Origin of the sequence: Kitasatospora sp. NPDC085464 (assembly GCF_044541955.1) — a bacterium.
Classification (GTDB): Bacteria; Actinomycetota; Actinomycetes; order Streptomycetales; family Streptomycetaceae; genus Kitasatospora.
In genome coordinates this window covers 1-105,309 of sequence record NZ_JBITTM010000036.1, presented here as the reverse complement: position 1 = coordinate 105,309, position 105,309 = coordinate 1, and the positions used below count along the sequence as shown (strand labels likewise).

Annotated in this window: 93 protein-coding genes and 8 pseudogenes; 58 read left to right on the top strand and 43 right to left on the bottom strand. The window is 71.6% G+C overall.

The annotated features are described in order from the left end of the window. A partial coding sequence (locus ACIGG8_RS29500; RefSeq protein ID WP_396551810.1) for a hypothetical protein occupies positions 1-187 on the top strand: 187 nt, incomplete at its 5' end. Between the two features lie 25 nt (positions 188-212). Here ACIGG8_RS29500 and ACIGG8_RS29495 read toward each other — a convergent pair. Next, positions 213-719, bottom strand: a complete 507-nt coding sequence (locus tag ACIGG8_RS29495; RefSeq protein WP_396551809.1) for a DUF6624 domain-containing protein — start codon at positions 717-719, stop codon at positions 213-215. A gap of 124 nt (positions 720-843) precedes the next feature. Then, a pseudogene (locus ACIGG8_RS29490) lies at positions 844-975 on the bottom strand (IS5/IS1182 family transposase); the annotation flags it as partial. A 341-nt stretch (positions 976-1,316) separates the two neighbouring features. Here ACIGG8_RS29490 and ACIGG8_RS29485 point away from each other — a divergent pair. Continuing rightward, positions 1,317-1,667 (top strand): PadR family transcriptional regulator, encoded by a 351-nt coding sequence (locus ACIGG8_RS29485; RefSeq protein WP_396551808.1) that lies wholly within the window; start codon positions 1,317-1,319, stop codon positions 1,665-1,667. Then, positions 1,664-2,593: a hypothetical protein gene (locus ACIGG8_RS29480; RefSeq protein WP_396551807.1), complete on the top strand. Its 930-nt coding sequence runs from the start codon at positions 1,664-1,666 to the stop codon at positions 2,591-2,593. Before ACIGG8_RS29485 ends, ACIGG8_RS29480 begins: the two co-directional genes overlap by 4 nt. A 415-nt stretch (positions 2,594-3,008) precedes the next feature. On the opposite strand, the gene ACIGG8_RS29475 is transcribed toward ACIGG8_RS29480, so the two are convergent. Next, positions 3,009-3,326 (bottom strand): hypothetical protein, encoded by a 318-nt coding sequence (locus ACIGG8_RS29475; RefSeq protein ID WP_396551817.1) that lies wholly within the window; start codon positions 3,324-3,326, stop codon positions 3,009-3,011. Between the two features lie 157 nt (positions 3,327-3,483). After that, positions 3,484-3,621, bottom strand: a pseudogene (locus tag ACIGG8_RS29470) (IS630 family transposase); the annotation flags it as partial. A gap of 142 nt (positions 3,622-3,763) precedes the next feature. Between ACIGG8_RS29470 and ACIGG8_RS29465 the strand changes: the two are divergent. The 5 genes and pseudogenes from ACIGG8_RS29465 (at position 3,764) to ACIGG8_RS29445 (ending at position 9,299) form a co-directional block, all read left to right on the top strand. Continuing rightward, positions 3,764-4,627, top strand: a pseudogene (locus ACIGG8_RS29465) (IS5 family transposase). A 187-nt stretch (positions 4,628-4,814) separates the two neighbouring features. After that, the gene (locus tag ACIGG8_RS29460; RefSeq protein WP_396551806.1) at positions 4,815-5,693 is read left to right on the top strand and encodes a GNAT family N-acetyltransferase; all 879 of its coding nucleotides are present in this window, start codon (positions 4,815-4,817) and stop codon (positions 5,691-5,693) included. Between the two features lie 435 nt (positions 5,694-6,128). Then, positions 6,129-6,986: an ASCH domain-containing protein gene (locus ACIGG8_RS29455; RefSeq protein ID WP_396551805.1), complete on the top strand. Its 858-nt coding sequence runs from the start codon at positions 6,129-6,131 to the stop codon at positions 6,984-6,986. 228 nt (positions 6,987-7,214) lie between these two features. Continuing rightward, positions 7,215-8,811, top strand: a pseudogene (locus ACIGG8_RS29450) (molybdopterin oxidoreductase family protein); the annotation flags it as partial. Next, positions 8,808-9,299, top strand: a complete 492-nt coding sequence (locus tag ACIGG8_RS29445) for a hypothetical protein (protein WP_396551804.1) — start codon at positions 8,808-8,810, stop codon at positions 9,297-9,299. The pseudogene ACIGG8_RS29450 and the gene ACIGG8_RS29445, both read left to right, overlap by 4 nt. Before the next feature lie 119 nt (positions 9,300-9,418). On the opposite strand, the gene ACIGG8_RS29440 is transcribed toward ACIGG8_RS29445, so the two are convergent. After that, positions 9,419-9,787 (bottom strand): MarR family winged helix-turn-helix transcriptional regulator, encoded by a 369-nt coding sequence (locus ACIGG8_RS29440; protein ID WP_396551803.1) that lies wholly within the window; start codon positions 9,785-9,787, stop codon positions 9,419-9,421. 3 nt (positions 9,788-9,790) lie between these two features. Between ACIGG8_RS29440 and ACIGG8_RS29435 the strand changes: the two genes are divergently transcribed. Further along, positions 9,791-10,204 (top strand): SgcJ/EcaC family oxidoreductase, encoded by a 414-nt coding sequence (locus ACIGG8_RS29435; protein ID WP_396551815.1) that lies wholly within the window; start codon positions 9,791-9,793, stop codon positions 10,202-10,204. A gap of 660 nt (positions 10,205-10,864) precedes the next feature. Here ACIGG8_RS29435 and ACIGG8_RS29430 read toward each other — a convergent pair. After that, the gene (locus ACIGG8_RS29430; protein WP_396551802.1) at positions 10,865-11,572 is read right to left on the bottom strand and encodes a YqjF family protein; all 708 of its coding nucleotides are present in this window, start codon (positions 11,570-11,572) and stop codon (positions 10,865-10,867) included. A gap of 552 nt (positions 11,573-12,124) precedes the next feature. On the opposite strand from ACIGG8_RS29430, the pseudogene ACIGG8_RS29425 reads away from it, so the two are divergent. Beyond that, positions 12,125-12,301: pseudogene (locus tag ACIGG8_RS29425) on the top strand (IS5/IS1182 family transposase); the annotation flags it as partial. 157 nt (positions 12,302-12,458) lie between these two features. On the opposite strand, the gene ACIGG8_RS29420 reads toward ACIGG8_RS29425, so the two are convergent. Beyond that, positions 12,459-13,379: an alkaline phosphatase family protein gene (locus tag ACIGG8_RS29420; RefSeq protein ID WP_396551801.1), complete on the bottom strand. Its 921-nt coding sequence runs from the start codon at positions 13,377-13,379 to the stop codon at positions 12,459-12,461. A 2-nt stretch (positions 13,380-13,381) separates the two neighbouring features. Further along, positions 13,382-15,511 carry an alpha-galactosidase gene (locus ACIGG8_RS29415; protein WP_396551800.1) on the bottom strand — a complete coding sequence of 710 codons (2,130 nt, stop codon included), beginning with the start codon at positions 15,509-15,511 and terminating at the stop codon, positions 13,382-13,384. Positions 15,512-15,684: 173 nt separating this feature from the next. On the opposite strand from ACIGG8_RS29415, the gene ACIGG8_RS29410 reads away from it, so the two are divergent. The 6 genes from ACIGG8_RS29410 (at position 15,685) to ACIGG8_RS29385 (ending at position 24,155) form a co-directional block, all read left to right on the top strand. Continuing rightward, on the top strand, positions 15,685-16,845 hold the full coding sequence (locus ACIGG8_RS29410; RefSeq protein ID WP_396551799.1) for an ROK family protein: 1,161 nt from the start codon (positions 15,685-15,687) through the stop codon (positions 16,843-16,845). A 158-nt stretch (positions 16,846-17,003) separates the two neighbouring features. Then, positions 17,004-18,275 (top strand): ABC transporter substrate-binding protein, encoded by a 1,272-nt coding sequence (locus tag ACIGG8_RS29405; RefSeq protein ID WP_396551798.1) that lies wholly within the window; start codon positions 17,004-17,006, stop codon positions 18,273-18,275. Further along, positions 18,275-19,264: a carbohydrate ABC transporter permease gene (locus tag ACIGG8_RS29400; RefSeq protein WP_396551797.1), complete on the top strand. Its 990-nt coding sequence runs from the start codon at positions 18,275-18,277 to the stop codon at positions 19,262-19,264. Before ACIGG8_RS29405 ends, ACIGG8_RS29400 begins: the two co-directional genes overlap by 1 nt. Positions 19,265-19,268: 4 nt before the next feature. After that, a complete protein-coding gene (locus ACIGG8_RS29395; protein ID WP_396551796.1) occupies positions 19,269-20,114 on the top strand; it encodes a carbohydrate ABC transporter permease in 846 nt (281 codons plus the stop codon). Positions 20,115-20,381: 267 nt separating this feature from the next. Then, the gene (locus ACIGG8_RS29390) at positions 20,382-22,352 is read left to right on the top strand and encodes a glycoside hydrolase family 5 protein (protein WP_396551795.1); all 1,971 of its coding nucleotides are present in this window, start codon (positions 20,382-20,384) and stop codon (positions 22,350-22,352) included. A gap of 54 nt (positions 22,353-22,406) precedes the next feature. Next, positions 22,407-24,155: a glycoside hydrolase family 35 protein gene (locus ACIGG8_RS29385; RefSeq protein WP_396551794.1), complete on the top strand. Its 1,749-nt coding sequence runs from the start codon at positions 22,407-22,409 to the stop codon at positions 24,153-24,155. 620 nt (positions 24,156-24,775) lie between these two features. Here the strand turns inward: ACIGG8_RS29385 and ACIGG8_RS29380 are convergent. Beyond that, the gene (locus ACIGG8_RS29380) at positions 24,776-25,177 is read right to left on the bottom strand and encodes a hypothetical protein (protein ID WP_396551793.1); all 402 of its coding nucleotides are present in this window, start codon (positions 25,175-25,177) and stop codon (positions 24,776-24,778) included. Positions 25,178-25,731: 554 nt separating this feature from the next. On the opposite strand from ACIGG8_RS29380, the gene ACIGG8_RS29375 reads away from it, so the two are divergent. Beyond that, on the top strand, positions 25,732-26,424 hold the full coding sequence (locus ACIGG8_RS29375; protein WP_396551792.1) for a hypothetical protein: 693 nt from the start codon (positions 25,732-25,734) through the stop codon (positions 26,422-26,424). A gap of 595 nt (positions 26,425-27,019) precedes the next feature. Here ACIGG8_RS29375 and ACIGG8_RS29370 read toward each other — a convergent pair. Beyond that, the gene (locus ACIGG8_RS29370; RefSeq protein WP_396551791.1) at positions 27,020-27,292 is read right to left on the bottom strand and encodes a hypothetical protein; all 273 of its coding nucleotides are present in this window, start codon (positions 27,290-27,292) and stop codon (positions 27,020-27,022) included. A 203-nt stretch (positions 27,293-27,495) separates the two neighbouring features. Between ACIGG8_RS29370 and ACIGG8_RS29365 the strand changes: the two genes are divergently transcribed. The 4 genes from ACIGG8_RS29365 to ACIGG8_RS29350 all read left to right on the top strand — a co-directional run bounded on the left by ACIGG8_RS29365 (position 27,496) and on the right by ACIGG8_RS29350 (position 34,129). After that, the gene (locus ACIGG8_RS29365) at positions 27,496-28,125 is read left to right on the top strand and encodes a tetratricopeptide repeat protein (protein ID WP_396551790.1); all 630 of its coding nucleotides are present in this window, start codon (positions 27,496-27,498) and stop codon (positions 28,123-28,125) included. Positions 28,126-28,208: 83 nt separating this feature from the next. Next, positions 28,209-30,062, top strand: a complete 1,854-nt coding sequence (locus tag ACIGG8_RS29360; protein ID WP_396551789.1) for an IPT/TIG domain-containing protein — start codon at positions 28,209-28,211, stop codon at positions 30,060-30,062. Positions 30,063-30,513: 451 nt separating this feature from the next. Beyond that, complete coding sequence (locus ACIGG8_RS29355) at positions 30,514-33,480, top strand: hypothetical protein (RefSeq protein ID WP_396551788.1); 2,967 nt, start codon at positions 30,514-30,516, stop codon at positions 33,478-33,480. A gap of 211 nt (positions 33,481-33,691) precedes the next feature. Further along, positions 33,692-34,129, top strand: coding sequence for a transposase (locus ACIGG8_RS29350; RefSeq protein WP_396551787.1), 438 nt, complete (start codon positions 33,692-33,694; stop codon positions 34,127-34,129). A 4-nt stretch (positions 34,130-34,133) separates the two neighbouring features. On the opposite strand, the gene ACIGG8_RS29345 is transcribed toward ACIGG8_RS29350, so the two are convergent. Next, on the bottom strand, positions 34,134-34,376 hold the full coding sequence (locus ACIGG8_RS29345; protein WP_396551786.1) for a hypothetical protein: 243 nt from the start codon (positions 34,374-34,376) through the stop codon (positions 34,134-34,136). Positions 34,377-34,414: 38 nt separating this feature from the next. On the opposite strand from ACIGG8_RS29345, the gene ACIGG8_RS29340 reads away from it, so the two are divergent. The 4 genes from ACIGG8_RS29340 to ACIGG8_RS29325 all read left to right on the top strand — a co-directional run bounded on the left by ACIGG8_RS29340 (position 34,415) and on the right by ACIGG8_RS29325 (position 36,372). After that, positions 34,415-34,540 (top strand): hypothetical protein, encoded by a 126-nt coding sequence (locus ACIGG8_RS29340; protein ID WP_396551785.1) that lies wholly within the window; start codon positions 34,415-34,417, stop codon positions 34,538-34,540. 554 nt (positions 34,541-35,094) lie between these two features. Further along, positions 35,095-35,283 carry a hypothetical protein gene (locus tag ACIGG8_RS29335; protein ID WP_396551784.1) on the top strand — a complete coding sequence of 63 codons (189 nt, stop codon included), beginning with the start codon at positions 35,095-35,097 and terminating at the stop codon, positions 35,281-35,283. Positions 35,284-35,532: 249 nt separating this feature from the next. Then, entirely contained in the window at positions 35,533-35,940 is a 408-nt protein-coding gene (locus tag ACIGG8_RS29330; RefSeq protein WP_396551783.1) for a hypothetical protein, read from the top strand. 171 nt (positions 35,941-36,111) lie between these two features. After that, complete coding sequence (locus ACIGG8_RS29325) at positions 36,112-36,372, top strand: hypothetical protein (RefSeq protein ID WP_396551782.1); 261 nt, start codon at positions 36,112-36,114, stop codon at positions 36,370-36,372. A gap of 406 nt (positions 36,373-36,778) precedes the next feature. On the opposite strand, the gene ACIGG8_RS29320 is transcribed toward ACIGG8_RS29325, so the two are convergent. Then, positions 36,779-37,195: a hypothetical protein gene (locus tag ACIGG8_RS29320; protein WP_396551781.1), complete on the bottom strand. Its 417-nt coding sequence runs from the start codon at positions 37,193-37,195 to the stop codon at positions 36,779-36,781. A 318-nt stretch (positions 37,196-37,513) separates the two neighbouring features. On the opposite strand from ACIGG8_RS29320, the gene ACIGG8_RS29315 reads away from it, so the two are divergent. Continuing rightward, the gene (locus tag ACIGG8_RS29315) at positions 37,514-41,401 is read left to right on the top strand and encodes a hypothetical protein (RefSeq protein ID WP_396551780.1); all 3,888 of its coding nucleotides are present in this window, start codon (positions 37,514-37,516) and stop codon (positions 41,399-41,401) included. 446 nt (positions 41,402-41,847) lie between these two features. Here the strand turns inward: ACIGG8_RS29315 and ACIGG8_RS29310 are convergent, their stop codons facing one another. After that, complete coding sequence (locus ACIGG8_RS29310; protein ID WP_396551779.1) at positions 41,848-42,306, bottom strand: transposase; 459 nt, start codon at positions 42,304-42,306, stop codon at positions 41,848-41,850. A 509-nt stretch (positions 42,307-42,815) separates the two neighbouring features. Here ACIGG8_RS29310 and ACIGG8_RS29305 point away from each other — a divergent pair. The 4 genes and pseudogenes from ACIGG8_RS29305 to ACIGG8_RS29290 all read left to right on the top strand — a co-directional run. Further along, positions 42,816-44,756, top strand: coding sequence for a LodA/GoxA family CTQ-dependent oxidase (locus ACIGG8_RS29305; RefSeq protein WP_396551778.1), 1,941 nt, complete (start codon positions 42,816-42,818; stop codon positions 44,754-44,756). Continuing rightward, positions 44,756-45,922: an NAD(P)/FAD-dependent oxidoreductase gene (locus ACIGG8_RS29300; protein WP_396551777.1), complete on the top strand. Its 1,167-nt coding sequence runs from the start codon at positions 44,756-44,758 to the stop codon at positions 45,920-45,922. The genes ACIGG8_RS29305 and ACIGG8_RS29300 overlap by 1 nt, the downstream gene beginning before the upstream one ends. Further along, positions 45,919-46,638 (top strand): hypothetical protein, encoded by a 720-nt coding sequence (locus tag ACIGG8_RS29295; RefSeq protein WP_396551776.1) that lies wholly within the window; start codon positions 45,919-45,921, stop codon positions 46,636-46,638. The genes ACIGG8_RS29300 and ACIGG8_RS29295 overlap by 4 nt, the downstream gene beginning before the upstream one ends. A gap of 190 nt (positions 46,639-46,828) precedes the next feature. After that, positions 46,829-47,050 (top strand): annotated as a pseudogene (locus tag ACIGG8_RS29290) (transposase); the annotation flags it as partial. 485 nt (positions 47,051-47,535) lie between these two features. Here the strand turns inward: ACIGG8_RS29290 and ACIGG8_RS29285 are convergent. The 3 genes and pseudogenes from ACIGG8_RS29285 to ACIGG8_RS29275 all read right to left on the bottom strand — a co-directional run bounded on the left by ACIGG8_RS29285 (position 47,536) and on the right by ACIGG8_RS29275 (position 49,463). Further along, complete coding sequence (locus tag ACIGG8_RS29285; protein ID WP_396551775.1) at positions 47,536-48,201, bottom strand: LD-carboxypeptidase; 666 nt, start codon at positions 48,199-48,201, stop codon at positions 47,536-47,538. Positions 48,202-48,376: 175 nt separating this feature from the next. Next, positions 48,377-48,588 (bottom strand): annotated as a pseudogene (locus ACIGG8_RS29280) (IS630 family transposase); the annotation flags it as partial. A gap of 389 nt (positions 48,589-48,977) precedes the next feature. After that, positions 48,978-49,463, bottom strand: coding sequence for a hypothetical protein (locus ACIGG8_RS29275; protein ID WP_396551774.1), 486 nt, complete (start codon positions 49,461-49,463; stop codon positions 48,978-48,980). Positions 49,464-49,668: 205 nt separating this feature from the next. On the opposite strand from ACIGG8_RS29275, the gene ACIGG8_RS29270 reads away from it, so the two are divergent. Continuing rightward, on the top strand, positions 49,669-50,019 hold the full coding sequence (locus ACIGG8_RS29270) for a hypothetical protein (protein WP_396551773.1): 351 nt from the start codon (positions 49,669-49,671) through the stop codon (positions 50,017-50,019). Then, positions 50,012-52,171 (top strand): caspase domain-containing protein, encoded by a 2,160-nt coding sequence (locus ACIGG8_RS29265; protein ID WP_396551772.1) that lies wholly within the window; start codon positions 50,012-50,014, stop codon positions 52,169-52,171. The genes ACIGG8_RS29270 and ACIGG8_RS29265 overlap by 8 nt, the downstream gene beginning before the upstream one ends. 337 nt (positions 52,172-52,508) lie before the next feature. On the opposite strand, the gene ACIGG8_RS29260 is transcribed toward ACIGG8_RS29265, so the two are convergent. The 4 genes from ACIGG8_RS29260 to ACIGG8_RS29245 form a co-directional block, all read right to left on the bottom strand. Further along, on the bottom strand, positions 52,509-53,015 hold the full coding sequence (locus ACIGG8_RS29260) for a flavin reductase family protein (protein WP_396551771.1): 507 nt from the start codon (positions 53,013-53,015) through the stop codon (positions 52,509-52,511). Between the two features lie 104 nt (positions 53,016-53,119). Then, positions 53,120-54,319 (bottom strand): serine hydroxymethyltransferase, encoded by a 1,200-nt coding sequence (locus tag ACIGG8_RS29255; RefSeq protein ID WP_396551770.1) that lies wholly within the window; start codon positions 54,317-54,319, stop codon positions 53,120-53,122. 118 nt (positions 54,320-54,437) lie between these two features. After that, positions 54,438-54,893 (bottom strand): nuclear transport factor 2 family protein, encoded by a 456-nt coding sequence (locus ACIGG8_RS29250; protein ID WP_396501085.1) that lies wholly within the window; start codon positions 54,891-54,893, stop codon positions 54,438-54,440. Positions 54,894-55,100: 207 nt separating this feature from the next. Then, entirely contained in the window at positions 55,101-56,186 is a 1,086-nt protein-coding gene (locus ACIGG8_RS29245; protein ID WP_396551769.1) for an aldo/keto reductase, read from the bottom strand. Positions 56,187-56,588: 402 nt separating this feature from the next. Between ACIGG8_RS29245 and ACIGG8_RS29240 the strand changes: the two genes are divergently transcribed. The 5 genes from ACIGG8_RS29240 (at position 56,589) to argJ (ending at position 63,328) form a co-directional block, all read left to right on the top strand. After that, on the top strand, positions 56,589-58,304 hold the full coding sequence (locus ACIGG8_RS29240) for a thiamine pyrophosphate-binding protein (RefSeq protein ID WP_396551768.1): 1,716 nt from the start codon (positions 56,589-56,591) through the stop codon (positions 58,302-58,304). A 2-nt stretch (positions 58,305-58,306) separates the two neighbouring features. Further along, complete coding sequence (locus ACIGG8_RS29235; protein WP_396551767.1) at positions 58,307-59,878, top strand: asparagine synthase-related protein; 1,572 nt, start codon at positions 58,307-58,309, stop codon at positions 59,876-59,878. Positions 59,879-59,973: 95 nt separating this feature from the next. After that, complete coding sequence (gene speB / locus ACIGG8_RS29230; protein WP_350525849.1) at positions 59,974-60,924, top strand: agmatinase; 951 nt, start codon at positions 59,974-59,976, stop codon at positions 60,922-60,924. Further along, complete coding sequence (cs1, locus tag ACIGG8_RS29225) at positions 60,921-61,895, top strand: clavaminate synthase Cs1 (RefSeq protein ID WP_396551766.1); 975 nt, start codon at positions 60,921-60,923, stop codon at positions 61,893-61,895. Before speB ends, cs1 begins: the two co-directional genes overlap by 4 nt. Positions 61,896-62,146: 251 nt before the next feature. Then, a complete protein-coding gene (argJ, locus tag ACIGG8_RS29220) occupies positions 62,147-63,328 on the top strand; it encodes a bifunctional glutamate N-acetyltransferase/amino-acid acetyltransferase ArgJ (RefSeq protein WP_030554724.1) in 1,182 nt (393 codons plus the stop codon). Between the two features lie 142 nt (positions 63,329-63,470). On the opposite strand, the gene ACIGG8_RS29215 is transcribed toward argJ, so the two are convergent. Together ACIGG8_RS29215 and ACIGG8_RS29210 are read right to left on the bottom strand one after the other, a co-directional pair. Continuing rightward, positions 63,471-64,556: an alpha/beta fold hydrolase gene (locus tag ACIGG8_RS29215; protein ID WP_396551765.1), complete on the bottom strand. Its 1,086-nt coding sequence runs from the start codon at positions 64,554-64,556 to the stop codon at positions 63,471-63,473. A 154-nt stretch (positions 64,557-64,710) separates the two neighbouring features. Continuing rightward, a complete protein-coding gene (locus tag ACIGG8_RS29210; protein WP_396551764.1) occupies positions 64,711-65,895 on the bottom strand; it encodes an LLM class flavin-dependent oxidoreductase in 1,185 nt (394 codons plus the stop codon). Between the two features lie 211 nt (positions 65,896-66,106). Here ACIGG8_RS29210 and ACIGG8_RS29205 point away from each other — a divergent pair, with 211 nt between their 5' ends. Next, positions 66,107-67,471: an aspartate aminotransferase family protein gene (locus ACIGG8_RS29205; RefSeq protein ID WP_396551763.1), complete on the top strand. Its 1,365-nt coding sequence runs from the start codon at positions 66,107-66,109 to the stop codon at positions 67,469-67,471. Positions 67,472-67,532: 61 nt separating this feature from the next. Here ACIGG8_RS29205 and ACIGG8_RS29200 read toward each other — a convergent pair whose 3' ends face one another. From ACIGG8_RS29200 to ACIGG8_RS29190, 3 genes are all read right to left on the bottom strand, one after another. After that, positions 67,533-70,760, bottom strand: a complete 3,228-nt coding sequence (locus ACIGG8_RS29200) for a BTAD domain-containing putative transcriptional regulator (protein WP_396551762.1) — start codon at positions 70,758-70,760, stop codon at positions 67,533-67,535. A gap of 682 nt (positions 70,761-71,442) precedes the next feature. Continuing rightward, the gene (locus tag ACIGG8_RS29195) at positions 71,443-72,675 is read right to left on the bottom strand and encodes an MDR family MFS transporter (protein WP_396551761.1); all 1,233 of its coding nucleotides are present in this window, start codon (positions 72,673-72,675) and stop codon (positions 71,443-71,445) included. A 1-nt stretch (position 72,676) separates the two neighbouring features. Further along, the gene (locus ACIGG8_RS29190) at positions 72,677-73,945 is read right to left on the bottom strand and encodes an ATP-grasp domain-containing protein (protein ID WP_396551760.1); all 1,269 of its coding nucleotides are present in this window, start codon (positions 73,943-73,945) and stop codon (positions 72,677-72,679) included. 636 nt (positions 73,946-74,581) lie between these two features. Here ACIGG8_RS29190 and ACIGG8_RS29185 point away from each other — a divergent pair. From ACIGG8_RS29185 to ACIGG8_RS29145, 9 genes and pseudogenes are all read left to right on the top strand, one after another. Further along, positions 74,582-75,889, top strand: coding sequence for a discoidin domain-containing protein (locus ACIGG8_RS29185; protein ID WP_396551759.1), 1,308 nt, complete (start codon positions 74,582-74,584; stop codon positions 75,887-75,889). 2 nt (positions 75,890-75,891) lie between these two features. Then, positions 75,892-77,190 (top strand): MFS transporter, encoded by a 1,299-nt coding sequence (locus ACIGG8_RS29180; protein WP_396551814.1) that lies wholly within the window; start codon positions 75,892-75,894, stop codon positions 77,188-77,190. After that, positions 77,187-78,161 carry a hypothetical protein gene (locus ACIGG8_RS29175; RefSeq protein ID WP_396551758.1) on the top strand — a complete coding sequence of 325 codons (975 nt, stop codon included), beginning with the start codon at positions 77,187-77,189 and terminating at the stop codon, positions 78,159-78,161. The genes ACIGG8_RS29180 and ACIGG8_RS29175 overlap by 4 nt, the downstream gene beginning before the upstream one ends. Further along, positions 78,158-78,472, top strand: a pseudogene (locus ACIGG8_RS29170) (MerR family transcriptional regulator). The gene ACIGG8_RS29175 and the pseudogene ACIGG8_RS29170 overlap by 4 nt, the downstream one beginning before the upstream one ends. A 130-nt stretch (positions 78,473-78,602) precedes the next feature. Continuing rightward, complete coding sequence (locus ACIGG8_RS29165; RefSeq protein WP_350525859.1) at positions 78,603-78,965, top strand: hypothetical protein; 363 nt, start codon at positions 78,603-78,605, stop codon at positions 78,963-78,965. A gap of 746 nt (positions 78,966-79,711) precedes the next feature. Continuing rightward, positions 79,712-80,398, top strand: coding sequence for a VanZ family protein (locus tag ACIGG8_RS29160; RefSeq protein ID WP_396551757.1), 687 nt, complete (start codon positions 79,712-79,714; stop codon positions 80,396-80,398). A gap of 811 nt (positions 80,399-81,209) precedes the next feature. After that, positions 81,210-81,656, top strand: a complete 447-nt coding sequence (locus ACIGG8_RS29155) for a transposase (RefSeq protein WP_396551756.1) — start codon at positions 81,210-81,212, stop codon at positions 81,654-81,656. Next, the gene (locus ACIGG8_RS29150; RefSeq protein ID WP_396551755.1) at positions 81,602-81,991 is read left to right on the top strand and encodes a transposase; all 390 of its coding nucleotides are present in this window, start codon (positions 81,602-81,604) and stop codon (positions 81,989-81,991) included. Before ACIGG8_RS29155 ends, ACIGG8_RS29150 begins: the two co-directional genes overlap by 55 nt. A gap of 471 nt (positions 81,992-82,462) precedes the next feature. Further along, positions 82,463-82,660: a YrhB domain-containing protein gene (locus ACIGG8_RS29145; RefSeq protein ID WP_396551813.1), complete on the top strand. Its 198-nt coding sequence runs from the start codon at positions 82,463-82,465 to the stop codon at positions 82,658-82,660. 31 nt (positions 82,661-82,691) lie between these two features. On the opposite strand, the gene ACIGG8_RS29140 is transcribed toward ACIGG8_RS29145, so the two are convergent. Further along, positions 82,692-82,904: a hypothetical protein gene (locus ACIGG8_RS29140; RefSeq protein ID WP_396551754.1), complete on the bottom strand. Its 213-nt coding sequence runs from the start codon at positions 82,902-82,904 to the stop codon at positions 82,692-82,694. 3 nt (positions 82,905-82,907) lie between these two features. After that, a complete protein-coding gene (locus tag ACIGG8_RS29135; protein WP_396551753.1) occupies positions 82,908-83,357 on the bottom strand; it encodes a hypothetical protein in 450 nt (149 codons plus the stop codon). Here ACIGG8_RS29135 and ACIGG8_RS29130 point away from each other — a divergent pair. The 3 genes from ACIGG8_RS29130 (at position 83,263) to ACIGG8_RS29120 (ending at position 85,027) form a co-directional block, all read left to right on the top strand. Continuing rightward, positions 83,263-83,628 carry a CbrC family protein gene (locus ACIGG8_RS29130; protein ID WP_396551812.1) on the top strand — a complete coding sequence of 122 codons (366 nt, stop codon included), beginning with the start codon at positions 83,263-83,265 and terminating at the stop codon, positions 83,626-83,628. The genes ACIGG8_RS29135 and ACIGG8_RS29130 overlap by 95 nt on opposite strands. A gap of 88 nt (positions 83,629-83,716) precedes the next feature. Continuing rightward, entirely contained in the window at positions 83,717-84,145 is a 429-nt protein-coding gene (locus ACIGG8_RS29125) for a hypothetical protein (protein ID WP_396551752.1), read from the top strand. A gap of 384 nt (positions 84,146-84,529) precedes the next feature. Continuing rightward, entirely contained in the window at positions 84,530-85,027 is a 498-nt protein-coding gene (locus tag ACIGG8_RS29120) for a hypothetical protein (protein WP_396551751.1), read from the top strand. A gap of 487 nt (positions 85,028-85,514) precedes the next feature. Here ACIGG8_RS29120 and ACIGG8_RS29115 read toward each other — a convergent pair whose 3' ends face one another. The 9 genes from ACIGG8_RS29115 to ACIGG8_RS29075 all read right to left on the bottom strand — a co-directional run bounded on the left by ACIGG8_RS29115 (position 85,515) and on the right by ACIGG8_RS29075 (position 92,423). Further along, positions 85,515-86,126, bottom strand: a complete 612-nt coding sequence (locus tag ACIGG8_RS29115; protein ID WP_396551750.1) for a hypothetical protein — start codon at positions 86,124-86,126, stop codon at positions 85,515-85,517. Between the two features lie 42 nt (positions 86,127-86,168). Further along, a complete protein-coding gene (locus tag ACIGG8_RS29110; protein WP_396551749.1) occupies positions 86,169-86,351 on the bottom strand; it encodes a hypothetical protein in 183 nt (60 codons plus the stop codon). A 139-nt stretch (positions 86,352-86,490) separates the two neighbouring features. Next, positions 86,491-87,531 carry a hypothetical protein gene (locus tag ACIGG8_RS29105; protein ID WP_396551748.1) on the bottom strand — a complete coding sequence of 347 codons (1,041 nt, stop codon included), beginning with the start codon at positions 87,529-87,531 and terminating at the stop codon, positions 86,491-86,493. Positions 87,532-87,535: 4 nt separating this feature from the next. After that, positions 87,536-88,564 (bottom strand): hypothetical protein, encoded by a 1,029-nt coding sequence (locus tag ACIGG8_RS29100; RefSeq protein ID WP_396551747.1) that lies wholly within the window; start codon positions 88,562-88,564, stop codon positions 87,536-87,538. Beyond that, a complete protein-coding gene (locus tag ACIGG8_RS29095) occupies positions 88,561-89,670 on the bottom strand; it encodes a hypothetical protein (protein WP_396551746.1) in 1,110 nt (369 codons plus the stop codon). The genes ACIGG8_RS29100 and ACIGG8_RS29095 overlap by 4 nt, the downstream gene beginning before the upstream one ends. Before the next feature lie 15 nt (positions 89,671-89,685). Then, positions 89,686-90,150, bottom strand: coding sequence for a hypothetical protein (locus ACIGG8_RS29090; protein ID WP_396551745.1), 465 nt, complete (start codon positions 90,148-90,150; stop codon positions 89,686-89,688). Positions 90,151-90,800: 650 nt separating this feature from the next. Next, positions 90,801-91,433: a transposase gene (locus ACIGG8_RS29085; protein ID WP_396551744.1), complete on the bottom strand. Its 633-nt coding sequence runs from the start codon at positions 91,431-91,433 to the stop codon at positions 90,801-90,803. Further along, a complete protein-coding gene (locus ACIGG8_RS29080; RefSeq protein ID WP_396551743.1) occupies positions 91,397-91,882 on the bottom strand; it encodes a winged helix-turn-helix domain-containing protein in 486 nt (161 codons plus the stop codon). The genes ACIGG8_RS29085 and ACIGG8_RS29080 overlap by 37 nt, the downstream gene beginning before the upstream one ends. Before the next feature lie 103 nt (positions 91,883-91,985). After that, on the bottom strand, positions 91,986-92,423 hold the full coding sequence (locus ACIGG8_RS29075; protein ID WP_396551742.1) for a DUF4259 domain-containing protein: 438 nt from the start codon (positions 92,421-92,423) through the stop codon (positions 91,986-91,988). 610 nt (positions 92,424-93,033) lie between these two features. Here ACIGG8_RS29075 and ACIGG8_RS29070 point away from each other — a divergent pair. The 5 genes from ACIGG8_RS29070 to ACIGG8_RS29050 all read left to right on the top strand — a co-directional run bounded on the left by ACIGG8_RS29070 (position 93,034) and on the right by ACIGG8_RS29050 (position 96,529). Further along, complete coding sequence (locus ACIGG8_RS29070) at positions 93,034-93,906, top strand: hypothetical protein (RefSeq protein ID WP_396551741.1); 873 nt, start codon at positions 93,034-93,036, stop codon at positions 93,904-93,906. A 685-nt stretch (positions 93,907-94,591) separates the two neighbouring features. Next, entirely contained in the window at positions 94,592-94,756 is a 165-nt protein-coding gene (locus ACIGG8_RS29065; RefSeq protein ID WP_396551740.1) for a hypothetical protein, read from the top strand. A 429-nt stretch (positions 94,757-95,185) separates the two neighbouring features. Next, positions 95,186-95,581 carry a hypothetical protein gene (locus ACIGG8_RS29060; RefSeq protein ID WP_396551739.1) on the top strand — a complete coding sequence of 132 codons (396 nt, stop codon included), beginning with the start codon at positions 95,186-95,188 and terminating at the stop codon, positions 95,579-95,581. 121 nt (positions 95,582-95,702) lie between these two features. Next, the gene (locus ACIGG8_RS29055; protein WP_396551738.1) at positions 95,703-96,257 is read left to right on the top strand and encodes a hypothetical protein; all 555 of its coding nucleotides are present in this window, start codon (positions 95,703-95,705) and stop codon (positions 96,255-96,257) included. 140 nt (positions 96,258-96,397) lie between these two features. Beyond that, the gene (locus tag ACIGG8_RS29050; protein WP_396551737.1) at positions 96,398-96,529 is read left to right on the top strand and encodes a hypothetical protein; all 132 of its coding nucleotides are present in this window, start codon (positions 96,398-96,400) and stop codon (positions 96,527-96,529) included. Positions 96,530-97,560: 1,031 nt separating this feature from the next. Here ACIGG8_RS29050 and ACIGG8_RS29045 read toward each other — a convergent pair. From ACIGG8_RS29045 to ACIGG8_RS29020, 6 genes are all read right to left on the bottom strand, one after another. Further along, complete coding sequence (locus ACIGG8_RS29045; protein ID WP_396551736.1) at positions 97,561-98,763, bottom strand: tyrosine-type recombinase/integrase; 1,203 nt, start codon at positions 98,761-98,763, stop codon at positions 97,561-97,563. Between the two features lie 161 nt (positions 98,764-98,924). Next, positions 98,925-99,191, bottom strand: coding sequence for a hypothetical protein (locus ACIGG8_RS29040; protein ID WP_396551735.1), 267 nt, complete (start codon positions 99,189-99,191; stop codon positions 98,925-98,927). Positions 99,192-100,187: 996 nt separating this feature from the next. Then, on the bottom strand, positions 100,188-100,640 hold the full coding sequence (locus tag ACIGG8_RS29035) for a hypothetical protein (RefSeq protein WP_396551734.1): 453 nt from the start codon (positions 100,638-100,640) through the stop codon (positions 100,188-100,190). Positions 100,641-100,767: 127 nt separating this feature from the next. Beyond that, positions 100,768-101,346 (bottom strand): hypothetical protein, encoded by a 579-nt coding sequence (locus tag ACIGG8_RS29030; RefSeq protein WP_396551733.1) that lies wholly within the window; start codon positions 101,344-101,346, stop codon positions 100,768-100,770. Continuing rightward, the gene (locus ACIGG8_RS29025; RefSeq protein ID WP_396551732.1) at positions 101,343-102,317 is read right to left on the bottom strand and encodes a hypothetical protein; all 975 of its coding nucleotides are present in this window, start codon (positions 102,315-102,317) and stop codon (positions 101,343-101,345) included. The genes ACIGG8_RS29030 and ACIGG8_RS29025 overlap by 4 nt, the downstream gene beginning before the upstream one ends. A gap of 458 nt (positions 102,318-102,775) precedes the next feature. Continuing rightward, the gene (locus ACIGG8_RS29020) at positions 102,776-102,967 is read right to left on the bottom strand and encodes a DUF397 domain-containing protein (protein WP_396551811.1); all 192 of its coding nucleotides are present in this window, start codon (positions 102,965-102,967) and stop codon (positions 102,776-102,778) included. On the opposite strand from ACIGG8_RS29020, the gene ACIGG8_RS29015 reads away from it, so the two are divergent. Next, the gene (locus ACIGG8_RS29015; protein ID WP_396551816.1) at positions 102,944-103,138 is read left to right on the top strand and encodes a hypothetical protein; all 195 of its coding nucleotides are present in this window, start codon (positions 102,944-102,946) and stop codon (positions 103,136-103,138) included. The genes ACIGG8_RS29020 and ACIGG8_RS29015 overlap by 24 nt on opposite strands. A 609-nt stretch (positions 103,139-103,747) precedes the next feature. On the opposite strand, the gene ACIGG8_RS29010 is transcribed toward ACIGG8_RS29015, so the two are convergent. Continuing rightward, complete coding sequence (locus tag ACIGG8_RS29010; RefSeq protein WP_396551731.1) at positions 103,748-104,041, bottom strand: DUF5959 family protein; 294 nt, start codon at positions 104,039-104,041, stop codon at positions 103,748-103,750. A 477-nt stretch (positions 104,042-104,518) separates the two neighbouring features. Here ACIGG8_RS29010 and ACIGG8_RS29005 point away from each other — a divergent pair, with 477 nt between their 5' ends. After that, positions 104,519-105,046 (top strand): IS5 family transposase, encoded by a 528-nt coding sequence (locus ACIGG8_RS29005; protein ID WP_396551730.1) that lies wholly within the window; start codon positions 104,519-104,521, stop codon positions 105,044-105,046. 72 nt (positions 105,047-105,118) lie between these two features. Beyond that, positions 105,119-105,309: transposase (locus tag ACIGG8_RS29000; protein WP_396551729.1), on the top strand; the 191-nt coding region annotated here is incomplete at its 3' end.

Below are 105,309 nucleotides of genomic sequence, written 5' to 3'. Positions count from 1 at the left end.
CCTGACCCTCAATGAAGATCAGGATGATCAGACGATCGCGAGGTGGGTCACCGTTGGTCCGCCGTTCAGCGGTCAGTTTTCACCCGTCGGCGAGAGAAGCGACCGTGCTGGTCGCAGCCATCAACGAGTGGCTGTGACCAGCACTTTCGAAACACGCCCTAGAGCCTGTCCGGCGGATCACGCGTGAGCGTGATCCGCCGGATGCAAGGGCGTCAGGCGATAGAGAACTGAGCGATGTACTCGGCGAACGGCGGGATTCCCGCCTCTGCACGGCGCTCGTCCATGCGCTCGGGTTCCTCGCAGGGCCACGGGATCGGCGAGCCGTCCTTCACGCCGGCGATCTGCGTGCCGTAGATCTGCTTCCTCCCTTCGTTCACAAGGGTGCGATCCCGCAGGAAGGCCAGATCTCGCGGGCTAGCAGTGTCGTCGGCCACCGCCTGCTCCATCAGCCGCAGCGCGCGCCGCTGAACGTCGAGCTGCCGGTCGGCGTGCTGCGCGATCAGCCACGCGGCCCGGGCCGCGTCCTCACCGACCAGCTCCGCGGTCGGCCATCCGTGCGCGTCCATGATCTCGCTAAGACGGTCCGCGTGCCGCGCGGTCAAGCGCCGCCACGCCAACTGCTCCGCCGGGTCATCGCTGTTCGCATTGCGCGCGGCCTGGTGATCTGCCGCAACCATCATGTTGAGTTCCGCAGCCACTGCGGCAATGTCAGATGCCATCCCGACTCCACGTCAGATCGAAGTTCTCGCTGGTCATCCGCAACCCTAGGTGTGCAAAACACGACAAAATATCCTCCCGGAGGGCGGTGACAGACACGTCCGGATCTTGGGATACTTGATCTACTCACCGGAGCCAGAGCCGGATCGACGCAACGCTGACTGTCCCGTGGAAGACGTAGGCGCCTTTGTCGAAGCGCGTCGCAACGGCGCGGAAGTGCTTCAGGCGATTGATCGTGCGCTCGACTTCTTCCCGGCGAGATCCTCCTGCTCCACACCGGCGGGCTCACCGGCTCACCCGCACCAGTCTGTTCGGTGGCGACGCCTGCACGTCTTCGCCACCGACGGGTGGCGCGCTACGAGCGCCGGATTTCGCCCGTTGCGGGCTGTTGTCAGGAGGCGGTGTGGCGGTGCGGGGCAGCTGTTACGGGGCTCGGTGGATTCGTGCTGGAATCCAGCGGCAGTTCGATGACCTCCTGGGGCGTGCCGGGCTCGGCAGGTGGCCGGCCAGGGTCACCAGGCCGGCGCGATGGCGATGTTGACGGCCGATCGGGTCTTCACCCTGCCGCACACTACGGTGACCGTACTATGATGGCGGGCATGACGAAGAAGCGCTCCATGCAGGAGCCCACCTTCCTGCTGTTAACAGCCCTCGCGGACCGGCCCCGGCACGGCTACGCGCTCGGCGACGAGGTGGCAGCGATCTCCGACGGTCGGGTGCGCCTCGGTGCCGGCTCGCTGTACGGGACTCTGGACCGGCTGCTGGCGGAAGGGCTGATCCGGGTCGAGCGGGAGGAGACGGTCGACGGGCGCCCGCGCCGCGTCTTCGCCCTCACCTCGGCCGGTACCACGGCGCTCACGGACGAGAGCGAGCGGATGCGCGCCGCCCTGCGCGAGGCCGACCGGCGTCTCGCGGCCTCCCGGCCCCGGTTCGCGGGAGGTGCGGCATGACTGCGGACCGGCTCCCGGCGAACGCCCGACTGCTGCACTGGGCACTCTCGCTCTACCCGGCTTCCTACGGTGACGGCGCACGGGCCGAGATCGCCCACCACGCCGGACAGCACATCGCCGGCACGGGCCGGCTTGCCGGGCTGCGCGAGGTCGCGGACGTGGCCGGGTACGGCGCCCGGGTCCGGCTGGGCCTGGTTCCCCACCGGCCGCCGGGTCAGGCGCTGGCCACGGCGGCTCCGCTCGCCGCGGTGCTCGCCGGCACGTACGCGGCCTGGCACCTGTGGTCGATCGCCCAGGTCATTCACGGTGAAGGGCTCGACTGGTACGGGCCCTCCGGTGCCCGCGTCGTCGCCGTCACGGCGCTGATGCTCGCCCCCGCCGCACTGATGGCGGTGGCGGTGCTGGCCGGACGCTGGACGGCCGCTAGGTGCCTGGCCCTGGTGGCCGTCGTGGCTGCCTCCCTGCTCCCGGTGCTCTTCCAGCCGCTCCTGCGCGACTACCAGGCCGTCCTGCTCGTGTTCAACGCCGCTGTCGTGCTGGTCGCCCCGCCGGATCGCACATCGCACCCGAGCCGCGCTGTCCCGTGGGCGGTGGCCCTCTCGATCATGGCCGGGGAGATCGCCTTGAGCGTGGCCGGGAGCTTCTTCGGGGAACGGGCCCTCCACACGGCGTTCGACTTCGTCGCCCCGGTGGTCACCGGAGTCGCCATCGCCTGCACCGCACGCGCGGTCGGGCAGGCTGCCCTGGCCACAGCGGTCCTTGCCGGGCCGCCCCTGCTCAGCCCGCTGCTGCTGGACATGGGACCCACCCACCTGCCGCTCGTCGTGCGGCCGGTGGTGCTGTTCACCGCGGGGTATGCGATCGCCTTCGTCACGGTGCGGCTCGCAGGCCAGTTCACCCGGCACTCCGACATCCTGCACCGCTGACCGCCTTCCCACCGCACGCTCGTCCCAGCACCAGGAGGGATGTCGGGCCGGCCGCCAGACGCGGCTTGGGGGCCGGGAGTGAGGTACCCGCCCGGCCCCCTCGCTGCGAACGCCCCTTGCCCTGAGAGGTGTTGCCCGGTCATCCACCGCGAGGGTGCCCGGGGCGCGGGGTGACGCTGACGGCCACGGTGCCAGGCCCCGGCCGGCACGAGGGGCTCGCGCCGGTGAAGACCCCGGAAACGGCACTCCTGGCCGACCGGTGAAAGCCGCGCTCCGCCCGCGCGGGCCCGGGGTCATGCGCGAGCCCGCACCGCCGTTTTCCGGTCCGAAGCCGCGTCATGACGGGGTGGGCCTGCGGCCGACGTGCGTGCAACCGGTGCGGGCGCTGCTTCCGGGAATCGGTGGAGTGGCCGACCTACGGCTCCAGGCGGGGGTCGTCGATGTCGACGGCGACGACGATCCCGGGCGGGTAGAGCTCCGGATCGGCCGTCAGGATCAGGTGCGGCTGCGGACGCACCGGGGTCGGGAGACTCGCCGCGATCGCATGCGCCGAACCCTGCCCCCCGAACCCGTCCCGCACCATCGCGGCCACCACCATGGCGGTGGTCGCGGCGAGCGCCTTGAACACCAGCGAGGGCAGCGCCGGCACCGCCTGCGCGGCACTCTCGTCCTTGATCTCGGCCTCCACCAGACACAGCACCGGCACCAGCAGGTGCTGGAACGGGCTCTTCATCGCCGAGTCCACAATCCGGTGCAGACGCCGATGACCGGCGGCCAGCGCGGACACGGCACTCGAATCCAGAATGATCACGCGCTGCGCCTGGGGTGACCTTCGCGCGGGCGTCGGCCGCGGCAATGTCGTAGACCCGCTGCCGCAGGTCCAGGCCCTCGGGCATGCGCTGGGCGGACAGCAGCACCATCTGGGCCCGGCGCCAGGTCACCACCGACCCGGCGCCCCGGCGGACGATCCGCAACAGCCGTCTGCCCTCGTCGTCATCGATCTCACGGACCTGCACACGTTCAGCCACGTGATCATTCTGTCGGTCCGGTGTCGCCCGGCTCAGCAACCGGGCGACACGTCACGACGAGGCGAACGTTGCCTGATACGGCACTAGCTAAGCTAGGCCGTGTGTCGAAAGTGGATCTTGAGGCAGTGAATGATCACCGTTCATGGGACGGGGAGATCTCACGGACAAGCAGTGGGCAGCGCTGGAGCCGTTGCTGCCGAAGGGCGTGAAGACAGGTCGGCCGCCTGTCTGGCCTCGGCGGCAGTTGATCGACGGCATACGGTTCCGGGTCCGGACCGGTGTTCCGTGGCGGGACGTACCCGTCGAGCACGGGCCGTGGGGCCGGAGCTACGACCTGTTCCGCCGGTGGCAACGGGATGGCGCCTGGCACCGGATCCTCACCCACCTCCAGTCCCTGGCCGACGCGAAGGGTGCGATCACGTGGGACCTGAGCGTCGACTCCACGGTGTGCCGTGCCCACGAGCACGCGGCCGGGACCCCCAAGCGGGGTGACCTGCAGAAGGAGTCACCGGGTGGTGTCTTCACCGAGCCTGGTGATCACGGGCTGGGGCGTTCGCGCGGTGGGTTCACCACCAAGCTGCACCTGGCCGTTGAGCAGGGGCAGAAGTGATCGTAGTGACGGCCGGGCAGCGTGGAGACTCGCCGCAGTTCAAAGCGGGGGAGAAGATTCGCGTGCCCGCGTCGGACCGGGCCGGCCACCCGTCCGCCCCGATCGCGTGCGGCCGACAAGGCGTACGCCTCCCGCAGAAACCGTGCCCACCTGCGCCGACGCGGCATTCGCCGCACTATCCCGGAGAAGGCCGACCAGGCCCGCAACCGAAAGAGACTCGACGCTCGCGGCGGCCGGCCGCCCAAGTTCGACGCCGAGGACTACAAGGCTCGGCACGCGGTCGAATGCGGCATCAATCGCCTCAAAAGGCATCGCGCCGCGGCCACGAGATACGACAAGCTCGCGGTCCGCTATGAGGCGACCGTTCTCGTCGCGGCCATCAACGAGTGGCCGTGACCACACGCCCGCACCGCCTTTTCGTTAATCCGTTGCCCAGGGGTCCGTCGGCCAGCTAGGTTCACCCAGCCGCCCGCATCGGTGCAGGCCGGCGCTGTCGACCAGGAGGTGTAGAGCACATGCGCACGAGTGCCCAGGAGTTGAGCTCGCGTACTGACCCTTGCCACCTCCTCTCGACGGAGACACCTTGTCCCTTCGCATCACCCCACTGACCGACCCCGCTCGCGGGCCGCACGGCCGGCGTCTCGCCTGGCTGGCGTCGGACGCGGACTCCATCCCTGTCGGGAGCGCCTTTCTGCGCCTGCTCGACGGCGGACAGGAGCACCTTGCCGAGCTCGACCTCCGCGTTCATCCCGCGGAGCGCCGCAAAGGCGTCGGCTCCCGGCTCCTCGACACCGTCGTGGCCACCGCCCGGGACGACGCCCGACGCCGCGTCATCGCGCAGGCAGAAGCCGGATCGCCCGGCGACCACTTCCTGGCGGCGCGCGGTTTCCGAAAGGTTCTCACCTTCAGGTACACCCGCCTGGCACTGGCCGAGGTGGACACCACCGTCCTCGCAGGGATCGTCGAGCGTCCTTATCCCGGCTACCGGCTGACGTCATGGCAGGGAACCGTCCCCGACGACCTCGCTCGGACGTTCGCCGCCTCACGCCGCGCCATGGACGACATGCCCATGGACGACGCCGAGTACGGCACCGTGGCCTGGGACGTGGACCGTGTGCGGGCCGCGGCGAAGGCCGTCGAACAGCGCGGCGACCACCTGCACACCGTCGTCGCCATCGACGCCTCAAATGGTTCGATCGCCGGGTTCACCGAACTCGTCATCCCCGGCAACGGCGCAGGTGACGGCCAGCACTACGGCACGGGCGTGCTGCCCGAGCACCGTGGTCACGGCCTCGGCCGATGGATGAAGGCCGAGTCGATCCGACAAGTCCACGGGGACTATCCGGACCTCGATGGCCTCCTGACCGACACCGCCGACAGCAACGCGCACATGCGACGGATCAACGACGGTCTCGGCTACACACCCACGCACACGACACACCAGCATCAGCTCGACCTTTAGCAGAGAGCGGACGGGCCGGACCGGGGCGTCACTCCGCCCGGCCTGTCCGTGCTTTCGATACACGCCCGAATACTGGAACGGTGCTTACCGTGTCGGGGCTTCAGCCGTTGGGCTGGGGCCTGACGTTGGCGTCGACGCCGCCAGCGGGACCAGTGCAGGACATGATCAGTGCTGCGGCGGCAAGGCCGGCTGAGGGCGGGCGATCAGGCGGCGGATCGCGCGGAGGGCGACCAGGCTCAGCCAGGGCGCTCCCCTGCCCACGGGACCATGGTCACGGACGTCGATCCCGGGCCGCGGCTCTGCCGTGGCTGTGGTGGCCCATTGATGCCGACGGTGAAGGCAGGTGCCCAGCCAAGGCAAGCCGAAATCCCGTGGAGCCCACCAGCGTGGCGTGGAATGCTCTTCGGCGACTGCTGACGGAAGGGAAGGCCAAAGGTGTACGTACCGTCATCTGCACGAGCTCTCGATGATGACGAGCGTGAGCTCGTCGAGCTGGCACGCCGCACCATAGACGTGCATACCGACGCCGGGCCCGACGAGGACGGGATCCACACGGTCGGCGCCGCGGTCATGGCCGCCGACTACCGGATGTTTGCCGGCGTGAACCTCTACCACTTCACCGGCGGACCCTGCGCCGAACTCGTGACTCTGGCGGCCGCGCGAGCCCAGGGCGCCCGCCAGATGCGCTGCATCGTCGCTGTGGGAAACCACGGGCGCGGAGTCATCGGCCCGTGTGGGCGCGATCGGCAGGTCTTCGTCGACTACTACCCCACCATGCGCGTCATCGTGCCCACGCCCGCGGGGCTCAGGTCCGTTCTCGCCGCCGACCTGATGCCGCTGGCTCAGCAATGGACTCCGGAGGCGGGCATGAACGCTCTCGACCCATCGCTCTTCCGAGACCCCGAGACGGCCGGTCCCCCGATCATCCGGTTCAACCCCCGCTACCTCGAAGCGGTCCGCTCCGGCACCAAGACCAAGACCACCCGCTTCCGGGACCCGGCCCAGCTCGGGCCGGCACGGCTGGTGTTCGAGAGCGACCCCGAGGTCGTCCTGTCGGCACAGGTGACCGGCATCAGGCACTGCCTGGTCAGCGACCTCACCAACCAGGATGCCCAAGCGGAGGGGCTGACGACCGCAGCCGAACTCCGGGAAGGACTCAAGAACCACTACCCGGGACTGGCGGGAACCGACGACGTCGACGTCATCACCTTCCAGATCAACGACGAGACGGGCGCCGCGTCAACCGCGGATATGCCAACGACGACTGGGCCGTCAGATGACGACGGGCGCTGAAGAGGCCACGATCATCCGGCTCCGGCTCCGGCTCCGGCTCCGGCTCCGAGGCCCCTTAGCCAGGCCAGGCCGAACCGGCGAGCCCGCTCCCGCCCTCGACCAGGCCACCCGACCCCGCCACCGGGCCCGCCCGCCGATCCCGCCCGACACGCCGGCCCCACTGTCCGGCTCCGCGCTGCGCCCGGGCCTGGTCGATGGCCTCCCCGTTCTGCGGTCCTGGTCCGCCGTGCGGCCCGACTCGCCGACTCCACCGTCGAGTGGGCCGCCGCGATCTGCGACGTGCCGGCCCGGAGGATCACCGAGGCCACCGAACTGCTGGGCGGCGCGCAGCGGCTGCTCTCCACCGTCCTGCAGGGCTTCTACCAGTCCCACCAGGCGACCGCCGCCGCCGTCCAGGTCAACAACCTCCACCTGATCCGCGGCATGCTCGGTCGCCCCGGCTGCGGCCTGCTCCAGATGAACGGCCAGCCCACAGCGCAGAACACCCGCGAGTGCGGCGCCAACGGCGACCTGCCGGGCTTCCGCAACTGGGAGAACGGCCGGCACGTCGCCGAGCTCGCCCGGATCTGGAACGTCGAACCCTCCCGGATCCCGCACTACGCGCCACCCACTCCGGCGATGCAGATGTTCCGGTTCGCCGAACAGGGCAGCATCCGGCTGCTGTGGATCAGTGGCACCAACCCCGCCGTCTCACTGCCCGAGCTGCACCGCATTCGTCCGATCCTGGGACAGGAACGGCTCTTCATCGTCGTCCAGGACCTCTTCCTCACCGAGACCGCGCAACTCGCCGACGTGGTGCTGCCCGCCGCGACCTGGGGCGAGAAGACCGGCACCTTCACCAACGCGGACCGCACCGTGCACCTCTCGGAGAAGGCCGTGGAACCGCCCGGCTCGGCCCGCGCCGACCTGGACATCTTCCTCGACTACGCCCGCCGGATGGAGTTCCGCGACCAGGACGGCGGCCCACTGATCACCTGGCACGACCCGCAGTCGGCGTTCCGGGCGTGGCAGCGCTGCAGTGCCGGCCGTCCCTGCGACTACACCGGGCTCGACTACGACAGGCTCCGGGGCGGCGGCATCCAGTGGCCCTGCACCGGACAGGCCCCGGAGGGCACCGAACGCCTGTACGCCGACGGACCCGCCTGGGCGCACCCCGACGCCTGCGAGAGCTTCGGCAAGGATCTGGTCACCGGTTCCTCCGTGACCGAGATCGAGTACCGTGCCCTGAACCCCGACGGGAAGGCGGTGCTCAAAGCCGCCGAGTACCTGCCGCCGCACGAGGACACCAGCGAGGAGTACCCGCTCCAGCTGAACACCGGCCGCACCCTCTACCACTTCCACACCCGGACGAAGACCGGCCGCGCCCCGCAGCTCAACGCGGCCGCCCCTGATGTCTGGGCCGAGATGTCGGCAGCCGAAGCCGCCGCCCGGGACCTACAGGAAGGCGACCTGGTCGAGGTCAGCACCGCGCGCGGGGCCGTGGCGGCCAGGCTGCGCATCACCGCCATCCGCGACGGCATGGTCTTCCTGCCGTTCCACTACGGCTACTGGGACACCACCGCGGGCCACCGGCCGCCCCAGGCGGGCCGGGCGGGCCGCGAACGAAACCACCGTCACCGACTGGAACCCCGCGTCCAAGCAGCCCCTCTACAAGACCGCCGCCGCCCGGGTCACGCTCCTCCGGCGCACTGACGGCACCCCCGGCCCCGCACCCACCACCACCGCTTCCGCGCCCGCCGAGCCCGGCAGCGTACCGGCTACCGTCGGCGGGCCCGCCGCCCACGCCACCCAGCACACCGCCGGAGAGGAAGGAACCCGGCCATGAGCGGCATCACCGTCACCCTCAAAGCCCTTCACCACGGCGAGCGCGACCTGGAGGAGGAACTGCTGAAGGTCGCCGAACGCCACCGCACCGACCACGAAATCCACCACGTCGCCACCGACCTCGCCCGTTGGTCCCGCGAGCACTCCGAGCGCCTGGCCGGCACCGGCCGGCACTACGGCCTCGACCTGTCCGGCCCGGCCGACGACCCCTCACCCGGATTCCTCGCGACCCTGCGGGAGAAGGCAGCCGAGGCCAACGGACGCCGCCCGGAACCCGGCCTGCTCCTCCTGCATGACCTGCGCGGCCTCCATCTCGCCGCCACCGAGAACTCCCTCCACTGGGAGATGCTCGCCCAAGCCGCCCAGGCGACCACCGACGATTGCCTCCTCGACCTGGCAACCGCCTGCCATCCCCAGACCCTCCGGCAGATGCGCTGGACCAATACGATGATCAAGAATCTCTCCCCCCAACTGCTCACAGCCCTGTGACCGGCGGACGCAGTCGGGGGGCCGGCCAGGGCTGAGCCGCGGCAACGACCGGATGCGCTCCGCCCTCGGTGTCGCCGCCGTCGCCCGGGTGTCGGCGGCCGCAACCACTGCCGTGGGCGTCAGCCGGTCTCGTGGTGGCGCAGTTGGTCCGCCGCGGCCTGGTAGGCGTCGGTGGCGCGGGCGAAGTAGTCGAAGAGGACTTCCAGCTGCTCGGGCGTGTAGCTGCTGAGGAGTTCGCCGATCCGGCGGCGGGCGGGGGTCATCGCCTCGTCGAGGCCGGCGGGCTTCCCGACGGGTTCGACGATCACCTTGCGCCGGTCATCGGGGGAGGGGGCACGGCGGACGTAGCCGGCCGTCTCCAGCCGGTCGACGAGGCGTGTGGTGGGGCCGGTGGTCAGACCCGTGCGCGCGCCCAGTTCCCCGGGGGTCATCGGGCCGCAGAGCTCCAGGACGTTCAGCGCGTACAGGTCGGTGGCGCCGAGGTCCACGCCCTGCTCCACCGCGGGGCCGCCGCCTGGGCCGCCGGCGACGGCGCCGCCTACGGTGCGTGCTTCACCGCCGACGCCACCGACGTCACCTACGCCGGCACCCTCTACCACGGCGGAACCGAGATCGGCCGCGCCCACCGAGCCCTGTGCGACAGCTTCCTCAAGGGCACCCGTCTGGACATCGACCTCGTCGACCTGCGCTTCTACGGCGGCGACACCGCCGTCGCAGTGACCCGCGGCGACGTGCGCAAGAGCAGCGCCAAGCCCGGCCGGCTCGGCAAACTCGCCACCTACACGCTGGTCCGCGAGGCCGACGGCCAGTGGCGCATCGCCGCCGTCCAGAAGACCCAGCGCAAGCCCCTCCTGGAGGCCCTCTCCTTCCGCTTCCGGCCCGACACCCGACCCGCCGCGAACTGACCGACTCCGGATCACCGCCCGACCGCCCGACCGCGCGACCACGCGACCACGCGACCACGCGACCACGCGACCACGCCTGACGCCGGTACCACACGTGACTGCCCCACGGCAGCCGGCCGGCCCCGCGATGGGTTCGCGCGGTGGGCTGCGGCATGCGGGTGGTCTGTCCGGTGCGCCCGCATGGGCGTCCGGCGGCCGGGTACCAGTTGCGTCCGACGCCGGCTTCCACACCACCGGAAAGACCGTGCTCCCCGGGGCGGGCACGGCCCTGGGACGCAACCGCCTCCTCGAACGCGGAGGCCGCCTGGAGGAGGCGAAGAAGTCCGCCACCCGCGATCCGCTCAAGGTACCCAGCGCCACCGCACGGAGGAGGCCCGAATGTCCGGCACACGATCTGTTGGCCCGCGACCTGGGTGGCCTCCTTGCTGGTTCGGGCGGCGTCCTGGGCGGTGGATTTCAGGGTGTCCAGGGCTTGGGCCGCGGGTTCGCGCAGTTCGTCTCGTAGTTCTTGGGCGGCGCCCATGGCGGCGTCCGCGAGGAACGTAAGCGAACGGTCCGGGAACTGCGCCAGCCCTGAAGGACCCGCAGCCGCCGAACGCCTGCGCGGCCGGGCAGCACGGCCCTTCCGAGCCGTCCTGACCCGTCGTCACCCGTTCCCGTTCACGAGGCGGGTCGGGTGACCCCCAGGCGCACCCGGCGGACCCCGTCCGAGAAGTGGACGACCGGCGGGTCCACCGGCTCGGGCAGGCTCGCGGCCGTGGTCAGGTCCTGGACGACGGTGACGTCCGTGGTGCTCCGCAGGGGCCACGGTTCGTGCTCCACGGGTGTCTCCCACAGCGCGCCGAGGTGGCGGGTGTAGGCGCGCCGGCGGGAGGTCAGCCATGTCTGGAAGTCGGTGGGTTCCAGGGCCGGCCCCGGGCGCAGGGCGATCCGATAGGAGGCGGTCTGGCCCGCTCGCCGGCCGCGGTAGGTGACCAGGCCCCGGCGCTCCTCGGTCTCCAGCCAGGCGCGCCGGTAGGGGGCACCCAGGACGGCGTTGGCGGCGAGGGTGAGCAGAAGGTGGGTGGTGTCGAGGGAGAAGAACCAGAGGTCGTCGCGTCCGTGCGGGCCGCGGACGTAGGTGCGCAGGTTGGCTTCCGGGAACGTGTCGGCCGGGAAGGGGACGCGACCGGCCACCCGGACCTTGGCCATGGTGAACGGTGTCAGCCCCACCCACGCCCGGTCCGTGTACCGGTCGACCGTCAGGCCTGCGGGAAGGAGCCGCTGGACCAGGCCGGGCGGGTAGGACCAGTGGACGAACGCCATCCCCAGCCACTGCATGGTCAGGGCCGGCGGAAGGACTCGCTGGTCGGGCAATCGCGTCGGCATGGTTCCGCGTATGCCCGGACGCAGGCTTGTGATACCGGGAGCCGCACCTCGCATCGACACCCCACACCAATGACCCGCGACCGGCTCCAGCACGCCCTCGAACACGCCGGGGACCGTGCCGCGCCGCCTCGCCCCACCCGAAACAGCCGGGCCACCGGCGGGCGCGTGTCCGTGGCACGGCCGGCGGCGTGCGGGAGACAGCGATGTTTGCTCCCGCGGATCGGGCAACAAGATGCCCGGGCGGGCAGTGCACGGGCTCGGCCGGCAGACCTCTCCCCCCGGTCTGCCGGCCGAGCCCGGGGGCGCACAGGGCCGCCACCGGAGCGGCTCATCCGCGATCCCGGCCGGCACGTCGATCCCGGCCGGCACGTCAGCCGCCGGTGCGGAACAGGTGGCCGGGCGAGCGGACCAGCTACCGAAGCGACCCGGGCCAGAGCAAAGGCCGCCGGACCGGCCGGCGGCGGCGCGCACCGTGTCGGGGTGGCGGGGAGGCACCGGCCCCGATCGGGATCCCCGCAGCCGTCCCGTTCGCCCTGCGCGCGGTGCTCTGTCCTCACGCCCGGCCAGGCCGGCGACGCGCCCGCGTTCGAGCACGTCACGGCAGCCCTGCGCGTTCCAGGGCCGGTCGGCCGGCCGCGGACCAGGCCCTCCGCGGTCCTGGCCGACCGGGCCCGCGGCAGGCGCTGTCGTGGGTGGCGGTGTCGGGGCTCTGCAGGTTCGTGGCCGCAGCGGACGCGGTGACCGGCGCGGCGCATCGAGTCGGGCCGGCGATGGCGCGGTGAACGAGACACTTCGGGAGGCGGCTTCGGCATGCCGGACTGCGGACTGCTGGCTGCGGACTGGGCTCCGGCGCAGCGCAGGGGCCGCATCCTGCGCAGCGGATCGGTCAGGCGAGGCTTGGCTCCCGTACGGCGAACGGCCGGCCGTCGAGGGTCCAGTGGTGGTCGAGCGGGATGTCCAGCGCCCGGTAGGCGTGTGCGGCGACATCGGCGTGCCGCAGCGCGCCGGGCGCCGCGTCGGCCGGGATGTCCGGGCCGCAGGCGGCGATCCAGGCGGTGCGCTCGGCCGTGCTGCGCCCTCCGTGGCCGCCCGCCTCGCGGTGGCCGTGGTCGGTGACCACGATGACCGTCCACTGCTCGTCGGCGCGGCCGGGCCGTCCGTCCAGCGCGGACAGCAGGCGGCCGAGGCGCCGGTCGGCGGCTTCGACGGCCTCGCGGTAGTCGGCTCCGCAGCCGCGGAAGTGGGCCGTCTCGTCGGGCGAGCCGAGGTAGACGAAGCAGGCGTCGAGCCCGGCCTCGCCGATGAGCAGTCGGGCCGCCTCGGTGGCCACGCTCTCGTCGCACTCCTCCCACGCCTCCGGGGTGTCGGCCTGCGGGGCGATGTAGCAGAGCCGGCTGGGGGCGAGGAACAGCGGGCCGCCGTCCTGCGCCAGGAACAACGGGGCCCAGCCGCCGACCGCGGCGGTTCGGCGGCCGCGTTCGGCGGCCAACCGGGTGGTGAAGTCCGGGAAGACGCGCAGGCGGTTGCCGCTGAGGTCGTTGCCCCAGACGGCGTGCTTGGTGACGTCCACGCCGGTGAGGATGGTGGCCCAGCACGGGCCGGACATGGTCGGGGTGGGGTCGTCGATCCGGACCGGGGCGAGGAAGCCCTGCTCGGCGACCCGGTCGAGGTGGGGGGTGTGCAGCTGAGCCAGCAGGTCGAGGCGGACGCCGTCGATGCCGACGACCAGGACGTGCCGGGTGGCGGCCGGTGCGGTCGGCGGTGTGCTCGGTGGCGTGTTCGGGGGCGTGTTCGGTGGCGTGATCAACTTCAGGATCCTGTCGTGGAGTTGGTCAGACGATCGGTTCGGCGCAGGCGGAGCAGCCGGCTGGCGTGGTCGCCCGGGGGAAGGCGCAGGTCGATGCCCCGGTGGCGGAGCAGCGCGCCGTCGTACTCCTCGCCGGTGTCCAGGTCGCGGTAGCGGGCCCGGCCGTCCAGAGCGGGCAGGCGCAGGGGGGCGGCCGGGTGGCCGAAGCGGGTGGTCGGCCGCCAGGCGAGGACGGCGTGTTCGGTGCCGTCCGGGGTGGCGTAGTGGACGGCGGTGACACCGCCGCCCGCGGTGAGCCGGTGCTGGACGCCGCGCTGGACCAGGGGGCGGATCTCCTTGTACCGGGCGACGAGTTCGGCGGCCTCGGCCAGCTCCTCGGCCGTCCAGTGGGTGAGGTCGCCGCCGAGGCCGAGTGCGCCGGCCATGGCGACGTGGAAGCGGAAGCGCAGCGGGGTGGTCCGTCCGGTGGTGACGTTCGGGCTGTCGGTGACCCAGGCGGCCATGGCCTGCGCGGGGAGCAGCTGGCTGAAGCCGTGCTGGATGGAGATCCGGTCGACCGGGTCGGTGTTGTCGGACGTCCACGCCTGGTCCGTACGGGCGAGCACGCCGAGGTCGACCCGGGCGCCGCCGCCGGCGCAGGCCTCGATCCGCAGCCCGGGGTGGTCGGCGCGCAGCCGGTCCATGATCCGGTGGACGGCGCGGACGTGGTCGATCCACACCCGGTCGGGGTCCGGGGCGCCGGGGCGGGCGGCCTCGGTGAAGGGGCGGTTGGCGTCCCACTTGAGCCAGTCCACGCCGTTGCCGGTGACCAGGGTGTCCAGCGTGCGGTGGACCCAGGTCTCCACCTCCGGCAGGGACAGGTCGAGGACCAGCTGGTTGCGCAGCTCGGTGGCGTCCCGCGTGGGGGCGTGCAGCACCCAGTCGGGATGGGCGCGGTAGAGGTCGCTGTCGCTGTTGACCATCTCCGGCTCCACCCACAGGCCGAAGTCCATGCCAAGGCGGTGGACTTCGTCGACGAGCGGCCGCAGGCCGTCGGGGAAGGCCTGCGCGCGGGGCGTCCAGTCGCCGAGCCCCGCCCGGTCGCTGGTCCGGGCGCCGAACCAGCCGTCGTCCAGGACGAAGAGTTCCACGCCGAGGCCAGCCGCCAGCTTTGCCAGCCTCCGCTGGCCCGCCTCGTCGACGGCGAAGCCCGTGGCCTCCCAGGAGTTGTAGAGGACCGGCCGGTCGCGTTCCGGTTCCGGCAGTACCCGGGTGCGGACGTGGGCGTGCCAGGCGCGGCTGGCGCCGCCGAAGCCGGCGGCGCTGTAGAGGCCGGCGAAGACCGGGGTGCGCAGGGTCTCGCCGGGGGCGAGGCGCCAGCTCAGGCCCTCGTGGCCGAAGCCGCCGGTCCAGGTGGTGCGACCGACCGGGTCGCGGTGCACGGTGATCCGCCAACTGCCGCTCCAGGCCAGCGCGGTGCTCCACACCTGGCCGTGTTCCTCCTCGGCGGTGCCGTCGTCGAGGGCCAGCCACGGGCCGGCGTGGTGGCCGGTGAGGCCGCGGCGGCTGGTGAGGGTGGTCTCGGCTACCGGGAGCCGGTCGCGGTGGAGCTGGAACTCGCTGTTCCAGCCGCCGACCAGGTGGCTGATCCGGTAGTCGGCGAGCGGCGGCAGCGTCCAGGACGCGGAGTCCAGGCGGTGGACGGTGACGGGCGCGTCGTCGCCGGTGTGGGTGAGCTCGGTCCAGCGCTCGATCACGTCGCTGTCCGGGCGCACCCGGTAGCAGAGCTCGGCGGCCAGCGGGTAGCGGCGGTCGGCGAGGCGCAGGCGCAGCTCGCCGCCGTCGATCCGGGGGCCGAGGAAGTGCCACTGGGCGCCGACGGTGCCGTCGGCGAACCGCACTTGGAGGCCGGCCGGGCCGAAGCGGGCGCCGCTCTGCGGGGCGAGCTCGTCGGCGGCGGCCTCGTCCTCGAAGCTGCTGTCGGCGGGGGAGCGGGGGGTGGTGAGGGCGGCGGCGTCGAGGACCGGGCCCCAGTGGAGGTGGCGCGGGCTGCCGTCGGCGCCGATCCGAACCGCGTACACGCTGTTCGGGGTGCGCAGGACGGCAAGGCCGAGGGCGGGGTCGAAGGAGACGGCAGGCGTGGCGGCAGGCACGGAGGGCCTCCAGGGAGTGCGGGGCGGAGCGAGGGCCGGGGCGCCGGCTGGCGGCCGTCCCGCGCGGGGTCCCGGTGCCGGGATGGCAGGCACGGAAGTGTGCTGAGAGTAGGCTGAATATTTCCTGGAATCAATACTGGACGAAGTTATTTATTTGGCGGTAGGTTGCAGCCGTGTTTCCGAACCATGCGCAGCCTCTGGTCACCGCACCCGCCGAGACCGCCATCCTGGCCCTGCTGCTGACCGAGGGTCCGCTGAGCCGGGTCGAACTGGCGCGCCGTACCGGACTGTCGTCGACTGCGATCACCAAGTCCGCACGGCCGCTGATCGACGACGGATACCTGCACGAACTCCCGCCGGAGCGCACCGCCCCGGGGGCCGGCCGACCGGTCAACCCACTGGCGGTCACCGTCGAGCGGGAGTTCTTCGTCGGCGTCAAGATCAGTGCCGATGCTCTCTTCGCCACCGTTTGCGACCTGCGGGCCGGCATGCGGGCCACAGCCGGCCGCGACCTCGGCGAGGACCGCAGCCCCGAGGCGGTGTGCGCCCTGCTGTGCGAACTCGTCGACGTGGTGCTCGACGCCGACCCGGCGTTCCGCGAGCGCACCCGCCACCTCGGCATCGCCGTCTCCGGCGACGTCGACCGCGCCGCGGGCCGGGTGCGCTACTCGGTGCTCCCAGGCTGGCGGGACGTCCCACTGGCCGCCATGGTGGCGAGGGCGACCGGCCTGAGCGTCACCGTGGAGAACGACGTCAAGGCGCTCACCGTCGCCGAGCACTGGTTCGGCGAGGGCATCGGCACCGAGTACTTCGCGCTGGTCACCATCGGCGCGGGCATCGGCTCCGGACTGGTCGTCAACGGCCAGCTGATCGCCGGCGCGTACGGCGTCGCCGGCGAGATGGGCCACATCTCCATCGACCCGGCCGGACCGGTCTGCCACTGCGGCCAGACCGGCTGCGTGGAGGCGATCGCCTCCAGCGACGCCATCCGGGACACGGTCCGCGCCGCCACCGGGAAGAAGGACCTCGACTTCGACGACGTCGTCCAGCTCGCCCGCAGCGGTGACCCCGCCGCCCGCGACGCCTTCGCCCGGGCCGGCCGGGCGATCGGCACCGGCATCGCCACGCTGGTCAACCTGCTCGGCCCCGAACGGGTCGTGGTCACCGGCGAAGGCCTCGACACCTACGACCTCTTCGGCGTCCACATCAAGGACGCCTACGCCGCCCACTGCTTCAAAGCCGCCGCGAAGTGCCCGCTGACCCTGCGTCCGCTCCCCTGGGAGGAGTGGGCCAGAGGAGCCGCCGTCCTGGGCATCCAGGCGCTCTTCCCGTAGAGCGTCGCACCACCCCGGCTCCGACCGTGCAGCAGCGCGGCCACCTCCCGGCCTCCACAGCGCCACCCCACACCCGGCCGATGTCCGTCCTTGCCTGGCAGCAAACGACGGCGGACACCGACCGGGGACACACCCACACCCACCCTCAAGGATGCGACATGAGCGCACACCGAGCACAGCTTAGCCGACGCGGATTCCTCGGCGGCTCCCTCCTGTTCGTGGCCGGCGCGGCGGTCGGCTGCAGCACCGTCCCGACCGGTTCCGGCTCCTCCGGGGCGAAGACCACCCTGAACGTCTGGTTCCACGCTTACGGCGAGGCCGGCACCCAGCAGGCCGCCACCCGGTACGCCGAGAGCTTCACCAAGGCCAATCCCGACATCGCCGTCAAGGTCACCTGGGTCCCCGGCGACTACACCAGCAAGCTCAACGCCAGCCTGCTCACCGACGGCGCCCCGGACGTCTTCGAGATCGGCGACTTCAGCCAGGCGCTCGCCCGGCGCGGTCAGATCGCCGCCCTCGACGACGTGTACGGCAGCGTCAAGTCCGACTTCAGCCAGGGCAACCTCGACTACATGACGGTCGACGGCAAGGTCTACGGCGTCAAGTCGATCGACGACGTCATGATGCTGTACTACCGCAAGAGCGCCCTCGGCAAGGCCGGCATCACCCCGCCGACCACCTTCGACGCGCTCGCCTCCGCGGCCAAGGCCCTCACCACCAAGCAGAACAAGGGCCTGTTCATCGGCAACGACGGCATCGGCGACAGCCCCGTCCTCGCGGTGCTCTCCAACGGCGGCGACCTGGTCACCGACGGCAAGGTCGCCTTCGACTCCCCGCCGGCCGTCGAAGCGGTCACCGCGCTCAAGCGGCTCACCGACGACCAGTCCCTGCTGCTCGGCTTCACCACGGACTGGTGGGACCCGTCAGCCCTCGTCCAGGCCGTCGTGCCGATGCAGTGGTGCGGCCTGTGGGCGATGCCCGCCGTCCAGACCGCGCTCGGTGACGACTTCGGCGTCCTGCCCTGGCCCGCGCTCAAGGCCGGCGGCAGCCCCGTCCTGCGGGTCGGCGGCTGGACCTCGTGCGTCAACGCCAAGGGCAAGCACGTGGACGCGGCCAAGAAGTTCGTCCAGTGGCTGTGGGTCGACCAGACCGACCTGCAGAAGGACTGGTCCGAGAACTACGGCTTCCACGTCCCGCCGCGCGCCACCGTCGCGGCCACCGCCGACAAGCTGGCCAAGGGCACCGCCAAGGAGACCGTCGAGCTCGCCGCCACCTACGGCAAGCACGTCCCCAACACCTGGGACAGCGAGGTCTCCACCCCGTTCAACGCCGCCGCCAAGAAGGTCGTCACCGGGCAGGGCGACCCCGCCCAACTCCTCGCGGACGCGGCCAAGCAGGCCCAGACCGCCCTGGACAAGCAGCGGTCGTGATGAACAGCCTCTCGGACACCACCCGGCGCTCCGAGCGAGCCGGGCGCCCCCCGGCCACGCCGCGGGGCCCCGTCCCGGCCCGCCGCAGACGCGCCGACCTCCGGGCCTGGGGAGCGTTCGCGCTGCTCACCGCGCCCATGCTGATCGGGCTCGGCATCTTCAAGTACGTGGCGATCGGCTGGAGCTTCCTGCTCAGCTTCAGCGACGCCCACGGCACCATCGCCCTCGGCCGCTGGGTCGGCCTGGAGAACTACCGGCAACTGCTCGCCGATCCGGCCTTCCGCTCCTCCCTCGGCCAGATCCTGCTGTTCACCGCCGTCATCGTCCCGGTCACCTTCGCCGCCTCGCTCGGCCTCGCCCTCCTGGTGCACCGCGTGCGCCGGGGCCGGGCGGTGGTGCGCACCGCCTTCCTGATCCCCACCGCCGTCTCCTACGTCGCCGCCTCGCTGCTGTGGAAGATGTGCCTGTTCAACGGCCTGCCGGCGGGCATCGCCAACACCGTCGGCGGCTGGTTCGGCATGGCCGCCGTCCCCTGGATCCAGACCACCGACCCGCCGCTCTACTGGATCGTCCTGATCACCGTGCGGCTCTGGCTCCAGGTCGGATTCTACATGGTCCTCTTCCTGGCCGGCCTGCAGGCCATCCCGAAGGACGTCCACGAGGCCGCCGCCCTCGACGGCGCCACCGGATGGCGGCTGCTGCGCCGGATCACCCTGCCGATGCTCCGCAACACCTCCGTCGCCGTCCTGATGCTCCAGTTCATCGCCGCGTTCCAGGCCTTCGATGAGTTCTACAACCTGTTCAGCAGCGGCCTCTCCGGCACCGGCACCGCCCCCGTGCAGACACCGCTGGTCTACCTGTACAACACCGCGATGGGCGCCCAGAACTACGGTCTCGGCTCGGCCGGCGCCTTCGTCCTCACGGCGCTGATCGTGGGCGTGACCCTGATCCAGGGCCGCATCACCGGCTTCGGCAAGGGCGAGGAGTAACGACGTGAAACCCACCCGGACCCTCGCGGGGGGCACCCGCGCAAGCCTCCGGGGCCTGCTGGTCGGCGCGCTGACCGCGGCCTTCCTGGCCCCCTTCTACCTGATGCTGCGCAACGCCCTGATGGACTCCCGGTCCATCACCTCGCCCCGGTGGACCTGGTGGCCGCAGCGGATGCACTGGGAGAACTTCACCGCCCTCTTCTCCGACCCCACCCTCCACATGGGCCAAGCCCTCGGCAACTCCCTGCTCATCGCCGGGATCACCGCCCCGCTGTCCACCCTGCTCGCCTCCGCCGCCGGCTACGCCTTCGCCCGCATCCCCGTCCCCGGCCGCGGCGCACTGCTCGCCCTGGTGGTCGCCACCCTGATGATCCCCGGGTCGGTCACCTTCGTACCCACCTTCGTGGTGGTCGGCTCGATGGGCGGCGTCAACACCCTGTGGGGCGTCATCCTGCCCGGGCTGTTCAACCCGTTCGCCGTACTGCTCTTCCGCAACTTCTACCTGCAGTTCCCGGCCGAGATCGAGGAGGCCGGACGCCTCGACGGCCTCGGCTGGTTCGGCGTCTACCGCCGGATCGCCCTGCCCTCCTCGGGCGCCATGCTCGCCTCGCTCGGCGCGCTCGCCTTCATCGACAGCTGGAACGCCTTCCTGTGGCCCCTGGTCATCGGACAGGACCCCTCCGCCTGGACCGCGCAGATCGCCCTGTCGACCTTCCTCACCTCGCAGACCATCAACCTCCCCGGCCTGTTCGCCGGCGCCGTGGTCACCGTCGCCCCCCTGGTGGCGATGTTCCTGATCGCCCAGCGGTACATCGTCGAGGGCATCGCCACCAGCGGCCTCAAGGGCTGAGCCGCCCACCGTCGTTCCGGACCTCGGCCCGGGACGCTGCACCCCGCCCCCCACGAGCCCACCGGGCCCGGTCGCACGAGACGTCGCCGCGGCCGGGACCCGGCTCGGGCGCGACCGCCGATGCCCCGCCCGGACCGTCTCGCCCGGGCCGCTTCCCCCGTACACCCCCCGGACCCTCGTGCTGCCCCGCCCAGCGGGCCCGGGGCCCGCCCCACGCCTGCACCCCAACCCTCCACCGCACCCCTCGACCCCACCCGGAGAGCCGCCATGAGACGTGTCAGAGCCGCCACACGGGCACTTCCCGCCCTGCTCGCCGCCGCCCTGCTGGGCGTTTCGGTCCCCGGTACCGCCGCCGCGGACACCACCCCCGCCGCCACCGCTCCGGTCGCCACCGTTCCGGTCGCCCTGACGGGGGCGCAGTTGTCCGCGTCCTGGACCGGCCCGCTGTCCACCCGGGGCCGGTACGTCGTCGACGCCGGCGGCAACCGGTTCAAGCTCAAGTCCGGCAACTGGGCGGGCGCCCAGGGCACGTACGAGGGCAGCGGCGACGTCAACGACGTGAACAACCACCAGGCCCACCAGATGTCGAACAACATCCCGCTCGGCCTTGACCGCGCTCCCATGTCCAAGATCATGGCCGACTTCCACTCGCTGGGGATCAACAGCATCCGGCTGCCGTTCGCCAACGCGATGATCCACGACACCACGGTGCTGCCGGACTCCGCCGTAGCGGCCAACCCGCAGCTCAAGGGCAAGACCCCGCTGCAGGTCTACGACGCCGTGGTCGCGGCACTGACCGCAGACGGTTTCGCGGTAATCCTGAACAACCACACCACCACGTACCGGTTCTGCTGCGCGCTGGACGGCAACGAGCGGTGGAACAGCGGGCAGACCACCGACCAGTGGGTCGACGACTGGGTGTTCCTGGTCAACCGGTACAGGGACGACAAGCGGGTGGTCGGCGCCGACCTGCGCAACGAGGTCCGCCGCGACTGGAAGGACGACCCCAACTGGGGCTGGGACAACGACTTCGACCTGTACAAGGCCTTCCAGCTGGCCGGCAACAGGATCCTCCAGGCCGACCCCGACATGCTGATCATCATGGAGGGGATCAACTGGCAGGGCATCCCCCAGGGCATGTTCGAGCACGGCCGACCGATGCTCACCCCGGTCGGCAACCTCTCCAACACGCTGCTCGACTCCGGCAAACTGGTCTATTCCGCCCACTTCTACAGCTACACCGGCCCGCACCACACCGGCGCGAGCGGCGGTTGGCAGAACGGTGAGACCAACGACCCGCGCTACCGCGACCTCAGCCTCGACGACCTGGTCAAGGCCGTCCACGACCAGGCGCTGTTCGTCACCGACGAGGGGCAGCACTTCACCGCCCCGGTGTGGATCAGCGAGTTCGGCGCCGGAGGACGCAACACCGATCCGGCCGACGCCTCGGTGGTCAAGGACCGGGTCTGGCTCAAGAACTTCACTGACATCCTGGTGAAGAACGACGCCGACTTCGCCCAGTGGCCGCTCATCGGCTGGACGGACAACACCGGCAAGCCCGACGACGACTGGGCGCTGATCAACTACGACGCCACCGGCAAGCGCCTCAGCGTCGAGGACGCCGGTGACTGGCGGGCCACCGACTGGAACAAACTGGTCAATGCCCCGGCCAAGAGCGGCCCGATCGCCCCGGTCGACCACTGGAACATGCTCGACCTCGACCACGGCGACCACAACGCCTCCGCGAGGATGCAGGCCAAGGACTGGAGCGTCGGCAACCGCAAGGGCACCTGCCCCGACAGCCAGCGCACGGTCGCCATCGCCCGCAGCAACGACCGCGGCCTGTGCACCGACGCGAACGAGCCCGCCAAAGGCACCGGCCCCTGGACCGTCGTCACCGACGAGCGCTACGTCACCCACGGCGACTGGGCGTCCGGCTTCAACAAGCTCCAGTGCCCCGACGACACCTTCGCCGTCGGCTACGGCGTCAACGGCAACGCCATGGCCGCCCTGCTCTGCGCCCCCGCCGCCGGGACGCTGCCGCTGACCGGGCGCAATGTCTGGTTCGACCACGGCGACAACCGGCCCGCCGCCGGCGGTTCGGTCGAGAGCGACTGGGCCCCCGGGGCCTACAAGGGCCAGTGCACCGACAACGAGTACCTCGCCGGCGTCGCCTACACCTGGCGGTGGCAGCACGGCGGCGCCCCCGACGCCCTGCTCTGCCGTCCCCTGGCCTGACCCTGTCACTGACCCCGCCACGATCCCCGCCACCTCACCGAGGAGTACCAAGGCATGCCCCAGTTGGAGATCGCCGAAGACGGCTTCCGCCTCGACGACCGGCCGTTCCGCATCATCTCCGGCGGACTGCACTACTTCCGCGTCCACCCGGAGCAGTGGGCCGACCGGCTCCACAAGGCACGCCTGCTGGGCCTGAACACGGTCGAGACCTACGTCGCGTGGAACCTCCATGCCCCCCGGCCCGGGGAGTTCCGGCTGGACGCAGGTCTCGACCTGCCCCGCTTCCTCGACCTGGCCGCCGCCGAAGGGCTGCACGTGCTGCTGCGACCAGGCCCGTACATCTGCGCCGAGTGGGAGGGCGGCGGCCTGCCGTCCTGGCTGCTCGCCGAGGACGGCATCGAACTGCGCAGCCGCGACCCCCGGTTCCTCCGAGCGGTCGACGACTACCTCTCCGCCCTGATGGCCGCCGTGAAGCCGTACCTCTCCACCTCCGGCGGTCCGATCATCGCCGTCCAGCTGGAGAACGAGTACGGCGCGTACGGCGAGGACAGCGGCTACCTCACCGACCTCGCCGAACTGCTGCACGCGCACGGCGTCGACGTGCCGCTGTTCACCTGCGACCAGCCCACCGACCTCGCCCGCGGCGGCCTCGACGGAGTGCTGCGCACGGTGAACTTCGGCAGCCGCGCCGAAGCCGGGCTCGCCGAGCTCCGCCGGATCCAGCCGACCGGGCCGCTGATGTGCTCGGAGTTCTGGATCGGCTGGTTCGACCGCTGGGGCGCCACCCACGTCACCCGCGACCCGGCCGACGCCGCCACCGAACTGGACAAGCTGCTCGCCACCGGGGCGTCCGTCAACATCTACATGTTCCACGGCGGCACCAACTTCGGTTTCACCAACGGCGCCAACGACAAGGGCACCTACCGGCCCACCGTCACCTCCTACGACTACGACTCGCTCCTCGACGAGGCCGGCGACCCCACGCCCAAGTACGAGGCGTTCCGCGAGGTCATCGCCCGGTACGCGTCCGTCCCCGCCGAGCCGGTGCCCGCCCCCGGCCGCAAGCTCGCCCCCAGGACGATCGACCTCACGGAGCGTGCCGGCCTGCTGGACCAGGCCTACGCCCTCGGCCGCGCCGTGTTGTCGGACCATCCGCTGACCATGGAGCAGCTCGGACAGTCCTTCGGGTTCGTGCTGTACGAGACGACCCTTCCGCTGGCCGGTCCGACCGTGCTGCGGACCGACGCGGTCCGCGACCGCGCCCAGGTCTTCGTCGACGGGCAGCCGGTCGGCGTGCTGGAGAGGGAGAACCACGAGCACGCGCTGGCCTTCGCCGTCCCCCGGCGCGGCGCGCACCTCGCCGTGCTGGTGGAGAACCAGGGCCGGGTCAACTACGGGACCGGCATCCACGACCGCAAAGGCCTGCTCGGCCGGGTCACCGTCAACGATGAGGAACCGACCGACTGGGACAGCCGCCCGCTGCCCCTGGACACATTCGATGCCCTCACCTTCACCGCCACCGCGCAGCCGCTGGTGGGACCGGTCTTCCACCGCGGAACCTTCGAGCTGGGCCGGCCCGCCGACGGCTATCTCGCCCTGGGCGGCTGGACCAAGGGCCAGGTGTGGATCAACGGCTTCCCGCTCGGCCGCTACTGGTCCCGCGGCCCGCAGACCACCCTGTACGTCCCCGCGCCGGTGCTGCGGCCCGGCCCCAACGAGATCACCGTCCTCGAACTCCACGCCACCGCCGCGCGCACCGTCGAGCTGTGCGACCGGCCCGACCTGGGGCCCACCCAGGACTGAAACCGTCCCCGGAGCACGACCGTGCACGGCAAGCTACGCCCCATCGAGCAGCGCCTCAAGCGGGTGCTCACCGAACGGATCCGCCGGGCGAGGGCGAGTTGCCGTCCACGGCCGGGTTCACCTCCGCGCGGGGATCCGGAACGTCCCCGGCGAGCTGCCGCGCTCCCGTCCGCCGTGGGCCTCGCCGCGACCTACGCGGACCGCAGCCGCGTCGGGGGCCAGCACTGGTAGGAGTCTGTGATCTGGTGATCCGAGTCCATCCGCCGTAGTGGTGGAACACGCGTGCGTGCGCTGCTCGGTCCTGACCGTCATCCCGCAGGAGCGGCCACGGCTGGTCGAGATCCTCCAGCAGGTCGCCGAGTTCAGACAGGCTCTCGGCGGGGTCTCGACGGTTCACCCCCGCATCCTGGCACCCCGGGGGGCAAGACCGAGACGGCGGCCCTCCGTCCCGCGAGCACCCGGCGGGACCCCGGACAGCGGTCAGGCAGGATGCACGCCAGGCCACGTCCGCTGGCTCTCGGTAGGGGGCGGCGGTCGAACCCTGCGGCCTGGAGCTGCGTCACGCAGGTCGAGGGCGCCACCCTTGCGAGAAGCGTGCCGCCGCGATGGCCCGTTGCTGGTCAGCGGTGGGGGCGACCATGCCGACTGACGAGCCGAAGGCGTGGGGATGGCAGAAGAAGGCCGACGAAGCCGACTTGGAAGAGGATCAGACCGATCAGCCACCACCAGCCGCCGAAGAGCAGTCCGGAGAACATCGCTGGTCCACACAGCGCGAAGGTCATCACGGTCCTGTGGTACTCGCCCTCCCGCATGGGGGCGGACAGCAGGAGAAGGACCAGCGACGGCAAGCCGACATAGATCAGCAGAGCCAGCCCCAGATCGGCGAATGCCCCGTCCACCCCCCTGAAGAGAGCGAACCCGCCGACCACCGCTCCCCAGCCGCCCGCAAGGGCGATCAGGTATCGGGCTGCCGCACGAAGGAACCACGCCGGGGCGTTCTCGGCTCTCAGCACCATCCCCATCGGTACCTGCTCCCCTGGTCTCTCCCACGGTCGTTGTCGTCGCAGGAAAACTGAACATGTTCAATATAACCACGCTCCTGCTCGCAGGCGCCGGCATGCAAGACTTCGAACCTTTCTGCAGCGCCGGCGAGTAGGCCCCAGAGCGGGACCGGCGGCGGCATCATCGACCCAGCGGACTCCCAGGTCTTGTGCCAGGCCCAGGTATCGGTCGGAGGCGACCAGGCCGTACAGCGCGAGATCGCCGAGCGCCTGCCGGACCACCTCGTTCGACGCCGCGCCGGGCGCAGCCGTCGCTGGAGCTGGCCGCGGTACCCGGACGCCGGAATGGTTACCCTGCCGGTGATGCGGACCCTGCTCGGCCCAGCCTTCGACCGCGGCGGACCTGCTCTGCACGCCCCCGGAGCTACTCCCCGGGGAGTAGTGGAACCGCCTTCATCGGTAGGACGACGCCGCACGGTAGTTCCGGGTTTGCTGGGCAAGCCGCGACAGCAGGGGACGCCACCTCTGTCGACGCGGGCGCTCCTGTGTGGTCGGACTCGGAAAATGAGGGGGACATGGAGAACAGCAACCTAGGTCGGGGGTGGCGACTCGGCGGACCGGTCTTCGTGATCGGCTTCATCGCCAGCCTGGTTCTCGGAGCGGTGCTGGCCAGGGGTTCCGTCTTCCTGCCCACCGCTACAGCGGGCCAGTTGCGGGGCTACTACGAGCACAGCGGTACGGCGGTTGCCGTGTCCTCCCTGCTCCAGTTGGTCGCCGCCGCAGGACTGCTCCGGTTCGGCTTCGGGGCATCCACCGCAGTGGGTGCCGATCGCCGGGCGCGGTACGCGGTCTGGCTTGCCGCCGGGGCCTTCGCGGTGTCGAGCGCGCTGGCCCTGGCCCTGGCAGCGGTCGCGACCCGTGCGGGCGACGCCACCCTTGTCGTCCTGGCCCGGCTCACGCTCGCGGTGGGCGGCCCGATCCATCTGGCCGGGCTCGCCGGGCTGCTGTGGTACGTCTCACGACGCGCGCTCGCCCAGGAGCGCGGGCCACGGCGGCTGCTTCTGTTCGGTGCCGCCGCCGGCCCCCTGCTGCTGCTCTCCCTGATCTCGATACCGGTGCCCGCGGCAACCCGGGTGGAGCCCCTGTGGCGGCTGCTCGCCGCGGTGTGGATCACCGGTGTCGGCGCGGCCGGGCTCGGCCGCGCCGACACCGGTGATCCTGGCGCTGCATCGCCTCGCACCGGGAGGGAGTCGTCGGCCAAGGGCTGAGGCCTTGTCGGTGAATTGTGCGCGGTGCAGTGGACGGCCGCCACCCGGTCGGCGCGGGGTGGCGCCTGCTGTGCGCATCCCCGCGGCGATCAGCTCGTCCAGGGCCAGGGCGTGCGCTGCAGTTCCTGGCTGATCCGGATCAGCGAAACCTCGGCGGGATCGGGGCTTCGGTGCGCCTGAGGGGCCGGTAGGCGGCTTGTCGGCAGGGGTGTGGCGGCCGGGACGGGCTGGGCGTGGTGAACGGGCGCTGGGCCCCCGGGCCTGGACCGCGGGGCACAGCGACTGCGAAGCCGGCGTGGTTGCGCCTCCGGACTGCGCGTGGTCTGGTCGACTGCCGCGCTGCCGGCAGGCCGTTTCGGGCCGGAGGCCCGCGTCCTGTCCTGGGCTGGTGCCGAAGGCCCAGCCCGCGGTGCAGGGGGGCGCTCGATCAGTCGTCGGTGTCTCGGGGTGCGGCTACGGCGTCGGCGAGAGCGGTGCGGTGCTTTTGGCCCTTACCCGGGCTCGACGATCTGCCCGCAAAGACTGCTGCAGAACTTGTTGCGGCTCGGGTCGAGGAATTCCTCGGCCGCCGCCGGGTCGCTCCTCATCTGCTTCATCAAGGGGCCCAGCGGATCGCCTGCACCGGCCCTGAGGGACCAGTTCGGACTCCACAGGTCATCGCCCTTGGTCTTGCTGTTCCACTCGTAGTCGACCAGGTCGTTTCCGGCTTGAGGAGGAACGACTTGTCGAACTTCCCGCCCGCGCCCATCAGCGAGGTGAGCGCCGGGTAGTTGTCGTTCCAGCCGGCCGCCGAGTCTCCGGGCCGGCGTGCGGCCTTCAGGAGGCCGTCCTCCCAGTCCTTGCCCATGGCCAGAGCCCTGGCCACCACCAGCCGGCAGGTTTAGCATTCCCGTCACGGCGGCCCCACCGCCACACCACCGGGCCGCCGAGCAGCAGCAGCGCCTCTGCCCCGAGCGCTGACGGCCTCCCACCGGCCGGGCCCCGCGGAACACCCCCGCTCCCCGGGACCCGGCCACGCTGCGCCCTGCGGGGCGGCCAGCGGTGTCGGTGGCGGGCGTTACGGCGCCCGGCGTGGACGTTGCTGATCTCGACTTCCGGGTCCGGACCCAGCCCGGGGGAGGCTGCCGTGCTGCCGACCCGAAGGATCGGGACCGTCCGGCGCTGTCGCGGAGCCCGTGGTGCGGCGGGCACGGTGTCGGGCCGTTCAACGCCGTCGGCCCGCTCGCGACGATTGGCGAACGCCAGGGCGAGGCCGGCGACGCGATCGCGCTGCTCCGCATCCGGGAGCTCACCTCGGTCAACGGCCGTGACCAGCCGGCCGGCCAGCTGGCCGACCCGCCGGCCCGGCACGCGTGGACCGGAGTGCTGGGTGTGTGGCCGGTGACCGAGGAACTGAGCGACGCCGCGCATCGGCTGGCGGAGCTGCTGGAGGAGCGCGGCGACGTCGAGGGCGCGGTGGCGCTATACCGGCAGGCACCTGACGCAGTACAGGCCGAGCATGGGGGCGAGGATCGCGGGCGACAGGTCCTGGGCGAGTTGGACCAGGGCGGTGGTGCGGGCCGCGCGGGAGGCTATTGCGGTGCCTCCTCGCGCTTCTTCGATCAGATCCGCTCGCCGCCGCCGAAGGCGGGCTCCCTCACGATCCGAACCGATCACAGTTGGTCGCATGAAGTGGATATTCAGACAGAAGAGAACATGTGATGAACCATCAAAAGATATGTGAATAGCATGAGTTGAAACCGGAGCGACGGCATCCGGTCAGTTCCCTCCGAGAGGTGGAACCCATGCCCCTGGTCCTCGACAACCGACCCGGCCCCGGCGGGCGGCCGCGCCGCCTGCGGCGCGGCACGGCGGCGGCCCTGGCCACCGCGGTCCTCGGCACCGCCGCCGCGGTGCTGCCGGCCGTACCCGCGCACGCGGCCGGCCCGGGTCAGCTGATCTACGTCGCCAACCAGAGCGGCAACTCCGTCGCCGCCGTCGACTCGGCGACCGGAGCGACGGTGGCCACCATCGCGGTCGGCACCTCGCCGATCGACGTCGAACTCACCCCGGACGGCTCGCAGGCGTGGGTCACCAACAACGGCAGCGACTCCGTCTCGGTGATCGACACCGCCACCAACACGGTCGCCGCCACCGTCCCGGTCGGCAGCGCCCCCAGGCCGGTCGCCATCTCCCCGGACGGCGCCCGCGTCTACGTGGCCCACACCGGCGGCCCCGGCGGGATCGAGGTGATCGACACCTCCTCCCTGACCGTCGCCGCCACCGCCGCCACCGGCGGCTTCCCGGCCGCACTCGACCTGTCCCCGGACGGCGGCCGGCTCTACGTCAGCAGCTTCTCCAGCCGCACGGTCTCGGTGCTCGACACCGCCACCCTGGCCGTCACCGCCACCGTCCCGGTCAACGACCCGGCCGGGATCGCCGTCAGCCCCGACGGCACCCGCCTCTACGTCTCCAACTACAACGGCAACAGCGTCGCGGTGATCGACGCCGCCACCAACACGGTCACGGCGACCGTCCCGGTCGGCCAGCAGCCGCAGGGCATCGCCGTCGCGCCGGACGGCGGGACCGTCTACGTCGGCAACCGGCTGGGCAACTCGGTCTCGGCCATCGACGCCGCGACCAACACGGTGATCGCCACCATCGCGGTCGGCGCCGGGACGAACGCCGTCCTGGCCGACCCGGACGGCACCCGCGTGTACGCCACGAACTCCTTCTCCGACACCATGTCGGTGATCGACACCGCGACACTCACCGTCACCTCCAACGTCCCCACTGGCCCCCGCCCGAACGGCCTGGCGATGGGCAAGGCCGTCCCGCCCGCCGTCACCGGCCTGACGCCCGGCCACGGTCCGACCACCGGCGGCACCGCCGTCACCCTGACCGGTACCCACCTGACCGGCACTACCGCCGTGGTGTTCGACGGCACCCCGGCGGGCAACGTGACCGTCGTCGACGACACCACCGTCACCGCCACCGCGCCCGCGCACGCCGCCGGGACCGTCGGCGTCGCCCTGACCACCAAGGGCCGCACCGTCCCCGCAGGCAGCTACACGTACCAGGTCCCGGCCCCAGTGGTCACCGCCGTCGCCCCGACCGCCGGCCCCGCAGCGGGCGGCACCTCCGTCACCCTGACCGGGAGCAACTTCACCGGCACCACCGCGGTCGCCTTCGGCGCCGTGCCCGCCGCCTCGTTCACCGTCGTCAACGACACCGCGATCACCGCCACCGCACCGGCAGCGAACGCCGCCGGGCCGGTCGACATCACCGTCACCACCCCCGGCGGCACAAGCGCCGTGGTGACCGCGGACCGCTTCACCTACACCAAGGACACCACGAAGCTCACCGCGCAGCCGGTCCTGCTGTCGATCGCCCCCGGCCAGCTGAACGTCAACCTCAATCTGTCGGCCACTCTCACCGACACCACCACCGGCAAGCCCGTCCCCGGCGCCACGATCACCTTCAAGGTCGGTACCACCACCGTGTGCACCGCCACCACCAACGCAGCCGGCACCGCCACCTGCACCGGCCCCTGCCCCGTCCTCACCGTCCTGCTGAACCTCGGCTACACCGCCACCTACAGCGGCGCCCCAGCCCTGGAGCCCGCCACCGCCACCGCCGGGCTGATCCGCATCGGCTGACCCGGCCCAGAACCGCGGAGGCCGCCACCGGGAACACCCGGCGGCGGCCCTCAGTCGCTCAGGACGCGTCTGGCAGAGCTGACTGCTCGTTTCAGGAAACGCTTCGGAGCTTCTGTACGGTCATCGCGGCGAAGGCCCGGCATCCGGGTACGCGGGCGGGCGACGTCCTCAACCAGGTTCTGCGGCAGAGTTGTTGACCTCCCGGGCGCCGTTTCTGGCCATTTCCGCCAGAGTGTGCCGCTGCTGCGAACGAACTGTGTAGCTTTCGAGCGATACGGAAGGCGTCGTTGCCTTTGCGCCGGACGCCAGTGGGGCCTGGCGGTCATGGCGACTGCCCTTCCCTCCTCCTCAGACGGGACACTTGATGAGCACTCCGAGCGCCGGAACACCCGCGACGACCCCGACGACCTCGGCCAGTACGCCTGCCGCGTCCGAAGCGGACAGGACGACGATGCTCGACGGTCCGACGCCGAAGGACCTGCTCCCCACCACCGGCAACTACCCGACGGAGATCGTCCGGTACCGCTCGGTGGTGCTTACCGACATCCCCGGGGCGAAGCCGGCACGCGCCCTGACCGGCGCCATCGACCTCGGCGAGGAGAACCTGCCGTTCTACGACCGCCCCGCCGAGGGCATGATCGTCACCACCGAGCAGAGCTGGTCGGCCCAGGGCGTCACGCTCGGCAGGCTGCTGCACAGCCTCGCGCTCGCGCCCGGCGAGAGCACCAGGGTCGCGGTCGTCGACTGGCAGCGCACCACCAGGGCCACCGGAGCCGAGACGGCGTCCGAGGCCGAGGCGCTGTCCGGGACCACCGAGCAGAACCGGTCGATCAGCGAGGTCGCGAACGCGATCGCCCGCGAGGAGCAGTACGGCGACTCCCAGGGGTTCCAGGCCAGCCAGTCGTCCAGCTCCGGTGGCAGCGTCGGCGTCGCGCTCTTCGGTATCGGCGGCGGCGGCAACTGGAGCAAGTCGTCGAACGCGGGCATCGCGACGTCGGTGTCGCGCTCCACGGGCGTGAAAACGGTCGCGCAGGAGGCGACGCAGCGGATCAGCGCGCGGACCCAACAGCTGGCGACCGCGGCCCGCAGCCGGAACATGACGGTCGTACGCGAGACGACGCAGACGGAGAAGGACCAGGTCCTCACCCGGGTCGTCACCAACTACAACCACATGCACGCGATGTCGGTGCAGTACTACGAGGTCGTCCAGGTCTACAACGTGACGACCAGGCCGACCAAGCTGGAACGCTGCCTGTTCATCCCGCTGCAGGAGCTCACCTTCACCCACACCAGCCTCCAGCGGTACAAGGAGGTGCTCGCGTCGGTGGCGCCGGCCGACTGGGCGGCGAAGATCCGCGCGGCGAACCCGTTCGACACCACCGTGCGCAAGCTCGACGCGTGCTCGGCACCGGAGGTACCGGACCGCCAGGAGTTCGACGGGGTGGAGCTGACCGACATCGCCGCTTCGGCGATGGGCGTGTACGGGGTGCGCAAGGCTGACGGCAACGCCGTCAAGTTCGATCCCGCGACCCAGCAGTGGAAGCCGCTGCCCACCACAGGTCTGGGCGGCGGGCTGATCGGCATCGCACCGGCCAAGGACATCGTCTGGGCGCTCAGGACCGACAAAGCGGTCATGCAGTTCGACGGAACGACCTGGCGAATGGATCCAGCAAGTGGCTGGGGCCTGCGCATCGCCTGCGGCACGGACGGCACGGTCTTCGTCGTCGGCACCAACAACACGATCCACCAGCGCGGCCCGAGCTCATGGTCGAACCTGGGCATCACGGCCGACGACCTCGCCGTCACCGGCAAGGACAAGCTGTGGTACTCCCGGCAGGGGGTCGTCTACGAGCGCAGTGGCACCGACGGGATCCGGCGCAACGGGCCGGGCGTGCAGCGCCTGTCCGCCACGTCCGACGGTGCGCTCTGGGCCGTCGTCCAGTCCCAGTCCAGCGGCGAGACGGCGCCCCTGCTGGTGGAGTCCGGTGCGACGACCGTGATCCGTCCTGCGACCGGCGGCCTCCAGAGCATCACCGGGCTGGCGCAGATCGCCTCGGCCGGCGCGGACTACTGGGTGCTCATGGGTAACGGGACAGTGCGCCGCATCATGGGGCGAGAGACGCAGATACCCTTCGACGACCAGCCGAAGGCGGACTCCTCCTACGCGTCCAGGATCGACGTCTGGTCCGACACCGACGGCATCCGCGGAGTCCAGGTGGTCTTCCCGAGCCACACCTTCGGCTGCGGGGACATCGGCGGCTCCGGCGCGCAGCAGGCGTCCTACACCTTCGGCGGCGCCGACAAGCTGCTCTCCTACGAAGCCTGGTCCGGCAAGGCAGCCCGCGGCAGCCTCGCCGGGCTGCGCCTGAAGATGACCTCGGGCGTGGCGAACTTCGGCGTCGCCGCGACCACCACCGTCGCACCTGACCTGTCCGAGGACGCCGGCGGCGCCTCGACCATCTGCGGGCTGTTCGGCTCCACGGTGAAGTCCGGCAGCCGCACCTACGTCGCGTCGCTCGGCTTCCACGTGCGGGGCGGGAACGTGCCCCAGGCGGTCCTGGACCACCTGAACGACAACAGCCGGCACTACAGCCAGGCCGTGTGGGCCAACGCCGACGAGCTGACGCTCAGCCGCATCCTCGCCAACTACTCCTACACCCCGGCGGGTTCGACCGCTGCTCCGGTCCCGCTCGGCACTCTGCTGGACCCGAAGCCGATCGCCGCCACCGGCAACTACCTCGGCTTCCGCTGGAACTTCGCCAGCGAGGAGGAACGACAGGAGTGGACCGACTCCCGCAAAGCGGGCGACAACACGTTCGGAGCACCGGCGACCAACACCATCGCCATCGCCACCAACGGCGTCTTCGCCGAGGCCGTCCTCGGGCGGTCCAACTCGGCCGAGAAGATCGACCTCACCCGCTTCTGGAACTGGAAGGACTCGCCCATCCAGATCACACCGGCCGACATCGCCCCGGTGTCCACCGCCTCGCGCGCGCAGAACCTCGACACCACGGCGGCCGGCCTGGGCGCCTCCCAGGCGAAGTTCGCGCCGACGGTGGTGATGCCCGACCCGGTCGGCCTCCAGACGGCGCAGGCCATCGCCACCGCGAACCTGTTCCGCGACATGAGCGGCCTCAACACCATGAGCCAGGTGCTCAGCAAGGGCATCGAATCAGCCGCCACCAACGACAAGGAAGCCGGCGTACGCGCCCAGGAAGCCCTCAAGACCGCCACCGAACACCTCCAGAAGATGGCCCAGATCGCGGTCGACGCGGCCGGCAAGGCGGCACCGGCCCTGACCGGCGGAGGCGGCAACCTCAGCGCCCTCGGCGGGATGCTCAACCAGGGCGGCAAGAGCGACACACCCAAGCCCACCACCACCCCCGCGTCCGGTGGGGACTCCGGCGCGAAAGCCTGACCACCGCGCCGTGCGGGTCCGCGCCACTGCCGGACCCGCACGGCGCCCCCAGGGCAGCGGCAGCCGTCACGGGGCGCCCGTCCGGAGGAACATTTCCCGCATCCCTTCTTGCAGGCCGTCGTGACCTCCATGAGGACCTGCTCGAACTCGCCTGTCCGGACGGGTCTCGATAGCCGGGATGGCCTGCTGCAAGGCAGGCCGGCGATCCCGCATGATCTACGGCTTCCGCGTCCACCGCGGCCGCAAGGGCGAGCCCAAGGCGTTCACCTGGCAGGACTACCGCGACCTGATCCTGCGCGCCCGCATCCAGCTCGGCGGCCCGATCGTGCTCGTCTGGGACAACCTGTCCACGCACCTGATGCCGCCGATGAAGGAGTTCATCGCCGCGAACGAGGACTGGCTGACCGTCTTCCAGCTGCCCTCCTACGCGCCCGATCTCAACCCGCAGGAGGGCATCTGGGCCCTGGTCAAACGCGGCATCGGCAACCTCGCGGTCGCCAACCTCGACCACCTGGCCAAAGCCGTCCGGACCCGCCTCAAGAAGATCCAGTACCGCCCGCACCTGATCGACGGCTGCCTCACCCAGGCCGGCGTGAACATGAACGCCTTACCCCAGCCGACACCGACATCACGAATTCAAGTTCAGTAAACTGTCATGAAATCTCCGGAGCGACTTCATCCGCAGGCCGGTTCTCCTGCTTCGATAGCTCCGTTGTAAGCATCTTTACAGCACGACTAAAGTCGGGAGCAGCGGCAACCTTCGGCACCAGGACTGTGCTATCGAGGTCATGAACTGGGTGCCAGGCCTCGGACAGTGCACCAGCCATCGAATGCTGCCAGCCAGAGCGGCTCAAGTAACTTGTCAGCTCATCGAAGCCGATATCAGAGGTAGTCATCGGTTACCCTCCTCCGGCATCGGGCCGAAAAGGCGTTCATGAGCATCTTTGAAGATGTGGTTCAAGCCTGCCATGTCGATCCGCTGGGCCTTCGGCAGGTGGATCGTCTTGGTGCTCTTGCTCGTCGCTGCTGGCATGCCCTGGATGCGGGCGTAGAAGCCTGACGACGGGGCCGAGATGGGTGGCGATGAGCTACAAGACGTCGCAGACGTGATAGCTCTGAATATTCGCCAGTACGCTCGATATGTCAGGCTATGGATCAGTCAACTTGTCGAGTTTGGGTCAATTCCAGACGACGCAGTTGGCCCTGATGGCGAGCCGGCAGATATGCCAGCCCTTTCCGATTGGGTGGCGTGGACACCTCGATTGCTGCCGCCCGGATGGACAGAGGACGTCGATACCGATCCGCGCGACGCCCAGTTCACCCCGCGCGCCTAACACGAGACGTGCACCATCCCACCCTGCTGAGCAGCCGCAAACCAGGTGCCGGTGCTGATGGTCGAGGTGGACCGCTCCACCATTGCCCCGGCCGACGTCGCCGCGAAGTTCCCCCGCTACCGCGAGCTGTTCCGCACCAAGGTGAAGAGCACCGACCCCGCCCTGGCCAACCGGCAGCAGGCCGTCGCTGACCTGTCCGCCGACTGCTGGCGCGGCCGGTGGTGCAGGGAGGTCCGCGACGACAACGACGGCGACGGCTGGCGCGGAGTACGACGACGCGGTGCCCGTCGTCGCTACCATGCTGGAGCTGCTGGCCGAGCAGGGGCCGTTCGGGCCGGTGTGGTGGCGTTTCGGCCGCTCGGGCTGGCACTCCGTGCTCGAGGCGTTGGAGAACCCGCACGACCGGGCCGCCTACGACCTGCACCAGGCCGCCCGCGAGGACGAGGAGGACGAGCCCACCAGGAGCTGATGGACTCCCTGGTCTGCATTGACTGCGGCGAGGTTCCCGAGGAGGAGAGCACCTGGCACTACGGCCCCGACAGCCGCCGCGCGGAGTGTGACCCGCCGCCCGGGTGGCCGCTGCTGGCCCTGCCGCCAGGGCCGCGAGGAGCGTCTGGAAGGGAGGCCGAAGAGCAGCTGGAGGCCGCCCAGGCGTCGAACGCCTTGCTGCAGCCCATGCTGGACGTGCCGGGGCTCGATCGGCGGGAAGCCGGGATCGGTGCTGGAGCTGACGGAGAAGGCCGGCCCGGACCGGCTGGAGTGCCCGCAGTGCGCCGCCGACCGGGAGGAGCAGGAGCTGGGGCCGCTGGTGCTGCCGGTCCCGACCAAGCGCGAGCGAGTCACCGCGCTGGTCTCCGCCCCGGACGATCCGTGGTGGGAGGAGGGTGCGGCACGCCGAGCTCTACCCGGTGAAGGACCGCGCCTCGTGAGTACTTGGGCCTGTCACGGGGTTGTCGCGGCTGGGGCTCCTCGGCCTGTGCTGCGCCGGGTCCTGGAACTGACCGAGGCCGACTCGCTCTTCCCGGTCTTCGCCACCGCCGCCCAGGCCGCGCGCGTTCACGCCCGTAGCAACGGCCCCGACCACGACTACGCCCAGCCCGGCCCCCGGGACGTCGAAGCGGTGTAGCGCTGCCCGCGGCGGGCACCCGCCCGGTACGGAAGCAGTCCCCGGCCGCGCCAGGATCCACGATGCCCGCACCCGCCACCGCCCCCCGCCCGCCACCTGGACTTCAACCCTGGCGACGGCACCGCACCCGGGATCGACTTCCTGCGCCAGGCCCTCGCCGACTGGCACCTGATGACGGCGACCGTCGGCACCGACGCGCTGCTGGTGGCCGCCGAACTCCTCGCCAACGCCGCCCGGCACATCCCCGGACCACAGCGCCTGGAACTCGACCTCGACATCCGCTCCTTGCGGATCTCGGTCACCGACCCCGCGCCCGCCCCGCCGCGCCCACGACCCCACCGCCCCGACGCCGTCCACGGGCACGGCCTGTTCATCGCCGACACGCGGTCCGCTGATTCTGGACGACGAGCTCGTGGTCATGCGCGGTGGTAGGCCCTCATCCGCCGCGCTCCGGGGCCGTGTCCACCGCACCCGTCCCGCCCCGGTACGGGCCGGGTCCACGACCGCGCCCGCCCTGTTCGTGGCGTTCGACTTGCTACAGACCGGGAGCGCGGGAGCGGTCGCTGCTCACGGAGCCGTATGCGCGGGGCGCGACCTGCTGGAGGGCCGGAGCTGGAGCGGCCGGGCCCGAGGGTCCCGCCCAGCGTGCGACTCGGTGGGGTTTGTCAGGGGAGGTGGACGGCGTCCCAAGCCCCGGCGCTCCGGCTGCGCCTCGTGCGCCGACCGGCCGCTTCGACCCTGGTGCAGGTCGACGGCCTTGTCGGTAGTGGCGCTGTCCAGCTCCGAATCCCCCGGCTGCCCTTCGGCGGCGAAGCATCGGACTGTCCCGCTCCGGAGTTCAAGAGCCGGTGATGTGCTGGTCCCGACCCGCCAAGTACACACGGGAGTTGTCCCGGGCTTCCGCCTTCATGATGATCGGAGGATTCCGGGTCTGTTCACTGTCGGACAACACCGGAGTCAAGTGTTCGTCCAGCAGCAGCCGCAGTTCGGCGGCGAGAGCGGGATCCTCGCTCAGCAACTGCTGCAACCGCAGGCGCCAGGCACCCGCCAGAGCCTGCTCGGTGTCCTCGTCACCCTGGTCCCGTGCAGCCAGTACCTGTGCACGCACTGCCTCCAGGTCCGATCCGACCTCGTCGGCCCGGTCCGGGCGTCGGCTCTGCCACCACTCCACCACCGCGGCCCGGGCCTGCTGCCAGCCGTCGGTTGCCATCGCGCTCACCAGCGCGCTTCCTGCTGCCAGGACGACCGGATCCATCGCGCCCCCCACGTCGACAAGACACTGCCGTAAGGACCGTAACCGGCGTCGTTCCGAACTCGGGGCCTTTTGACCAAAGTTACGGCGCTCCGCCCCCACCGAATGAGCGACAGGGCCGCTCCACGGACAGACCCTCTTCCCCGTGGCGGGGTAGTCCGTGCAGTGGCATCATGGGGCGGGGTCGGATCCGGTGGGGGGAGCTGAGGTGGACTCGATCGTCTTACGGGCGTACCAGGCTGTGCGGGACGAGCACGTCGTAGAACAGTGAGCAGCGCAGGGCGGCAGGAGCCCGAGGACGCGGCGGAGCGGCCGATTTCGATGAGCGCTGCGGCCGACAAAGAGGCCAGGATCTTCCAGTCCGGCCGTGACATGGTCGTGGCCGAAGCCGGCGATGTACACCTGCACTACCTTGATGGCGTCCTTGAGACCCGGCGGGCCGCCGTGGACTCCGCCGTGGACTGTCCGTACCCGGGGCTGAAGCCGTTCGGGACGAGCGATGCCCGGTGGTTCTTCGGCAGGGACGACCTCGTCGCGCAGGTGCTGGCCGAGCTCGATCGCGACGCCGAGGGACCTCTCGTCATCGTCGCTCCCTCCGGGGCGGGGAAGTCCTCGCTGCTACGGGCAGGGGTGCTGCCAGCGCTGGCGGCAGGCCGCCTGCCCGGTTCGGCCGACTGGAGCCGGCTGCTGCTGACACCCACCGAGCGGCCGGTCGACGGACTGACTGCCCGGCTGGAGCAGTTCGTCGGGGTTGCCACTGCCCCGGAGGTCCGTCGTGCGATCGACGCGGGCCCGGACGCGGTTGCGTCCGTGCTGCGCGCGTCGCCCGGCACCTCCCGCCTCCTGCTGGTCGTGGACCAACTCGAAGAACTGTTCACCCTGTGCACCGATGAGCCGCAGCGGCGCGCTTTCCTCGATCTTCTGGACGCCCTGGCCGCTGGTCCGGAGCCCGCCGCCGTTGTGGTTTGCGCGCTGCGGTCCGACTTCTACTCCCGGTGCGTGACCTACCCCTCGTTGCGGTCTGCGTTGCAGCACCGTCAGATCGTCCTCGGGCCACTGTCGCAGGAGAACCTTCGGGAGGCCATCCTCTTCCCTGCCCGGGCGGTCGGACTCGTCCTGGAGCCCGGGCTGGTAGAGCTGATGCTGGCCGACCTGGGCGAGCTGGGGCGGGAGGCCGGCCGGCTGCCGCTGCTGGCCCACGCCCTGCGGGCCGTCTGGCACCAGCGACAGGGCAATACCCTGACCGTCAGCGGGTACCGCACCACCGGCGGGATCGGCCAAGCCGTGGCGACCAGCGCCGAGCGGATCTACTCCGGCCTTGACCCGGCAGGGCAGACGGTGGCCCAGGCCATGTTCCTGCGGCTGGTCCGAATCGGCGCGAGCACCGACGGAACGGAGGACACCCGTCGCCGGGTCGCCCAGTCCGACCTGCCTGCCGGCCTCGTCGGGGTGTTCACCGCCGGCCGGCTGCTCACCGTGGAGCACGACGTCGTCACCATCGCACACGAGGCCCTCGTCCGCGCCTGGCCCCGCCTGCGGACGTGGATCGAGTCCGATCGTGCCGACCGGCTTGTGCGCCAAAGCCTAGAGGAGGCCGCCGCGGACTGGGAGCGCGACGGTCGGGATCCGGGCATGCTCTACCGAGGCGAACGTCTGGCCGCGGCCCGGCGGGTGGCGCACGAGGCCGGCCCGCTCGCCACTGCCTTCCTGACAGCCTCCGCGCACCGGGCCCGCCGAGCCGCCGCCCGCCGTAACCGGGTGATCGCGGTGCTGAGTGCCCTGGTCCTCGTCGCGGCCGCCGCCGCAGCGACCGCCGTACGGCAGAGCATCGCGGCCCGATCCGAGCGCGACATCGCCGTGTTCCACCAGCTCCTCGCCAAGGCGGACCAGCTGAGGGGGACCGATCCGTCGCTGGCCGCCCAACTGGACCTGGCCGCACACCGCATGCGCCGGGCGGACCCGGAGGCCTACACCCGACTTGTCAACGATGCCGCGTCGACGTTGTCGACCGCTTTGGCCCACCGCAACCCGGTCGGCGAGGTGATGTTCAGCCCGGACGGCCGGCTCCTGGCCGGTGTGGGGCTACACGGTGCCCTGGAGCTGTGGGACACGACCGAGCCGCGGCACCCCGCCTCCCGGACCGAGCTGTTGCCCGGGCTCGGCCCGGGTGTCCTGTCGGCCTCGTTCAGCCCGTCCGGCAAGCTGCTGGCCGCGGGCGGCGAGGGATATGTCCGGCTGTGGGACGTCACCGACCCCACCCGCCCGAAGACCACGGCCGTCCTGAGGATGAACGGCGCCGCCGAGGCGATCGCCTTCAGCCCCGACGGCGGACGTTTGGCCGCGGGCGACGGCAAGCAGGTCCGGCTCTGGGACTTGGCCGTCCCCTCGGCACCGGCCCCGCTCGGCGAGCCGCTCGACCAGACCGACCTCGTCACCCGCCTGCGCTTCGGCCGGGACGGCAACGTCCTGGTCGTGGGTGTCCCGGTCACGAGCCCGACGGACGCCGCGGTCCGGGTGTGGGACCTCACCGGCTTGGCCGCGTCCGCCCCTCGCAGCACGGCCTTGCGGGTGGAGGGCCGGCCCACCGTGAGCTGGTTCGGCATGAGCCCCGACGGCAAGGAGGTCGCCGTGGCGGCTGTCGGCGGGACCATCCACCGGTGGGACATCGGCAATCCAGCGGCTCCCGCACCCCTGGGGGAGCCGCTGCCCGGGCACGGCCGCCTACCGGAGTCCCTTGCGTACAGCCCTGACGGTCACACTTTCGCCGTCGCCGGCGACGACCGCACCATCCGCCTGTGGGACGTCACCGACCGCGCACTCCCCAAGCCCCTCGGCACCCCTCTGCCGGGATCCTCCCCGACGTCCGGCCCCCTGCCCTCGGGCCGGCTCGGCAACAGCGATGAACTTGTCTTCAGCCCCGACAGCACCACACTCGCCGCGGCGGGCAGCGACGGAGCGGTGCGCCTGTGGAACGTAGCTCTGCCAGAGCACATCACCCTTCTCGGCAGCCCGCTCCTCGGCCACGGTGACGCCGTAAGCTCCCTGACGTTCGGCCCGAACGGCACGACTCTGGCGACGGCCGGGATGGACAGCACGGTCCGGCTGTGGAGCCTGCCGGGATCACGGCTGGTGCAACGGGGCGATTCCACCGGAGACCTGTCGATCAGTTCCGACGGCGAACTCCTCGCCGTGCGGAGTGAGGACGGCCACCCGGGCATCCGGATACTGCGGACCACCCCGGCGGGCACCTGGGCCAGGACCGAGGCCGACCACCGGTTCAACGACGCGTGGTCAGCGGCGTTCAGCCCGTCCGGGCGGACGCTCGCGGCCGCCACGACCGACCAGACCATACGGCTGTGGGACCTGCGTGACCCAGCCTCGCCGCGGGCAGTCGGAAGCACGACGACCGGGCACCAGGACCCCGTCAATCAGATGATCTTCGCCCCGGACGGGGACACACTCCTCACCAACGACCAGGCATCGGTACAGCTGTGGAACATCAAGGACCCGGCCCGTCCGACGGCACTGGCCACCCTCGTCGATCTCGCAGACCAGGCAGCCCACGACTACGGCGTGGGTATCGGCCACCTGGCCCTGAGTGCCGACGGAACCGTGCTCGCTGTCGAAACGCGCGAAGGCGCAGGGAAGACGAGCGTGCGCTTGTGGGACCTCCGCGATCCGGCCAGGCCACGTCCGTCCGGCACCCTCACCGCCCCGCTGGGCGCCGTCGAGGCGGGTCCGCCCGTCTCCGTCACCTCCCTGGTCGTCGTCGGTACGACCCTCATCCTCGGTGACCAGGACGGGCGGCTTCACCTATGGGACATCGGCGACCGGGCACAACCCCGGTCACGTGGTCCCGCCGTCACTGCCCACGCCGTCAAGGTGACCTCCCTGGCTCTCGATCCGCAGGGCAAGACCCTGGCCACGAGCAGCGAGGACCACACCGTGCGCCTCTGGGACATCAGCGACACCTCCCGCCTCCGGCCCCTCGGCACACCCCTGACGGGGCAAGCGGGACCGGTGACCGCCCTGGCCTACAGCCCGAACGGCAGACACCTGGTGACCACGAGCCGGGACGGCACCGTCCAGCTCCGCATGCTGAGCCCGGACGACCTGTCCCGCACCGTCTGTGCCACCACCTGGCAGGCCCTCACCCGCACCACATGGGAGCGCCATCTGCCGGGTATCCCCTACGAACCTCCCTGCTGATCGCCTCGCGGGCGGCCTGCACCGACCGGGTCTGCGGGTAGCCGGTGATCTCGATGCGCCATTCGTCGCGCAGCATTCTCGCGTGTGCATACGCCGTGGTGCGCCATCAGCGCCCGGCGCGGTGGTGGTCGGCCGCCGGGCCGGCGGCTTGCTCCCGCTCTCGCGCCCCGCCGGCGAGTCCGTACTCGACCTCCTGGATGTGGCGCTGCCAGGCAGTGCCTCTCCTGCTCGCGCACCGGCACCGTCTGGAACAGCCCCCACTGCGGCACCCCAGCTCCCGGCCGTGCGCCGGTCACCGCGAAGTCCGGCGCCGGCCGGTCGTCCCGGTGACGGCCCGGCGGCTTGGTGACCTGTGCTTTGTCGCGGGCCGCTTCGGAAGCCGGGACGCGTCGCAGCACGGCCCCGGGTGAGTCGGCGGACCATGACGCCGGTCCTTGCCCAGCGGGTCATGGTCCTTGAGTGTGCTGGGCTGGTCTCGTAGTCCCGGGCGAGGAGCCGGGGGGCGGTGGGCCACGAGAAGGCCCGCTCCACCGCCCACCGCTTGGGCTGGACCTGGAGGCCGCGCTGGGCTGGGTCCTTGCAGACGATCTCCAGGTCGCGGCCGAGAATCCGGGCGGCCCACTCGACCAGACGGCCGGCGAAGCCCTGGTCGGCCCAGATCTCCGCACGCTCGGGTGGTCGAGCCTGGTCCACAGCAGCGGCCGCTTCGCGTCGTCGCGGTCCTGCATGCTCGCCGCAACGACGTGGACGGCCACGAGCAGGCCGAGGGTGTCGGTGACGATGAACCGCTTGCGGCCCTTCACCTTCTCGCCCGCCTCGAAGCCCCTGGTGGCGGCGCGGACGGTGTCGGCGGTGCGGACGGACTGCGAGTCGATCAGGCCCGCGCTCGGCTCCGCGCACCCCAACGCCGCTCACAGAGAGCTCAACGAACCCTTGAGCAACGGGACACGGCAGATCTCAACGCGGTCTGAGCACCAGAAGTAGCGCCCGCTCAGCGCCTCGCCGGTTTGGGACCACGTTTCGGTGCCGACGATCGAGACCGCGCAGGCGGTGGTCGCTGCGCGGCGGGCGTCGGCGTCGTTCGAGTGGTCTGGTTTGATCACGTGATGCCGAAGGTGGCGAGCGGGCGGCGGGGGTCGCGGGCGTGGTGGCGGCGCCGGAGCACCCAGGTCCCAAAGCCGACCTTGCCGCTCACCAGCTCCTCCGCACCCGAGTGCTCGGCGGCGTCATCAACGAGTACAGATACGCGGCCTGACCATCAGCGACCGGTTTCCGAACGGCACAGGGTCCCCGCCTCCCTCTCCCGAGTGGTCATGCGTGTCCCTCCAATCGGATCAGAGCCTCCTCCCATAGTGTTTTGCAAACGAACCTTCGGCTCGTAGCCGGATCCCCGGAATTGGAGGCACCGAGCCAGATGACCGACGAGATCGTCCGTGCTGCGATCCACCCCGCCATCGGAATCGCCAGAGTCGGAAACTCACTGGAGGAGTATTACACCGCACCCGAGGTGCCCGACCCCGCGCCGCGGGACCCGGGCTTCTACAAGGACTCCGCCGGCGCGATCAAGCGCGAGGCGGTGCGCTTTCGAGTCTACGGGTACAACGCCCTGGGCGAGGTGGTGGCCGAGCTGACGGCGGACAACGCCGATATCCGCTGGAGCGCGCACCTGGCGAACAAGAAGGCTGCCTGGTACCAGTTCCAGCTCGCTCTCGACATTCCCGACGCGGCAGGCGCCAATGCGTCCGAGCTGCGCAACAAGGAGATCACCGGCGACCTCCGAAAAGACCTGATCATCGACCCGGGCCCGATCAGCATCAGCGGGAGAAACCTCTCAGGCCCCGACTTCCACTTCCGCGACGGCAAGTTCATGGGGAAGGAGGTCTATCTCGGGGAACTGCGCACCGACGAGGACGGGCACCTGCTGGTGCTCGGCGGCTTCGGCCAGTCGGCCTCCTACAACGGCAAGCCGATCACCACCTACGCCAACAACGACGGCTGGCACGACGACATCGGCGACGGCCCGGTCACGGCGACCGTCACCGTCGGCGGCCGCGTTCTGCCGGTCGACCCCGCCTGGGTCCTGGTCGCCCCGCCCAACTACGCCCCTGCGCTGAAGGGCATCCGCACCCTCTACGACCTGCTGTACGACGTGTTCGTCTGCGACGGATCGCTGCCGTTCCCGGACAGGGTCTCCTTCACCCGCCACATCGCACCGGTGCTCCAGCGCTTCACCGATCATCAGTGGGTCAACCACGGCTTCGCCGGGTACTACGGGCACGACGGTCTCGGCCAGTTCACCACCCCGCAGATGCTGGCACGGCTCAGCAGCAACGCCCCCACCCGCCGCGCGCTGCGCCGGCAGGTGTTCAACGCGCTGCGCGACTTCGGGCGCGACGGCGCCTCGCCCGTCCCCTGGCCCTGGCTGTACGGCGATGCGATGGCCATCCCGCCGCGCTCGCCGCTGCACCACATGGCGTTCTCCCCGACCCAGTACCGGATGTTCCAGTACTGGGCCGACGGCGACTTCGAGGACGACTGGGGCACCCTGGGGGCCACCCCGCCGCCCCGGACACTTGCCGAGGTGCGCCTCGCCGAGCAGCCGGCCGCGCTCGACCGAGCCGCACTGGACTTCTGCCTCGCCGACGCCTTCCACCCCGGCTGCGAAGTCACCTGGCCCATCCGGCACCCCTCGATGTACATGGCGCCGTTCCGGATCCGCCACCGCCCGGCCGACCAACCCGAGCCCTCGTACGGCACGGTCCTCACCCCCGAGACCGCGCTGTCGGTGAACGGACCGCTGTACACCCAGGCGCCGGGTGACCTCTCCCGGTGGATGGCCGTCCCGTGGCAGAGCGACACCGCGAGCTGCCGTTCCGGCTACGAGCTGTCCCTGGGTCCGCGCCACGACCCGTACCTGCCGACGTTCTGGCCGGCCCGGGTCCCCAACCACGTCCTCACCGAGGACGACTACCAGGTGGTCGTGGACGAGACCCGGCCGCTGGCCGAACGCACCGAGGCGTTCGAGCGGCGGGCCGTGTGGCTGCGCGGACTGCGCGGGCAGAACACCGACCAGCTCAACCAGATGATCGACGACTGGTACCGGCTCGGCATCGTCGAAGTGCGCGAGGGCGCCAAGGATTTCCCCGACCGGATCCAGGTGGAGTCCAGGCCCTCCATCGACCTCGAAGGCGTTCCGCTCACCCAGAACCTGGTGACGCTGCACGTGCCCCAGGCCGCAGACCCGGCCCTCGCGTCGGTGGCGATCAACCAGGCGATCTCGGTCAGCGGTTACACCGCCGAAGAGGTGACGGCCGGCTTCATCGACAAGGTCGCGCCCTTCCGCGACAACGCCTGATGACCGGTCCGCGCACCGCCGCAGGCGACCACTACGACGTGGTGGTCGTCGGCGGCGGACCGGCGGGCGCCGCCGCCGCCCTGACCCTGGCGCGCGCGGGCCGGACCGTCCTGCTCACGGACGCCGGGAACGGCCCGCCCAAGCTCGGCGAGGCCCTGCCCTCGGTGGCCAAGGTCCTGCTCGCCGACCTGGGCGCCGGTCAACGGCCCGTCGTGGCCGGCCACCTGACCTGCTACGCCAACCTCTCCGCCTGGGGATCGACCGCCCTGCGTCACACGGACTTCATCAACGACCCGAACGGTCCCGGCTGGCACCTGGACCGGGCTCGATTCGACCGGTGCCTGCGCGAAGCGGCCCGCTCGGCCGGCGCCGAAGTGGCGGAGCACACCACGGCACGCCCGAAGTCCTGCTCCGCAGACGGAAGTTGGGCAGTCGCACTGCGCGGACCAGCCGAGCAGCGGATGGTCCGGTGCAACTGGCTGGTGGACGCCAGCGGCCGCCGGCGGGCGGTAGCCTCCGTCGGCCGGGCCGCCGCTCACCGCATGGACGGCCTGGTCGCCACCTGTATGGACCTGGCACCCGACCCCACGGGCCGAGCGGGCGAGACCTGCTCGCTGGTCGAATCCGCCCAGGACGGCTGGTGGTACACCGCGCTCCTGCCCACCGGCCGCCGCCTGGTGGCCTACTTCACCGACGCCGACCTCGCCCCGCCCGCACCGCGCACCCGCTCGGACTTCGCCCGGCTGCTGCGGCAGACCCGGCACGTCGCGGTCCGGGCCGGCGCCCACCCGCTGCCCACCGACGCTACTGTCCGGCGGGCCCCCGCCCACTCCTCGCACCTCGACGCTCCCACCGGCGACGGCTGGATCGCCGTCGGTGACGCCGCCACCGCCTTCGACCCGATCTCCTCCCAGGGAATCCTCACCGCCCTGCACACGGGTATGACCGGAGCCTCGGCCCTGGCCGCCCACCTCGACGGCAACGACGAGGCGCTGGAGTCCTACCGCGCCAAGGTCGCCGCGATCCTCGCCGCCTACCGGCGCAGCCACCACGCGGTGTACAGCCTGGAAAGCCGTTGGAGCGACCGGATCTTCTGGCAGCGCCGGCACACGTCCCTACCTCATCCCTCCGCACCACAGCACAGCGTCCACAAGGAGCTCGCATGACCACCCGTCACGACCACGACCACGAGGACCCTTCGGTCCACTCCTTCATCCTGTCCGGCCGGGACACAGTCTTCGGCTACCACCTGGCCATGTTCGGCATGGCCGAGCACCGCTACCAGGTCGTGGTCGAGTACGACCTGCCCACCGACATCGTCGACATCTACCTCAAGGACCAGGCGGACCGCCCGGACAGCTGGCACGCGGTGCGCAACACCGAGGACATGGTGCTGCCCCCGATCGGCGACGGCTCGGTCACCGAGTACCCGGCCCGGCTCGACCGGGTCACCCAGACCGGCAACGGCGAGGACCGGATCTGGGAGCCCCTCTCGGGCGGCTTCACCGCGCGGGTCAAGCGGGTGCTGAACTTCCGCCGGTTCAGCGAGGAGCCCTTCCCCGCGCACCTCACCTACCTGCTCTACGGCCGGGGCAAGGAGGCTCACATCGCCCACCGCCTGGTCCAGCGACCCCACTTCGAGCAGATCTTCACCCTCCGGCAGGTGCCCGACGGCGTCAAGGCCGACGATCTGGCGAACGCCGTCGAGATCACCATCCCCTCGGTGCCCGACAACGGGCACGACGGCCGGCCGTGGACCACCAGGCCGCTGCCCGACGGCAGCTACCCGGCCATGCTCCACCGCGGCAAGGCAGCCCCCACGCCGATCACACTCGACCTCGGTGACGAACGCTGGTGGAACATCACCAGCCTCAACGCCTGACGAGGCAGGGCCATGCACACCGATCCGCTGTCCCGGTTCCTCGACGTGCTCACCCACTCCTGACCGGCTGACTCCGCAGTGGAACTGCCGGCCTTCCGGATCGGGCACTACCACCCGATCCGGAAGGACGGGACCAGCGCGAGAACCTGGTCGGTGGTCGCGCCAGCGGCGGAAGAAGGCGTAGGCCCGGTCCGCCGACCTCCGCCGGCCCTGGAGAGACCGCAGCCCGCCGAACGCCTCAGCCCCGCCCGGGTCCGACGCGGGTTCCGCAACATCCACACGCGCGCGACTGCTCTGCCCAGCTCGTGTTGCGAGACCCTCCCGCCCCGGCGCCGGGCGCCCACCCGGCCGGCCCAACCGCCACCGAGCCCCCGTCCATGACGTCGGACTCGCCCTGGTCACCAACCAATAGTGCTGTGACCGCATACGTTCACCGGGTCGGTGATCCGCGACGTCATGAGCCGAGCTTCTAGATCAACACGAGCCACCAGGTGTTCATGGCCCCTCCTGCAGGCCGAACAAGCGACTCGGGGTGGCAGTCACCAAAGCGTGAGTCGGCCCCAGGGGGCGCTGCCGGGAGCCGTCGGCTCACTGATCCGTGGTGCTCAGCCGACCGGTCCCGTCATCGCGTGCGGCCCTACCGTCGGTTCGAGCAGCGACAACGTCCGCTGCTGCGCGTCGAGGCCGACGCGGATGCCGACCGGCATCGGCAGATTCGGGCCGGCATGCCCGAACTCGACGTTGCCCAGGACCGGATGTCACGATCGCCGAGGACGTCGAGGACGATCTCGGGCAGGGTCGGGGAGGTGCCGGGCTCGAGTCCACTGATCTCGCGTGGAACGCCCACGACCATGCCGGAGATCCGATCGAGGATGCCGCAGTGTCGCATCACCTGGATTAGCTCCACACGTACGATGCCAGGCCGCCCATCTCCTCCCAGAACAGCACCGCGCCGTCGAACTGTTCGAGTGGCAGCGCGAAGGGCGTCGCCTGCGCCAGCACGATGCGGTTGATCACCCCGCCGATCAGCCGGCCTTCGGCACGACCAGGACGCCAGCACTCCCAGGACGGGCTCGCGGGCAGTGCACCGATCGCCTCGGTGCCGGTCAGCAGCCTGGTGTAGAGCTTCTCGAGTTCTGCTTGGCGTGCCGCTGGCGCGGACTGCCAGTGCCCGCCGAAGCCGGGGACGGCCATGTCGGCGTGGAACCCGACCAGACCTGTGCGCCCATGGAGCACCAGGTGCAGCAGTGAGATGTCGCTGTAGCCGAGGATCGGCTTGGGGTCGGCCCTGATCGCCTCGACGTCGATCAGGTCGAGGTAGCCGAGCGCCGTCTGGCCGCCGTCACTCGCGACGATCGCGCGTACCTCGGGATCGCGCAGAAGACCGTTGAGCTCCCCGGCGATCTCGGCCGGCGTGGCCGCGCTCCACCAATGGCGCCGTCCTGCTTCGAGCAGCGGAGCCCGACGCACGCGGAATCCCATCCGCTCGAACACCTCCACCGTCCGCTCGACGTTGGGCTCGTAAGCGGCCGGCAGCGGGCCGGACAGCGCGGCGATGACCACGAGATCTCCGGGCCTCAGGGCACGCGGTCGAAGCAGTTGAGGCAGTGCAGAACCAGTCATGGCGTCAGTGTCGCCGGTGCCATTGGTAGGGTCACGCGCATTTCGCCGGTCGTCCGCCCCAGCGCAGGGCCTTCTCGCTGCGGATGCGGGCGCGTTCCCGGCGCTGGGCTGCCAGAATCTCGTTGAACCGGTGAATCACGTCCCGCACCGTGTCCTCATCCGCCTGCACCAGCCGGGCGATCACCGGAACCCGATTGCCGCCGGCCGAAGCCGGCAACATCATCGGCCGCCGGTACCGCACGAGTTGGTGCTGCCCCGCCGCACGATCCTCTGAAACTGCTGACCTTCGTGGTCCGTGAGCCTGCGGACCCTGACCGGCTCTGCCATCGCACCCTCCGAGTTGAACGTCTCGTGACATCCAACCGGTCGAGGACCAGCCGGCGTCAACCCGGCGAACCTATGCGGTCACGGCAATAGTGAACAGACAGGCGATAACCCGAACGCCACAGAAGATGATCAATGGAGGTCGAACGACAAGCTCAGCCCTCAGCGTTGTTTTTTCGGCGAGTATGCGACCTCGTTGAGCGCAGTTGGTGTGCCCAGGGTGGGTTGGCACCGGGGACTGCGCAGGTTCGGGCGGGTCCGAGCGCCCGGCGGCGAGGTACCCCTTGCCGCGCATCGCGAACATGGCCAGCCCGGCTCTGCCGACGTCCGGGTACGTCGCGGCGTTCATCCGTGCTCCGATGAGCCCCGCTCCCGTAGGTCCGCTCTCGGTCTCACCGACCACTGCCCGCGCGGTAGGCCGTCACGGCGGCCGACAGGACGGCTTCGACCCCGACCACAGGCGCCTGCTCGATCAACTTGTCCACCGTCAGCAGCACATCACCCTCCCGGACGAACGCCCTCTCGGTGACCCACGGCTGCACGTCGTCCGAGGCAGTGACGGTGATCCGCAGCACCAGGCCCTCGTCCGCAGGCACGCCTGGATCCCTCGCCGACGGGGTGTTGTGCGTCGCGGGGCCGTCCAGCGGAAGCACGTCGGAGTAGGAAGCGCAGCGCTGCGCCGCGCCGCGGATGGCCGTCATGACGGCGGCAGCCTGGCCGGGCCCGTACCGGTCGAGCGTCTCCTCGCCGTGCCGGCCGTCGGCGAGGCCGTCGGCGCCGGTGGGCGGCCGCTCCAGGCCGGCCGAGACCTCCTCCAAGGGCTGGGTGTGGGTGGCCAGGAAGCTGTCCGTCACCAGGTCCGAGCACGGCATCGACATCAGCGGGGCTCAATGTCCGTGGCCAGGCGGGCGCCATCGGGTGCCGGAGTGGTGGGAGGATCGCGGGCCCGGTCCACACGTCTGCGCAAATCCGCTGCAGAAGGGCCGAGTCGACCACATCGGAGGCGCCGTCCTGGCATCATCCCCTCCGTGCCCGGGAGGGGCCCGGGTCACGTCGGACACCGGTAGAGCAGGTGGGGAGAACATGGACGCACGCATAGCGGTCACAGGCGGCGACGAGGTCCGGGAGACGGCCGAACTGTGGGAGTGGCTGCGCCACGAGCGCGAACTGGTCGGCCTGGTCCGAGCCGTGCCGACAGTACCCGCCGAGGGCGAACTGGGCGGGGCCGTCGAGGTGCTGGAGGTGGCACTGGGCAGCGGTGGCGCGGGCGCCGTCCTGGCCGGATCGCTCTCGACCTGGCTGCGGACCCGTCGCACGGACGTGACGGTCATCGTCACGACCCCGGCCCGCAGGGTCGAGCTGGACGTCCGGGGGCTCAAGCCCGAGGACGTCGCCCCCCTGCTGCGCGAGGTACTGAGCGGTGGCGATGACTGACCAGCCCGAGCCACCCGACTTCGCGAACTCCCGCGCGATCCTGATCGGGACGGGCACCTACCAGCGCAGCGGCTTCCAACCGCTGCCGGCCGCCCTCAACAGCCTGACCGCCGTACGACAGGTGCTGACCGACCCCCGGCTGTGCGGCTGGCCGCCGGACCGGATCACCGCCATCCCCGACCCCAGCGACATCCGCGAGCTGCTCCCGCAGCTGCGCGAACTCGCCCGGGCGACCCGCGGAGTCCTGCTGCTCTACTACGTCGGGCACGGTGTGATCCTGCCACGCGGTCAGCTCTGCCTGACGCTGACGGACACCAACCCCGATCACCCCGACGCGGGCGGACTGGTGTACGACCGTGTCCGCGAGGTGTTCCTGGACAGTCCGGCCAAGGTCAAGGTCGTGGTGCTGGACTGCTGCTACTCGGGCCGCGCCATCGAGGCGCTGGCCGCGGGGGCGGACCCCGCCGGGGCCGCACACATCCGCGGGGCGTACATCCTGGTTGCCAGCGACCGGGCCGCCCACGTCGTCCCGCTGAGCGAGCAGGCCGAGGCGACCACGTCCTTCACCGGGACGCTGCTGGAGCTGATCCGGGAGGGCATGCCCGGCGGTCCCGTCTGGCTCACCCTCGGCGCCCTGTACCCGCACCTGCAGGACCGGCTGAGAGAGCGGGCACTGCCGCCGCCCAACCAGCTCGGCACCGATTCCGCCAACCTGTTCGCCTTCACCCGCAACGCCGCCCACCGGTCGCCCTTCGCCACGGCCCTGGCCGCCGCCTTCATCCGGGGCCGGAGCCACCGTGATGTCTCCCTGGAGCGACTGGCGCAGGAGAGCGGCCGCTCACCGGAGGAGGTCTCGTCCTACCTGTCGGGCGCGGCGATCGCCCCGCGCGACTTCGTCGACGCCTTCCTCGCCGCCCTGGAGCGGCACGGCGTCCCCCTGCCCCCGGGTCTCCTCGGCAAGCTGCACGAGCTGCGTCTGACGGAGCTGCGCGACAGCCCGCTGCCCGCCGTGCAGGTCGTGTATCTCCAGGAGGTCACCGAGCAACTCCGGGAGGCGGTCACGGTACTGACCAGGGAGCGGGACGAGGAGCGGCGCGGCCGGCTGGCGGACCGCGCTCTGGCCGCCCGGTTGGCGGCGCGGCTCACCGCTGAGGAGGAGCGCATCCGCCGCCTGCAGGAGTCCTCCGAGGAGAAGGACCGCAGGCTCGCGGCGGCCGTCGCGTTCGCCCACGCCCGGGAGTCGGACCTGACCGAGATCCGGCGCGAGGCCGACTCGCTGGGCCGGGAGCTCGGTGTCCTGCGACTCCAGGTCCAGCGGCTGATGGACCAGGCGGACGGCGAGCCCCTTCCCCCGCCCGACGCGGATCCGGTGATGGCCGTGGCAGTACCGCCACCGGTGCTCGCGCTTGCGACGGCCCCCGGTCCGGAAGCGGAGCGCACGGCCGTCCCCGTCGCGCGGCCGCAGCCGGCCGGTCCGCCGCGCCCACGTCCGTCCCGGCGCGCCCCGGTGCCCGTCGGCAGGGTGCTGGCCCAGGGCCTGCTCCTGCTGATCGGCCTGTCCGTGGTGGGTGCGGGCTTCGACCGGTTCCTCGACGAGAGCGTCCGGGTGACGGCCCATCAGGGCGCCCCGGCCTGCGGCAGCCCGGGGATCGCGGCGGGGGTGGACTGCCTCAGACCGGAGACCGGGCGGGTCACGGCGAAGTTCTCGGAGGACGGCGAGGCATCGACCGCGTACAAGATCTCGGTGCTCCGCGACACGGCGTCCGGCACCGAGACCTACACCGTCGGGAAGCGGTTCTACGACGACGTGGACTCCGGCACCGAGGTGGACCTCAAGGTCTGGCTGGGCCACGTGGTCGAGACCTCGTACCACGGCCACCGGGCCGACGTCCCCCTCTACGACCGGTGGGAGACGGTGCTGGTGGCCCTGCTGATCGGCGTGGGGACCAGCGTCGCCGTCCTGGGCGGCGTCCTGGCACGCCTGAACAACCCGGGGGTCCTGTGGGGCGCACCCGTGGCGATCGGTTTCACCTCCTGGATCGGCTCCAGCATCTTCGTGCAGGCGGAGTTCTCCCCCTGGGTGACGATGCCCGTGGGCGTGTTCTGCTGGCTCCTCGCGTCCGCCGCGACCTGGGGCTTCGCGACGGTCTGACGAGCCCGCCCGTTCACCCGTCCGTCCCCCGCCCGGGTTTCCTCCGGACCGGGGACGGGCGGGCCGCCCCACCGGTTGCGGACCCACCGGGCCGTATACGGCTCCGCAGCCGGTCGACCGGCTGATGGAGGAGCTCGGCTTCAGCTTCCTGGCCGGCGGAGCGGCTCCACCTGGTCGGCAGCAACATCGGCCGCGGGCCCGGGCCGATCCGCTACCGCGACACCGAGGCGTGGCGGTTCGGCGTCGGGGTCCGGGCCGGGGGCGACGACGCCGGGCAGTGACGGGCCGCGCCTGCCCGACGTCGGCAGGCGGTCGGGCGGGTGGCCGGCGGCCCGGGTTAGGCGACGCAGCGGCCGTAGTCGCCCCGTAGGAAGACCAGCGGCGGGCCGGTCCGCTGGACGGCGAGGTCGCGGACGGTGGCGGTGACGAACCAGTGGTCGCCGGCCGCCACCTCGCCCGCCGGCTCGCAGTCCAGCCAGGCGAGCGCGTCGACCAGCGCGGGGCAGCCGGCCGGGGTCAGCCGGTACGGCACCTCCCAGCGGCCCGGGTCGCGGGCCGCGAACCCCCGGCACACCTGCTGCTGGTCCGCGGCCAGCACGTTGACGCAGAACCGGCCGGCCGCGCGGATCCGCGGCCAGCTGGTCGAGGACTTGGCGGGCAGGAAGCCCACCAGGCGCGGGTCCAGTGACACCGAGGTGAAGGTGCCGACGATCATCGCGGGCGGTGGCTGCGCCGGGGCCGGCGGCGGTGCGGTCACCAGCACCACCCCGGTGGGGTAGTGGCTGAGCACCGACCGGAACCGGTCGGCGCAGACCGGTGCTCCGCTCAGGGTGGAATCGGACATGGCAGCAGTGCTCCTTCCCTCCCGGGTCGCCGCGGGGACGTGCCGACCGGCTCGTCCCCGCGGCCCCGCCTCACCCCGCCCGTGCCCGCGGCCGGTGCGGTGCGTCAGGCCACGGCCAGCGGTGCGGGCCGGTCCGCGAAGGCGACCCCGGGGAAGGACCGGGCCAGGTCCCGGACGTCGGCGGCCACCGACCGGGACTGCTCGCCGCGCAGCAGCAGCCGGGCGAGCAGCTCGGCCACCGTGGTCATGTCGTCCTCCGTCATGCCCCAGCGGGTCAACTCCTGGGTGCCGAGCCGCAGTCCGGAGGAGGCGGTGCTGGGCAGCACCACCGTGGTGGTGCGGATGTCGGTCGCGGTGAGCAGCCGGCCCCACTCGTGCGGGGTGTTGCCCCCGGGGTGGTGCACCCAGACCTGGTGGGTGTCGGTGAAGCCGAACGCCTCGCCTGCCACGTCGAAGCCGCGGGCCGCCAGCTGCCGGGCCAGTTCGCGCGCGTTGGCGATCACCTGGCGTGCGTAGTCCCCCCGGTGCGGCAGCAGCTCCTCCAGGGTGATCGCCAGGCTGCCGACGCTCGCCGAGTGGGAGCTCGACGCGGTGAACGGGATCCTGGCGCCCACCTGTTCGGCGATGGCGTCGCTGTTGGTGACCAGCAGGCCCTTCTGCGGGCCGGGCAGGGTCTTGTGGGTGCTGCCGGAGATGCTGTCGAACCCGCCGTCCAGCACGAGGGTCCCGGGCGCGGCGGGCAGCAGGCCCAGCAGGTGCGAGGCGTCCAGGCAGAGCACCGCGCCGGGGGCGGCGGCGCGCAGCGCCCGGGCGTCCGGCATCCGCAGCACGGTGGACGCGTCCAGGTAGATGACGTCGGCGGGGTGTTCGGCCGTCCGCTCGGCCAGCGCGGTGTAGTCGATCTCCAGGTTCTGCCGGTCGAACGGCACGTACTCGACCCGGTAGCCGAAGCCCTGGCAGATCGTCACGGTGGCGTAGTGGCCGCCGTCCTCCGGGGCGATCACCATGACCCTGCCGCCGGGGGGTGTGACCGCGGTGAGCACGGTGTGCATGGTGTGCAGGCCGGACAGGAACTGCACGTAGGCGTGCCGGGCGCCGTAGAACTCCTTGGTGAGGGAGACGCAGTGGTCGTACACCGCGTTCAGGTCGCTGACGTCGCCGTAGACGGCCACGTCGGTCTCGGAGTACGGGTACCGGTTGACCGCGTCGCTGGCCAGCGCCGCGGCGGCTCGTGGCGACAGCCGGTTCTCGATCGGGAACAGGTTCAGGCTGTGCTTGCGTTCCAGGGTGGCCAGGACGTCCATGATGCTCCTCGGGCGGTGCGGTGGGCGGGTGCGGTGCACCGGGGGGACGGCGCACGCGGCGGTGCGGTTGACGCGGTGCACTCGGCGGTGCGGTACGGGGAAGCGGGCGCGTCCGGGCTCAGAGCCAGGGGTAGCGGGCGGTGTCCCCGCCGGCGTAGTCGGGGTCCAGGTAGATGAAGGCGCGGTGGATCAGGCGGTCGCGGACCTCGAAGACGCCGCAGAACCGGCCGGCGCCCCACTCGGGCTGCCCGACCCGCCAGGGGCCGTCCCGGTGCTCGCCGTGCGTGGTGCCCTCCACCGCGAGGAGGTCCGTTCCGGAGAGGACCCAGGTGAAGGCCCAGGTGTGGTGGCGGACCGACGTGATGGAGCCGCCGAGGTCGCCGAACATCTTCGCGATCTCCGGCTTGCCGTGCGCCAGACCCCACTTGGGGAAGAAGAAGTCGGCGTCCTCGGCGAAGAAGTCGAGCACCGGGGTGCCGTCGTGGCCGGTGCCGCCGTTGTCGAAGGCCTTGAGGTAGGCGGTGACGAGCGCCTTGCGCTGCTCGTCCGTCATGTCCGTGGCTGCCGTGGGCATGGAGGGTCCTCCGTGAGTCCGGGCCCGCGGGGCTGGTGCCCGTCGAGGGGGGGGTGGACGCCCGCCGGGGGGACGGGCCCGGCCCGTGACGGCCGTCGAGCGGGCCGCCGCCGGCCTGGTCCCACCGTGGCAGCGCCTGCTTGGACCATCCTTGGCGTCCGGCCGTCCAGCGCTTTTCAAGTGCCGTTCCACCGGGCCCGGCGCGGCTCAGTTCCCGGTCATGGCCAGCAGGTTCGGTGCGTAGCGCGCCCCGTGGACCGGTACGGCCGCCGCCTCGGCCACCTCGGCGAGGTCCTGCTCGGTGAGCTCGACCGCGGCGACCGCCAGGTTCTCCGCGAGGTGGGTGCGCCGCCCGGTGCCCGGGATGGCGACCACGTCCCGGCCGCGGTGCTGAACCCAGGCCAGGGCCAGCTGGGCGAGGGTGAGCCCGAGCCGGTCGGCGACCGGCTGCAGCCGGTGCAGCAGCGGCCGGTTGCCGGCCAGGCCCTCGGGGCTGAACCGCGGCTGGGAGCGGCGGAAATCCTCGGAGGCCAGGTCGGCGGTGGTGCGGATCGTGCCGGTCAGGAAGCCGCGGCCGAGCGGGGCGTAGGCGACCACGCCGATGCCCAGGTCGCGGCAGACGGGCAGCACTTCGGCTTCCAGGTCGCGGGTCCACAGGCTCCACTCGCTCTGCACCGCCGTCACCGGGAACACCGCGTCGGCCCGCCGGAGGGTCGCCGCCGACGGCTCGGAGAGGCCGAAGTGCCGGACCTTGCCCTCCGCTACCAGGTCGGCCACCGCGCCGGCGGTCTCCTCCACCGGCACGGCCGGGTCGATCCAGTGCTGGTAGTAGAGGTCGATGTGGTCGGCGCCCAGCCGCCGCAGCGAGCGCTCGCACGCGGCGCGGACGTAGGCCCGGTCCCCCCGCAGGCCCCGGAAGGCGCCGTCCGGGGAACGCACCATGCCGAACTTGGTCGCCAGCACCACCTCGTCACGGCGGCCCGCGAGCGCTCGGCCGAGCAACTCCTCGCCGGCGCCCAGCCCCTGGACGTCGGCGGTGTCGAGCAGTGTGACGCCGGCATCGAGGGCGGCCCGGATCGTGGCGACGGCCTCCTTCTCGTCGGGCCGCCCGTAGAACGCGGTGGTGGGCAGGCAGCCCAGCCCCAGCGCGGACACCCGCAGACCGCGCAGGTCGCGCGCCGGCAGACCGGCCGGTGACGGGCCCGCGGGCGGCGGGACGACGGAACCGGGCGGCGGGAGGGCTGAACCCGGCGGCGGGACGGCGGAACCGGGCGCGGGCACGGCTGACGGCATGGCTGACCTCCGGTGAAGGGGAGACGCACGGGTAGGGGCGGGCCCCGGGCGGCAAGGGCGACCCTGGCCATCGGGGCCATCGGGGCCATCGGGGCGATCGAGGCGTGGGCGCGCGAGCCCCGCCGGCGCGCGGCAGGCCCGACCCCAGCACGGTAGCGCCGTCCCCCGGGCGTCACAACAGCCGCCCCGCAGGCCGCTTGACGATTCGCTGACCACCCGCCGTCCGGCCTGGCGGGCAGCGGGTGCCGCAGCGCCAAGGCGATCGTCCATGCGCCTGCAAGCCCCCGGCCGCAGAGTCGAGACGCGGCGTCCAGGCCGGCCGAGTCCCGGCGGCGCGCCGCCTTCCGGCGCCGGCCCTCCGGCGCCCGCACCGATACCCCCCTTCGTGCCTGAGGAGCTGCCATGTCCCGTGTGTCCAAGAGCCCGAGCACCAACCCGACGACCGCCCACGCGCTGCTGCAGCGGCTGCGCGACCACGGGGTGCAGACGGTCTTCGGCGTGGTCGGCCGCGAGGCCGCCTCGATCCTCTTCGACGAGGTCGAGGGCGTCGACTTCGTGCTGACCCGCCACGAGTTCACGGCCGGGGTGGCGGCCGACGTCCTGGCCCGGATCTCCGGCCGGCCGCAGGCCTGCTGGGCCACCCTGGGGCCGGGCATGACCAACTTGTCCACCGGGGTGGCCACCTCGGTCCTCGACCGCTCCCCGGTGATCGCGCTGGCGGCGCAGTCCGAGTCGCACGACATCTTCCCCAACGACACCCACCAGTGCCTGGACTCGGTCGCGGTGATGCGCCCGATGACCAAGTACGCGGTGGAGCTCCAGCGGCCCGACGACATCACCGACCTGGTCGACTCCGCGGTCGCCGCCGCGATGACCGAGCCGGTCGGCCCGAGCTTCATCTCGCTGCCCGTCGACCTGCTCGGCAGCGACATCGACACCACGGTGGTCCACCCCGCCGCCCGGACCCCCGCCAAGCCGGTCGGCGCGGTGCAGGACGGCTGGCAGGACGCCGCCGAGAAGGCGGCGGAGCTGGTCGCGGCGGCGCAGCACCCGGTGCTGGTGGTCGGCGCCGCCGCGATCCGCTCCGGTGCCGTCCCGGCCGTCCGCGCGCTCGCCGAGCGGCTGAACATCCCGGTCATCACCACGTACATCGCCAAGGGAGTGCTGCCGCACGGCCATGCCCTCGACTACGGCGCCGTCACCGGCTACATGGACGGCATCCTGTCGTTCCCGGCGCTGGAGACGCTGTTCGGCCCGGCTGACGTCATCCTCACCCTCGGCTACGACTACGCGGAGGACCTGCGTCCGTCGATGTGGCAGCGCGGCGGCGCCAAGACCACCGTGCGGGTGTCGCCCACCGTCAACCCGATCCCGCGGGTCTACCGGCCGGACGTCGACGTCGTCACCGACGTGCTCGCCTTCGTGCAGCACCTGGAGGAGCGGACAGCCGACGTCCCGGCGAAGACCCCGCACGACATCACCCCGCTGCGCGAGCGGATCGCGGAGTTCCTCGCCGACACCGAGCGCTACCAGGACGGCATGCGCGTCCACCAGGTGATCGACTCGATGAACACCGTGATGGCGGAGACCGCCGAGCCGGGCGAGGGCACGATCGTCTCCGACATCGGCTTCTTCCGGCACTACGGTGTGCTGTTCGCCCGCGCGGACCAGCCGTTCGGCTTCCTCACCTCGGCGGGCTGCTCCAGCTTCGGCTACGGCATCCCGGCGGCGATGGGCGCCCAGCTCGCCCGCCCCGGGCAGCCCACCTTCCTGATCGCCGGCGACGGCGGCTTCCACTCCAACAGCGCCGACCTGGAGACCGTCGCCCGGCTCAACCTGCCGATCGTCACCGTCGTCGTCAACAACGACACCAACGGCCTGATCGAGCTGTACCAGAACCTCGGCCACCACCGCTCGCACGACCCGGTGGTCAAGTTCACCGGCGTCGACTTCGTCGACCTCGCCCGCGCCAACGGCGTGGAGGCCGTCAAGGCGACCACCCGGGAGGAGCTGCTCGCCGCGCTGCGCAAGGGCGCCGCGCTCGGCCGGCCGTTCCTGATCGAGGTGCCGGTGAACTACGACTTCACGACCGGCGGCTTCGGCGCGCTGAGCATCTGACGATGGCGTCGACACTGCCCGCCGCCACCGGGTTCCTGGCCGCCGTCCAGTGCGACGGTGGCCGGTCCCCCGGGGCGTTCACCGCCCCCCGGGGAGCGGATCCCGCCGCCCCCGGGACGGTGTTCGCCTCCGCCGGCCCGCGTGCCGTCCTCCGGGCCCGGCCCGGCGGACCGGGCCTGGACGCCGTCCTGCTGCACTCCGGCGCACCCGACGCCGCCCACGCCCACCGGCAGGGCCGCACGGTGCTGCTCGCCGGGGAGCTCTACAACCGGGACGAGCTGCTCACCCTGCTCGGCGCGCAGGCCGGGCCGGTCACCGACGCGGACCTGCTGCTCGCCCTCGTCGACACCTACGACCTGCACGCGTTCCGGCTGCTCAACGGCCGGTTCGCGGCCGTGGTCGCGGACGGCGGCCGGGTGCTGCTGGCCACCGACCACGCCGGCTCCGTGCCGCTGTACGTGAGCGCCGTCCCCGGCGCCGTCCTCGCGGCGACCGAGGCGAAGGCCCTGCGGACCGTGCCGGTCGGCCGGAGGATCACGGCCGCGCGCCGGGTCCGCCGGCTGCCCGGCACCCACCAGGTGCCCGCCGGGACCGTCCTGGAGATCGGGATGGCCACCGCGGACTGCACCGACCACCGCACCTGGGCGCCCACGCCTGCCCGCCGGATCATGGCCGAACAGGAGGCCACCGAGGCCGTTCGGCTCGCCCTGGACCGCGCCGTCCGCGCCCGCACCGGCCCGGACACCCCGCTGGTGGTGCTCTCCGGCGGCATCGACTCCTCCAGCGTCGCCGCACTGACCGCCCGCCACCGGACCGGGCCCGTCGACACCGTGTCGATGGGCACCGACCTCGCCGACGAGTTCCCGCAGGCCAGGGTGGTCGCCGAACACCTCGGCTCCGTCCACCGGGAGCTGACCGTCCACACCGACGACCTGCTGCGCCGGCTCCCGCACGCGGTCTGGGCCGCCGAGTCGCTCGACCCGGACATCATCGAGTACCTGTTGCCGCTGACCGCCCTGTACCTGCGCCTGGAGGGCCCCGGGCGGCGCATCCTCACCGGCTACGGCGCCGACATCCCGCTCGGCGGCATGCACCGGGAGAACCGGCTCCCGGCCCTGGACACCGCCCTCGCCCACGACATGGCCACCTTCGACGGCCTGAACGAGATGACCCCGGTGCTGTCCGGGATCGCCGGGCACTGGTCGACCCACCCGTTCTGGGACCGCGAGGTGCTGGACCTGCTGGTGTCGCTGGAGTCCGGGCTCAAGCGGCGCCACGGCCGGGACAAGTGGGTGCTGCGCGAGGCCATGACGGACCTGCTCCCGCACGAGACCGTCACCCGCCCCAAGCTCGGCGTGCACGAGGGCTCGGGCACCACCAGCTCGTTCAGCCGGCTGCTGACCGACGCCGGGGTGCCCGGGGACCGGGTGCACCGGGCCAAGGAGCTCGTCGTGCAGCACCTGTTCGACCGGGTCGTCGTCGACGGCCGGCACCCCGACGAGGTGGCCACCGCCGACGTGGTGCAGCTGGTCGCCGACGCCCTGGAGCACGACGTACCGCCGGCCCACCCGTGACGCCCGCCCGCCGCAGGCCCGGCCGGGCCACCGGACGCACCAGCGGCACCCCCGGCGCCGACCGCAGCAGCACGACAGAGAGGAGCGAGAACCGCGTGGAGCGCATCGACATCAAGGTCTCCCCCCGGTACGCGCAGATCCCCACCTTCATGCGCCTGCCGCACGACCCCGACCCGCACGGCCGGGACGTCGTGGTCATCGGCGCACCGTACGACGGCGGCACCAGCTACCGCCCCGGTGCCCGCTTCGGGCCCCGCGCGATCCGCAACGAGTCCGGCCTCATCCACGGCGTCGGCATCGACCGCGGGCCCGGCACCTTCGACCTGATCAGCTGCGTGGACGCGGGGGACATCGACCTCACCCCGTTCAACATGCACATCGCCATGGAGCACGCCCAGCTTCGGCTGACCGAACTGCTGGACGACAACGGTGCCTTCCTGATGCTCGGCGGCGACCACTCGCTGACGCTCGCCGCGCTGCGCGCCGTCGCCGCCAAGCACGGGCCGGTCGCCGTCCTGCACCTGGACGCGCACTCGGACACCAACCCTGCGTTCTACGGCGGCGAGTACCACCACGGCACGCCGTTCCGGCACGCCATCGAGGAGAAGCTCGTCGACCCGCAGCGCATGGTCCAGATCGGGATCCGGGGCCACAACCCGCAGCCCGACTCGCTGGACTACGCCCGCGGCCACGGCGTGCGGATCGTCACCTCCGACGACTTCTGCGAACGCGGCCCCGCCGCGACCGCCCGCCTGGTGCGCGAACTCGTCGGCGACGCGCCCCTGTACGTCTCCGTCGACGTCGACGTGGTCGACCCGGCCTTCGCCCCCGGCACCGGCACCCCCGCCCCGGGCGGCCCGACCTCCCGCGAGGTGCTGGCGCTGCTGCGCGGGATCGGCGACCTCTCACCCGTCGGCTTCGACGTCATGGAGGTCTCCCCGCTCTACGACCACGGCGGCATCACCTCCGTCCTGGCCACCGAAATCGGCGCGGAACTCCTGTACCAGTACGCCCGCGCCCACACCCGAGAGAGGACCACCCCGTGACCGTCCTGGACTGCTCCGAGCACGCGGCCGCCCTGCGGACGCTCGCCGCCCGGCTGCCGCGGATCCCGCGCGCGGACCTGCCCGCCTTCCTCGACACCGCGCACGCCGCGGCCGCCGACCTCCCCGCCGGCCTGGCCGCGGCACTGGACGACTTCAACAGCCGCGGCAGCACCGACGGCTACCTCCTGCTGCGCGGCCTGCCGGTGGAGGCCGACGACGCGCTGCCCGCCACCCCGAGCAGCACCCCCGCGCCCGCGGACCGCCCCCTGCTGCTCATGGAGGCCATGCTCGGCATCGTCGGGCGCCGGCTCGGCCTGCACACCGGCTACCGGGAGCTGCGCTCCGCCACCGTCTACCACGACGTGTACCCGTCGCCCGGCGCCCACCACCTGTCCTCGGAGACCTCCGAGACGCTGCTGGAGTTCCACACCGAGATGGCGTACCACGTGCAGCAGCCCGACTACGTGATGCTCGCCTGCTCCCGGGCCGACCACGAGCGCAAGGCCGCCACCCTGGTCGGCTCGATCCGCAACGCGCTGCCGCTGGTGCCCGCCCGGTTCCGCGCCCACCTGTACGACCGGCCGGTGCCCTGCTGCGTGGACGTGTCCTTCCGCGGCGGCGTGGAGGACCCGGGCGCGATCGCCAACGTCCGCCCGCTGTACGGGGACCCGGCCGACCCGTTCCTCGGCTACGACCGCGAACTGCTCGCGCCCGAGGACCCCCGGGACGTCGAGGCCGTCGCCGCGCTCTCCAAGGCGCTGGACGAGGTCACGGAGGCCGTGCACCTCGTGCCCGGGGACGTCCTGGTCATCGACAACTTCCGGACCACCCACGCCCGGACGCCGTTCACCCCGCGCTGGGACGGCAAGGACCGCTGGCTGCACCGGGTCTACATCCGCACCGACCGCGGCGGCGCCCTGTCGGGCGGTGAACGGGCCGGTGACGTCGTCGACTTCACCCCGCGCCCCTGACCCGCCGCGCCCCCGACCCGCCGCCCGGCCCGGAGGGCCCGCAGGACCGACCGTCGTCGGCCACCTGCGGGCCCTCCGGCCGTACGCCCGCCCGGCGCGGACGAGTTGGCCGCCGCGGACGAGTTGGCCGGGCATCGCCGGTCGGCACCGCGCCGACTCGACCTGACAGACCGCACATGATGGGATCGACCGGACACCGCACCGGCGTGTCGGCACGCCGGTGCACCTGGCCTCTCGGGAGACGATGGACCATGACCGAAATCGCAGCGGACGAGCCACGGGGGTTCGCGGTGCACACCGCGCCGGTCGGACTGGGTGACGACGGGCGGGACGACTTCACCGTCCTGGTCTCGACCCGACCGGCCGTGGTCAGCGCGGTCTTCACCCGTTCCCGCTTCGCCGGCCCCAGCGTCACCCTCAGCCGGGCCGCCGCCGCGGACCGCAGCGCCCGGGGCGTCGTCGTGCTGGCCCGCAACGCGAACGTCGCCACCGGCGCCCAGGGCGAGGCGAACGCCCGCGAGGTCCGCGCCGCCACGGCGCGGGCGCTCGGCCTCGCCGAGGACGAACTGCTGATCGCATCCACCGGTGTGATCGGCCGTCAGTACCCGATGGCCGGGATCCTCGACCACATCGGGACGATGACCGGCCCGCTGCCCGAGGGCGGCTTCGACCGCGCCGCGCGGTCCATCATGACCACCGACACCCGGCCCAAGACCGCCCGCGCCCGGGTCGGCGACGCCGTGGTGATCGGCATCGCCAAGGGCGTCGGGATGATCGAGCCCGACATGGCCACCCTGCTGACCTTCTTCGCCACCGACGCGCTGCTCGACCCCGAGGAGCAGGACCGGATCTTCCGCCGGGTGATGGACCGGACGTTCAACGCGGTCAGCATCGACACCGACACCTCCACCAGCGACACCGCCGCGCTGTTCGCCAACGGCCTGGCCGGCGCCGTCGACCCGGCCGCCTTCGAACAGGCGCTGTACGACGTGGCGCTCGCCCTGGTCAAGGACATCGCGAGCGACGGCGAGGGCGCCGGCAAGCTCATCGAGGTCCAGGTCTCGGGCGCACGGGACACCGCACAGGCCAAGCGGATCGGCAAGGCCGTGGTCAACTCCCCGCTGGTGAAGACCGCCGTGCACGGCGGCGACCCGAACTGGGGCCGGGTCGCGATGGCGATCGGCAAGTGCTCCGACGACACGGACGTCGACCAGGAGAAGGTCACCATCCGCTTCGGCGACGTCGAGGTCTACCCGCCGAGCGGGCGCGGCGCCGAGGGGGAGGGCGAGCTGCGCGCCGCCGTCGCCAAGCAGATGCAGGGCCCCGAGGTGGTCATCGGGATCGACCTCGGCATCGCCGCCGGTGCCTTCACCGTCTACGGCTGCGACCTGACCGAGGGCTACGTGCGGCTCAACGCCGACTACTCGACCTGATCCGCCCCGGCCGGCCCGCGGCGCGACGTCACCTGCCGTGACATGAGTGACGTGACCGGGCCGCCGGCCGTCCGGCATCCACGGCAGCGCCCCCGGGAGGTCCGCCTCCCGGGGGCGCCGCCGTGCACGGGGCCGGCGGCCCTCAGACGGCCGCGGGCTGCGTCGCCAGCAGGGCGGTGATCGCCTCCCCGATGAACGCCCGGTCGGCGACGTTCGCCCCCGCACCGGCCAGGTGGCCCCACACGCCCGGGATCACCCGCAGGGCGGCCCGGGGCATCAGGGCGGCCGCCCTCGCCTCGTCCTCCACCGCGAAGCACAGATCACGGGCGCCCGGCAGGAGCACCGCCTCGGCGGTGACCGAGCCCAGTGCGGCCTCCGTGCGGCCGTCGAAGCCCGGCGTCGCCCCGACGTCGGCCCGGGCCCACGTGTCGATCATGGTCAGCAGGTCCTCGGTGGACGGCCCGGCGACGAAGAACTCCTCCCAGAAGCCGGTGAGGTACTCCTCCCGGGAGGCGAAGCCCAGCTCGCGGTAGCCGCCCTGGGCCCAGAACGGGTGCGAGGCCGCCCACCCGGCGAAGACCCGGCCCGCCGCCCGCCGGCCCCGGTCGGCGCCCCCGTCGGGGCTCCCGTCGGCGCCCCCGTCCGCGCTCCCAGCGGCGCACAGCGCGGCGGCCAGCGCCGCCAGGAACACCCGGTTGTGCTCGCTGGTCGCCGCGGACCCGCAGAACGGGGCGATCCGGCGGACCATCCGCGGGTACGACACCGCCCACTGGTAGGCGTGCGCCGCGCCCATCGACCAGCCGGTCACCAGCGCCAGTTCGGTCACCCCCAGCTCCTCGGTGAGCAGCCGGTACTGGGCGTCGACGTTGTCCCGCAGGCTGATCCGGGGGAAGGCCGCCCCCAGCGGGTGGTTGCTCGGCGAGCTGGAGACGCCGTTGCCGAACAGGCCGACGGTGACGACGCAGTACCGCCGGGTGTCCAGCGGCCTGCCCTCCCCGATCAGCCAGTCGTACGCGGTGTGGTCGCCGCCGAAGTAGGACGGGCACAGGACGGCGTTGCGGCCGTCGGCGTCGAGCGTCCCGTGGACGGCGTAGGCGATCCCGGCCGAGGGCAGGGTCCCCCCGTCGGCCAGCGGGAGGCTGTCCAGTGTGAAGACGCGGTGGTCCACCGGCTTCTCCTCCGTGATGAGCGGCCCGCGGGGGCCGGACGGTCGGTCGGTGTCGTGCATGAGGTGCCAGGACCTGACGTGCCAGGACCTGACGTGCCCGGACGTGCCCGGACGTGCCCGGACGTGCCGTGCCGGGACGTGCCGTGCCGGGACGTGCCGTGCCGGGACGGGACGGGACCGTGCCGCGGCGGGGTGCCGGGCCGCCCCGCCGGTCTCACAGCCAGTTGGGCGCGATCTCCGTCGCCCAGAGCTCCAGGCTGCGCATCTGCACGTCGTGCGGGATCAGGCCGGAGTACTGGCACTGCAGCAGGTACTCGGGGTCGTGCTGGGTCACCAGCTTCTCGATCTTGCGGTTGATGTCGTCGGGGGTGCCGACCCATTCGAGGCCGCGCTCGACCAGGGTCCGGTAGTCCGCGCCGATCGGGCCGGTCTCCCCGACCCGGCGCAAGCTCTCGGTGAAGCCCATCGGGCCGAACCAGTTCTCGAAGACGAAGCCGCCGCCGCGGGCCGCCCAGTGGTGGGCCTCGTCGGCGTCCCTGGCCACCAGCACGTCCTTCATCACCCCGATCCGCTCGCCGCGCCGCAGCTCGCCGTGCCCGGCGGCCGCGGCCTCCTCCCGGTAGAGGTCCATCAGCCGGCTCACGATCCGGTCGTCGGTGTTCATCAGGATCGGCACCACGCCCTCGCGGGCACAGAACCGGAAGGTGTCCTCGCTGAAGCTGAACGGCTGGAACACCGGCGGGTGCGGGTGCTGGTAGGGCTTCGGGGCGATGCCGACCTCCTGCACCACGCCGTTCTCGTCGAGGCCGCGGCCGAAGCTGCGGACGGCGTCGTAGGGGAACTCCAGGTCCTTGGGCGGGATCGTCCACTGGGCGCCGCTGTGCGAGAAGGTCTCGGTGGTCCACGCCTTCTTGAGGATCTCCCAGTGCTCCTCGAACAGCGCCCGGTTGCGCCGGTCGTTGGCGCCGGCGTCGGAGAGCGTCCCGCCGACCCCGAACGGCTGGCCCATGATCTCGGCCCACCGCTTCTGGAAGCCGCGTGCGATCCCGACGAAGGTCCGGCCCCGGGTCATGTGGTCGAGCATCGCCAGGTCCTCGGCGAGCCGCAGGGGGTTGTGGAAGGGCAGCACGTTGGCCATCTGGCCGACCCTGATCTCCTTGGTCTGCATGGCCAGGTACAGGCCCAGCATGATCGGGTTGTTGGACACCTCGAAGCCCTCGACATGGAAGTGGTGCTCGGTGAACGAGAGCCCCCAGTAGCCGAGTTCGTCGGCCGCCCGGGCCTGTTCGGTGAGCTGCCAGAGCATGTTCCGGTAGTTCTGCCGGTTCACCCCGGACATGCCCTTGAGCACCTGGTCGTGGCTGCCGACCGTCGGCAGGTAGAAGAGGATGGACTTCACGGGTCGTCCTTTCGTGCCGTGCGGCGACGCCACGGCTGGAAGCGGAGGAGGGTGCGGTCGACGGTGGCACCCGGCTCTTGCGAATCGTTTGACGCGCCGCCTCCGCCGGTCCGGAACGGCCGGGCGGCGGCGCGGAGCGGGACGTCCAGCGGACGCCAAGGGGTCGCTGACAGCGTGGTGGCGGGCCTCACCCGATCCTTAGGAGCTCGCCTTGAACCCAGCAACTGCCACCGCCCCCGGTGCGACCGGCACGGGGCTCGCGGCCGCGGACCGCGCGACGCTCATCCACCCCACGCTGCCGGCGCACCGGACCGACCGCACCGTCCTGGTCTCCGGCTCGGGCTGCCGGGTCACCGACGCGGCCGGCCGCGAGTACCTGGACGCCTCCGCCGTCCTCGGCGTGACCCAGGTGGGCCACGGCCGCGCCGAGCTCGCCCGGGCCGCCGCCGAGCAGATGACCCGGCTGGAGTACTTCCACACCTGGGGCACCGTGACCAACGACCGGGCGGTGGAACTCGCCACCCGGCTCGCCGGGTTGGCCCCGGGAGGGCTGCGCCGGACGTACTTCACCAGCGGCGGCGCGGAGGGCAACGAGATCGCGCTGCGGATGGCCCGCCTCCACCACCACCGGCGCGGCGAGCCGCAGCGCACCTGGATCCTGGCCCGCACGATGGGCTACCACGGCATCGGCTACGGCAGCGGCGGCGTGTCCGGATTCCCGGTCTACCACACCGGGTTCGGCCCCAGCATGCCGGACGTGCACTTCCTGACGCCGCCGCACCCCTACCGCCGGGAGCTGTTCTCCGGCGCCGACGTCACCGAGTTCTGCCTGGCCGAACTGCGGGAGTCGATCGAGCGGATCGGGCCGGAGCGGATCGCCGCGATGATCGGCGAGCCGGTGATGGGCGGCATCGGCGCGGCCGTCCCGCCGGCCGACTACTGGCCGCGGGTCGCGGAACTGCTGCGCTCCTACGGCATCCTGCTGATCCTGGACGAGGTGGTCACCGGGTACGGCCGCACCGGGCACTGGTTCGCCGCCGAGCACGTCGGGGTGGTGCCCGACATCCTGGTCACCGCCAAGGGCCTCACCTCGGGGTACCTCCCGCACGGGGCGGTGCTGGTCTCCGACGAGGTCGCCGACACCGTGACCGGCGAGCAGGGCTTTCCGGTGGGCTACACCTACACCGGGCACCCGACCGCGTGCGCGGTCGCCCTGGCCAACCTGGACATCATCGAGCGCGAGGGGCTGGCGGCCAACGCGGCCGCCGTCGGCGCACACCTGAAGGACGGGCTGACGCGGTTGCTGGACCTGCCCGTGGTGGCGGAGGTCCGCGGGGTCGGGCTGATGCTGGCCGTCGAGCTGACCTCGGACAAGGAGGCCCGGCGGCCGCTGCCGCAGGGCACCACCGAGGTGGCGGACGCGCTGCGCGAGCAGGCGGGCATCATCCTGCGGACCAACCCGTACGCGCTGGTGATCAATCCGCCGCTGGTGTTCACCCGGCAGGACGCGGACCTGCTCGTCGACGGCCTGCGCTCGGTGCTCTCGCGGGTCGGCCCCGACGGCCACGTACGCTGACCCGTCGGCGGGCCGGGCCCGGGGCCGCGGCACGGCAGCGCCGCCGTGCCGCCGCCCCGGGCTACCGCGCGGCCCCGGCGAGCAGGGCCGCGAACGGCCACCGCGGCCGCCGCAGCACGTGCTCGCCGCGCAGCTCGATCTCGTCGGCCATGGTCCGCGCCGTCGCGCGGGCCAGGTCCGGCAGTCCGGCGTGCTGCTCCGCCTCGGCGAGCAGCCCCAGGTGCAGCGCCCGCCGGAAGACCGTGCCGGAGCGGGCCGCGGTGTCCAGGGCCCAGCGCATCCGCCGCAGTCCGACGCCGGGTCGGCCGCGGCGCACCTCGGCCCAGCCGAGCAGCACGGACAGCATGTTCTGCCAGTGGCCCAGCTGGCATCGGACGGTGAGGTCGACCCCGGCGGTGGAGGCCTGCCAGGCCCGTTCCACGTCCCCGTCGAGGACGGCCAGCAGGGCGTCGGCGTAGAGGGCGAAGGTGCGGTCCCACGGCCGGTCGCAGCTGTCCGACTCGGAGAGCTGCAGCAGTTCCTCGCGGTAGCGCTCGGCGGCGGCGGTGTCGCCGAGCAGGACGTGGCTGACGGCCAGGTGGACGCGGTAGTTGATCCTGGGGTCGCTGCGGGACAGACCCATGAACCGGTCCGGCCGCTCCTCCGCGCCCTGCGCGTCGACCAGCGGGAGCCCGCGTTCCAGTTCGGCGACGGCCTCCTCCAGCCGGTCGGCGGTGAACCACAGCACGCCCTTGCCGTAGCAGGCGGCCGTCCGGGCCTCGGTCCCGCCGCCGTGCTCGGCCGACTCGTCCAGCAGCGCGACGATCCCGGACACCCGGGGCAGGTCGCCGCCGGCCAGGTGCATGATGACCCGGGAGGCCAACAGCGCGGTGGGCCGGCTGTTGTCGAGGGTCTTCTGCAGCACCTCGACCCGGGTGCAGGCGTCGGTGACCGCCGGGGACCCGTAGCCGAGGGTCATCGACAGCAGCCACACGACCCGCTTCTGCAGTTCCAGCTCGGCCGCGACGGACCGGTTCCGGGGCTGGCCGCGCAGTACGTCGATGGCCTGCGACAGCCAGGCGTGCGCCTCGGAGTGCAGCCGCCGGCGCTCGGCGAGGTCGCCCATGCCGACCAGGGGCTGCACCGCCTCGCGCAGGTCGAGTTCCTGTGCCGCCCGGCCGCAGTGGTAGCCGATGGTCTCGGCGCAGTCGGTGCGGGCCCTGCCGACGGCGCCGTCGGCCAGCGCGACCGCCACCCGGTGGTGCAGCCGGGCGCGGTGGACCGGGTCGAGGTCGGCGAGCAGCATGTCCCGCACCAGCCCCTGCGCGAACCGGAAGCCGTGCGGGTCGACCGGGTCGGGGCGCAGCAGCCCGCTGTGCAGCGCGTCGTGGACCAGGCCCGGTGGCTCGCCCAGTCCGGTGAGGACGTCGGTGAGCAGCCGGCGGTCCACGGCCGGGCCGATCACCGCGCAGGTCTGCAGCACCCGGATGACGCCCTCCGGGCACTCGGCCAGGCGGGCGCCCAGCACCAGCCGCAGGTCGAAGGAGAGCGGGGCGGCCGGTTCGGCGGGTCCGGTCACGGCGGTGGCGGTCGGCCGCAGCTTGGTGAGCAGGTAGGGGTTGCCGCCGGTGGCGCGGTGGGCGGCCGACACCAGGTCCCAGGTGGGCGGCTCGCCCCCGGTGCGGTTGATCAGGGCCCTGGTCTCGGCGAGCGAGAGCACGTCGAGGTGCAGGTACTCGGCGGCTACCTCCTGGAGCAGGTCGGCGACCGCTCCGCCGAGTTCGGGGCGCTGGGCGAGCCGGTGCTCCCGGACGGTCGCGACCACCAGCAGGTCACTGTCGCCGAGCTCCTTGGTGAGCAGTTGGAGGAGGGCCAGGGTGCCGGTGTCGGCGAGGTGCAGGTCCTCCAGGAAGAGCACCAGCGGGCGGCGGGCGGCGGTCAGCAGGGCCTGGCAGACGGCGTCCTGGAAGGCCAGGTGCCGGGCGGGGGAGAGCGGCGCCTCGGTGCCCGCGGGGCCCGGCGCGCGGTCCGGGCGCAGCATGCCGAGGGTGTCCAGGACGGGCTCGGGCAGGGTGGCCAGTTCGGCGGCCCTGGTGCGGCGGAGCTTGCGGACGACCCGGGTCCACAGCCAGTACTCGGGGAGTTCGGGGCCGGCGGCGCAGTGCGCCCACACGGCGTCCAGTCCGGCGGCCGGCAGTCCGCCGGCCAGTTCCTGGAGCAGCCGGGTCTTGCCGACGCCCTGTTCGCCGATCACCAGGACGGTGCGGCCGCGGCGTCCGGGTGCGGTGAGTGCCCGCAGGGTGGCCAGTTCCCGGGTGCGGCCGATCAGCCGTCCGGCGGGCGGGGCGGCGGGTGCGACGGCCGGGGAGACTGCCGCCGGGGTGGGGGAGGGGGCCGGGGCCGACGCCGGTGCGGGGCACGGCGGTTGGGGCACGGCGGGGGCGGGGGTGAGCGCCGGGGCGGGGCCCGGGACCGCCGGGCCCGGGGTGGGCGGGCGCAGCGCGTCGACGTCGGCGACCAGGGTGAGGCGGGGGCGCAGGCCGGCCGGGGCGGCGGGCGGACCGCCCGCGTGCACGAGGTCCTGACGCAGGATCGCGCCGTGCAGCTCCTGGAGCTCCTTGCTGGTGTCGGCGCCCAGTTCCTCGGCGAGGTGGGCCCGGATCCGTTCGAAGGTCAGCAGTGCCTCGGCGGGCTGGCCGCAGTGGTACTGCGCCAGCATGAGCTGGCAGCCCAGTCGTTCCAGCATCGGGTTGCGCCGGACCTCGTCGTCGAGTTCGCGCACCACCTCGTCGTACCGGGCCAGGCCGAGGCTGGCGTCGGCCCAGGTCTGCAGGCCGACCAGGCGCAGCTGTTCGAGCCGGGCGGACTCCAGTTGGGCGAAGTCGTAGGCGGCCAGTTCCCCGTACGGGGTGCCGTGCCAGAGGCCGAGCGCCTCGTCGACGGTGCCGCGGGCCGCGGCCAGGTCCCCGCGGGCGAACTGCGCGCGCCCGGCCTCGACGGCGGACTGGAACCGGCTGGCGTCGATGCAGTCCCGGTCGACCTCCAGGACGTAGCCGGGGGCCTGGTACCGCAGGGCCAGCAGCCTGTCCTTGGAGGGGACGGGCGAGTGGCCGTCGATCGCCTTGCGCAGCCGGGAGACGTACGACTGGAGGGTGCCGACGACGGCCTGCGGCGGTGAGGAGCCCCAGATGGCGCTGACGATCCCGGATACCGACACCACCCGGCCCGCGTTGATCAACAGCAGGGCCAGCAGGGCCCGTTGACGCGGCGGGCCCAGGTCGAGTGCCCGTCGGCCGGCCAGCACGGACATCTGTCCCAGCACCCTGATCGGTGCGGGGCTCCGTAACACGAGATCGGAAGCGGCGTTGTCGACTCGGCTCATCTCATCACATCCCGTCAGGCAAGACAGCTGGTGCACCCGCCGTGACCGCCGGGGTGAGCCGGGGCACGGCGTGATTCGGGTCATGTCCGAACATGGCCGGGGATGTTGCGGCGCCTGCCGTCCGGGGTATCGACGGCGGGGCCTCGGGGGAGTCGCCGGTTCCGTGGGGTCGCCGTTCCCTGCCGTCACCGACGGTTGCCGGTCCGGCGGTGCTGGGGGGAGCTGGGGAGGGCGTGGGAACCGTCGACGGGTGTGGTCTCGGGCGCAATCAGGCCGGGCGTCTGGACGGGGCGCTGCGCGGACGGCGTGGAGTGGTGATGGCGGGGCCTCCCTTGGTGTGACCAGCCGCGATCCGTCTGCGTCCGATGCAACGGCACAGCGCTTTGCTGGTCATGTCACTGTCATGTGAATCATGAATGCTGGCAGGCTACCCCGGATCGGGCGACGGTGAAACCCGCCGTCGGACCGGGAGGTTCCCCTCCGGGCGACTACGGACGGTGATGGCGGGTGGGCGTGCGTCGGCTCCCCCCGCGCGGTCGTCCACGGGAGGAGCCGACAGGCCGTCGGGAGCGCGGCCTCGCAACCGGTCGGGGCGGCGGCCGGAGCCGGATCAGGACTGCGTGACGCCTGCCCTCTCGCCGGGGACGGCCTCGGCCCGGCGCTCCCCGCGCAGCCGGGCCAGCAACAGGTGGCAGCCCGCGCAGACCACGGCCAGGCACAGGCAGGCGCCCCACACCGCCGTGGTGCCGGACGCCTCGATCACCCGCGCGCTGAGCACCGGGGCCAGGGCCACCGACACGCTCCAGACCGACAGGAACCAGCCCTGGTAGCCGCCCTGCCGGTCGGGGGGCGACAGTGCGGCCACCAGCGCCATGCACGTCGGCCAGACGACGATCTCACCGAGGCTCCACAGCACGACGGTCGCCCCGTACCCGACGGTGCCGTGCACGGCGGCCGTCAGCCCCATGCCGAGACCGGTCACCAGGGTCGCCACAGCCAGCGCGTGTTCCGGTCGGAGCCGCCCCGCCAGCCGGGTCAGGGGGAGCTGGAGCACCGCGATGACGAGACCGTTCATCATCATCGCCGCGCCGTAGTCGGCGGCCGAGAGACCGTCCCCTGTCATCGTCAACGGCAGTGCCACCAACGGCTGTTGGAACATCAGGCCGAGCATCAGCACCGAACCCAGCAGGACCGGGAAGCCCGGCGCGCGGTGCGGCGGGCGCTGTGCACCGGCCGCGTCCGTCACCCCGGCGCTCTCCGGCGGCGGGCGGGTCTCCGGCACCCGCAGGTACACCATGACGCCGGCGAGCAGATTGGCCACCGCGTTGACCAGGAACAGCAGCAGGAATCCGTGGGAGGCGGTGAGCCCGGCCGTCACGGCGGCCACCGAGAAGCCCAGGTTGGTGGCCCAGTAGATCAGCGAGTAGGCCCGCGCCAGGTCCTCCGGGGCCACCAGGTCGGCGACGGCCGCCGCGCGGGCCGGGCGGGTGGCGTTCAGGCCGACCCCCACCGTGAGGGTGAACAGCAGGACCGGCACCCGGCTGTGGGCCAGGCCCAGCCCCACCATGCCCGCGACGGTGAGGACCTCGCTCGCCAGCAGCACCGTCCGCCGGCCCACCCGGTCCGCCAGGATGCCGCCGAACAGCGAGGCGATCCCGCTGCCCACCCCGAACGTGGCCAGGGTCAGGCCGGTGAAGAAGACCGAGTAGCCGCGCACCGTGGTGAGGTAGATCGCCATGAACGGCACCACGAAGCCGCCCGCCGAGGTGACCAGCGTTCCGCCCCAGAGCCACCAGAACGGCCCCGGCAGCCTCCCCGGTGCCCCGGCCGACCGGAGCGGCACCTCAGCTCCGCCCGTCGTACTCGACCCTGAGGGTCCGCGCCAGGTGGTCGCGGAACTCCACCGCCGCGGCGTCCGACGCGTGGTGCGACAGCACGATCGCCGGGTACCCGGACCAGTCCGGGTACGGCCGCAGCAGCGCGCCGGGGCCGACCGTCCGCACCACGTGGTCCACGCACGGCTCCTCGCGCACCTCGTCCAGCCCGTGCACCCGGGCGATCCGGCCGCCGCCGCCCACCGGCACCAGGTATGCCGCCGCGTGCCCGGTGCCCACCGGCTCGGTGCTCCAGCACTCGGGCTCCCGGCCGAGGTGGATGCGGACCGCCTCTGCCGCGAGGTCGATCCCGCTGCTGACGTGCACCAGGTGGTGCATGAACCCGCCGCCGCCGATCCGCGCCCCCATCTCCAGCAGTACCGGCCGGGTGCCCGAGACCAGGCGCAGCTCGGTGTGGGTGGTGCCCTCGGTGACGCCGAAGGCGTGGTGCGCACCGACCACCTCCCGCTCGACGGCCGCCAGGACGTCCGCCGGGAGCCGGGCGGGCGCCCGGAGCGTGGTCTCCTCGAAGTACGGGCCGTTCAGCTCCCCCTTGTAGCTGACGGCACAGACCCGGACCCGGCCGTTGTGCACCAGCGACTCGGCGGAGATCTCGGGGCCGTCCAGGTACTCCTCGACCAGCACCCCGGTGCCGTCGGCCGCCGCGTTGTCGTACCCCAGGTGGGTGCCGCACAGCGCCCAGGTGGTGCGCACCGCCCGCTCCAGTTCCCCGGCGGAGTCGACCCGGATCACGCCCAGGCTGGAGTAGCCGTCGGCCGGCTTGACCACGACCGGGAAGCGCAGGCCCGCTGCGTCCGCCCAGTCGTCCGGGTGGCCGACGGCGACGAACCCGGGCACGGCCAGACCGGCGGCTGCGAGCAGTCGGCGCATGCTGCGCTTGTCCCGGACGACCGCCGCGGCCTCCTCGGTCAGGCCGGTCAGCCCGAGCACCCGCGCGGCCCGGGCGACGAAGGGGACGACCTTCTCGTTGCCCGCCATGATCCCGTCGAACGGCTGGCGGGCGAACCGCTCCACCAGCGCGGCCACCGCCGCGTCGGGATCCCCGTCGACGTCCAGCGGCAGGAGTTCGACCACCCCGGGGGCCTTGCGGGCCCGCTCGGGGTCGTCGTCGCCCCGGGGCGCCAGGATCAGGTCGACACCGGCGCGCTCCGCGCCTTCGAACACCCAGGGAAGAGCGGAGAACTGGCCGACCAGGACGAGTTTCGGACGCTGCCGCATAGGGATCTCCGTACGAGAGTGTGGGATGTGTCGGTGCCCGGTGACCGGGCGCCCGCCACGGCTGCTCGACGGCCCGGGTCACGGGCCGCGTCCGGGCGGCCGCGCGGAACCCGACCAGCCTTTCCCGGCGCTCTTGGCGGATCCTTGCAAACGGTTTGACGCCCGCCACCAGGATCCGGGCCACGGCACGCTGTGGGGCATCGGGCCCGGGCATGGGCTCCTGCACGTCCTCGGCCATCAGTCCGTGTCGTGCTCCGTTCCTGGTGCGCGGTCCGCGCGTCGTGCTTCTGTCAAAATACCCCTGTGGGTATTTTTCGGGTCGCCGCCCCGGGTCGCCGTAGGCCGGTGCCCGTCGATCCGCGGGATTTCGGCACGCCCGGACTATTGTCAGGAAACTTTACTTTTCACTAGGCTCTCGGCGGCGGCTCGGCGCGGCGCCCCCTCGACCGGGGCGTGACGCGCTCAGCGAGAGCTCTGACCCGGCCGCCGCAGTGGTGACGGAACCACCGCTCGACCGGCGGGGATCGCGTGCGGACCCCGCCGGAGTCCAGCTCTCGCCGTCGTTCGAGGTCAGGGAGTTCAGGGATGCGTCCCCAAGTCTCGGTAAGGCCTGTTCACATCGGAGTGTTCGCCGCGGTGCTCGTGCTGGTTGGCGGACTCTTGCTCGGCTGGTCAGGGCGGGCGGGAGCGGCGGCCGATCCGCTGCTCTCGCGGGGCAAGGCCGCCACGGCCTCGTCCACGGAGGGCTCGTCCTACGCGGCGGGCAAGGCGTTCGACGGGAACACCGCTACCCGGTGGGCGAGCGCGGAGGGGAAGGACCCGCAGTGGTTGCGGGTCGACCTCGGGGTGAACGCCACCGTCTCGCGGATCAAGCTCTCCTGGGAGGCCGCGTACGCGAAGGCGTACCGGCTGGAGGTGTCGGCGGACGGGGCGACCTGGACCACCGTCGCCGAGGAGAAGGCCGGCAACGGCGGCACGGACGACTGGACCGGGCTGACCGGCAAGGGCCGGTACGTCCGGATGTACGGCACGGCCCGCGGCACGTCCTACGGGTACTCGCTGTTCGAGATGGAGGTCTACGGGGTCACGGACACCCCGCCCTCGCCGACCGCCACGCCGTCGCCGACCGCGACCGCCCCGGGCGGGGCGTTCACCGTCGTCGCGGCCGGTGACATCGCGGCGCAGTGCACCGCCTCGGACAGCGCCTGCGCGCACCCGAAGACCGCCGCCCTCGCCCAGAAGATCGACCCGAAGTTCTATCTGACGATGGGTGACAACCAGTACGACGACGCCCGGCTGTCGGACTTCCGCGCCTACTACGACAAGAGCTGGGGCGCGTTCAAGGCGAAGACCCACCCCGTCCCCGGCAACCACGAGACCTACGACCCGGCCGGCTCGCTCTCCGGGTACAAGGCGTACTTCGGCAACCTCGCCTACCCGCAGGGCAAGAGCTGGTACAGCTTCGACGAGGGGAACTGGCACTTCGTCGCCCTCGACTCCAACGCCTTCGACCAGAGCGCCCAGATCGACTGGCTCAAGGCCGACCTCGCGGCCAACACCCGCAAGTGCGTCGCCGCCTACTGGCACCACCCGCTGTACTCCTCCGGCGGGCACGGCAACGACCCGGTCTCCCGGCCGGTGTGGCGGATCCTCTACGACGCCCGGGCGGACCTGGTGCTCAACGGGCACGACCACCACTACGAGCGGTTCGCCCCGCAGGACCCTGACGGGAAGGCCACCGCCGACGGGATCGTCGAGATCGTCGGCGGGATGGGCGGCGCCGAGCCGTACCCGATCGAGCAGGTCCAGCCGAACAGCCAGAAGCGGATCAGCGGCGACTACGGCGTGCTGAAGCTGGAGCTCACCGACTCCGGGTACGGCTGGAGCTTCGTCGGGACGGACGGCAAGGCCAAGGACACCAGCCCGACCTACAGCTGCCACTGATGATGTACCTGGCCACCACGGGCCGTCGTCCGGACGCGCCGCCCCACCCGGCCGGGGTGGGGCGGCGCGTCCCGGGCACGGTCGTCGCGCTCGGCGCGGTCAGCCTGGTCACGGACGTCTCCTCGGAGATGGTCACCGCCGTGCTGCCGCTCTACCTGGTCCTGGGTCTCGGCCTCTCACCCCTCCAGTTCGGCTTCCTCGACGGACTGTTCAACGGAGCCACGGCACTGGTCCGGCTCCTCGGCGGGCGGCTCGCCGATCGCGGCTCCGGCCGGCACCGGACCGTCGCCGGGGCCGGATACCTGCTGTCGGCACTCTCCCGGCTGGGCCTGCTGATGGCCGGCGGGGCCGCCGGCGGCATCGCCGCCGCGCTGGCCGCGGACCGGCTCGGCAAGGGCGTACGCACCGCACCCCGCGACGCGATGATCACGCTCAGCGCACCGCCGGAGACCCTCGGCCGGGCGTTCGGCGTGCACCGGGCGATGGACACGACCGGGGCGCTGCTCGGCCCGCTGGTCGCCTTCGTGGTGCTGTGGGCGACCGCGGACGCGTACGACGCGGTGTTCGTGGTCAGCTTCGCCACCGGCTTGCTCGGTGTCGTGGTGCTGGGCCTCTTCGTCCCGGCCGACCCGTCGGCACCGCCGCCACGGGCCGCATCGACCCGCCCGGTCCCGCCCGCGGGGCCGAACGCCGGACCCGGCCCGACCGGCCCGACCGGCCCGACCGGCACGGCCCGGGTGACTGCCGACCCGGCCTTCCGGCGGGTGGTCGCGGCCGCCGCGCTGCTGGGCACCGCGACCGTCGGCGACTCCTTCCTCTACCTCCTGCTCCAACGCGGCCTCGACCTGTCGGCCGCGCTCTTCCCCCTGCTGCCACTCGGCGCGGCGGCCTGCTACCTGCTGCTCGCCGTCCCCGCCGGGCGGATCGCGGACCGCGCCGGACGGCGGATCCCGTTCCTCCTCGGCCACGGCGCGCTGCTCGCCGCCTACCTGACGCTCCTGGGCCCGTCGAGCCTGCCGACCGCCGTGCTGGTCCTGGTCCTCCTCGGCGTCTTCTACGCCGCCACCGACGGCGTGCTGATGGCGCTGGCGGCGCCCGCGCTCCCGGCCGCCGGACGCGCGAGCGGCCTCGCCGTCCTGCAGACCGGACAGGCCCTGGCCCGCCTGGTCGGCGCGGCCGGGTTCGGCGCGGCCTGGACGTGGTGGGGGCCGCGCCCGGCCCTCGTCGCGGCCACCCTCGCCCTGGCCACCGCACTCACCGCCGCCTGGCGGATCCTCCCGGGAAGGAAGGCGCGCCGATGAAGTCGCGAACGGTCCTGCTGGTCCTCGCCGCCCTCGTCCTCCTGGGCGGCTCCCTCGGCTACGTGGTGCACGCCCGCCAACGCGACGGCGGACCGCAACTCGTCGCCGCGGACGACTCGTTCACGCTCGATCAGCCCGGTCTCTACTACCGCGACAACGCCACCGGCCGCGTCGCCCGCAGCCCGGGCGGCGAGCCCGGCGGCCCGTCCTGCGCCCGCTTCTACGCCGCGGGGGACCGCGCCCTGTGCCTGCGCGCCCTGCCGGGCACCCCTGCCCGGACCCAGGCGGTGGTCTACGACCGGCGGTTCACCGAGCTCCGGTCGGTGATCGTCCCCGGAATCCCCAACCGGGCCCGGGTCTCGCCCTCCGGCCAGGTGCTCTCCTGGACCACCTTCGCCGTCGGCGACTCCTACGCGGCGGACCGCTTCTCCACCCGCACGTCGATCCTCGACCTGCGCACCGGCTACCTGATCAAGTCCGTCGAGGAGATCCCGCTGACGATCGGTGGCACCCGCTACCACGCCGCCGACGTCAACTACTGGGGCGTCAACTTCGCCGCCGACGACAACCGCTTCTACGCCACCGTCTCCACCGCCGGCCGCACCCACCTGGTCGAGGGCGACCTCAAGGCCTGGTCGGCCCGCACCCTGCGGGAGAACGTGGAATGCCCCTCGCTCTCCCCGGACGGTACCCGGATCGCCTTCAAGAAGAAGGTCTCGGCCGATCCCGCCGCGCCCTGGCGCCTCCACGTCCTCGACCTGGCCGACCTCCACGAACACCCGCTGGCCGAGACCCGCAGCGTCGACGACCAGGCCGCCTGGCTCGACGACGCCACCCTCGCCTACGCCCTCCCGGCCCGGGCGGGCAAGGCCACCGACGTCTGGGCCACCCCCGCCGACGGCACCGGCACGCCCCGCCTCCTCCTCCCCGGTGCCTCGTCCCCGGTCGCCGTCCCGCCCCCGCCGGCCTGACGCCCGCCGGCCCGCCGCACCGGCCCGGGACGGTGGGCCGCGCCGCCGAGATGACGGGCACCACACCCGGCTTCCTGCGCTCCCCGGGCGACCACGGCCTCATCACCCCGCTGCGCTCCGAGAGCGGCCACCGTCGCTACTCCCGCTACCAACTGCCACCGCGATTCGCGCCCGCGACCTCGTCGACCAGGGCACCGCATCGACGCCGCCTGCCGCATCGTCATCCTCGAAGACCAATCGAGGAAGCCCTGCGCATCAACGAACAACTCCGCCGCTCCCAGCCCGGCCGGCAAGCCGCCGCCGACACCTGACCGAGGGCAGAGCCCGTTGCCACGGGCACCCGCCGGAGTCCGGCCGCTCAGACCGGCGAAGCACCCGCACTCATCACACTCACCGCCCCGGGCGGCGCCCGGACGTCGATGTGTTCTAGCCTTTGGTGCCATGTCGAACCCAGACGGGCTGCTCGTCGACATCGCCGCGATGGTCGAGTCCGAGCACAGCAACCAGATGTCCCTGACCGTGGTCGTCCCCGGCGCGGTGATCACCGGCCGGCTCGCCCCGGTGGCCCTGTGGTGGGAACGGGTGGCGGAGGTCCTCCAGGCCTCGGACCACCTGAAGCCCTTCGCCGCTCTCTTCACCCTGCGCGCCGAAGGAACGCCCGCGCGGCCCACCCACCTCCACCTGCACCGGGCGAAGATCCTGCAGGGCGACTTCGGACTGCCCCACACCGGCGGCATGTACCGCATCGCCATCGAAGACATCAGCGCCTGGACCGTCGGGGACCTCAGCTACTCCGACACCTGACGCCCCCGCACCAGGCCCAAGGTCCCGGATGCCCCCTTCGCCCGACTCTGCGCCCGTGTCCCGTGTCCCCGGTGCCGCGTGCACGCCGTCCCGGCCCTACGCCGGGACGGCCGGGCCCTGCCGGCCTGGCGACCGTGTGGCCGAGCCACGTACCGCTGAGGACGAGGACCGGACACGAACAGGGCTATTCCTCGATGAGCCGCGACAATCGGCCCCCTTGTACGCCGATCGAGTCGGGTTTCTCCACGGGGCCGGCCACGGTTCCCACGTAGCAAACCCCCGGGCTGCCGGGGTCCGCTCCACCTGGAGTCGGAGCGCTTGCGTCCCATACGCATGCGGCCCCGCGTTCCGACAGGTGCGGGCGCTGTCCGGTCGGTTTCGCGAGCGCTCGGGTGGCTTCCTCGTCGGCGCTGGCCTGACGATGCGATCGTTCACAGCCCGGACACCTCGACCGCCTCCTTCAGCGCGGTGTTGTCCACCAGCCCGGCCTGCCGGTCGGCCGGCAGATAGGCGGCTCGGTGCTGCTCCCGGCGATGACCACCACGTCTTACCGGTGGCGCTGACCTCCCGCGCGCACCTGTGACTGCGCATCGTAGATGGCCGGCGTTTGCCGACTGCTCGGCCAACGAGCGGGGTGCTTCGCCGACCGGGACGGTAGACGGCTCAAACTCAGCCGTCGGCATGCGCCGAACCGGGGCGCTTGGGGCATGCACCGCCGCTCTACCGCAGCCGTTTGAATGGTGCCCATGGACCACACCGCATCGCTGCCGACACCGCAAGTCCGTCGCACGCGCCGGACCCTGTTCGGCGGCCTGGCGCTGCTCGCTGCGGCATTCGTCGGCCTCTACGTGCAGCGGCCGCTCCGCCACCACGGCAACCAGCTGCACTCCTACTTCGACACGATCAACGGGATCGTCTTCCTCACCGTGCTCGCGCTGCCCCTGGCGGCGCTGGCGACGTGGCTGCTGACCCGCCGTCGCACGGCCGCCGGCACCGCGCCGGCGTGGGCACGGCGTGCCTCGCTGGCGGAGGTCTGCCTCGTCCACGGGACGCTGCCGTGGGTGTGGATGACCATGCTGCCGGGCGACCAGGCCGGCCCGAACGCCCCGACACAGGTGAGCCTCGTGCCGCTGCGGGACCTGATCGCGACCGTCGAGACCGGTCCGGGGTCCGCGATCGTCCAGGTCGGCGGGAACCTGCTGGTCTTCGCGGCGCTGGGATTCTTCGGCCCGGTACGGTTCGCGGCGCTGGCCTCGCCGCGGCGGGTCGCGGCGCTCGCGGCAGCCTGCTCGACGGCGATCGAGGTCCTGCAGTACGTGCTCCAGCTGGACCGGGTGTCCTCGGTGGACGACGTGCTGGTCAATACCGTGGGCGCGGTGCTGGCTGCCTCGGCCTCGCGCCGCTGGTGGCGCGGTACGCCGCATACCGGCTGAGGTCCGTCGAGCTTTTGCCCGGAGAGCAGCCCATGTTGGTCGGCGAGCATGCGGTGACGTTCCGGCGCTGCCTTTCGTGACCGTCGAGACTCACTGCCGCCGTTTTCGGCCGTAACGATCCAAGAGCGGCCGGCTATCGGCCCCGGAAGAGTGACCTCCGGGCCAGAGCTTGTACGTGGCTCTGCTGACAGTATGGCCGGAGTTCTCACGGTACTTGGCCACCAGGCTGGCGGCTCGTTGACCAGGGTGAAGAGACGGTGAGCGAGAGCACTGCCGTTGCCCAGGACGCCTGGGAAGCCGGGTGCTGGCTGATCGATTGGACGGTTCCGGCGCTCCAACGGGTCCGGTGCCGGCCAAGTGGTGTGCTCAGGTTGGCCAGGTAGCGCGAAAACTGTGGCCATCAACCCTGAAAAGCCCGTACCCGAGCGGACCATCCTGCGGCCCGAGCGCTGGAGTGCCCGCTCAGGCAGCGCCGCGTCCCAGCGACGACGGCCGCTGGCCAACAAGGTCGGCCGCGGCCGGCTCCCCCTGTTCTGAGATCAGAAGCCGTTGCCGTACCGATCATGGTGAGCATCGGTTCGAATGCGGCGACCCGGTCGGGTGATCTCCAACTGGTGCGCGCATGAAGGCAGGGCCTCCTGTTCAGTTCGAGGTTGTCGACGCCCGAACCACCACAGGTGGCCCTGTGCCGCAGTCTGTCGCTGTCATGCCGGTTGAGTCCAACTCGGCTGCCCGATCGTGTGATTGCCTCGCTCACCGGTTCGGGAACGCGGGCGACCGTCCAGACCGTGTGCGCCGCTACGACTCGGACATGACGGACACGGAGTGGGGAGTTGTGCGGGACGCGATGCCCGTGCCGCCGTGGCTGGAAGGACGGGGCGGGCAGCCGGAGGGTTACTGCCACCGGCAGCAGCTGGACGCGGTCCGCTACCTGGTCGACAACGGGATCAAGCGGCGGGCGATGCCGGCTGACTTCCCTGCCTGGGACCGCGTTTACGCCTTCGTGCGGCGGTGGCGGGCGCGGAGCCTGCTGGCCGAGTTGCACGACCGGCTGCGGGGCCTGGTGCGCGAGGACGCCGGCCGGGACCCGGAGCCGACCGCGGCGGTGATCGACGCACAGTCGCTGCGGGCGGCGGCCACGGTCCCGGCGTCCTCACGCGGGTACGACGGGGCGAAGAAGGTGCCGGGGCGCAAGCGTCAATCGTGGTCGATTGCCTCGGACTGCTGCTGGCCGTGCTGGTCACCGCCGCGAACGTGACGGACCGGGACGCCGCGATGCCGCTGCTAGAGCATGTGCGGGCCCGTTACCGGAAGACCGTCCTGGTCTGGGCCGACGGTGGCTACGCGGGCCGCTTGGTCACCTGGGCGAATCAGGCACTGCGACTGACCCTTGAGATCGTCAGGCGAAGCGACGACGCGTCCGGCTTCGTGGTGCTGCCGAGGCGCTGGGTGGTCGAACGCACGCTGAGCTGGCTGATGCGCTCGCGGCGCCTGGTGCGTGACTACGAGACGCTGCCCGCCGTCCACGAGCAGATGGTGCTCTGGTCGATGACGATGCTCATGACGAGGCGCCTGGCCCGGCGGCGAGCGTGAACCTGCCCGGGGACGGCTCGACGGCCCAGCCTCGGTCCGCCAGCCGCTTCATCTTCGACCGCACGCCCTCCACGCTCGCCGGGACCGGGGCCAACCCCAGGGCAGCGGCGACCTCCTGACACGGTCATCACCCTGCCTCCATCCGCCCTGCGTTCGGCCAGAACAGAAAGGATGCGCTGGTAGTCCACAGCCAGCACGTCTGCCACCAACGCGGGCCGCCACACCGGCCACTCCTGCCAATCCGTCTCCGCCTCCGCGAGTTCAGCGAGCACCCAGTCCACCGCCTCCCTCAGCCCCTCGACGCGCTCTCGCGCAGCCAGTTTCCGCTCCTCCAGCAGACCCACGACCGACGCCATCCCGGCACCTCCACCGACGAGAAAACCCGATGCCCCGAGCCTGCCTCGCGCATGCCGAAGTCATGCCTGAGCTGCGGAAACACACCAATCTAGTTCGGTACGACAACGGCTTCCGATCTCCAAGGAACGTGCCGTCTGGCTCGTCGAGTGCCTGCTGGCCATAGAGCGGCTGACATGGGCGGGGCCGGTCCCGGAGCTGGCCGTCCATCGCGTGGAGGAGCATGCGGTCGGCTGGCTCGTCTTCTGGAACTCGGCGGAGTATGCCCGTACCCGTGATCTTCGCGACAACCTGGTAGGTAGCGGCCCTTACTGAACTTGAATTCGTGACGTCGGTTTGCGGGTGGTCAGCCGTCCAGGATCAGGCCGGTGGCGGCGAGGCATCCGTCGACCAGGCAGGTCGGTACCGGATCTGCTTCAAGCCCCTTGACGGCTCGGGCGAGCTGGTCGAGGTTGGCAGCGGCGAGGTTGCCGATGGTGCGCTTGGCCAGGGCTGCTTGACAGCATCTGCCGGTTGTCAGGCGAACGGCACCGAACTCCACCCAATCAAGTTGACCCACATGTCACTCCCCACGGCGGCGCTTGTAGTACGCGTACGTCAGAGCCAGGAGAAGCGGGCCCCACAGGCTCAGCGGGAGAGTGGCCACTGCCGCGAGGGCCTTCCACCAGCCATTGGAGTACTCGACGAGAGGGATCCCGCCGACGTGGAGAAGAGCGAGCGGCAGCGGGTCCCACAGCGCGATCAGCCCCAAAGCGCCCAAGGTGGCCAGGATGATCGCTGCGAGCGGTGGAACACGTCGGCCGCCGATGATCGGGATCCAGGAAGGAACCACTTCGCCCCATCGGGCCACCAGACCGAAGGAGAGGTAGGCGAGGCCCTCGGAGAGAAGGCTGAGCCCGAAGACGTACCCCTGGTGCATCGCCGACGGCAGAGCCGCCGACCGATTCGAAGGCGACTTCACCGACTCGTACGGGCTCGACAGCGTCAGCGAGGGGACCCTGGAGCAGGTCACCCGCCGTACCCCAGGCTTCCGCGCCTGGCAGGACCCGCACTGGCTCGTCCACTGCAACGACGCCGCCGCCTTCATTGGCGAGGTCGGATACAACGAACTCGCCGCCCACCCCGACGCACTCGACCACCTTCGAACCGATCTACGGATGAGCGGTTGGCACGACGCATCCCAGCTCGAAAACTTCCTGACTCACCTCGGTCAGGGCGCAAGCGCCATGCTCTTCCGCTGCACCGTCTGCGGCACCCACCTCGCCTACGCCGACGCTTCGTAACCAGGCCCAGCCCAGCAGCACGTGCCTTCCCTTCAAAGGAACTGCGCCCAACGTACTTCATCACGCATCACCTGAGGGGCCATCGCCAGTGACCGGTCACCACCACCGCGCGGACGAGGGCACCGACGCCCCCGCGCCGGAGAGTGCCTATGCCGCCGCGCTGGGACCGGTGGCCGAGAACACCGCGGTGACCCGGCTGCAGTCCGCCCTCAGGCACGACGGTGAGTACCCGCGCGCCTCCCTGGAGCGGGAGTTCCGGCTGCGCCGGGCCGCTCTCGCCGACCGTCTGGCGCTGCGCAGCGGCGACGAGCACGACGCTACAGAGGCCGCGCGCACCGCCTGCGAGCTGCTGGCCTTCGACCTGGCCGACGGCCGGTTCGTCCTGGGCCCGGCGGGTCCCAGCTCGGCCGTGTGGGAGGCATCGGCGCGGCCCTATGCCCGTCAGGAGTACGAGCGGTGGGCGCAGTTGACCGACGGCGGCCGCGACGCGTTGGTGGGGGAGGCGGGCGACCGCTGACCGCAGGGGCCTCGCCGCCGGGCCGGCCCGGCGGCACGCTGCGCCTGGTCGATGGCCGCCCCGTTCTACGGGCCTGGTCCTGGTCCTGGCCCTGGTCCGCCGTGCTGCGTCTGTGCGCCGCCCCCGCCCCGGCTCCGCTCAGCCCCGGCTGCCCGGTCTGTTGGGTCCGGGCTGCTGCTCGCCGTCCGTGCTGCGCCGCCTGCCGTGCGGGTCCTGTCGCGGGTGCTCGGATCGGCCCCGGGGCAGGATCGGCCCCGCGGTGGCCGGGGGAGCGGTGGAAGCTGCCGCGCGGGCGGGTGGCGATGCCGTGTTGGCGGAGGGCCCCGGCTGCCGTCGGATCAAAACGTGTCGCTCCGGGCTGGAGTGGGTGGCTACGCTCGCGCGATGGAGCTGGATGAGGCACTGGAACCGTTGCGCCGGGTGCTGCTGGAGCGACGCATCGTCGGTTACCCGGAGTCGGTCGCCCAGGCAGTGGAGGCTGCCTGGGCGGCGCTGGCCGGCGGGGTGGACACCCCGAGTCTGTGGGAGCTCGGCGTGCTGTCCGACGGGGAGGTCCTGGAGGCGCGCCGGCTGCTGGCCGAGGTGGAGCAGGAACTCTGGCCGGTGCTGCGGCTGCCCGCCACCGTTGAGGGCCGAGACCGGGCGCTGGCCCGGTACTGCCTGCGGGACCTGCTGGATGGCCGCCTCGATCCGCTGGCGGCGGCCGAGCGGATCGGCTTCGAGCTTTGCCCCGCCGACGACCCCGGCTCGCCGCTGCGGCCGGTCCGCGGATGGCTGTACCGCGCGGAGGACCAGCAGGAGCACTGCGGCGGGCTGACGAAGGAGCTGGTGGCCGAACTGCACGACCTGGCCTCCCAACTGCTGGCCGGCCCGCTGTCCTGACGGCCGGCCCCGAGAGTGCGCTCCGCCTGGGCGCCGGGAGGTCAAACTCACCTGTCAATCGGTCAAGACCACCTGTCAGAGGACACCCGCTACCCGGCCCGCTCGGTGACCTCGGTGACCTCGGCGCCCCGCCCCGCCCCGGGCCCGGGCCCCGCCGCCCCGCCGAGCCCGGCGCCGGCCCCGGCCGACGTCCGCGACGTCTTCGTCGTCCTGGCCGCCGTGCCGCTCTGCTGCGCCCCGCCGCCGCCGCCGTCCCGGCCCCCGGGCTCGTCCGCACCGCGCCAGCACCCCCGCCCCAGCCCTCCCGGGGCCGCAGGCCCCGGCCCCCGGCCAGGCGGTGCTGTCGTGCCCCCCTGTCGGGCCCCGGGGGTGCTGTCGCGTCGTTTCCCAGCACGGAGCCCCGGATCCCCCATCTCGCCTCCGCATCGCGACAGCACGACACCACCGCCCCACGCCCCGCCCTGGCCCGGCGCAGCCGGGGCCCTCCTCACCCGCCCCCCCGCGGGGAGCCGCCGACGACCCACCGAGGCCGCCCGGGCCCGGCCGGGTCCTTGCCGTCCTTCTGGGTCAGGGCGGTGGTCCGCGGATCGGTTGTGATCGCGAAGACCTTCGTCCGACCGTCGTGCGTCGGGTTCGTGCCGATTGTGCAGGAGCAGATAGGGGCGAACCTGGTGGTGACCTGCTGCGACACGTCCAGCTGCGCCTCGGGGTTCTTCGCCGGTGCGAACCCGGGCAGGCCAGAGGTTGGCCCAGTCCGGTTGTCTCTCGGCCCGTTCGTCGGCAGGTTCTTCGGTAGCGGCAGCTTTCGGTCGGCGCACGAGCGCGCCGGCAGCCACCACCGGCCGCCCGCCCCGACGTCCAACTCCGGCGCCCACCACGAACCCCCGGCCCTTGCCGCGCGCGTGTGTATCGGCGCCGACCACCACCGGCCGCCCACCACGCTGCTGCTCCGCCGCGGCAGGTACGCGGGCATCACCGCGACCAGAGCGATGCCGGTGAACAGGACCAGACGTATCCCGTCCGCGCCGTCCCACGCCCGGCCGAGCGTCGCCAGCGATGGACGGAAGCCGTTCAGGAGCAGCCAGGCGCCGAGCTGCATCGCTGCCGCCGAAGATCGACGAGGCGAGCTGGGTGATCACTCTCAGCTGGGTGAACGTCCCGCAGCCACGGCTGATCCGGTGGGCTGGCAGGCGTTGTCGACGTAGTGGACCTTCGCAATCACCGCCAGAGCGGTGACGCCGACGAACATCGTGATCGCGGTCAGCCCCGTCACCGCCATCGTGCTGGCCGCATCCTTCGCCTTGGGCTCGCGGAACGCCGACACACCCTTGGAGATCGCCTCCCCACCGGTCAGCGCCGTACCGCAGAAGGGTGACCGCTCCGTGGACGCTGTCGAGGTTGGCCACCCTCGGCCTCCTCGTCATCGAGTGGCCGGCGCGGAGCCGACCACTCGACGGAGGCGATCAGAGGATCGGCTCGCAGCCGATCGCCTTGCCGCCAGCGGTGAGGAACTGCTTCCAGGCCTCGTCGGTGTCGGGGAAGAGCCCCTGGAGGTTGTCGGTGTCCATCCGGAAGTAGGTGGGTTTGTCGTGGCAGGTCGCCACGACCTCCTGCTTCGGGATGGGGGAGCCCGCCCAGCGGGACCGGCCGAATGCGGGTGTGGCGTCCTTCTCGGCCAACGGCCCCCGAACCCTGGGCTCGGTCCCGATACTGAAGGACCAGGCGATGGGGTTCTGGCCGGTGGCGATCCGGCACACCCACACCGGGTCGAACGCGGTGGTCACGCTCTCCCGGTAGCCCTTGCTGTCGGCGCTGGTCGCAGTGAACCCGGGCAGGCCACAGACCGAGGCGTTGTTCAGGTCGTGCTCCTGACCGGCCTGTGACAGTTCGTGCGGTGCGGAAAGCGGCGTCTTCCCGCACCCCTTGCCCGCCGCGACGCCGTTCGCCGCCGAAACGGCGAGACGGGCGAGGTTCTCCGCGCCGGGTCCGTCATCGCCGTTTGACTTGACCTCCACTCGAAGGCCGTTGCCGCACTCTCCGGGCAGCAGCGCCCACGCCCAGTCGCTGCGGGCCGCTCCGCTCGCGCCGCCGTTCGCCGAGGCGGCGAACAGCTGGCTGTTCGAGTTGGCCGGGTAGGGGGCGAGGTCGTCGGCCTGGAGGACCTGCACGAAGACGGACCGGCTGTTGCCGAAGAATCCGTAGCTCACCTCCGCCGTGCAGAACGCTCCGCCGCTCGGCGACTGCCAGACACCGTTCTTCTTGCTGCTGACCTTGCCCGGCCCGAGCGCGTCGTTCAGTGCGGCCGCGCTCACCGCGCCGTCGCACACGGCGTCCGGCCCGAAGGCGTTGCTCAGGTTGTTGGCGAGGAACGCCCCCACCCCGGCCACGACCGCCGTCACCGTCACCGCGCCGACCACCGCCCGCACCCGCAACGGCCAAGTGGTGAACCCGCGCCGGTCGAGGGCGGCATCGACCTCGGAGATCTTGGACTGTCGTTCCGGCATCGGATCATCCCTTCCCGAAGGCGGCGTTGTGGGCCTGGACGATCGACGTGTAGTAGTGAACGTTGGCCGAGTCGGTCAGCTGGCCGAGCAGGATGTCCCGACCTGGCACGCCGAACTGATCGGCCTTCGCCTTGAGCATGACCTGCATCTGCGACTGTCCCGTCGTGTACAGGCTGCTGAGGTCGCCCTGCGCCTTGGTGTCGATCGTCGCGTTGACCTTGTTCGCCCAGTCAGACGTGGCGACGTCGACGTAGCGTTGGGCGATGTCCCCCACCGGCAGCCAGTCCTTGCCCGGAATCATGTTCGCGAGCGTGCCGATGTAGTGGTAGTCCATCTTGGCTTTCCAGTTGACCTTGAACTGCTCATCGGACTTGTGGTCCGTGATCGTGTCCGCCTGAACGGCGTCGAGCGCGCCCAAGGCCTTGCCGGCCTCGTTGACGAATCCCTCGAACTTCGGGTCCGGGCGCCCGTTGACGTCCCTGAACGCCTCGGGGCCGAACTCGGCCATCCGCCGGGCCACCTCCTGTGTCTCGGCCAGGTGGATCAGGGAGTACGCCTCAGGGTCTTCGGCGGTGCCCCGGATCACCCGGAGGAGCTGCTCGCGGGTGGCGTTCAATCCGCCGGGTTCGGAGGGGCCGGGAAGGTCCTTGCTGAGGATGTCATGGGTGTCTGCCACGTAATCGGCGACCATGTCGGCCATCGGACGGCGAAGAGCGACGGCGAGGTTGTTCTGGTCGCCCGCCTTGTCGCCGCCGAGCGTCGAGAGCGCGGTGTCCATGATCCGGTTCATCGTCGCGTCGTGCGGTCGTACAGGCGGCTGCGAGCTGTTGGGATCGCGGCCGGTCGCGCTGGCTTCCAGGACCTCACCGAACATCCCGTGAGAGCTGTTGTGCAGCTCGTCGGGGGACAGCTTGCCCTCCAGGTCCTGGTTGGGCCACGAGCGGTCCTTGAGTAGGTAGGTGAGGTTCTTGTTGCGGCTCGGGTCGAGGAATTCCTCGGCCGCCGCCGGGTCGCTCCTCATCTGCTTCATCAAGGGGCCCAGCGGATCGCCTGCACCGGCCCTGAGGGACCAGTTCGGACCCCACAGGTCATCGCCCTTGGTCTTGCTGTTCCACTCGTAGTCGACCAGGTCGTTTCCGGCTTGAGGAGGAACGACTTGTCGAACTTCCCGCCCGCGCCCATCAGCGAGGTGAGCGCCGGGTAGTTGTCGTTCCAGCCGGCCGCCGAGTCTCCGGGCCGGCGTGCGGCCTTCAGGAGGCCGTCCTCCCAGTCCTTGCCCATGCCGCCGTCGCGGGTGGCCGTGGCGAGGACCGTCGACAGGTTGCCGTAGACGTCCTGGTAGCCCTTGGCGTTGTGATTGCCGTGGGCCAGGTCGCCGTAGACCTTGGAGTACTCCAGCAGCGCGTCCGGGCCGGTCTTGCCGCCGCAGTTGAGGCCGTTGAGGAGGGTGGTGGAGAAGTCCTTGTTCTCCGCGTTGGCGGCCATGAGGGCCTGCAACTGCTTGAGCTGGTCATCGGAGAGGCTGCCGGCCTTGGACCTCAGGTCCTTGGCCCGGTTGGCGTCAGCGATCGGGCCAGCCCCGTACGGCTTCGGGTTGAATGAGGTGGTACTGGTGCCGATGTCGCTCTGGAGGGCGGCGGCGGCCGTCTGATCGGCGGCGGTGGCCCGGTCGACGGCCTTGCCGAGGCGGGTGGAGATCGCGTCGGCCTTGGCCCGCATCTCGGTGTTGTACTTCTTGGCAGCCTCGACCCCGTCGGGGTCGTTCCGCGAGCCGGGCAGCGGGGACCAGCAGACCTCGCCGTCGGGGGTGACGGTCAGCTCCTCGGTCTTCGCGTCGTGGATCGCGGTGAGAAGGTCTCGGTGGGCCGCGCGGAACTCCTCAGCGGCGGTGGTGATGATCGCGGCGAGGGCGGTCGCGACTGCCGACGCCTGCTGGAAGTCGGTGTCCACCCCCTCCAATGCCGAGTTCGCGTTGGCCGCCGCCACGCCCTTCCAACCGGCCCGCTGCACCGTGCTGGTGAGGTCCTTGCAGACCCGGCCCTCCAAGGTGGTGAGGGTCTTGGCGACGCCGGACCAGGCTTCGGCCGCCTCCGTGACCGCGTCCGGACGGGCTTCGTATAACTGCTTGAAGGACACCATGTGCCCGCTTCCCCCTTAGTGAACTGCCGTGCCGAACAGCTGGGCGTTCCTGGCCTCGTTGGCCGTGTACGTCCGCTGAGTGGTGTCGAGGTTGGTGGCGATCCCGTCGATCCGGTCGTGCAGGGCTGTGCACTGCTTCAGCCACCGTTCGGTGCAGCTGGTGAGCGCGCTGCTGAAGGCGAAACCGCGGGTACCCGCCGACGCGGTGCTCACGTGGTCACTGAGGCTCAGCGTGAGGGGCCCGCTGTCGCCGTTGGCCTGGTTGAGGTCGGTGGCGATCTGCCGGGCTATCCCGGCCGAGGTGGCGAGTTCGTGCGGGGTGTCCAATTGGGTGGTCGCCATGCCGGGGGGAGCGGCGTTCCAGGGCGCTGGGTCGCCGCTCTTGGCGGGGTTGGCGTACGGCGAGGTGCTCGGCGGCGTGCCGGGTGTCGATGCCGCTGCCGGGGCGACCGGGCCGGTGGTGAAGTCGGGTTTTCCCATGGGTATGTAGCTCTCCCTCCCTCTGTGTGGGGGCAGTTTGCTCTGCGACACGCTGACCGTGGCGTGCCCCACTGTCGGTATACTGACACCCTCCTGTCCCGCCTTGCCTTCTGGTTGTTCAACCAGGTGCCCAGCGACGTCCCGTCCTCCTGGTGGGACCTCGGAACCCGCGCGTGGCCCGCTTCGGCTACGCCGCGGCCGCCAGCTCGACGTCCTCGCCGATCCCGAGCGCCGACAGCAGCTCCCGCTGCTCCTGGTCGAGCTCCGCCCAACCGGCCCGCTGCGCCCGTGTCGGAACTCACCGACATGTGCTGTCAGGTCTCACCTACGCAGCCAGACGACGCAGCCGCGTACTGCTCACTGGCCCAGTCGACAGGTCCGGAAGAAGCCCTCGATCCGTGGGAGGGCGAGCTGTACGTCCTCGGCCTCGTCAGGCAGCGAGAAGCTGCGCCGCGAGGTCTTTGTCCTCCTCCACGCGGAGGAGATGCACCACTCCTCCAGCGCTGGCCTGCAGCAACAGGTGGGGGTCACTGGCGATGCGCACCGGCTTGGCTTCGGGGCCTGGATGCGCTTCGCGAGGGGTTCGTCGGCACCCCGTGCCGCCTCCTGCCGGCACGCCCTCTTGGGCTCGTGCCCAAAATGGCCCTTACTCAGGTTGAACTCGCGATGTCGGTGATCAGTCCGGTCGCGGCGAGGCAGCCGTCGATGAGCTGAGGTCGGTACTGGATCTTCCGTGAGCCGCGTCTGACCGTCCGTACGAGGTGGTCCGGGTCGACGAAGGCGACGTTGGCCGGGAATCCGCGTCGCAGCAGCGACCAGATGCCCTCGACCGGGTCGAGGTCGGGCGCGTACGGGGGCAGCTGGTAGACGGTGAGCCAGTCCGTGGCGGCGATGAACTCCTTCATGCCGGCTGCCAGGTGGGTGTTCAGGTTGTCCGAGATCAGGACGATCGGACCGCCCAGCTGGTTGCGCGCCGCGACGATCAGGTCACGGTAGTCGGTCCAGGCGAAGCTCTTGCGACCCTTGTTCCGGCCCTGGCCGTCGTCCGGCCTGGGCCGGTAGATCAGCCGTGACCGCTCACCGGGTTTGTAGCAGGTCAGGGCCGCGATCGAGACCCGTCGGCGGGAGCGACCGCGCACCCGGACGACGGGCGTGCGGCCACGGCGCCCCCAGGTGCGGGCCCGTGCCGGCGTCATCGAGACCCCGGCCTCGTCCTCGAACACCAGCCAGGCCCCGAGCGCCGCCCCTAGGCTTTTACCTGCGGCCACACCTGCTTCTTCCATACCTCGACCGCTCCGTCGTCGCGCTCAATCGCCCGGCGGACCGGCTGCTGGCACGACCAGCCGTTGCGTCGCATCAGCTTCCACACGCCCTGGACCGTGTAGGAGACGTGGAACCGCCGGCCGATCAGAGTCTTGATCCGCGCCAGCGTCCACCGCTGGTCCTCCCAGCCATGCGCCGGCGGCTCCTTCTCCAACTCACGCTCCAACAAGGCGAACTGCCGCTCGCCGAGCCGGGGCAGCGACTGCGGCCCCTTCGACTCCAAGCCGGCCGAACCGGCCTGCCGCCAGGCCTGACGCCACCGCTCCACCGACCGCACGGTGACCCGAAGGTCAGCCGCGATCACCCTGTTGCCGTCACCCCGTCCAAACCGCTCGGCGGCCTCCAGCCGCACCCGCTCCCGACGCTGTTGCTCCTGGGCAGTGAACCCGCCCCCTTGCGCGTATCGCACCCCGATGTCATACCGCAGGGATCAAGGTCCGTCAGCACCTACGACAAGGCGAGTTCAACCTGAGTAACCCTGTGGCTCTGCTCAGGGGCTCTGGCTCGTCGCGTTAAAGATCGAACAGCGAATCTTCCTGAGGTTCGGGCTCGGGAGCGACCACGGAGCGGAGACGACTGATGGTCTGCCGCCATTTCGGGCCACCGAATGCCTCGTCCCAGAGATCGGCGAGCTCGGACGCCTCGGCGACCACCCGATCGAGTGCCTCAGCAGCAAGCTGTTGAAGATCGCTGGCAAAGATCGGAAGAGCCTCGTCGGGGCCGTAGCTACTGCTGATCGGCTCACCGCCCGGGCACTGCGCGGCCACGAGAGCGGCGGCAGCGACGGCCTCTGCTCCTTCAGGGCTCTCAAGGTAGCCCTGGGTCTGGACGGTGCGGATCAGCGTCGTTCGGACCAGGGCCTCGCGCTCATCCTCTGCGGCCTCGTCCAGGGCGTCGGCGAAGTCGGCGGCCATGTCGTTCTCGAATGGACCGATGCCCCAGGTGCCCACGATGATCTCCTCGCGTCATTGTGCAGCGATCATCGCAGCGACCACCGACAGGGGTGCTCTTGGTCGGCAATCGCGCGAGGGGATGAGCGTGCCAGGCTTCGACCGGTCGGCCTTCCCGGATTCCCTGCCTCGTTCGTGCGAGCGACGATCTGGTCGAACCTGGGGATACCTATGAAGACGGGGGAGGCCCTGCGCTCCTGCTGGATGTCGAGTTGCTGGAGTTTCTCCTGCGCTGCGGCGAGGCTGACAGAGCGCCCTTCGACTTCGCCGAGCCAGCCCTCGCGTTGGGCTTCGGCGATCCGGTCGGCGAGGTTGTCGCAGATTTCAACCAGCCGGGCCCTCTCCGCGGGGGCGACGATGAGTACGGGGCATCGGACGCAGGCTTCTCTGAACTACGAGGTGAGGGCGCCAGCCGAGGTTCGGTCGTCGGTCAGGGTGCCGCACCGGGCTCGCGGCAATCCGTTCGCGTGGCCCTTGCCCGGCCGCGTACGGTCTGCGCATGACGAGGACCACACCGACCAGACCGGTGTCCGTGGAGGTCGTGTTCCCGGAGTTGGCCCCCTACCGGGCCCGGACGACCCGGTTGCACCCGAGACCGGGGCAGCCCGGCATGCATGACAGCCACGTCGGCGGGCCGATGCTGTGGCCGGACGGCGAACCCTGGCCGCTCTGCTACGAGCCGCACCAGCGCGAGACCGAGGGGTACGCACCGGAGGAGATCCGCAGTGCCCGGGCCGCTGGCGTCTGGCCGCCGAGCCGGCCATGGAGTGCCGAACAGGACGGTCCGGTGCCTTTCGTGGGGCTGGCCCAGTTCTTCCGCCGTGACATCCCCGGCCTTGCCTACGGGCCCGGCGGTGCAGACCTGGTGCAGCTCTTCCGGTGCCTCTTCACCCACGGCCCGTACCTGGAGCGCCGGTACCGACTGCGGTGGCGGCAGGCCGAGCAGACCGAGCACGCGGAACGCTTTCTTACCGCTCCGCCCGAAGTGCCCCTGCTTCGATGGGAGGACGAACTCCCCGAGCCATGTGTCCTGCATCCGGAAGAGGTGGACACCTATCCCTGGGCGGAGGACGACACACTGCCCGCCTCGCTGATCGCGCGAATCGACGCGTGGGACGACGCCCAGGAAGCGGAACACGGCCCCGATGCCCCCAGCTACCAGTACGACCTGTCGATCCCTCCCGGCTGGCGCGTCGGCGGCTACCCCAGCTGGGCGTCGACTGGCCCGATGACCGTCGACTGCGCGTCCTGCGCAACCCCCATGCGGCTGCTGCTGACGGCGGAGGGCCATGAGATGGACGCCGGCTCGCACAGCTGGGTGCCTGTGGAGGACCGAGATCCAACCCTGAGGGGGAAGGCATCGATCCGGGGTGGCCAATCCGTTGCCCAACCCACCCGGCTCCGATTCGGCCGGGACCGGGACCTGCACGTCTTCACCTGCCCGGCCGACCCCGGCCACTCGCCCCAATGGGTGCTCTCCTAGGGGCGTTTCACGGCGAAGGACCCAGGGACGCCTCGTAGCGAAATCTCGATGCCCTGTCCCGCCGACGCAGGCACGGTCACCTCCACGGCTCCCTCCGGAACTTCAGGACCGGGAGGTCGACCAACGCCCGGGCCGTGCGCCTCGGGATCTGCGCGAGTTTGTCCCCGGCACCGGCCGGGAGCGCCCGTCGCCGGGGTGCCGGCCGGCTCGCGGGCGGCCGGCGAGCGCAGGTCGGCGGCTGGGAGCGCCGCCTCGCCCGCCGACAGTGGAGTTCGCTCGCTCGGGCCAGCGTGCCGTCCTGTCGGCGGGCCGGGTCTGCCGGGCGGGCGCAGACTCGGTGGGTGCCCGCAGACCTGGTGACCCGTCACGACCGCGTCCTTCTCAGGGCCGTGGTGGTGATGGCCGCCACGGCCGACGCCCGGGGTGCCCGTGTCGTGCTCGACCAGGGCCGCCTGTTCACTCCCGCGCCGTGGCCTCGCTCGGGTGTCCCGCGCCGTGGGGCGCCCGGGCAGTGTCACCGCAACGCGCTGAGCATCGCCCGGCTCCTGCCGGGGGCCTACGTGGAGGGATACGTGCTGGCTGGTGACGGCACGGTGCGCGCCTATGCGTGGTGTTCGACCGCCGACGGCACTGCGCTCGATCCCGCACGGCCCGACCGTACCGTCCGGCGCTCGCCTATCTGGGGGTGCCCATGACGTGCGGCTTCGTCCACGCCTTCCAGCAGCGCACCCTCACCAAGACGTTCTTCCGGGGAGTCCTGGACCCGGCCGTGCAGGCCCGCGATGCCGAGCGCATCTTCCTCGGCGGGGTGCCATTGCACGGCATGCTCGACTGCGGCCAGCGCCGGTGAATCAAGGCCAACTGCCATCCCCACGAAAGCGGGGCCATCCCTGTCGTGCCACGGACTCCAGGGTCATCCCCGCCGGAGCCGGGCTGCTGCCCTCGACTGCGGCGGACCCGGACGACAGGGAGAGGGCCTTGCCCGAAGGGGGCCAGGCGCGGCGCCAGCCCCTCACCAGTCCGGAGGCCTTGTGCCAGGTGCTGCTGGCGCTGCGCCGTACGGCGCCTGTGAGCCGGGCCCGCAGACGCTGGCCGGCGGCTGAGCTTGTTCCCTATCCACCGGGCTCGCGCTGCAGCGGTCTTCGCCGCCTGAAAGGCCACCAGCATCAGCTGATCTCACCCAACTTCCTCGACATCACAGCAGATTGCTCCGACCATCGGAGGCCCCACCGCCCAAATCCGGTGGCACCCTCCACCGGCCGGTGACTACGGTCTCGGCATGACCAGCCAGAACGAGCACCCGACCCGGCCCGGTCTGGCCGCCATGCTCGCAGACCAGACCGCCGCCTGCGCCCCGGCCCGCGAAGCTCTCCTGGCCGGCGGCGAGCTGCGGCTGTCCGACCGCGAGGCGCCCGACTGGATGGTGCGCGGCATCGCCGCCACACGGCTGCGCCGCGCACGACGAATCGGCCTGACCACCGTCGGCCTCGACGAGTCGGTCGAGATCCTCTCCCGACACCGCGACGTACCGTTCCGAACCGGCCTCCTCGACGCGCCGGACCGGTCCTGGTTCTTCACCCTCTACTTCAACGCCGCCGGCACGGAACTGCTCGCCTGCAGCGCCGTCAAGAACCAGCCCCCGAACCGGAAGCCCACCCGGCGTCCCGGCCCGTAGCGGCCGATACGGAAGGGCGTCCGCCCCGAACAGGGGAGGGCGCCCTTCCGCAGTCTCGGCGTGCGCGGCTCTGGTTCAGGCAGTGAGCACACATTTCCACCTCGACCGAGGAGTCAAGAGCGTGACGACGCAGACGTGGGACTGGTCGTCTCTACGGACCCTGAGCCAGCCGGCCTCCGAGCTCCCCCCGTACCTGGAACGCCTGGTCACCGGCGCTCCCAGGGAAAGCCGCGGTGCCCGCTCGGTGCTGTACTGCGAGGTCGCCAACCAGGGCCAGCTCTACACCGCGGCCGCGGCGTGCGTGGACTTCATCGCCGGGCACGTCCGGGCCGGTGGGCGGCTGAACAGCGCCGCGCTGAGGATCCTTGAGGAGATCCTCGACGCCAGGACCCCGGGTTTGACCGTCGAGGTGGGTGAGAGGACGGTCGACACCGCTGCGTACTGCCGGGCTCGGATCTTGGACGTCGTCCCCGACATCCTGCACATGGCCGATCCGGCCGACCTCGACCAGTTCGATGCGGTCTGCTACCTCGTTCCTCAACTCGCAGACTCCGCACCGCAGATCATCGACTTCCTGCACCGCCACGCCACCCATCCCGTCCCCGCTGTCCGTGCGCTCGTTCTCGAAGCGCTGGAAGAAGCGGAAGAGGTCGTGAGGGACGGCCACAACCCCTGACGACCCCGACCTTCACACCGGCGTCCAGCCCCTGGCCGACGCCACCGCATCATCCGCGTGCGACACGTACGAGTCAGGCACAACAGGAGAAGAACTGCCGTGGAGCCCATCACTGTCACCGCCGAGGGGAAGCCCCGACCGTGGCCAACGTCGCGGCCTCCCGGGTGCTCCCGCTCCCGGTGCAACCGGTCGCTGCAGGCCTCGTGAACCCGCTGCCGCTGCACTGGTTCCAGGAGGAGGCCGTCGCGGCCGCCGTACGCGCGGTGAAGTAGGGCGGCCGGGCCACGGTGGTGGCGGCGACAGCTCCGGGAACACGCTGATCGCGGCCGGGTGCGCGCGGCGCCTCGCGCTGGCCGACGGCTTCAGTGTGCTGTTGCTGACCCGGTGCGCGAGCGCCTGGTCACAGTGAGCCGGCGCGTGGTGGTGGTGGGGGAGTGGCCGGGAGCGCGGGTGCGGCTGCGGGTGGTGTCGCGCGCGCGGGAGCGGCCGGGGGCCGGGCGCGGGCGGATGAGGCGGATGGCGGTCGTGGTCGGCGGGCGTGGCGCGGCGGCGCGGGAGCGGCGGGCGGAGCTGTGGCTGCCGGACGCAGGGCGCGGTCCGGCCGGTCGAACAGCCGGTGCCGTCCGCTGGGGGACCGGCTTCGTGGGGCGCGGTCCGTTGGAGGCGGTCCGGGGGTCCGGACCGTAGCGGTGCGCGCGGTCTTCGGATGGTCCCGGTGTCCTGCTGACGAATGGTCGCCTGTGTTCTGACACACTGGTGCCATGACAGTGCAGCGAAAGGACCATGCCGCGTAGGCGGCCCTCGGACCTGCGCTCGGGCCGCCGAAGGTTCCCGGCTGAGCGTGGGCGATATTCGAAGATCGGTCAGGTTTCCGGCTCGGCGCAGGCCGAGATCATCCGCTTGGAGCGAACTCGCTTCGCGCCTGGTGACCTGGGCAAGGCCCTGGCTGCCTGGAGTGAGCTGGCGCGTACTCCGCGACGGCGTTCGCCTGACGTTCGCACGGGATGTGGTCAACCGTCCTGCTGTCCACCGGAGCCGGACGAGTGGCGGGAGGTCCTGGAGATCGCCATGCATGCTCTGCCCTCGAAGTCCGCGCGCGAGCTCGCCCGTATCGTCGGACGTCTGGACAGCAGAATTCTCGATCATCCGGCCCTGAGACACACCGTTGCACCGCGCGGTCGGTGGTGGTACTTCAACCGGTGGTCGTGGGAGGACTGACTGCACGGGGGATCGGGCTTCATCCTGGGGTGCAGCCGATCATCGCCCGCCACGTCCTCGCCGCCAACTCCGCCGTGATCGGGTCCTACTTCGATGAGGTCCTGGAAGTCCTCCGCGAGGGCGGCGTCACGGTCGCCTTGGGCTGAAGCCCCCTTGGGGCATCGCGGTGGCGGCCGCGGGAGCGGCGCTCACGATGGTCCTGGCGGGCTGCGGCGGGGAGCCCCACAGCAGTGCAGCGGGGGCGAGGCCGGCCGGGGACAAGGCCGTGAACAAGCGGACCGACGCTCCGACCGTGCTGATGGCCGCGTCCAAGAAGACCGCCGAACAGGCCTCGTACCGGACAATCCAGACGGGGGAGGGCGGCGCCGACAAGTCCGAGATGCTCTTCCAGAAGCAGCCGTACGCCTCCGGCCAGATCAGTCAGACACAGGTGCCGGGTGGGGTGGGTCGAGAACCTCGGGACACCGGCTGCCAGGGCGATCCGGCGGACCACCTTCGACCAGGTCCACAGGGTCAGCGGCTGCCCGTGGTTGCGCCGGGACTCCGACAGGCACAATGGCCCCCTGGCCCGGCTGATCGTGGCCCGGTGGGCGAGGTAGGCCGACATCAGCACGCCGGTCGACGCCGAGTACGGAACCACCCGCTCCAGCCGGTTCTTCGTCGTGTCTGCCCGCACCCTCAGCGTCCGGTGGGACGGATCGAGGTCGTCGGTCCGCAGCGAGCACAGCTCCTCTCGCCGCAGCGCGGAATCGTAGGCCAGGGCCAGCATCACCCGGTTGAGGACCGGCTCCACCAGCGTGACCTGCAGGATCCCCAGCCACTCCTGTTCGCTGGGGATCCACGGCAGTTTCGTGAGCCGCGGCACCAGTCCGCGCTGCTGCCCGCCCCGCTGGCGGCCAGGGGTGTTGCGGCCCCGGCCCACCGGGTTCGACTCGCGCAGGCCCTCCTCCATGAGGAAGTCGTAGAACAGGCGGACCGGCACCAGGCGCTGCTGGATTGTGGCGTTCGCCAGCCCCGATCCCGAGTCGATCGCCACCACGTTCGCGCCCCGACGGCGCGGCCGTGACGTCAACTCCCGCACGTAGGCGGCAATGTGGGCGCGATTCGCGGTGACCGGATCGACGTCATCCCGCTCGCACATCACCAGGTATGCGGCCAATCCGCGGGCGTAGGGGTCGATCGTCCTCGGCGCCCGACCGAGATCAGTCCAGCTCTGCAGCCACACCGCCGCCTGCTCGTGCCGGCCCAGCACCGGCCACTTCTCCGTCAGCACCGACGTGCCGCTCAACACATCTCCCAAGTCCGTGGTTGCACCGGGGAGATATGATCACCCCGGACAGATTCCACGTAACTTTTAAGATGCTGAAGCGACAGATGTATGGACGCGCCGGCTTTGCGCTCCTGAGGATGCGAGTGCTCCTCGCGTCCTGAGCCGGAGCCGGTTGGCGACTACTCCACGAGTCCGAAGCCGGCTGGGAACGCTTCCAGGAATTCACGGCGGCTGGAATCGCTCTCGGCCTTGGTCATTGCCTCAATCACCTGCTGAAACTCTGCACGCTGGGAGTTCGACAGGCGATGCACCATCGCGGCGACACCCTCCAGTACCTTCACCGCATCATCCTGATCCATGTGCTCGTCGTCCGCGCTCTCGACGAACCAGGCGAGATCCACGAGCGCCTCCGCCAAGGCGCGGGTCAGCGACGGGTACTGCGACATGGACGATCCTCCCGAAGGTGATGACTGCCGAACTCTCCGCGCACCCAATCACATGCGGCCGACAACACTCGCTGTCACCTCGCCACAGAAGTTGGACCAGAACCCCCAGAAGTGAACAGAGCCGGCCGGGAGTGCACTGCTGTTGAGGCGCCTGTGCGGTGCGCGCCGCGGGCAACGGGATGCGGCACGCACCACGGGTTCCGGTCCTGCCAGGGCCTCGAAGCGGTCCCTCCCGTGGGGGCCTGGCCTCGCGCGGCCGGCCGGTGGCCCGGCGCTGCTCCGGGCTTGTGCGTCGTGTCCGGCTTGCTCGCGGTTCGCCTGGACGTCCCGGCCGGAGGTGTCAGAGGGCGCGGACGGCGGCGCGCCACGCGGGACTTGGGGGCTGGGACGGCCGGAGCGCACCCCCCACGCGGCCAGCCGGTCCTGCCCGGCGCAGCGGCACCACCGACTTGCGCGGACCCTCACAGGTGCGCCGAGCGTGCGCCCCAATACGTGGACGTCCGCGAGCAGGCCGACGCGTTGGTGTCCAGCCCCCGTGTTCGGGTCTCTGGGTGTTTGTGCTGGTCAGCTCGGTGCCAGTGACCGAAGAGACCGACTCTCGGGATTGAGGCCGGAGTTCAGGCCTTGCTGTCTCCAGCCTGCGGCGCGGGCCCGCTGCGCCGTCGCAGGCCAATCGGTGACGGCGTCGCAGGCCTTGACGGTGCTGTTCGCGGGCCTGCCCCACCTGCCCGCCGCCGAGCACAGACTTCTACTCTCGCTTACCTGCGCCCGAAGCGCAGCTCGTACCCGACAGTGTCCCGTGCCGCCGCCCCGCAGCGTTCTCGCCGCCCCGTGTCCTGGCGTGGCTTGGCCCGCCGGGCTGCCCGCTTGCGGGGCCTGCTCGGCGCCCAGTTGCCGTGCGAGCCGCGGCGCGAGGACGCCCCCACCGCGGCCGTGCGGCCTCGCCCGCCGGGCGGCAGCGCTGCGTTCCCTGTGCCTCGATCACGTGTGTGTCGGTCAGCTCTTGTCGGTCGGGGGGTTGACGTGGGCGGCCAGGGCCCGGGATTCGGCCCACCTCCGTTCGTCGAGGGCGTCGAGGGTGTCGTCGTCGAGCTCGACGACCGGACTCGGGGAAAGGTGCGAACGCCAGTTGCCGCGCCTGACCATCAGGATGCCGAAGTCGATGAAGCCGTCGGCGAAGGAGAAGGCGGCGCCGCCGCGTTCGAAGAGGCGGAGCAGGGGCTCGAAGGGGTCCGGCAGCGGGCTGAGGCTCAGACCGGGAGCGTCGTGCAGGGATGCCCATTGGACGGCCGCCGTCGAGGCTTCGACGGCGTGCCACGAGTTGGAAGCGTCCTCCACGAAGTCCTCGATGGCTGCGACCAGCGCCTGATCAGCCCGGATTCCCGGCGCCACGATCGCCGCGAGATCGAAGAACGGCCACTCGTCGGTGTCCCGTACGCGTCGAGCCATAGTGCGGCCCGACGGAGGTACTCCTCCATGAGCGCCGCACGGGAGAAGGGCTTCTCGTGGGCGGACTTGCAATCCGCCCAGTCGATGCCCTTGAGGCGATCGACCACCGCCTGCACAGCATTGGAAGTCACCGGTCGCCCGGAGGATCGGTACGGGCCGCCAAGGCGTGGAATTCGGCCCAGCTCCGCTCGTCGAAGGCGTCGAGGGAGGCGTCGTCCAGTTCGACGACGGGGGTGGTGGACAGGTGGGAACGCCAGTCGCGGCACGGGACCATACTTGTGTCGAAGTCCACGAAGCCGTTGGCGAACGAGAAGAGGCCACCGCGTTCGTAAACCCGGATCAGCGGTTCAAAGGGGTCGGGAAGCGGCGGGAGGTTCAGCCCGGGGGCGTCGGACAGGGCTGCCCAGTGGACGGCCGCTACCGAGGTTTCGACGGCGTACCACCTGCTCGATGCGGCGTCGACGAATTCCTCGACCTCGGCGACCACGGCAGGGTCAGCCCGTACGTCCGGTGCCACGACGGCCGCGAGATCGAAGATGGGCCAGTACTTGGTGTCCCCGTAGACGTCCAGCCAGAGCGCGGTCCGACGCATGTACTCCTTCATGAGCGCTGCACGGGAGAACGACTTCTCAAGTGCTTCCTTGTGGGCCGTCCAATGGATTCGCTTGAGGCGCTCGACCATCAACTGGGGGGAATTCATGCTCACTTTACATCGTATCCTTTCGCGCGGAGCTGCGGCTTTAGGGCCTCGGCGCCGGTGAAGCCGGGCCGACGCTTCGGCGTCTTGCTCCCCGGCGCGGCCGCGCCGCCGACGGCGCCGAGGATGAGGTCCAGGGGCATGACCGGCCCGGTCTGGAAGGCGGCGTCATAGCCGTAGGCGAGGCCGGCACCGGTCACCATGCGGCCGGGGAGGCTGTCGGCGGCGCCCGCGATCTTCGCCAGACCGGCGAGGGCGACGGAGGCGCTCTCCGAACTCCTGGCGGCCGTCGCGACGACCCGGGCGCCCGCGCCGAAGCCGCCGGCGGCACCTCCCATGAGCCCGCCGGCCTTCTCGGCGTCGACGGCCTCCTTGAGGCTGTAACCACCGTCGTCGAAGAACTCGACCCGGATGGGCTGGGCGACGGCGACATCGACGACGATCGCCTCCACCGCGCCGAAGACGACTCCGGTGAGGACGGTGGCGGCGATCAGCGCGATGGTCTCGGAGACCGCGACACCGAGGCCGGCCGCGGTGGCGACGATGCCGGCGGCAGCCGTGACGGCCACGCCCTCGGAGATCCCTGCGGTGAAGACGGCGAGGGCCGTGCCGGCGACCAGCGTCGCGCCGACGATCGCCGCCTCCTCCTCCAGCTTCTTGATCGCCTTGTCCACCTCGGCGGCGAAGTCCCGCAGCGCCTTGGCGAGGTTCCGGCAGGCCGCGGCGATGTCCGGCAGCCACCCCGTGCCCTGGCCGCCGTAGTACTGCCCCCAGAACTTGCCGAAGGCCTCGATCGCCGGGCCGTGGTTGTTCGCGACGATCGCGGTCGCGGCCTGGCTGGTGGGCGCGGTGACGTTGTCGACGGCGGTGGCCATCGCCTCCCACGCATCCGCCGCCTTGCGGAGCTTGTCCGCGTCGGCGTCCGGCCACCACATCCCGGTGAGCTTCTGGACGGCCTTCGCCGCCGTGGACTCACCCACGCGGCACTCCCGCCGTCGCCGCAGGGCCGCCGGTCACGACGTCATGTCCTTCTGCACGTGGCTGTCGGCGCCGGTGTGGTTGTCGGCGGGCGCGTTCAGCCCCTCGCCGATGCCGGCGAGCCCCTTCACCAGGACGTCGAGCGCAGAGAGCACCTTGTCGTGCGGACCGATGTAGGCCTGGGCGAACTCGTTGCCCTGCTTGTCGCCGCCCCACGGACTCCCGGCCTCGCCGAGACTCTTCTTCAGCGTCTCCAGCGCTTTCTTTCAGCGCCTTGCTCTGGTTCTCGAAGGCCGGCGCGGCCGCCTTCAGGCCGCCCGGCCGGCTCTTGAACTCCGGCCCACCGGCCTTCGCCCCGTCATCCCCCATGGTGCTTCCCCCGGACTTGTCGAGCTGGTCCTTACCGTCAAGGGATCGACAAGGGACGTGACAGGGTTTCACTCCGGCCGAGTGATGTCGATCACGCGGCCGAGCGCGAGGACGGTCGGACGCCGCCGAACTCGACGGCGGCGGTCGCGGCGACGAAGGATCGCCAAGCGTCGGCGGGGAAGACGAGAGCGGGACCCTCCGGGTCCTTCGAGTCGCGGACGGGAACGGCGCCGGGGAAGTCGGCCGAGATGAGCGGACCATGACGGGTCCCACGCCCCGCCACAGCCCTGCCGTGTGGATGCTGGAGCTGGTGCTCAGCGGTGTCGTGCTCGGAGAGTCGGCAGTGGGACTTCGTCAGCAGCTGGTGGAGGTGGTGCGTCACGCCTCGGGAGCCGCCGACGTTTCCGCCGGTGTGGTCCAGCACAGCATACTGGGGCTGCGTTCGGACTCGTAGCCGGCGTCTCGGTCGGGCTGACTGCAATTGGTCACGTGCCAGTGCCTTTGGCATCGAGTTCGCGCTGCAAGCGGAGGATCTCTCCATGGGCGGCGGCGAGCCTCCGACGGAGCCGACGAGTGGTACACCGTCGAGGGTGTCCCGGTGCTGGCACCGACGGCCGGCCGCCGCCCCCGTTCACGAGGCGATGGCCGACGCCGTCCGGCACGGCGGCGCGTCCACCCCCCCCCAGGACGTGAATCGCCGGAGATCACCCGTCAGCACAACGGCGGTCGGTCAGGCAGTCGCCACCTTGCACCGTGTTGGCCTAGCCGGACCTGCTCACAGGGCATTGGGACGGCACCGTGGAATGGGGCGGTCGGCCGAACCCCCGAGTGGTCCGGCCGCCCCCACGAGTCAGGGGCGGCAGGTCGGCCCTGCCCGCGTCCGACAGTGCAAGTCTGCTCGACGGGCGCAGTATCTGCCGTCCGGGCGCCGGAGTCACCTCGGTTGAGACAGAGTTGCAGGCTGGACTACGGCGCGGTCGCGCCGGTCGTCCGCCGGCATTGTCCCTGGAGCCCGGGAGTACTTCGCTCGTTGGGCGGGAACCCGAAACGCCGCGCCGAGAGGTCAGCCCGCGAGCGCCCGCCGCACGTTCTCAAGACGCGCACGGTGATCCTCGATCCAGCCGGTCGGCGGCGAGAGAGGAAGGCTGACCGTCACCTGCGACGACGGGCCGTCATGGATCGACACTCCGATCACACCAGACCGCAACGGCTTGATTTCGAGCTGGACCGACCTGCCGGAGTTCAGCCACGAGACCGACCGATCACCAGCGAGCTTGTCGAGGGCTTCCTTACACGCGTCGAGGTCATCGGACGTGATGCCGACAGGGAAGCTGCCGTTGATGGTCTCGGTCTCCACAATGAACTAGCAGTCGAGGAAGTCGCTGCCTGGGACCTGCTCCAGCACTCGGAGAGAGACCACGTGGCCGCTCGTCCCCGGCGGATCAGCGAGGTGAATCAGGTCGCCAGGGTCGTCATCCATCACAGTCCCTCTCGTCGGCCTCGAACAGGGACATCATTCCGGAGGCCGCCGACACGCTCGGTCCCCGGCCTGGGTGCTGTCAGTTCTGGGGTTCTGGTCCAACTTCTGGGCTCTGTCGCTGATTGCGGGGTCCGTGCCGGCCAGAAGCGGGCGGTGGGCATGTCCTCGGCGTGATGGATGCGGTGCGTGTAGCTGAGCTTCTCTTCTCGGGATCGGCGTGGATGTCGAGGAGATGGTTCTCAGAGGGTGTTCGATAGGGGATTCCCCCCAACTGTCCGGCTTTGGTTCGCACGGCGCGGACTCGGTTCCAGGATCTCGTGGCGGCCGGGTCCGTGTCCGCGATATTCATCAACCGTGACAGAACGACGCCGATACCCCTCGGACCTGAAAGACGATCAGTGGGAGCTCATCGAGCCCATGCTGCTGGAGTGGCGACGCACCCGCACCGAAGGACGTGAGCCCACGACCGGGCTGCGCGAGGTGGTGAACGCGATCCTCTACGTCGCACGAACCGGAATCGCCTGGCGCTACCTTCCGCACGACTTCCCGCCCCACACCACCGTCTACGGCTACTTCAAGGAATGGGAACGCGACGGCACCACCGAACAGATCCACGACACACTCCGTGACCAACTCCGGGCCAAGAAGGGCCGCCGGAGCCTGCCCAGCGCGGCGATCATCGACGCCCAGTCCGTGAAGGCCTCACCGAACGCCCCGGCCGACAGCCAGGGCTACGACGGCGGCAAGAAGGTCAAGGGACGCAAGCGCCACATAGCCACCGACACCCTCGGCCTGCTCCTGGTCCTGATCGTCACCGCCGCCGGTGTCCAGGACTCGGCGGGCGGCAAGCAGGTCCTGGACACCCTCGCCGCCCAGTGGTGAGCTGCTCCGGCTTTCATGGAGTCCCTGATGTCTGGGTTTGTTACGATCCAGGCGTAAGGAGAACCACGAGCAGTGCCAGCACCCCGCAAGTACCCCGATGAACTCCGTGAGCGCGCCGTGCGCGAGGTCCGCTCGACGGGCCGGCCCGTCGCTCATGTGGCCCGTGAGCTGGGCATCCACAAGGAAGCCCTGCGTTCCTGGGTGCGTCAGGCCGAGGCCGACGCCGGAGAGCGCGACGACCGGCTCACGACCGCAGAGCAGGA

Coding starts and splice junctions, on each gene's coding strand:
- ACIGG8_RS29085 (WP_396551744.1), bottom strand. CDS start 91,433: ATGGAAGAAGCAGGTGTGGCCGCAGGTAAAAGCCTAGGGGCGGCGCTC.
- ACIGG8_RS29255 (WP_396551770.1), bottom strand. CDS start 54,319: ATGGACGTCCTGGCCACCCTGGAACGCAAGCACAGCCTGAACCTGTTC.
- ACIGG8_RS29265 (WP_396551772.1), top strand. CDS start 50,012: ATGACTGACCAGCCCGAGCCACCCGACTTCGCGAACTCCCGCGCGATC.
- ACIGG8_RS29090 (WP_396551745.1), bottom strand. CDS start 90,150: ATGGGAAAACCCGACTTCACCACCGGCCCGGTCGCCCCGGCAGCGGCA.
- ACIGG8_RS29385 (WP_396551794.1), top strand. CDS start 22,407: ATGCCCCAGTTGGAGATCGCCGAAGACGGCTTCCGCCTCGACGACCGG.
- ACIGG8_RS29270 (WP_396551773.1), top strand. CDS start 49,669: ATGGACGCACGCATAGCGGTCACAGGCGGCGACGAGGTCCGGGAGACG.
- ACIGG8_RS29175 (WP_396551758.1), top strand. CDS start 77,187: ATGAAGTCGCGAACGGTCCTGCTGGTCCTCGCCGCCCTCGTCCTCCTG.
- ACIGG8_RS29245 (WP_396551769.1), bottom strand. CDS start 56,186: ATGCCGTCAGCCGTGCCCGCGCCCGGTTCCGCCGTCCCGCCGCCGGGT.
- ACIGG8_RS29430 (WP_396551802.1), bottom strand. CDS start 11,572: ATGCCGACGCGATTGCCCGACCAGCGAGTCCTTCCGCCGGCCCTGACC.
- ACIGG8_RS29015 (WP_396551816.1), top strand. CDS start 102,944: ATGACGGGTCCCACGCCCCGCCACAGCCCTGCCGTGTGGATGCTGGAG.
- ACIGG8_RS29040 (WP_396551735.1), bottom strand. CDS start 99,191: ATGTCGCAGTACCCGTCGCTGACCCGCGCCTTGGCGGAGGCGCTCGTG.
- ACIGG8_RS29475 (WP_396551817.1), bottom strand. CDS start 3,326: ATGAAGAGCCCGTTCCAGCACCTGCTGGTGCCGGTGCTGTGTCTGGTG.
- ACIGG8_RS29445 (WP_396551804.1), top strand. CDS start 8,808: ATGAGCGGCATCACCGTCACCCTCAAAGCCCTTCACCACGGCGAGCGC.
- ACIGG8_RS29350 (WP_396551787.1), top strand. CDS start 33,692: ATGATCTACGGCTTCCGCGTCCACCGCGGCCGCAAGGGCGAGCCCAAG.
- ACIGG8_RS29165 (WP_350525859.1), top strand. CDS start 78,603: ATGTCGAACCCAGACGGGCTGCTCGTCGACATCGCCGCGATGGTCGAG.
- ACIGG8_RS29380 (WP_396551793.1), bottom strand. CDS start 25,177: ATGGGGATGGTGCTGAGAGCCGAGAACGCCCCGGCGTGGTTCCTTCGT.
- ACIGG8_RS29155 (WP_396551756.1), top strand. CDS start 81,210: ATGACGGACACGGAGTGGGGAGTTGTGCGGGACGCGATGCCCGTGCCG.
- ACIGG8_RS29360 (WP_396551789.1), top strand. CDS start 28,209: ATGCCCCTGGTCCTCGACAACCGACCCGGCCCCGGCGGGCGGCCGCGC.
- ACIGG8_RS29120 (WP_396551751.1), top strand. CDS start 84,530: ATGGAGCTGGATGAGGCACTGGAACCGTTGCGCCGGGTGCTGCTGGAG.
- ACIGG8_RS29105 (WP_396551748.1), bottom strand. CDS start 87,531: ATGCCGGAACGACAGTCCAAGATCTCCGAGGTCGATGCCGCCCTCGAC.
- ACIGG8_RS29260 (WP_396551771.1), bottom strand. CDS start 53,015: ATGTCCGATTCCACCCTGAGCGGAGCACCGGTCTGCGCCGACCGGTTC.
- ACIGG8_RS29390 (WP_396551795.1), top strand. CDS start 20,382: ATGAGACGTGTCAGAGCCGCCACACGGGCACTTCCCGCCCTGCTCGCC.
- ACIGG8_RS29495 (WP_396551809.1), bottom strand. CDS start 719: ATGGCATCTGACATTGCCGCAGTGGCTGCGGAACTCAACATGATGGTT.
- ACIGG8_RS29060 (WP_396551739.1), top strand. CDS start 95,186: ATGACCAGCCAGAACGAGCACCCGACCCGGCCCGGTCTGGCCGCCATG.
- ACIGG8_RS29405 (WP_396551798.1), top strand. CDS start 17,004: ATGAGCGCACACCGAGCACAGCTTAGCCGACGCGGATTCCTCGGCGGC.
- argJ (WP_030554724.1), top strand. CDS start 62,147: ATGACCGAAATCGCAGCGGACGAGCCACGGGGGTTCGCGGTGCACACC.
- ACIGG8_RS29190 (WP_396551760.1), bottom strand. CDS start 73,945: ATGCGGCAGCGTCCGAAACTCGTCCTGGTCGGCCAGTTCTCCGCTCTT.
- ACIGG8_RS29325 (WP_396551782.1), top strand. CDS start 36,112: ATGACGGCGACCGTCGGCACCGACGCGCTGCTGGTGGCCGCCGAACTC.
- ACIGG8_RS29235 (WP_396551767.1), top strand. CDS start 58,307: ATGGCGTCGACACTGCCCGCCGCCACCGGGTTCCTGGCCGCCGTCCAG.
- ACIGG8_RS29320 (WP_396551781.1), bottom strand. CDS start 37,195: ATGGATCCGGTCGTCCTGGCAGCAGGAAGCGCGCTGGTGAGCGCGATG.
- ACIGG8_RS29115 (WP_396551750.1), bottom strand. CDS start 86,126: ATGCAGCTCGGCGCCTGGCTGCTCCTGAACGGCTTCCGTCCATCGCTG.
- ACIGG8_RS29340 (WP_396551785.1), top strand. CDS start 34,415: ATGAGCATCTTTGAAGATGTGGTTCAAGCCTGCCATGTCGATCCGCTG.
- ACIGG8_RS29295 (WP_396551776.1), top strand. CDS start 45,919: ATGACCACCCGTCACGACCACGACCACGAGGACCCTTCGGTCCACTCC.
- ACIGG8_RS29160 (WP_396551757.1), top strand. CDS start 79,712: ATGGACCACACCGCATCGCTGCCGACACCGCAAGTCCGTCGCACGCGC.
- ACIGG8_RS29275 (WP_396551774.1), bottom strand. CDS start 49,463: ATGTCGATGCCGTGCTCGGACCTGGTGACGGACAGCTTCCTGGCCACC.
- ACIGG8_RS29485 (WP_396551808.1), top strand. CDS start 1,317: ATGACGAAGAAGCGCTCCATGCAGGAGCCCACCTTCCTGCTGTTAACA.
- ACIGG8_RS29315 (WP_396551780.1), top strand. CDS start 37,514: ATGAGCGCTGCGGCCGACAAAGAGGCCAGGATCTTCCAGTCCGGCCGT.
- ACIGG8_RS29305 (WP_396551778.1), top strand. CDS start 42,816: ATGACCGACGAGATCGTCCGTGCTGCGATCCACCCCGCCATCGGAATC.
- ACIGG8_RS29480 (WP_396551807.1), top strand. CDS start 1,664: ATGACTGCGGACCGGCTCCCGGCGAACGCCCGACTGCTGCACTGGGCA.
- ACIGG8_RS29180 (WP_396551814.1), top strand. CDS start 75,892: ATGTACCTGGCCACCACGGGCCGTCGTCCGGACGCGCCGCCCCACCCG.
- ACIGG8_RS29035 (WP_396551734.1), bottom strand. CDS start 100,640: ATGGCTCGACGCGTACGGGACACCGACGAGTGGCCGTTCTTCGATCTC.
- ACIGG8_RS29095 (WP_396551746.1), bottom strand. CDS start 89,670: ATGGTGTCCTTCAAGCAGTTATACGAAGCCCGTCCGGACGCGGTCACG.
- ACIGG8_RS29345 (WP_396551786.1), bottom strand. CDS start 34,376: ATGACTACCTCTGATATCGGCTTCGATGAGCTGACAAGTTACTTGAGC.
- ACIGG8_RS29375 (WP_396551792.1), top strand. CDS start 25,732: ATGGAGAACAGCAACCTAGGTCGGGGGTGGCGACTCGGCGGACCGGTC.
- ACIGG8_RS29250 (WP_396501085.1), bottom strand. CDS start 54,893: ATGCCCACGGCAGCCACGGACATGACGGACGAGCAGCGCAAGGCGCTC.
- ACIGG8_RS29355 (WP_396551788.1), top strand. CDS start 30,514: ATGCTCGACGGTCCGACGCCGAAGGACCTGCTCCCCACCACCGGCAAC.
- ACIGG8_RS29200 (WP_396551762.1), bottom strand. CDS start 70,760: ATGTCCGTGCTGGCCGGCCGACGGGCACTCGACCTGGGCCCGCCGCGT.
- ACIGG8_RS29240 (WP_396551768.1), top strand. CDS start 56,589: ATGTCCCGTGTGTCCAAGAGCCCGAGCACCAACCCGACGACCGCCCAC.
- ACIGG8_RS29070 (WP_396551741.1), top strand. CDS start 93,034: ATGCATGACAGCCACGTCGGCGGGCCGATGCTGTGGCCGGACGGCGAA.
- ACIGG8_RS29400 (WP_396551797.1), top strand. CDS start 18,275: ATGAACAGCCTCTCGGACACCACCCGGCGCTCCGAGCGAGCCGGGCGC.
- ACIGG8_RS29300 (WP_396551777.1), top strand. CDS start 44,756: ATGACCGGTCCGCGCACCGCCGCAGGCGACCACTACGACGTGGTGGTC.
- ACIGG8_RS29215 (WP_396551765.1), bottom strand. CDS start 64,556: ATGCACGACACCGACCGACCGTCCGGCCCCCGCGGGCCGCTCATCACG.